Origin of the sequence: Solibacillus merdavium, from assembly GCF_014836935.1 — a bacterium.
Classification (GTDB): Bacteria; Bacillota; Bacilli; order Bacillales_A; family Planococcaceae; genus Solibacillus; species Solibacillus ferritrahens.
Map to the genome: position 1 here is coordinate 115,343 of NZ_JACSPW010000005.1, position 86,379 is coordinate 201,721.

The following is an 86,379-nucleotide window of genomic DNA, read 5'->3' on the forward strand; positions in this document are numbered from 1 at the left end:
AATTGTTTGGCCTGTCGCGAATAGCCCAATCCATGAACCGATCACAGTAAATGGTAATGAGAATAAAATCGCAAATGGTGCCAAACCTTCACCGAATGTTACAACTAAGATGAAGTATACAATGGCAATTGCTGCAATCATCGCTACCCCTAATTGAGTGAATGTTTCAGTCATATCAGCCGCAACACCACCTACACCAGTCGTAACACCTTTAGGTAATTCTAAATCAGCAATCTTTTCGTCTGCTGCAGATGTAGCCTTCGAAATATCTTTATCTGTAATCGTTGCAGATACTGTCGCAAAGTATTCGCCTTTTTGACGAGATAAAGAATTTAATGTAGTACCTTCTTCAAGTTCAACAATGTCACCAAGTTTCATTGTTTGACCTGTTGCAGTTTGAATTGGTGTTTCCAATAGTTCATCAATGTCAGCAGCTGCAGATCTTGCTTCACGTTGTACAACAACATTAATATCACTACCATCACTCTCAACAGTTGTTAATACTTCTTTTGCTGTATTTGTTTGTAAAGCCATTAAAATTTGTCCAGTAGTTAAACCGTATTGTAATACGTTTTGTTGATCTACTTTGATGACATTTTCTACATAAGGCTCAGAAGCATTTGATTCAACTTCATCTAGTCCGTCGATATCCACTAATACTTCTTCCACTTGAGCTACAGCTTCGTTTAACTTATCTAAGTCTTCACTGTATAACGTATAGCTTACTTCATTCGATGACATACCCATCGCGAAGTTTTGTGTTTTCCATTCACCTGATTGGCCAACGTTGAAGATATAGTCTTCTACTTCTTTTTTCGCTCCAGGGAAATCATCCATATCCGGATCGAAAATCGCATAAATTAAACCACCGCCAGCACCGCCGCCAGTCATCATTGAGGCTGCATCTGTTGAAGGTTCAGTATTCACCGATAATTGTAAAATATCGATATCTTTACGCTTAATTAATTCTTGTTCAACTTCTTCAATGTTAGCTAATGTATCTTCCATTAACTCACCCGTTTTAGGTGTATATGTTAAATACATTACCTTCTCTTCTTGAGAACCCATGAAGCTGAAGCCGATTAATGGCGTTAACGCTAATGAACCTACTAACATTACAATCGCAATAATAGAAGTAATCCATTTGTGATTTAAACATTTTTCTAAGAATCCACGGTAAGTTAATGCTAATTTACCAACTTCTTTATGTTGACTTTCTGATTTTTCACCGTAAATTTTCTTACGGAATAATGTATGAGAAAGTGCTGGTACAATTGTAACCGCAACGATTAATGAAGCGATTAATGCAAATGACATTGTAAGAGCGAATGGTACGAATAATTCTCCAACCATACCACCTACAAATACTAATGGTGCGAATACCGCAATTGTTACTAATGTTGAAGACATAATTGGCTTAAACATTTCAATCGTTGCTTCACGAATTAATGCACGGCCTTGTAATTTTTCTTCTTTTAAGTGCATTCGACGGTATATGTTTTCCACTACTACAATCGAGTCATCAATTACACGACCGATTGCAACGGTAATGGCACCTAACGTCATAATATTTAATGTAATATCCATCCAGTGCAATAGCATTAATGCCATAAATACTGAAACTGGAATCGAAATAATCGAAATGATTGTTGATTTAAAGTCACGTAGGAATAATAGGATAATTAAAATCGCAATTAATCCCCCGAATACTGCCTTTTCAACCATTGTGAAAACAGAGTCTTCAATCGGCTTACCTTGGTCTAAAGAAATATCGATTTGAAGACCGGAAATTAACTCCTGCTCTTCTTCAATTAATTCTTTTACTGCATTTACAACTGTTACTGTATTTGCATCCTGACCTTTAATAACTTGAATGGCAATAGCATCTTTACCATTTGTACGAGAAACTGATTGAACTTTACCAACCTTTTCAATCTCAGCAATATCGCCTAGCTTCACAAACGGTACTGGATTTGTTTCAGATGGTGTAACAGGGATTAACATTTCTTTTAAATCTTCCACTGTTTTGAACTTACCATCAACTGCAACAGCCTGCTCGCCCTCTTCAAATTTATATAAACCTAAAGAAACAGCTAAGTCGCTTGCTTGAATCATTTGCTTAACGGAATCTTCTGTTAGGCCTAATTCATTCATTTTTGCTTCATCATATGTGAAAGCTACTTCTTCCAAATGCTGACCAGTAACCGTAGCTGATGCTACACCGTCAATTTTGTTTAACTTTGGAAGGATAATTTGTTCTACTGTAGATGTTAATTCGACAATATCCTCATCTGAACTACTTACTGATAACGCAATAACTGGCATCATATTCATACTGATTGCCATAATAGAAGGCTCTTGAGCACCTTCAGGAAGTGCAATATCATCTAAAGCAGCTTCTAATTGACGTTTCTTTTCATCCATATCTACGCCATATTCATATTCCACTTGAACTTGTGAAACATTCGAACTCGATGTAGAGTATACAGCCTTAACATCTTCTAAACTTTCAACTGCCTTTTCATAAGGAATTGAAAGGTCATCCATTACTTGCTCTGGTGTTGCACCAGGATAAACACCCATAACGATTAAGAACGGGATCGATATGTCTGGAATCGATTCCATTTTCATACGTGTAGATGAATAAATACCTGAGAACACGATTATGATTGTTAGTAACCATACGGCAAGCTTATTTTTCAATACGAAATTTACTAAGCCTTTCACGGTTCCACCTTACCTTTCTTGACTATATGTAACCACCATTCTATAATAATGACTAGCCGGTCACGTGTCAATTGAAAGGGGCTCAAAATTATTATGACAAGAAAACAATTAATAATGGATTCTGCCCTACAGCTTTTTGCAGAAAAAGGGATAGAAGCTACGTCAGTTCAACAAATCACTGATCACTGCGGCATTTCTAAAGGTGCTTTCTATCTTTCATTTAAATCAAAAGATGAACTTATTTATTCAATAATTGAACATTTTATGAACAATATAATAAGAGAAGTTGACCGAGCAGTCAAAGAAGGCTCCACACCATCAGAAAAGCTCCACATTTATTTTGTTCATACATTTAAAGTTATGTCACAATATACAGGCTTTGCGGAAATATTGATGAAGGAAAAGGTTTCTGCGATTAATGAGACGTTGATTGAACGAATTCAATATTATGTTGATTTGGCCAAGAAAAGTTTGGAGAAGTTATTATTCGAAGTATTTGGAGATCAGATTGAAGGGAAGCAATACGATTTAGTGCTCGTTGTTAACGGGATGGTACAGGCGTATTTACAAAATTTCTTCGAATCGTGCAAACCGTTCGATGTCATAAAACTTGCTGATTCACTCGTAGAGAAAACGACGCTATTAGCTACGAAAAGTGAAATTGTTTTTTTACAGGATTCATCACAGCTTTACAGTCGGATAAAGAACTATTCAATTGAACATATCGTTGAGGAATTGGATTATTTACAGCAACAAACAAATGATCGGCTAGAGCTGGAATCCATCCAATTGCTGAAGGAAGAGCTAATGATGGAAATGCCAAGACCTGCCATCATCGTTGGTCTTATTTCCAATTTAGAAAAAAACGAGAATTTTAATTGGATTACAATATATTTAAAAGATCGTTTCAATTAAAAAGGCTATGACTAAACCCTTCTCAAAACAAAAGCAGTTCAAATTTTACGATGAGTAAAGTTTGAACTGCTTTATTTTTGGTTTCTTCCTCGTAGCCGTTGTTCTCCAAGGACATGCTACATCTATTAATTTTCTTCATTCAAGAAATTTAATATTTCGCGGGTTACGGATTTGGAATCTTCCAGCATACCGAGATGCCCTGTATTTGTTTTCACTTTTTTAACATGAGGGTTTGATGTCACAATTGGTGTAACAGCTTTGTCCTGTTCACCTTCAATGACTAAAATTGGTGTAGATGTTGTATCCATTAAATCCTTTTGATTTGGACGTGATTTCATTGCACCAAGTGCCGTTACGAGTCCTTCCGCATTCGCTTCATAGGCGACTTCTTTTGCAAACAGTACATCTTCTGCATCTGCATTTGGTGCCAAGAAGTTATGGATAATGCCATCTACAAACGGTCCGACTCCATGCAATAATATTTCTTCCTGTTGTTTCGCTCGTTTTTCGATCGCTTCTGGGGTATCAGGTGCATCAGATGAATACAATAAAACAGCCTTTTCAATGTTCGTATATTGCTTTTCGATGGCTGCCAGCGTAATGTACCCGCCCATTGAATGGCCAATCCAATATGACCTTTCAACTTTTTCTAACGTTAAAATATCGATAATATCTTCTGCATACTGGTACACAGTGTATTCCCCTTCAGGAGCCTCACTCTTTCCATGTCCGGGTAAATCAATTGCAATGACATCGAAGCACTTTGTTAATGGTTCGATAATTTTATCAAAAATTGATGTTGAACCTAAGAAGCCGTGGACCAACACGACCACTTCTCCAGATCCTTTTCGCGTATAATTTAACATTAATATCAGTCCTCCCCTTTTTTCTTCTCTTATCTTTTTCCGTATTTACGTAAACATAAACAAAGAGCTGTATTAAAGTTTCAAAGACTTTAAATACAGCTCTCTACTTATTTAAATAAAGGACTTTTTCCGTCTAAATGTAGGTTTCACTTCGGCAAAAAGAATGGCGATAAAAATAAGCACACATCCTACAAGCATACGTCCCGTTAAAATTTCATGTAAAATCAGTACAGAGAACATCGTACCGAACAATGATTCGGTTGATAAAATGATCGCTGATTTTGTAGGATTCGCATATTGCATCCCAATATTTTGGCAAACATACGCAACGCCGGTACAAAAAACGGCTAAATACACAATGATCCCAAGTCCTTCAGAACTATAGCTAGTCGGTACTTCACCTAATATTAAGACAGCGATCACACTTAACACGGCTGCAGTATAAAATTGAACGATCGTTAAAGCCAATGCGTCCTCTGTCTTTACAAATACATTTGTATAAAAAATATCAAATGCAAACCCTACCGCACAAAGTATCGATAAGAAATCCCCAACATTAATAATCAATGAATCCTGCAGCGATAAGAAGCCAATCCCGACAACCGCAATTCCGGCAGCGATAAATTCAAAGCGATCGATGCGTCTTTTGTAGATGACATAGGCGATAATAGGCACGATAATAACATTAATCGCCGTTAAAAATGCATTTTTGGATGGAGTCGTATATTCCAATCCCATAGTCTGTAATGCAAAAGCAGTAAACAAAATAGCTCCCAGCACTGCGCCCTTCCACAAGACGGCTTTCGTTATTAACCGAATTTTTTTATAGAAAATCATACTTAATAAAATAGAAGCCAACAAAAAACGTCCCGCCATTAATTGAAATACGGTCCAATGCTCCAAACCTTTCGCCATTCCAACAAATCCGCTTCCCCACATAACTGCGGTAATAAGCATTAACAGTTCGCCTTTATATTTTTGCATAATTATTCCTTCTCTCTCTTTAAACACAATTAGATATACAATAATCAATATTGCATAAAAAAGAAAGTGAAAATTCCAAAATATAAGGAAATATTGAATAAATTTCATATTTATTGCTTGACTAGAGCATTGATAATTGGTTTTTTATTAACAAAAAGGAGAAATGATAATGTATTAAAAGTATTTTGTTCGAAGAGATACTTTAATATCTTCACTATTTAGTGTCGGATAATATGTAAAGTAATGAATGTTTTTTATATGATTTATACAATAAAAAATGGGTATTATCTATATAGATAGCTATTTATGTGAATTTCATGTAAAATAAGCCTTTATAATACTTTAGGGACGTGAACAAATTGATTAAAATTGAAATGCCAAAACCTGATTTAGTAATTCGTCAGCGTGAGCAAGTTTTAAAACAAGGAGAAGTGGAAATTACACCTTATTTCGGCTTTATTGATTTCCACAAAATTACGCGTGATAAAGGCGGAATTTTCTTCTTCTATAATGAGAAAAATGAACTTTTATTCGTTGGGAAAGCACGTAAAATTCGTCAACGCATTAAAAAGCACTTTGAAGACAATGTATCACCAATGAAAAACCATCGTGAAGAAATCAATAAAATTGAAGTATATGAAATTGAGGATCCAATGGAACGTGAAATTTACGAAACATACGCGATTAACCAATTCCAAGCTAAATACAATATCGATAAAGTATTCTTCGAACGTCTATAATCTCAAAAAAGCCTTGCCATTTATTTTAAATGGCAAGGTTTTTTATCGCGGTATTTTATAATCAAGCATTTCATTGATTTTCGATAGATCGTCCATAATACCTTTTTTCTGATTGGCAATGCCTTCATACCATTTGTTTAAAATGTCCTGCATACCTTGCTCAATCTCTTTTCCATCAGACACTAATTGAACCATCACATCGATAACCTTTGTTCGCTCTTCATAAAATTTAACTCGAGCCGGGAAATCTTTTCCGATGTTTTGCTTGAAAATATAGCCTAGTTTAATAATCCCATTATTCATCAATTGTTCCGAATAAAGTGTAGAACCAACAACCGCTAGACGTTCATTAAAATCCGGATTTTCCTTTATATAATTTTGCATCATTAAGCTCACTTCATCTGCAAAGGACTTCAATTTATTTCGTTGACCATCCAATAGACTTTTCGCTTCTTCAAAGACGTTTAGCATAGCCTCTGTATGATCAAGCATATTTTTCACTTTATTTAAAGGCTCTTCACTCGCACCATTTAAACGGACTTGAATGGTACGGTACACATACTGGCGCTGCAAGTAGGCCGATAGCAAAATAATCCCATTATAATTTATGCTTGCTTCGTAATGTTGTTCTGTAATCATAGTTTTATTTATCCCCCAACCCTTAACAATATACTCATAACAATACCATAGATTTTACGAGTTGAAAGTAAAAAATTCAAACTATTATAACTTTATTTAGCGATAATATGGGATTCTGATAGATTTTTTAAGTTTCACCCTTATACAATTACGATGAAAATTGCTCGATTAATGCATGAAATTCCCGCCAGTTTAATAGTCGTGTACATTCAATCCCTTGATTATATGACTGATTTTTAACGATGACTTTCGTTTTTGTCCCTGTTAGCGTATTTAAAACGGCCGGCTTATCATCAACATAGACATCAAGCTGTAATTTTTTTATAATATCAATTTTCTCATGATCTTTCATACCACAAAAAAAGCGCTCATTTACAACAGGAAATCCTTGTGCCTTTACCCACTCACGCGTTTGTTCACAATAGCCTTTCGGACGTGATGTAATATAGTAAATTTCATGCCCTTCTTCTGCTAAGGCTTGTAAAACCTCTTTCGCCCCTTCATAGCTTGGGCAATCTGTAAAATAGATATCTTCCATCGAATCATTCCACATTTTACTGCCTTCTTCATTCGTCATTCCAAATGCTTCATGAATTTCAACTGTCAGAATCTTATCGAACAGGTCCTCACCAATCGATTTGTTTAACTTCTTATTATATAAATGAAACGCATGTCGACGTAAATCAATTAGTGTATCATCAATATCAAAACCAAATTTCATTTTTCTCACCTAACTTAAAATAACAAAAGCATCTTGAAACTTTTGTTCTTTTTCGATTTGTAATGCTTGAATTTCTGCAATTTGTTTCTGGCGTTCGATAGCACAGCTATAATCAAATGGATTCTTTTGAAGAACCCATTGCGCTAATATATGAGCATCCATTAGTGAACTGTTTAAACCGAATGCTCCGGTTGGGGTCATTGTATGGACTGCATCCCCAATCAATATCACACCGTTTTTTTCCCATTGTTCTGTTGTTGTACTAAAAACATCAAGCAGTACAAAGTCACGCCAAGACTGTATATGCTCGTTGACTGAATCGGCTAATTGCGGAAATGCTTCTATTAATTTTTCAATAAATGGATGGAATAGCTGTGTTCGTAAAGACGGATAGCTTCCCTTTTCTATATTCCATCCGATTTGTACAAAACCGTTTGTTTGGGTAAAAAGCGATATTTGCATGCCATCTACGAGCGCCATCTTAATTGACGGAGTCCAGTTTTCCGGTGCCGGTATTCTTGCCCATAGTAAATCATAGCCATGATTATGAATCGTCACGTCCAAATTTGCCAATTTGCGAATTGTTGAATGGCGTCCATCTGCCCCAATAATAAGCTGTGCATCTATTTGTATGACTTGATCGTCTTGAAGCGCCTTTACAGCTGTATAATGACCGTGTTCATCCTGTATAAGCTCTTTAACCGTCGTATTTAATAGATATTCAAAACTAGTATATTTTTGAGCTTGTTCGACAATCGCCTGTAAAAGGTGCGCTTGCGGTACATGAATGCCTAAATGTCCAATCGCTGGATCAGGGTAAACTGTATTGAATTTTTGCCCATCCATCCAATATTCCAATGTTTCCATTCGAAGTAACCCGAGCTCTTCAATCCGCTCGAATAATCCATACTGCTTTAAAACTTGCTCTCCTTCTTCATTTAAGTGCTCTCCCCTAAATGCTTTCGCAAAGCCATTTGTACGTTCCAGTAAAAGGACTGAAATATTATGCTCTGCTAAAATGCTTGCAAGTAACGTCCCACCTGGACCACCGCCCACAATGCATACATCCACTTTTCTATTCATCGGACTTCACCTTTTTAGGATAAGCGATAATGCGTAAATCTTCCCCAATTCGTGTCACTTCATCAAACTCAACGAGTGAAGCAAAATCAATTGTTTCAACATCGTCTCCGGTAAATGGTGTTATCGAATGTTTGCCGCCTAAGACTTTCGGGGCGATATAGACAATAAATTGATCGATGAAATTATTCCGTAAAAATGAAGCATTTACAGTACCGCCACCTTCAACCAATAAATGCGTAATTCCCTTTTTATATAATGCTTTTAAAGTTTCCTCCAAATTAAGACCCGTTGAATTTGCCGTTACTTGTATAATTTCAACACCTTGCTTTTCATATTGCTTAATGTCATTTTCGTTTGCATCGTGTGACGTCACGATAATAGTACGTGCTTCGGTCGTATTGACTATATGACCATTCAAAGGTGTTCTCAATGTACGATCCAACACAACACGGATTGGATTGCGACCTTGGCGATCTGCAAGACGGGTTGTCAGTTTCGGGTTATCATTGATCACGGTTTGGACGCCTACGAGTATCCCATCCACTTCATGTCGCAGTTCATGAACATCAGCACGTGCTTCTTCGTTCGTAATCCACTGGGAATGTCCATTATATGTAGCGATTTTGCCGTCCAAAGTCATTGCAAATTTTGCCACAACAAACGGCCGCTCTGTCAGCATATTATGGATAAAGCGTTCATTTAATTTTTGAGCTTCCTGCTGTAAAATGCCTACTTCTACCTCAATCCCTGCTTCCCGTAAAAGTTTAATTCCGCGTCCTGCTACTTCAGGGTTCGGATCTTCTGTGGCAACAACAACACGGGCAACTCCACTTTCTTTTACTAGATTTGCACAAGGTGGTGTTTTACCATAGTGGGAACATGGTTCTAACGTCACATAAATAGTAGCTCCTTTTGCATGGTCGCCTGCCATTTTCACTGCATGAACTTCAGCGTGTGGCTCTCCTGCTTTTCGATGAAGCCCTGTACCTACAATGACACCATCTTTCACAATGACAGCTCCGACTAGTGGATTCGGATTCGTATTCCCTTTTGCACTTGCCGCTAATTGGAGTGCCAGTTGCATATAGTCCTGATCTGTTTTCATATAATTCATTCCCCTTAAACTGTTAGCTTTTCAACTAAACCCATGTGTCCAGACTTTTGTACTTTCGTTTGCAAATACTGTTCATTTGTTTCGGTTAGGCCACCCCATAAAGGTATATGACCAGCCACTAGAAGCCCGCTTTTTTGCAAGGCGTCCAGCTTTTTCGGGTTATTTGTAATAAGTGTCACTGGTTTTGCACGGAGTACTTGTAATACACGGATGGCATCGTCATATGAACGAGTGTCATCTTCAAAGCCTAGTGCATGATTTGCCTCTACTGTATCAAATGCTTCCTCTTGTAATAAATACGCGAGTGATTTTGAAAACAAACCAATGCCGCGCCCTTCATGATCTGCCAAATATAATATTGCTCCACAGCCATGATCGACTATCATTTTCATAGATTCATGCAATTGGTAGCCGCAATCACAGCGTTGTGACCCGAAAATATCACCTGTATGACAAATGCTGTGCATGCGAATTAAAGCATTCTCATGATGTGTAAAATCGCCATATACTAATACCGATGATTGCTGCCCGAAAGCTAAATTCATCGATGGTATTGACTGTACTACCTGCTCTTTCGTTAAATCCTTCCCGACAGTAGTCCACGAATACCATTGGAAAGTCGCTTCAAAATCACCTTGTTTTATTGGTAGCTTTACCGGTCCAACAAGTGCAATATTTTGCAAATCGTCTCGACGGATAAGCTGAATTTTATCTTTTAAAATTGCCATTATATTTTCCATATATTATCACCTTGTTTCCTTTAAGTTACTTTACGTAACCTAGTTTATAATAATAAGTTAATAACGTCAAATAAACCGAAGCAATCTATCATATGATTGCTTCGGCTTTTTTGAAAGGGCTCTTAAAAATGATAATCCTCTATTTTCTTTACTTTATTTGCAATTAAACTTACAACTACAAATGTAAATAAAGATGCAAAAATAGGAATTGTCACCGAATGCATGCCGTATATATTTTCTGCAAAGCTATAAATAACAATATACAGCACTATACCAACAATCATCGAACTAATTGCTCCATATTTATTCGCCTTTTTCCAATAGAGTCCAAACACAACGCTCCATAGGAATGCTGATTCCAATCCGCCAAACGCAAATAAGTTCAGCATAATTAATAGTTCAGGCGGTTTTACCGCAAAAATAACGACTGTAATTCCAATAATTGTCGTTACCCAGAAGCTGCGATTTTTAATTTGTGTATCACTAGCTTTTGGATTGATATAATTTAAATAAATATCTTTCACAACAGTAGAGCTTACTAATATCAACAATGCATTAACCGTCGACATAATGGCCGCCATTGGAGCAGCAAGAACAATTCCTGCTAAAAGAGGTGGTAGTACTTCAAGCGTTAATAAAGGCATCACCTTATCGCCAACTTCAATCCCTGGCATTACAGGACGCGCAAATACACCGATTAAATGCATTCCGAACATAATTGTTCCAATTCCTATAGTACCAATTGAAATTGCACGATGTAAGCTTTTTGAATCTTTATAGCTCATTGCACGCACCGCAATTTGAGGTAAACCGATTACACCTAACCCGATTAAAATCCAGAACGTTGAAACATATAAAGGAGTTAAGTTTCCTGTTGCTCCAAATGGTGAAACTAAATTCGGATTTTCCGCAACCAGGCCTTGCATTATATTTTCTACACCGCCACCGGCAATTACAGTAGCAATCAATAAAATAACTGTGCCGATAATCATAATCGACCCTTGCAAGGCATCTGTTAATGCCACGGCACGGAAACCTCCTATGATTACATATGCTAAAACAGCCACTGCAAAAATCAATAATGCGTTCGTATAGGAAAGCCCAGTCAACGATTCAATTAACCGCGCCCCACCTACCCATTGTGCTGTCATCGAAGCAAACAGGAAAATAATGATACTTATCGCCGATAAAATAACAATCGTATGACTGTTATAGCGTTTCTTTAAAAAGTCGATTAATGTAATTGCCTCAATACGACGTGATACAATTGCAAATTTCTTTCCAAGAACCATCAGTACAAAATAGCCGGCAGGAAGCTGCGCCATTGCGAGCAATACCCAACCTAGACCCGTGTTATAAGCAACACCTGGCCCCCCGATAAAGCTTGATGCACTTCCGTATGTAGCCATCATAGTCATTGCAAGCAGGAAGCCACCCATTTCACGGCCGCCTAAAAAATATTCCTGCATAAAAGAAGTCGAAGTCCGAACTTGTTTATTTGACCAAATTCCTATTCCGAATATTACGATCAAAAATATGAAAAGTGGTACTATTACTTGCCAGTGAATCATTGATGCTTGTCCTCCTCTTCAAGTGAAATATCTTTGAAGAAAAGCTTCATCGCAAGCCAAATACAAATAATCATAAAAACTGTTCCAGCAATACAGCTATAGAAAAACCAGGCCGGGAACCCTAAAACATATTTATATTGAAGCGGATTGCCTGAACCGAGTCCATAAGCAAAACCATACCAAATCGAAAAGTTTATTATGACAAGAACAACTCCGATTAATGCTTCTTTATGTGCGATTTTAAAACGCTTATCCTGCACAGTAAACATCCTTTCTTTAAAAATCAATTTTACATTGGCAACTTGCTGAGATGCCCTACTTCAATCCTTCTACAAAAGAAGTTGAATAATCTTCTCTATCATACGTGGCAAAGCGTTAGAAGAAAAGACTTTCTATATAGAAATGTACAAATCTCACGAAATTCGCAAACAATATTATTAATTTCATCAAAAAAACGACTTCTAATTATAAATAGACGTCGTTTTTTCTTCCAATTAAAGTAATTCTTTTCGCAAGTCTGCTGGAGATTTAGGTGATAGTAAGCCAAACGGAATATCGAATACCGTTTTAGCTCCTTTATCTCCTTTAGCATGCAGTTTATAGGCTGCACGTGCATAGGCAACTAAAACACTCGATGTAAACATAGGATTTGATTCTAGATTTAATGAAAACTCTAAAATTTGTTTATCCCCTTCACCTGACTGACCAGAACGAATTACGAAACCTCCATGTGGCATACCTTGATGATTTTCATCAAATTCAGTTTCTGTAATGAAATTTACAGACGTATCATAATCTGCAAAATAATTCGGCATTTCTTTAATTTCTGTTTCAATGACGTTTGCATCTGCGCCTTCTTCCATTACAACATAGCATTCACGAGCATGCTTTTCTCTCGTTGTCAGCTCTGGATTTTCACCATTACGGACACGATTCACCGCTTCTTTAATAGGTAAAGTATATTGGACTGCTTTTTTCACACCCTTAATGCGACGGACAGCATCCGAGTGACCTTGACTTAAGCCGTCACCCCAAAATGTATATGTATGACCTGCCGGCAGCACTGCTTCTCCCAACAAACGATTTAAAGAAAATAAACCCGGATCCCATCCAACTGAAATAATCGATACAGTATTATTCTTTTGCGCAACTGCATCTGCCGCCTCATAAAACGACGGAATATTGGCATGTGTGTCATAGCTATCAATTGTGTTAAACCATTGTGCAAAATGAGGTACTTGCTCCGGTAAATCTGTAGCAGAACCTCCACATAAAATCATGACATCAATTTGTTCTTTATATTTCGGTGCATCTTTCACTAAATAGACCGGTACATTCGCTGACTTTATGGCAACTGTACTAGGGTCTCGACGCGTGAAAACAGCTACCAATTCCATGTCATCATTCTGACTAATCGCTGCTTCTACCCCTCTCCCTAAATTTCCGTAACCTACAATACCAATACGAATTTTACTCATCATTACTTCCCCCTAGCTTTTACCCTATAATTTACATAGTTATGTGAATTCAGAATTTTCCACTGAATATTCTATCCATCATACATTTTCAATATTGTGAATACAATATTTTTCGATTATTCAACAAGTAAATGTCATCTTTTAAGTAATGCACGTTCTATTTCTTGAGAGAGTTTTCATTTTCTATTTAGTTCTTATTTTGGTATACTACTAAAGTAAATAAAAAAGATTATATGGGGGAAAGACATGAAAAAATTATCAGCAATAATGTTAGCGTTTGCACTAGTGTTTTCAAGTGTAGGTTCGACAATTCTATTCGCTAGCGATGCACAGACAGTTGAAGCAAAGTCTTATAAATCAGGGAAAAAAGGTTTCAGCAATAACAACAATAACAACACAAATATTCAAAAAAATAATAATGATGCTACAAACCCAACAACTGCCAAACAAAATAACGGCACAACTGCAAAAAAAGATACAAATACAGCATCTTCTAATAAAGGCGGTCTTATGAAAGGTCTTATGCTTGGTGGTTTAGCTGGACTATTATTCGGTAGTTTATTTGCCGGTATGGGAATGTTAGGCAACATTTTAGGCTTACTTATAAACGTTGCAGCAATTGCAGCAATCGTATTCTTCCTAGTTAAAATTTATCAGATCATTAAACGCAAAAAAGATAATGAGGTAACAGATACTTGGAAAAGCTAACATTACTTGAACAAGATTTAATTAATGCCGTATGTTTATTCCATGCAAAATTCAAAAATGTAACACCTGATGAAGTTGAAGTCGAGCTTATGTACGATGATGTAGCAGGCTATTCAGCAGAAGCATTCTATAATGGTCAGTTGGATGTATACAACTCAGTCAATTTCATTATGGCACTTCGTCTATACATCGACGAGCAACTAGGCCGCGACTCAATGTCAGCACGTATTTCACTCGACATTGATGATGAAGAAGGCATGGTTGCAAACGTAGAGTTTTAATTAGATAAATTATTAGTGTTGAAACATAACGTTTCAGCACTTTTTTTATTGGATTTTTACCGAATATACAGAAAGCCCCGAAACTTGTTCGCGACAAATTTCGGAGCTTTCATATTTACATAATGGCTGTTTTAAACAGTCGGTTGAGCTTCCACTTCCGGTGTATACTTTGTCGTAAGAGTTTTGTAGCTTACGATAAATGCGATGAAAGCCAACACCGACGCCCCTACTAAATAGATGGCAAGGATTGCGGCATTAGAAGATAGTAACGAAACATCTCCTAATGAAATAACCGATTTAAAGCCTGATATCGAATACGTAAATGGTAAGAACGAACTTACTGCCTGTAAGTTTTCCGGCAACATCGGAATTGGTAAATTCGAACCTGTAATCGATAATTGCGCTACTACTAACACAAGTGCGACAAAGCGTCCGATATGACCTGCAACCGATACTAGGAAGAAGATAATTGACATGAATACAATACTTACAAAAATAGCGAATAGAATGAATAACAATACATTATCTACCGATAACTGTAATACTAGTAGCGTAAATACAGTAACGAGCACCGCCTGTATTGTTGCAAACATTGCTAATTGCATCCATTTACTAACGAACCAGCTTACCGCTGATTTTGGCAGTACTGCTGGCTTCTTGAAATCAACAAATAGTGATAATACAAGCATACCTACGAATAATGCTAACGATAAAATATACGGTGCTGTTGAATCACGGTAATATTCATATGGATTCACCTTCTCACCAGCTAGTACTACTGGTGAAGAGAACATCGCAATATTTTCATCGGTAATTCGTAATGACGCCACTTGATCACGTCCACCTTCTAAACCAGTAGCTAAATCAGATGAACCTGCTTGAAGACGATTAACTCCATCATTGATTGAAGTAACGCCCTCTGTCATCGTTTGCCAGCCTACAGCTACCGTTTCATTTCCAGTACTTATTTGTGTTAGGCCGTTTTTCAGGTTAGAAACACCTGCGCCCAACTGATTCCAAGAGCTTGTTAACGTTTGGTTACCATTGGCTACTTGTGAAGCACCACTAGCTAATTGAGTGGCACCTGATACTACCGCTTTTTGTCCGTTTACTAACTGACCCACTCCTGCTACTGTCTGGCCTTGACCTGTTACGAGTGCATCAATGCCGCCTACAATTGTTTTTTGACCAACGATTGCACTTTCCAATCCTGTCGTTAAGCTTGGCATCGATTGTGCGATTTGTTGGGCACCATTATTTAAAGCGCTTGCACTTTGAACAGCAACCGGATAAATTGTCGCTAATTCTGTTAAGCCTTCACTTAAAGCCAATAAATTAGCACGATATGTTTCCAGGCCTGGTGCTTGTGCCAACCCTTGCAGAAGTTGTGCGCCTTGACCTAATTGCTCAATATCCGCTTGTTTTGATTGAAGAACTGTAGCCAATTGAGCTAAGCCATTAGCTAACCCCGGATTAGCTGCAGTTCCATCACCTATAGCAATTCCTGCATATAACTGATTCGCACCAGTTGATAGTTGTTGTAAACCATTTAATAAATTTTCCGAACCCGGCTGTAATTGTTGCAGACCATTATAAACCTGATTCGTTGCCCCTTGGATTGAAGTTAAGCCAGCTAAAACTTGTTCAGAACCGTTCTTTAGTTGACCTGCCCCGTTTGCTACTTCTTTCGCTCCACTAGCTAAACGGTTAATATTACTTGTCCCGCCATTAATAGCAGATAAAATTTGACCTGCACCATCATCGGCAGTTTTTGCACCAACAGCTAGTTGATTAATATCGGCTGATTTATCAGTTAATGATGATAGCAATGTGTTCGTGCCTTCAGCTAGCTGTTCTGTACCAGTTAGAATTTGCTTCGACCCATCTGCACCACTTGCAAATCCAGTCTCAATATCTGTAAATCTAGCAAATACTGTTCTGGCATAAGTTGCAGTAATCTTGTCCCCTAGTTGTTCACGAAGCTTTTCCACCGCACTATTCGTCACTTGGGCACCCATGAAATTTAAGCCTTCATTTTGGATGTATCGAAGCTCTGGTACTTGCGGATTTGCATCAAGTACTGTAGTTACCTTTTGTGAAAAGTCCTCAGGTACTTCCACTACTAAATAAAATTCCTGCTTTTCGAGCCCATCCATTGCCTCTTTTTCTGTAACGAAATGCCACCCCAATGATTTACTTTCCTTCAATGTTTCCATTAAATCATTGCCGACATTGATCGGTTGACCACTTGATACACCGCCTGCATCTTTATTGACGAATGCGACCGGCAAATTATCCAAATTGTCATATGGCCCCCATGTAGCAGAAAGCAATACAGCTACATAAACAATTGGAATTAACATAACGCCAATCAATGTAAAAAGTAATCCTTTGCGATTTTTGAGCGAACTTAGCTCTTTTCCGAACAACTGAAATGACCCCATAAAATCCCCCCTTTTTGAACTATTACTAATATACGAATGAATTAAGACTCATTACGTATATACATAAATATATTCTAAGTTTTTACATATTTCTACTATAAAATGTAAATATTTTCTCTATGGTACGTGAATTTTGTTCATATTAATATTCAAAAAATAGGACAAAGTAATTGTTATATAACAATCTATCATAGTATATTCGTCCATTTTTCAGAATATTCTATCTGCAATCATTATTTAACGATAAAATAATGATTCATTTTACATAATAATATTGCTAAAAAAAAAAATAAAAAAACCACTAAAATAGTCGCCTAAATTAGTGGTTTTTAAAGTGTTTATTATTTTTCTTGTGTTGCAGCTGTGTCTACGATGCGACCTTCTGTTGTAAACTTAATTTCTTTCATTGATAACAGTTGTTCTTTTAAGTTTTCCCAATCAGATAAGCCTAAGTCTGTTACACGGCCGGCTTCGTATGCCTTTTTAAACATATTAAATCCGTCGCCACCTTTAGCTGTAAAGGCATTTGTTGCAACTGTATATGTTTCGTTATCCGCTACATCTACATACGCTTTTGTTGCTTCGTCATAGTATTTCAATGAAACGACACGAGATCCTACTTCCTTAGAAGAATCGTATTCTAGCTTAGCACCAGAAATGTGCAGGAAACCACCACTTTCTTTAGGAGCATCTTTTACAGAATGTTCAAATGCCTCTTTTAATTCTGCACCTGTAACGTCCATTAATGCTAGCGTATTACCAAATGGCAACACAGTAATTACTTGACCTGTCGTAATATTGCCTGCTGGGATAGCAGCACGAATTCCACCGCCATTTTGCATTGCCATTACTACTTTTTTATCAGTAAACTGTTTCGCTTTAGTAAGCATACCGTCTGTAATAATGTTTCCTAAAACTGTTTCGCTGTTACGTACTCCTACTGTAACAGTTTCTGAAGTACGTGGACTTACTAACTCTTCCGTTAATGTAACCCCAATTTCAGTTGCAGAAATAGCATCCACTTTTTCTTTAAATGGTGCTAACATTTTTAAGCCTTCCGCATCATCCGCAAGTTTGCCTACCTCAATTAATTGTCCATCATGCTTAACGATGACACCCTTTTCATCAAAATCAACATTTAATGTACCTAGGAAACCTGCATACTCTTTAGCCTGTACGATTAATGTAGCATCCTTTTTCTCGCCAACAGTATTTGTATCAACAATAAATGGTTCTTTTAATTCTGTATGTGTGTGACCACCTACGATAATATCAATTCCTGGCACAGATTTTGCTAGAATTTGGTCATTATCATATGCTGCATTGTCATCGAAACCAATATGTGTAAGCGCGATAATTTTATTTACACCTTTGTCTTCAAACGCTTTTACCGCTTTTGTCGCTTCTTCGATGTAATCTTCGAATACGATACTACCTGGAGATGAAATATCCTTTGTTTCAGCAGTTGTTAAGCCGAAAATACCAACTTTTTCGCCATTCACTTCTTTAATCATACCGCTGTATATTTTGCCGTTTTCTGGCTCACTTGATACTAAATCTGAGAACATACCAGTAAATAATGCATCTTTTGAAAAATCAACATTTGCAGTTAAAACCGGGAATTGTGCCGCTTTAATAAAGTCAACTAGCGCTTTATGTCCTTCAGGTGAAGAGCCTAAATCAAATTCATGATTCCCTAATGTAATGGCATCAAACTTCAATGCATTAATGAAAGGTAGATCAGCTTGTCCTTCAAATTCATTGGAGTATAATGTCCCACTAAAAATATCCCCTGCATGTAAAAGCAATGCATCTGGATTTTTAGCACGTTGCTCATTGACTGCTGTCATTAGTTTAGGGAACTCTTCAACACGTCCATGTGTATCGTTAACATGCATAATTGATAATTTATAATTATTTGTTTCTGGTTCTGGAGTTGGCTCTGGCTGTGGTTCTGGAGCCGGTGTAGCACCTGCTAACATCGTTGCTAATACGCTTGAAAGTTCTCCACGCGTAAGCTGTTTTGTTGGATTGAACACTACTTTTGCTTCAGTTAATAATGCTGTAGCATCAACTGGATAAACGGCAGAAACATTTGTTAGAATTTTTGCGAATTGACTATGTGTAATTTTATCTGCTGTACGGAATGTACCGTCTTCATAGCCATTTACAAAGCCTGTTGCGACTAATGCTGCGATTTGGCTGTAGTATTGATTCGAAGTTTCGATATCTTTGAAGTTTGGATTTTTTACGTTTGTAGTATCTAGTTTCAATGCACCTGTAATCATCTTAGCTGCTTGTCCACGCGTAACAGTTGTATCTGGCTTGAATGTACCATCTCCAAACCCTTTTACGACGCCGGCAGCTGTTAATGCATTAATGCCCTCAGCATATGGATGATTCGCACTTACATCTGTAAAAATTGCCACTTCTGCTAAAATACCTGTTGCGCCTACAGCTACTGCGGTAAATGCCGCTAAAGCTGTTGCTGAATACATTCTCTTCTTCTTCATTAAAAAACCCCCAATAATTTTTTACCTACCTTTTGATAGTAGCTGAATATTATAAAAATTTCTACATTTTCCGGAAAATTAACGTAGAATTAACAAAATATTGAGTTTTTTTGTAAGAAAAATTTTTAGCTTTCCATTATTGTCACTCAATTACTCTAGCTTAATAGTCAAGGCAACCGAGATATTCGCCACTTAACATCCTTTTTTCGCCACCTTTATTTTTTTCGTCACTTCAAAGCACTTATTCGCCAGTACAACTCCGGTATTCGACACTTAAAATAATATATTCGCCAATTTTGAGTGTTGGGCGATTTATTCTCCATTCGTTTTGAGATATTAGACAGTTCATTCCACTTAATCGCCACTTCGCACAGCTTAATCGTCAATACAACCAAGATATTCGTCACTTAACATCCTTTTTTCGCCACTTTTATTTTTATTCGACACTTCAGAGTACTTATTCGACAGTACAGCTCCAGTATTCGGCACTTAAAGACTGTTAGTATAATTTTATATATACACTCCCAAAAGCTGGTCGATCGAGACTTTTCTTCATAAAAAAAGTAGCACAAACCAGGTTAATGGTTTGTGCTACTTTTGTTAATCTGTTTATTTATTGAACAGTATTATTGTTGTGCAGCTTTAGCACGTAATACCATTTGTAGGATACCACCGTGACGGTAGTAGTCTACTTCTACTTCTGAGTCGAAACGAGCTAACGCTTTGAACTCAGTTACTTTACCTTCTGGAGAAGTTGCAGTAACAGTTAGGATATCGCGTGGTTTAACATCATCAGTTAAGTTAACGTCGATGATTTCGTCACCTTTTAATCCTAATGAATCAGCAGAATCGCCATCCATAAATTGTAGTGGTAATACGCCCATCATTACTAGGTTAGAACGGTGAATACGCTCATAAGATTGTGCGATTACAGTTTTAACGCCTAATAAGAATGTACCTTTAGCAGCCCAGTCACGAGATGAACCCATACCGTAGTCGTTACCAGCTAATACTACTAAGCCAGTACCTTGCTCTTGGTACTTCATGCAAGCATCGTAAATGTACTCAACTTCGCCTGTTGGCCAGTAAGTAGTGAAACCACCTTCTGTACCTGGAGCGATTTGGTTACGGATACGGATGTTCGCGAATGTACCGCGCATCATAACTTCGTGGTTACCACGACGAGATCCGTAAGAGTTGAAGTCACGGATTGCAACACCGTTTTCGATTAAATACTTACCAGCTGGTGTATCTTTACCAATCGCACCTGCAGGAGAGATATGGTCAGTAGTGATAGAGTCACCGAACTTAGCCATTACACGCATTCCAGCTAATGTTTGGATAGCATCTGGCTCTTTAGAAAGACCAGTGAAGAATGGTGGGTTTTGGATGTAAGTTGATTTTTCATCGAAAGTATATAAGTTTTCAGTTGAAGTTTCGATTGCATTCCAAGCTTCGTTAGCAGTGAATACTGTTTCGTATTCTTTTTGGAATAATTCACGAGTAACAACTCTATTTAATACTTCATTAACTTCTTCAGTTGATGGCCAGATGTCAGCGAAGAATACATCTTTACCGTCTGGAGTTTGTGCGATAGCGTCTTTTTGTAAGTCGATATCTACAGTACCAGCTAAAGCGTAAGCAACAACTAATGGTGGTGAAGCTAAGAAGTTAGCTTTTACTAATGGGTGTACACGGCCTTCAAAGTTACGGTTACCTGATAATACAGAAGTTACGAATAAATCGTTTGATTTGATTGCTTCTTCTAATTCTGGTAATAAAGGACCTGAGTTACCGATACATGTTGTACAACCGTAACCTACAGTGTTGAAACCGATTTGGTCGAAGTAGTCTTGTAAACCTGACTCTTCTAGGTAACCAGTTACTACTTTAGAACCTGGTGCTAAAGAAGTTTTAACCCACTTAGCAGGTTTGATTCCTAACTCAACCGCTTTTTTAGCAACTAAACCAGCAGCTAATAATACGTATGGGTTAGAAGTGTTTGTACAAGAAGTGATGGCAGCGATTGCTACAGCACCTGCTGGAATTTCTAAATCACCTTCTGCAAATTTAGCAGTTGATGTTTTAGAGAATTCTTCTTCTGTTAAACCGAAACCTTGAGTACCTTGTGGAGCTACTACTGATTCACGGTAAACACGTTTCATTTCAGTTAAAGGAATTAAATCTTGTGGACGTTTAGGACCAGAAAGGTTTGCTTCGATGTCCCCAAGGTTAATTTCTATTACGTCTGTGTATACTGGCTCAATGTCAGCATCAAAGAACATGTCGTTAGCTTTTAAGTAAGCTTCAACAACAGCAATATGCTCTTCGTCACGGCCAGTTAAACGCATGTATTTTAATGATTCTTCGTCAACTGCGAAGAAACCACAAGTAGCACCATATTCTGGAGCCATGTTAGAGATTGTTGCACGGTCAGCAAGTGGTAAAGCAGGTACGCCAGGTCCGAAGAACTCAACGAATTTGTTTACTACGCCACGAGCACGTAATACTTGTGTTACTTTTAATGCTAAGTCAGTAGCAGTTGTACCGTTTGGTAATTCGCCAACTAATTTAACACCGATAACATCAGGAATTGGGAAGTAAGATGGTTGACCTAACATACCAGCTTCAGCTTCGATACCACCAACACCCCAACCTAGAACACCGATACCGTTGATCATAGTTGTGTGAGAGTCAGTACCTACTACTGAGTCAGGGAATGCTACTAAACCTTCTTCTGTTTCGTTAACGTGTACGATTGGAGCTAAATACTCTAAGTTAACTTGGTGTACGATACCTGTTGCAGGTGGTACAGCACGGAAGTTATCATAAGCAGTTTGAGCCCATTTTAAGAAGTTATAACGTTCAGCGTTACGTTCGAACTCTAAATCCATGTTCGCTTGTAAAGCTGCAGCGTTACCGTATTTGTCTACTTGTACTGAGTGGTCAATTACAAGGTCAACTGGGATAGCTGGGTTGATTTTAGCTGGGTCTCCACCCATTTCTTTCATTGCAGAACGTAATGAAGCTAAGTCAACTACTACTGGTACACCAGTGAAATCTTGTAATACAACGCGTGAAGGCTTGAATGGTACTTCAGCTTCTTTGTTGTGAGAACCGAATTTTGCTAATTCGTTTACATGCTCTTCTTTAATTACATAGTTGTCATATTGACGTAATACTGATTCTAATAATACTTTAATTGAGTAAGGTAGGCGTGAAATTTTTGCGATACCAGCTTCTTCAAGAGCAGCTAAACGGTAGTAGTTGTAAGTCTTACCGTTCACTTCAAATGAAGCACGACTGTTGTGTAAGTTTGCCATTTTTTGTGTTCCCCCTAGTTTTTATAATCGAAAAGGTTATAAAGCTCTTTTCTCCACACTCAATAATAGCGCATTTTTATACATAAGTAAATTGCATTATTATTATCTTTTACAATAAGTTTTAATTATGACCTATCGGAAATACATATTTATTCTACAATATTATTTAGAAATCCTATGTCGTTAGAAAGTTAGCCTCACACTATACTTACCAACAATTTCCTTACCAAAATTAAATCCTATTTATATGGAAGGTTTTGATTGCTTCATAACACTTTTTTCACAAAATTCATTATAGCAGTAAAACAAAAGTTAACCTAACTTTATCCACCGCTGTATGAATATTGATACGATACTCCGTAACTTTTCATGTCGATTTGCAAATTTCAAATAGAAGTAAAGTGTTTTGCTTAAATTTAATTGATTAGTTCTTGCTTTATACCAAAGTGCACTGTACCCCTGCGAGTAAGCAGCTGCTTCCAGCTGGTCAAAAAGCTGTTCAAACCATTCAATGAATAAGTCTTCCTCAATACCCTTTACTATCATGGCGTTAATGACATTGCAAAAACGTTCGTCTTCATCATCAATGAATACATAGTCTTTCCATAGATTTGCACGGATCGCCTGCAATATTTGGAAAGTGAAGCGAATTGAATACTCGGGGTGTTCGATAATTGCACATAAGAGCTCACAAGCATTTGCAACACTATGCGCCCAACCGGACTGTAAATTAACATAGCTGCGTAGATCCTGTTCCTTCAATAATAAATCAATCGCATTTTGTGTAATCTGTTCCAATTGTTCCTTATTTAAATAAGAAAGTTGTCGATCAGCATTTACAATTGCCGCTAAATACAGGGCAGAATATGACCGTTGAAAAACCGCGCCTGTTCCACTTTCACCAATATTGGCAAGTAGTCCTTTATCCGCAAAAAGATGATCGACAAATTGATTAATCATCTTTTCGCTTAGCGCATTTTCCGTTAAAAGTTGGATAAACAAACGATAATTTAACTTGTCTCGAATGGCAGCATCTTCTTTGCCAACTCCGTCCAGTAAATTTTCCACAATGGTAGGATTCAACTGAATATAATGTTTTCGTTCATCTACCGACATTTCAAATAATTCATCATAATCTTCCACTAACAAAAAAACGCCCCCTAAATCATATACCCATTATTATCTATACCATTGTAAGAGACGGTAAGCTTTTTTACTAGGAGAACATACGCAAATTTGGAAAGGGATGATTTTATAACACCAATTCGCACCTATAGAACGAACGCATCACCAGCTTCAAATAGTTCATTTACTTCAATGACACGATCTGAAAATTTTTGGACGACATTTAAATCAATTGCATTATATAAATTTGTTAAAACAACAGCTGTACATTCGAATTGTTTTTTCTTTTTTAATTGATTAAATTCTTCGACAAATCTTGTTGGCAGAAAACTCGAACCATCCGTAACAAACAATAGATCCGCTTTATTGAACTCACTTTTCAATAAAATATTTAACGATTCACGAAGTGGTAACTCGTAATTCGTACCGCCACCTAGGAAGCTATTGCTGAATTGGATTAAATCGTCGGTAGTCGCTTGACCTTTTCTAAAAAATACGACTTCTCCTAAATTGGTTGCAAATGGAACAATGGCAAAGTCTCTTTTTTGCTTTTTGGCGATTGTTAATAGTGCAATACAAAATGCTTTGCTTTGCTCTTTTATCGATGTCATGGAACTGCTTTCATCAATACAGACAATAATGGGTCCCTTCCCTTTACGTGCTTTCCCTTTCGTACCAAATACGAAGGTCTGCTGTTCACTTAGTCGTTTTAAAAAATCCAGCTTACTTGGCCTCATCATATAATTGGCTAATTCGAGCGGTAGTATTCGCGACACTTCATGTCCAATTGAAATATTTCGAAATTCCATATTTTGCTGATTTTTCATCTTTTGTTTTTTCATGGCGATTTTTTTAAAACGACCAACTAAGTCGGCAATTCGTTGCAGTTCCTTTCGCTGACCAATAAGTGATGCTAGCTTAAATTGTTCCGACAAAGGTATATTTTCGATTTTTTTGCCGTCCATTGTACCGACTGTTCGAACCGCTTTTTTTGTATTGCGGATTTTCTTTTTATTTTCCTGAAGCATCATACTAATCGAAGTTTTTCCAAGCTGTTGAATATGCGCTTTCATTTGTGCAGTATTGACGGTAATATCCTGGCCGCTCTGTTGGGAATTTTTTGCATACGTTTTATTATTTAAAAGCTCTAAATTTTGAAGTAGCTGTTCCGCAATACTGATTGATGTAAGGACGCTTAATAAATCGTCTCCTTGTGTCAAAGTGTGCCATTTTGCATATTCGTCATTTTTCAGTAAATGTTGGATAAATTCATATTGTGTATCACCGACACGATTTATATTCCCTTTTAAGATAGGCTCTTTATGATAAAAGGCATACCAGCAATCCCCAATTAAATTCGTAAAGCCAGCTATCTTCTTTTCTCCTGCTATACAGCAGTCATTTAACCTTGCAGCCATTTTTAAAAGCTCATTAAACCGTACTTTATAGCTCCCACCTATTTCGAAAACCGAACGATTATACAAAACAAGTACGTTACTCAAACACCGTTCACCACCTTAAAGCTTTGATTAAAAGCCGATAACATCCGACGTAATTCGGAGTAATTGTTTATGCATTTCCGTTTTTAAACTTTGTAATTCCGGACGGTTAGGCATTTGGCGATTCATATTTTGAACTTCCATAAATAATGTTTTCCCCTGTAATAATAATTGGCTAAGTTCTGTTTTTGCTAATGGTGTCCTATGAAGTAATGTAGTCTGTGCAGTCATCATAATCATTTCGAATTCAGTTGTCGTACGGTGAATAAATGCATCGACTGTATCGAAAGCAACTTCATGAATAATTTCTTTAGCAGTGTTTTTTTGATCAATTGTTTCCCATAAAACATTCGCCATAATCGCTAAATCTTCTCTAACAACTTCGGTTCTTTCAGCTAAGTAAGCTTTAGCCTTTAAAATGGAAAGAGACTGTTTAAACCGGCGATCAGAAGGTCTAATCCCCTCATCCTGCAATGCTTTACGAATTTTAGCAATTATTTTTAAGATTCCATCCGAAACAACAATTTGGGCTGCTCTTTCCTGATGTTCATACAGCTCTTCCAGCGACATTTTTGAAACGGTCTTATCAGTTTGATCCTTTAGCATGGAGATGAATGAATCCTCATCACGAATATAATCCACCTCATAGCGAAGTAAGAAGCGGTCAAATAACGCTTCCAGTCCTTCCCCTTCTTCTATATATTCATTGGAGGAGCCTACCATCGTTAAAAGAGGAGAAGGAACGGGCACCCCGTTGTTATAATATACCCGCTCATTAATCAGTGTTAGCAATGAATTTAATATAGCTGAATTCGCTTTGAAAATTTCATCGATAAAAGCAAAATGCGCTTCCGGAAGCATATTTGTTACATTCCGCCTATAAATTCCCTGTTCCAAATCTTTCAATGACAGCACACCAAATAACTCTTCGGGTGTACTGAAAGGTGTGAGCAAATGCTGAAAGTAGCGACTTTCATCGACAATGGAGCCAAGCATGGACGATAAGACACTCTTACCTGTACCCGCTGGACCTATAAATAACACATGTTGTTTAGATAATAACGCAATTAATAACGCTTCGATTTCTTCCTCTCTATCATAAAAACACTCATTTAATTGTTGTTGTATTATTTGTAATCTTTTTACCATATTACACTCCCTTTTCTTCTACTAAGAAATCTGCAATGTATGGATTTTATGTATTACTCTACATAATAAATTTCACTTCCTAACTGATTTTTAAACCTATTTTCTTGAATTTGACATGTCTTTCATTTAATTGGAGGAATAATTCAGTTCGTTTCATACTACTTTAAATAGTAGCAACTGAAACAATTTTTTAATGTAAATTTAAAACTAAATGATTATTTTCGTTATTTTACGTGAACATATTACATATAGCATGTTTTGCAGGAGGAATCGTATGGTGATAGTAAAAGTGTCTACTTCATTTTTTTCAAAGGTTAAAACAATCAGCCGAGCAGTTCAAAAGGCAACGAATGACGATATAATCGTCGTTAATGCCGGCAAATATAAAGAGACGTTAACTTTTCTCGACAGTAAAACGATTACTGCTAAAAGTGCAGGAACCGTTGTCATTGAAGGTGCGATACTCATTGCTAAAGGGGCTGTCGTTACTTTTGAAAACATGACCATTCAACCTACGTCTCAAATTTTTGTGGAAGGTCAATTGATTTTAAAAAACTGTGTCGTTCAAGGGGGGCTAACAAATGTCCTAATCGCAATGAATGGTGGCACCGCGCAATGTGAAAAAACTCATTTCAGAGATGCCACAGATATTGGCATAACACTTATTTCAGACAGTAAAGCAAATTTTGAATACTGCCATTTTGAACGAAACAAAAAAGTGCATCTACTCGTAGAAAACTCCACTGTCCATCTGGAAAATTGTGAGCTATCTAAAGGAAATCAAGCCATTTGGGCTAAATCGAAATCCAATGCCTTTTTAAATAATGTAAAAGTCCATCACCATACAGGTACGCAAATTGTCGTACAGGACCATTCGCTACTGGATTTGAAAGAATGTGAGATAAAGCAAGGCGAAGGTAATGGTATATATGCATCGGAACATTCGAAAATTCATCTCGCTCAAACTATCGTTCATCATCATACCCTTCCTCAACTATGGATTCAAAAAAGCACATTGAACGTAAGCGAGAGTCAAATACAGCATGGAAGTGAATCGGGTATTATGCTGCGAGAATATGCGGAAGCAACGATTTCCGATACTTTAGTATCTTTTCATAAAATAGCAAATGTACAGCTCACTTTCGAATCTTTGCTGAATATGACAAATAGCGAAATATTCAATTGCCAGGGTGTAGGAATTCAATTAAAGGAAAAATCGATTGCAAACTTTATCGATACAGTTTTCGCGCACAATGTACTACCACAACTATTCATCACAGAAAATTCAATATGTACATTAAAAAGTGTAACGATTGAGGATGGTAAGCAAATTGGTGTCTTTACGGAGAAAGGGGCATCGTGCTCCATTGTATCCAGTACAATTACAGGCCATAAAAATGCTGCACTTACAGTAATCGACGCAGAACTTTTTTTATTGAATACAACAATTCATCACAATAATGGGAATGGATTATTTGCGGTTAATAATGCTAAGACGACAGTAGATAACTGCCAATTCAATCATAATGACTTGGCGCATATTGCAGGAAAAAACAATAGTTCGATTCATATTAGTCATAGTGAATTGATCGGAGGAAAAAGTATTTTTGTTATTGACCATTGCCAACTGGACATTATCGATTCCATTATTAAGGATGGAACAGGCGCTCAAATAGAAATGATTGATCATATAAATGCTAATATTCAAAATTCCAAAATCATTGACGGGCAAACGAACGGCATAATAGCGATGAAAGATACATCGGTGCATATTATGGAAAGTCAAATTTCCTCGCATAAAATGCCACAGATAATCGTCAATGATAGTTCAATAATTTTTAAAAACAGTGAACTCTTGGAAGGCGAACGGAATGGCTTTATTATCAAAAATCATGCCGAGGCACTTATTCAGGATTCATTCATTTCCAATCACGGCTATCCGCAAATATGGATTGATTCGGAATCTACCGTGGAACTTAAAGCAACACAGTTAACAGAAGGTCGCGAATCGGATATTTATGTGCAGAACAACTCTGTTTTGCATGCGACTAACTGCATCATTCAAAATGCAAAGTTCAATTTTAATATTCAGGCAGTCAATTTTTCTAAAATTTATCTCGCTGAAACAATGGTAGACAATTCGTTTGGCTCGAAATTTTACAGCGAGAACAACAGTCAGATTACTTACAACATGGATGAAATAAGCTAAATAGCATGCTACCTGTATGTTAAAAAACGTCAGGTAGTTTTTTTGTTGATTCGTTTCCAGGTGCTCTCTCCTTCATAATAAATCCAAGTTAAATAAGGTTTTAGGTTGCATCTCAACCAATTTATGAGAAAATAAATTGTTGGAAAGGAAGTATCGAACTAAAATGACTACATTAGAAAAACAAAATATTACGACAAGCTACGACCCATGGGAAGCCTATATGGATATAGAAAAACATGGTAAGTTGACTTTATCAAATATTGAATTTACTACAACTACATTATGCAATATGCGCTGTGCACACTGCGCTGTTGGCTATACATTACAGACAAAAGATCCCGATGCTTTACCAATCGACTTAATTTTAAAGCGGTTAGATGAAATTCCTCATCTTCAAACAATCTCGATTACAGGCGGAGAACCAATGATGTCACGCAAATCTGTGCGTGAATATGTTTTACCGCTTTTAAAATATGCGCATAGTCGCGGTGTCCGTACACAAATGAACTCCAATTTAACAATTGATGGTGAACGCTACCTCGAAATCGCACCATATCTGGACGTAATGCATATCTCCCATAACTGGGGTACGATTGAAGAATTCGTTGAAACGGGCTTTGCCATGATGGAACGAAAACCGACATTTGATCAACGTGCTGCTTTATTTCAACGGATGATTGACAACTCTAAAATGCTTGCTGAAAATGGTGTAATGGTATCGGCTGAAACAATGTTGAACAAAAAAACATTGCCTTATTTAGACCATATCCATAAGCAAATTGTAGAGGAAATGAAATGTGCGCGTCATGAAATTCACCCGATGTATCCATCAGATTTCGCCAGTGCCTTAACATCATTATCACTTGAGGAAACGCGTGAAGCGATTCATCATTTATTGGATAATCGTGATGAAAATACTTGGATGCTTTTTGGTACTCTTCCCTTTTATCCTTGCAGTAAAACTGAGGAAGACCAAAAATTACTAGAACGATTACGCAACGCTCCGAATGTAACGATGCGTAATGACCCGGATGGCCGTTCACGTTTAAATATTAATATTTTCACAGGTGATGTTATCGTGACAGACTTTGGCGATACACCGGCTTTAGGTAACATTAGCACTGATTCTTTACCAGCAATCTTTGATAAATGGCTCGAAACGGATTTAGCAAAAAGCCTAAACTGTCACTGCCCTGCCGTAAAATGCCTCGGCCCCAATGTGCTCGTTAAAAACATGTATTATCAGGACGAACAATTTATTAGTGGTTCAGTAAAATAACCGAGTTAATAACGGAAATCAATTTGGGAATAAATGCAGAAAAATATCCATTTCCTTTTTTGGAAATGGATATTTTCGTTGTGTCCAAATGCTTATTAACTCAGTTGAGCTTTTAAAAGCTATCGCACCATCTTGGTCGCATGATATTATAGTAGAAGATTATTTAAAGGAGCTATACCAAATATGGACAATTTACGCGAGCAATGGTTTGGAAATATACGTGCGGATGTACTGGCAGGTTTAGTTGTTGCATTGGCACTCATTCCGGAAGCAATTGCTTTTTCTATTTTAGCAGGAGTAGATCCGATGGTCGGACTGTATGCCTCCTTTGTTATCGCTGTAACAATCAGCTTTGTTGGCGGACGCCCAGCGATGATCTCTGCAGCAACAGGTGCGATGGCCCTTGTCATCGTGTCACTTGTAAAGGACCATGGATTACAATATTTATTGGCTGCCACTATCCTAACTGGAATTATTCAAATTATTTTTGGCGCTTTAAAAATTGCTAGACTAATGAAGTTTATTCCGAATGCGGTCATGATTGGCTTTGTAAACTCACTAGCCATTTTAGTCTTTATCGCTCAAACACCCCACTTTATTGGCGGGAACCTCATGACATGGTTATTTTTACTCGGAACAATAGCGCTCATTTACTTAATTCCTCTTTTCATAAAAGGGATTCCTGCGCCTTTAATTGCTGTTGTCATCTTAACAATAGTAGCAATTTATTCTGGGTTTAATTTAAATACAGTTGGAGATATGGGAACAATTACGCAATCATTACCTTCTTTTTTCATTCCCGATATTCCGTTTACTTTTGAAACATTGATGATTATTTTACCTTATTCTTTAGCTTTAGCTGTTGTCGGCTTGGTGGAATCTTTATTAACGGCTTCTATTCTCGATGATATGACTACTTCAGAAAGTGATAAAAACAAAGAAGCCCGCGGACAAGGGATTGCCAATGTCATCAATGGATTTTTCGGTGGTATGGCCGGCTGTGCCATGATCGGACAGTCTGTTATTAATGTAAAGTCCGGCGCAAGAGGTCGTCTGTCTACATTTGTGGCTGGGGTATTTTTAATGTTTTTAATATTGGTTTTAGGGGATTATGTCGTGCAGATTCCAATGCCTGTACTCGCTGGTGTTATGGTTGTTGTGTGTATTACACAATTTGACTGGCATTCATTTAAATATGCAACGACAGCACCAAAGAAAGACGTTTTTGTTATGCTCCTTACAATAGGCGTCGTACTGTATACACACAATTTAGCACTCGGTGTTGTGGCTGGTATTGTTGTAAGTGCCCTATTCTTTGTAAATGAGATTTCGCGTGTCTCGGTTTCACAGCAAGGTACGACTTATTTCGTAAAAGGTCAGTTATTCTTTGCGTCAACGGAAAGCTTTATGAACTATTTCAAATCGATCTCAATGGAGCAACCTTCCATCCAAATTGATTTTACACAATGTAAAGTATGGGATGATTCAGCAATTGGGGCTTTAATGAAGGTAAAGGACCAACTTAAAGCGAATAATATAACAGTAACGTTCTTAAATATTGATGAATCAAGCAAGCAGCTTATGAAAAAATTAACAGGTTCTACATTAACCGATTAGGAGTGGTTTTATGTATCAACATATTTTATTGGCCGCAGATGGTTCAGAAAACTCATTACGTGCAGCAAAGGAAGCTGTAAAAATAGCGAAAATAAATGCCGAGACAATGGTAACGATTATTTTTGTCATTGATATGGTTAAAGTAAAAACAGAAGTATTGCATGCGAGTTCCAATGAAGGTCTTTATATGGAACGTCGCCAAAAGATTGTACCGATTGAACAACTATTCCAAGATGAGCAAATCAAATGCCAAGTTGAAATGATTCATGGATCACCCGGACCAGAGATTATTAAATATGCCAATACACAAAATGTAGATTTAGTTGTAATCGGCAGCCGTGGATTAAATAGTTTGCAGGAAATGGTTTTAGGTAGTGTTTCCCATAAAGTGATGAAACGTGTTCAATGCCCGGCGATGATTGTAAAATAAAAGACTGTAGACAAACTCACTTTGAGTTTGCCAACAGTCTTTTTTGTTTTAAATAGAGTGAACTAATGCAAACCGTTGATTCCCATTCCGGAGGACGCGTTTCGCGGGAGGGTGCCAATCCTCCTCGTCGCTTTGCTGCTTCTGTCGCATACGCTTTCGTCGCAAATAAATTTCCTGCGGTGTATCGGCAGTCCCGCTATTCCCGCTGAAGTCGCTCCCTCCATTCCAATCAACTTAGTTTATCCTTTTTAATAAAGGTTATTTAATCAAAGAGGTGAAAGTGCAAAACACTCACCTCATGATAAGTTTTTATAACAATGGCAATTAATTGTATGATCATTTACCATACCGACAGCCTGCATATAAGAATAGCAAATGATACTTCCGACAAATTTAAATCCGTCTTTTTTTAACTGTTTACTCATCCGATCACTTATTTCGGTTGTAATTGGAACCTCTTGCGGGCTTTCCCACTCGTTGATAATTGGCTTGCCATCAACAAAGGACCATATATAATTTGAAAAAGAGCCATATTCCTTTTGAATGGCAAGGTAGCTTTTCGCGTTTGTAACAACACTATTGATTTTCAACTGATTGCGTATAATGCGCTCGTCATTTTTTAATGCGGTTAATTTTGCTTCATCGTAATGGACGATCTTATTGGCATCAAATTGATCGAATGCTTCTATGTATCCTTCCCTGCGCTTTAAAATTGTTAGCCAGCTCAATCCTGCCTGTGCACCTTCCAGACAGAGCATTTCAAACAATTTCCGGTCATCAAAAACCGGTACTCCCCACTCCTCATCATGGTATTTCACATAAACCGGCTCATCCAGTTTCACCCAACTGCATCGCTCCATTTCATCACCGTCCCTTTCTTTTATTTTCCACTGTAAGGGATTTTCGGAAACAGTGTCAATTAAAACAGTAACGATAGATGATTCTATTTTACGTTTGCGGTTGTGGGATTAAAAATTAAGCAGTAGAATAGGGTATGTTGGACAAATGTGTACATTTTATGAAATGTTTCATAGAGACATTTCACCTATTTTTTATATTTTGGAGGAACATCGTGAGAAATTTATTGCAGGTTATCCCTATTCCGATAAGCGGTCTTATGCTCGCTTTCATTTCATTGGGAAATTTATTATTGAGTATGAATCAATCCTTAACAGGACATTTTTTCTTTTTTATTGGCATACTACTGTTTATTTTAATCGTGGGGAAAATTCTTTTTGCTTTCTCTTCTGTAGTTAAGGAAATGCAAAATCCGATTATTGCATCCGTATCCCCCACCTTTACAATGGGGACTTTATCCATCAGTAATGGGTTACACTACTACGGCGTTCAGGAAGTTTTCATACATACGCTATGGATTGCTGCTGCTACTTTGCAAATTGGAATTATTCTATACTTCATTAAAACGTTTGTTTGGAAAAATAAAGTAACGATTTCGCAGGTCTTTCCAAGCTGGCTAATTTTATTTGTCGGTACGGCTGTAATGCCTTTAACAGCAGGTAATCTGTCAGGAACGTTCACTAAGGGCGTTTTAATTTTTGCTGTATGTGCCATTGTTATTTTAGTACCAATCATCATTTTACGTGGCTTTATTCGCAAAGATCTCCCTGAACCTACTATTCCGATGCTGACGATTTTAACCGCTCCAGCATCGCTTTGTTTAGCAGCCTACTTTAAGCAGTTTGAAGCGCAATTATTTATTGTCGTCACTTTCTTTATCGTCGCTCAGCTGTTGTATCTTTTAGTATTAACGAAATTGCCGAGTGCTCTTAAGCTCCCATTTTATCCGAGCTATGCAGCCTTCACTTTCCCATTGGTCATTTCGGCTACCGCGACCAATGCAGTCATTCATTACTTCGAACAAAAAGAAACTGCGAGTCAATGGTTAACGTCTTATTTCTATTTCCAGCTAACCTTCTCATCCGTTATAGTGCTTTATGTTTTGATACGCTATATCAATTATTTAACTGTACAACTTCACCAGAAACGGGCTATTGCCGCTGAGAAAAAAGAGGCAATTTCATAATAAAATCCAAATATTGAAACATTCCCCCTTTAGGCGTCGTATTATATTGAAAGGGGGGATTTTTTTGAAAAGAGTCATTTTTGCACTATTAATTATTATCTTAATATTAATCCTGATTTATTTCTGGCTTGGGAACGAAATGGACGCTGCACTGAAAAACGAGGCAGACGGTTCAAATGAGTATGTCGTAATATTAGGCGCAAAAGTTAAGCCAGGTGGTATACCTTCCCTCTCTTTAAAGAATCGACTGGATGTGGCCTTGGACTATTTACAAAAGCACCCCTCTGTTAAAGCGATTGTTACTGGGGGTCAAGGTGCAGATGAGGATCGAACAGAAGCATCTGTCATGGCTGCTTATTTAATAGAACATGGTATTGATCAGAATAGAATTATGCTTGAAGACCAATCCACCTCGACTTACGAAAACTTATTGTACGCGAAGGAACTTTTGCCTGACGAAGTGACAAACATTACGATTATCTCAAATGATTTCCATTTAAAGCGAGCTGTCATACTTGCAGAAAAAGTCGGCCTGCAAGCAGATGTTTTGGCAGCGCCCACTCCGAAAGTAGTCAACACGAAATCTCGTATACGAGAGCGTTTAGCATTAATAAAAGCATATGTTAAAGGCCAATAATTTTACATTCCGCCTCTATTTCGTTATCGTAAATAGTATCGAATAGTTGAGGTGAACTGAATGAAACTTAGTATATTAGATCAAGTACCTATATCCAAAGGGATGTCTTCAACAGAAGCCCTTGCAAATGCAGTAAAACTCGCTCAGCTTGGCGATGAGCTAGGCTATGAGCGAATTTGGTTTGCTGAACATCACAATACAACATCGCTTGCAAGCTCAGCACCTGAAGTAACTGCTGCTTATGTTGCTGCGAAGACTGACCGTATTCGCGTTGGAACAGGCGGCATTATGATGATGCATTATTCTCCATTTAAGGTAGCGGAAGTATTTAAAACATTGGCTGCATTAGCGCCTGGGCGAATTGATTTCGGTGCAGGACGCGCACCTGGTGGGGATATGCCTGCTATGACTGCCCTTGCTAGCGGACGCAGACCCGATTTAACGGAGCAATATGATAAGCTTGAGATTATTTTACGTTTAATGAATGAACAACGGACTGGTGAAGCTGTTTATGATAATGTGGTCGCTGTCCCATTTAAAGTAGAGCTCCCTCAAAGTTGGCTGCTCGGCTCTAGTGGACAAAGTGCGAAACAGGCAGGAGAAGCCGGTGTTGGCTATTCTTTTGCTCAATTTTTCAATGGACAAATGTCGAAATCTATTTTTGATGTCTATCGAAATAGTTTCCAACCTTCATATTTTATGGAACAACCTAATATCATTACGACATATGCTGTCAGTGTTGCCGAAACGACAGAAGAAGCTGAATACTTATCTATGCCAATGCAAATCACCCGGTTGAATTTAATGCGGGGCAAACTGCTGAACGTACTTTCTCCTGAAGAAGCGAATGACTACGCATTAACGGAAATGGATAAAATGATTCTTCAACAAAACCGTCCTCTTATGTTAATCGGTTCAGCAGAGGAAGTTGCCAATCAGATAAAAGAGGAGCAGGAGTATTTCGGCTTTGATGAAGCGATGATTAACTGTAATCTCTATACAATTGACCAACGTTTAAACAGTTATCGTTTGTTGATGGAGCAGTTTAATAAATAAGAACCAACCTGGGACATAACGAAAAATATCCATTTTCTCACAGAGAAAATGGATATTTTTCTTGATTTGCTAGAATTGCTTTTCAATCCGGGGATGCTTTCCACGGGCGTGGCCTGAGCCTGTAGTCTCAGTTGTCGGTGCTCCTGCGATTACTCGTCGCATAAATAATTTCGCTATTCCCGTAGGAAGCTTTGATTGTAGCGAAAGGCGATAGCCGTCAGCTACACTCGCCCCTTTACTCCAATCAATTCATAGAGTATCAGCTTTTTAATAACTCTTACTTTATATAATAAAAAATCCACTTTTTTCCAATAATATATATTATACCGTCGCGATCGTCACTTGAGGCTGCGGTGCTATTCTTGCTACGATGATACTATTAATCGCATTAATATAGGCTAATGCAGAGGCTTTTAGTATGTCTGTATCTGCCGCTTTTGCGATGTATTTTTCACCATTATGCTCGACAATGATTTTTACTTTTCCTAACGCCTCCTGTCCGCGCGATACAGAGCTGATATTGTATTCAATAAGCTTCACTTGAATGCCTGTTACATCCGCAATGGCTGAGTACAGTGCATCAACCGGTCCAGAACCGACTGCGCTTGATTTGAATACATCCTCCCCACGTCGAATTTTCACACTGGCAGAAGGGAATGTCGAATTTGAAATAATCTGCAGATCTTCAATATCATAAAATTGATCTGAGAATGTTTCTTTACTCGGATTATTCTTTTCCGATTTCTCATAGTAATTTTCAACAATGACATATAAATCATGGTCATAAACTTCTTTTTTCGAGTCAGCCAGCTTTAGGAAATCCGCAAATACCCCTTCAAATTCTTCATCGTTAAAATCATTAAACCCTAATTTGGAAAGTGAATTTTTAACAGCGTGACGTCCTGATCTTGCCGTTAATATTAATTCCATATCTTCCAGTCCAACATCTTCCGGATGCACGATTTCATACGCATCACGGGATTTTAACAGACCATCCTGGTGAATACCGGAAGAATGTGCAAATGCATTGTCTCCCGTGATTGCTTTGTTTACTTGCACATCAAGACCCATAAAGCTTGAAACTATGCGGGATGTATTCATAATTTCTTTCGTATTAATATCGGTAAACACATCATAAACATCACCGCGCGTTTTAATGGCCATCACTACTTCTTCCAGCGCAGCATTACCTGCGCGTTCCCCAATACCATTCATCGTTACTTCCACTTTATCCGCGCCATTTTTAATGGCTGCCAATGTATTGGCCGTAGCCATTCCAAGGTCATTATGACAGTGTACAGAAAGTAGTACCGAGTCGTCTAAATTTTTCATGCGGTAATTTAATTTCGCAATCATTTCACCCCACTGTTCCGGTTCTGCATAACCGACTGTATCGGGTACGTTAATCATCGTCGCTCCAGCTTTCATGACGGCTTCAATCGTCTTCCAAAGATACTCAAAATCCGAACGGGATGCATCTTCTGTGGAATATTGAACTTGTGGTAAAAGTGTTTTTGCATATTTCACTGCATCGATACCAATTTGCAGAATTTGATCTTTTGATTTACTGAATTTCTTTTCTACGTGTATGTCCGATGTGCCAAGCACCATATGAATCATCGGATTGTGTGCATATTTCACCGCATTGTATACCGAATCAATATCATCTTTTACAGCCCGTGCCAATGCAGTAATCATGATGTCTGAACTGTTTCCTACTTTTTTTGCAACTGCCTGTACTGCATCAAAATCGCCTTGTGAAGATGCTGGGAAACCGGCTTCAATAATATCAACACCAAGCTTTTTTAATTGCTGGGCAATCTCAACTTTTTCGTATAAATTCAGTTTAGCCCCAGGCACTTGCTCGCCATCACGTAATGTCGTATCAAAAACCCAAATTTTTCTGCTCATTTTCATTTCCCCTTTTCATCTTTTATTCATTTCAATGCAACAAACAGGAGCTCAAAATAAAAAACCCCGCCTCTATCCACTACGATAGAGACGAGGTTGAACTCGCGGTACCACTCTAAATTGAACGCTCATTGCTGAAACGTTCCACTTAACGACAATTGATGTCTAGTCTTTTAACGGTGACTGCCGACTTCCCTACTCATTTTCAGGTCGTAGCTCATGGACGAGTTCAATAGTTGTATCTGCCAGTTTCCACCACACACTGGCTCTCTAAAAGTATACAGGCTATTTACTATTTCCATTCATTGCTTAACTATTGTCTTGAAATGTAGTTTAACGACAATTTCCAAAGAAGTCAATAGTTATCTGAAAATTTAATTAATATTAAATGCGATCGCCATTGAAAATTGAGTTTTTTACTACTGCATAATCAACCGTGCGAATCGCCGCCAATGTTTTACCGCCTGAATAAGAGATGGAAGACTGCAGATCCTGCTCCATTTCTGTTAATGTATCAAAAATAGACCCTTTAGAATCGACATACATTTTCTTGCCTTCTACATTTTTGCGCTCACCTTTTTGGAACTCCGATGCCGAACCGAAATATTCTTTCATTTGCTTGCCATCAATTTCAACCGTTTGACCTGGTGATTCCTCATGACCTGCAAACAGTGAACCAATCATAACCATTGATGCACCGAAACGTATCGATTTTGCAATATCACCATGTGTACGAATTCCGCCGTCAGCAATAATTGGCTTCGTAGCAGCTTTTGAACACCAACGAAGTGCGGCTAATTGCCAGCCACCTGTACCAAATCCTGTTTTAATCTTAGTAATACAAACTTTACCTGGTCCAATACCTACCTTAGTAGCATCCGCGCCTGCATTTTCAAGCTCACGAACAGCTTCAGGCGTCCCAACATTTCCTGCAATAACAAAGCTATTCGGTAAATGCTTTTTAATATGTCCAATCATTTCGATTACTTGATTTGAATGACCATGGGCAATATCAATTGTAATGTATTCCGGTACAAGCTGGGCATCTTTCAATTCTTCAATAAATGTATATTCTTCATCTTTTACGCCAACCGAAATCGAAGCAATATAGCCCTGCTTCTGCATGCTGCGAATAAATTCTGCACGCTTTTCCGGCTGGAAGCGGTGCATTATGTAAAAATAACCTTCAGCAGCAAGCTTCTCAGCTAATGATTCATCAATAATCGTCTGCATATTTGCAGGTACAACTGGAATTTTAAATGTATGGTTTCCTAATGTAATAGCAGTATCACACTCTGTGCGACTTTTTACTATACACTTTGCTGGTATTAATTGAATATCCTCATAATCGAAAACTGTATCTACCATTTTCAACACTCCTAAACACGAACATTTTTATTTGTTTTTACATAATCATTCGTCATTTGTTACTTTACAAAATAATGAAAGCGATGTCAACTAAAAACGAATTATTTTTTAATGTTTATCAGAATTGTTCGGTTTTATGTCTTTTTCCCCTGATTTTTATACTTTCTTCAAATAAACATTGCTCCAATAGACAGGAAAATGATTTAATGAACAGAGGAAAAGGAGTCGATGAATTGATGGTAGTCAAGTTTATGAAAGTTAACGTAGTTCAATATTGAGCTTTCAACTAATAGCTCAATATCATTAAAGATAATTGGAGCTGGAAAAAATGGAACATATACTAAACTGCATGAAAATTATTGGAGACGATACAATTCAACGGACTCAATTAACGCATCGTCTTGAACTTGTACGAGCTTTTCAATTGGAAAAAGGTATGAGGATATTAGAAATCGGATGTGGTCAAGGGGATACAACCGTTGTACTTGCTGATGCCGTTGGACCTGCCGGGCAAGTTACAGCCATTGATATTGCAACTAAAGAATACGGTGCGCCCATTACATTAGGAGAAGCATCGGAAACGATCGCAAAATCTCCTCTAGGACAGATTATCGATTTTTATTACGAAACAGATTTTCTACAGTTTCATATTGAAGAACAATTTGATGTCGTTGTTTTATCTCATTGTTCTTGGTATTTTCAAAGTACTGAAATATTGGAAGCTTACATGCAGAAAATACGGACTGTAGCGAAACGAGTATGTTTTGCGGAGTGGGACATTGATTATACGATGCCTAGTCAGCGGGCACATTTCTGCGCAGCAAATATTTTAGCATTATATACAGCGTTTATTGAAGATGATGGCAATATCCAGAATCTATTTCATAAATCACATATCAAAAAAATACTAGAAAGTACAGAGTTCACGATTACGAATGAACAGATGGTTGATGCGAGCTACTTGCAAGATGGTCAATGGGAAGTGGATTATAGCAATTACCTTCTCAATGAATTCCCGCAAGTTCCTGCCAAAATTCAAACATTAGTAGAAAGCTTTGCTTACTTAATGAATGAACAGCAAGAAGCTGTTTTGTCATTAAATAGCTTTGTATTATGTGCAGATGCTTAATCTAGATTTATAAAAATATAGAGGTTGAGGCAAAACCAATAATGCCATTTTTCTCTGAGAGAAAAACGGCATTATTTTGCTATGTGTAAAAATTGATTTCCATTCCGGGACGCTTTCCGCGGGCACGGCCTGAGCCTGTAGTCTCAGGCGTCGTGCTGTTCCCGCTGGAGTCGCCCTCCATTCCAATCAATTTTATAAAATATCCGTTTCTTAATAAGAGGCTTCTCCATTAAATTTCTACTTCTGTTCCACCCTCTTCAAATATTACAAGCCTGTTTTTACCCCTTCCAATAACCTTCCAACGCTTGATCCAATTCCGCTAAAATTTCGCCCGCTGTACCTTCCAATACTAAATCAAACTGTCCACTGTCAGAGGATTGATCCAGATTAATATACACAAGCCTTCCTTTAGCCATCTGCGGTAACTGATTAACAGGGTATACCTCTAAGCTTGTCCCTATTACAATGACTAGCTTGGCATTTTGAATTTCGTTTAATGAGCGATTCCATGCCTCCATCGGCAATGTTTCCCCAAACAACACAACATTCGGACGCAATTTACCTGAGCAATATGTGCAAATCGCATTATTTAAAAACTGCTCTTTAGCATGTGGCTTGTTGCACTTTTGGCAACGTGCCGTCATAATATTTCCGTGCAGTTCCGCTACTTTTTTACTCCCCGCTTGCTGATGGAGCTGGTCAACATTTTGTGTAGCAATTAATGAAATAAGAGCGCGCTTTTCCAAATCCGCTAAAATGTGATGTCCTTTATGCGGGGAACACTCTCTCAGCGCCTGAATCCTCATTTGGTAAAATTCCCGAAATAATGTGTAATTTTTTTGGAGGCTATCTGTTGTTGCGACTGTACGAGGGTCAATATTTTGCCACCACCCCGATTGGGAACGGAAATCCGGTATACCCGACTCCGTAGACATTCCAGCTCCAGTCAGCACCACTGTACTATTCGATTGCTTCATCCACTGCGCCAATAATTCTACAGTCATAGCCATTCCTCAGTATTAAGCGATGCTAAATAACGGATCGGCAACTCCATACGCGCCGTTTTATTTGGGTCCACTATTTGACTAATTTTTAAATTACCTGCTAATGATAGTAAATGGATCGCTTCATCTTTTTTCAATGAAGTATACGCCAAGACAGCCTTCACCATATTTTTTGTTGCATCGACTGCTGCTTCATCCAGTGTGTGCTTAGATGCGATTGTCGATAAATGCCCGTCTCGAATTAAAAACGGCGTCGGAACTGGACAGTTTTTTAACACACGCACACGGACCGTTACTTCTGCCGGCACTTCTCCACCACAAACCGACACTTCTCCATCTCCCATTGCCGCATGGCAGTCTCCAAGGGCCAACAATGCCCCCTCTACATAGACAGGTAAATACAGTGTCGTGCCTTCCGTAATAGCTGTCGTATCCATATTCCCGCCATGTACATCAGGAACACCGCAACTGATTGCTTCGCCAATAGGTGCTGTACCGATAACACCAATCATTTTGTTTAAAGGAATCTCTATATTTTCCGTAAATTTAATTAGATTATTCTGAATCTTCACCTGTTTAATCGTCATTTCCGTTAATTCATCACCTAGAACACCGAGTTCAGGTCCCGTCATTAATGTAACGGTATCACCAATATCAATTTTTTCAATGAATACCTCTAGCACATCACCAGGCATTGCCTCATTTACATAGACCGGGCCGGTTGCGGGGTTAATTTGATTCCAGTCCAATTTACTTACAGACTGCGTTTCACTTTGTATTTGATTTGTAAAGCAGTCATAAGTTTCGAACACGATACGGTCGCCATTGTTAACAGTCATAGCGGGCTCATTGTTTTTATCCATTGCATAAATTGCCTGTTCTTTTTTTATATAATGCATGAATACCCTCCTTTACTCGTATAAAAAAAGCAAAAGCTTATAGTGTATAAACTTCTGCATCTATTCATAGCTTATCAAATTCGCTTATTACAAACTACATATTTCCAATCATTCATTTACTACTTCCAGTAAAGTGTTTGTTAACAGTGCAAACCGTTCAACAATCTTGTCCTTAATAATATGTTCATGTTCTGCATGAATGCCATCACCGACAAGTCCGAGACCGTCTAATGTCGGGGTATGAACCGATGTGAAGTTGCCATCACTTGCTCCGCCGACTTCTGCGTCCTCTACTTCAAATCCTAGTTCCTCTGCCTCACCTTGCGCAATTTCAAAAAGCTCTTCACTTTCCTTATCCCGTTCCATTGGCGGACGATTAATGCCCCCGTCGATATCGATCTGTGTGCGGCTATTATAAGGCTCTAATTTTTCGAAGTAATCGTCTATTCTTTCCTGTTCGGATTTTGTAACCGATCGAACGTCCACTCCAAGATGTGCCTCATCCGGAATGACATTTAATTTCCCTCCGCCCTGTACCATTCCGACATTTAATGTCGTTCCTTTTTCGAAATCGTTTAATGCCTCAATATTTAAAATTTGCCGTGCAGCCTCTGTAATTGCACTAACCCCATCACGAGGATTATTCCCTGCATGCGATGCGAGTCCTTTTATATTAATTAAATATCGGGATGTCCCTTTACGTGCAATTTTCAATTCGCCTGACACAGCAACAGCCGGCTCTAAAACAAATGCCGCAACGGACTTTTTAGCCTCTTCTTCAATTAAGGCTCTTGAAGTAGGACTGCCGATTTCCTCATCACTGTTCAGAAAAAATACAACCCGGCGTTTTAACGGGAAATTCATTTTTTGAACATATTTGAAAAACCAGATGGCGCTTACTAAACCAGATTTCATATCGAGAATACCAGGTCCGAAAATCTTATCATCCTCTTCTCGGTATGGTAAGGAGCCCGCATCCCATACAGTATCATAATGACCAATCATTAAGACTTGTTCTGTCCCTTCGCCTATTTCAAAACGCAAATGATTCCCATTATGCTCCATCGCAAATTCAGTCGCTTTAATATGAAAATATTTAAAAAATTTCGACTGGATCACTTCCTTGCAAATATCTAAAAGCTCTTTGTTTTGAGAGGGAGAATCTGCCAATACTAAGCGTTTAATATCATCCTTAATATCCTGTTCGTGCAGGCTAAAATAGTCCTTCGCTTCCATAAATACACCTCACATTTCCTTACCTATACCCAAAAATGCCTAAGCGTTATACACTTAGACATTCGTGGATGATGATTTTTTTGTCCCCGCAATGGATAAATAAGTAATAAATAGGAGCATTAATAAAATTCCGAAATACTGCCATTTATATAATGTAGAACCAAGCCAAACAACGGAAATTGCCATCGTTGTTAAAGGCTCGAAACTGGATAAAATACTCGTTTCAACAGGTGTTATGTATTTTAGACTTGTTAAAAATAAAATATAGGCTAACGACCCAAAAATACTCATGGAAATAATCAGTAAAACGATATTAGGATCCAATAATAAACCCCATTCATCACTTTTCCAAAGCTGTGCCTTTACGGTAAAAATTAGACCGCTCACAATCATTCCCCATCCAATAATGACAATAACGCCAACTTCAGCCATTAACCTCGCTGGATACAGTGTATAAAATGCATACGTAAAGCCTAAAAACAACCCCCATATCAGCGCTTCACCACTAACAAGCAAATTCGACACAGAACCGTTTGTAAGCAGTAAGAATAAGCCAAATAATGTACCCGTTATGCCGATTACCTGGCTTCGTGCAGGGAATGCTTTAAATATAATTGAGGTATACACAATAATGAAAATAGGGGCTAAAAATTGTAGCAACGTAGCAATAATCGCATTGCTCACTTCAATGGATTTGACGAAAGTATATTGTAACCCCGCCATCCCCACTAAACTAAAAATGATTAGCTGAGTTGACCAGTATTTACTTTTCCATATCGAAAAAATCGATTTTTTTTGCATAGCTATAATACTTAAAATAAAAATGCCGGCAATTATTAAACGAATGGCCAGCATAAAATCAGCAGTCATGGCCGTTTCATCCAGCATCCATTCCATCATCGGACCTGTTGCTCCCCAAAACATTGATCCGAAAATAATCATAGCTATGCCTTTCAATCGTTCCAAAATAAAACCTTCTTTCCTTAAACGTTGCATAAGGAAATTTTATCATTATAAAAGTTATATGAATATAAGATTTATTATTTAATTAGCTCAATCCAGCCGCTTTCCTTGATTGTAACTCGGGGTGAATAGTATTTTGGGGGTTCATAGGAAAATACAGTTTTTTCATAGTCGTCTTTTACGACAAATACATTTAAAAATTGAATTTCATTTATTAATTTCCGAATATGCATTTTATCTACTAATTCCGTTTTTTCATTCAATAAAATAAGCAGCTCATTTTTTATACTTAATACGTCCCTCTCATTTGCTCTACGTATTACACTTTTTGACATTTTTAGAAACTCATCAATTTTCATTAAATTTAATTCCATTTTTGTCTTCCTTTCCGTCAAGCCGATACTTGCTGTTTTTAAAATTTTAGCTTCTTAAAGTATTGAGTAATTTATTATGTTATTTACCCAATTTCACCAAATTAACCCCTTATTAAACAAGTTCAGAAAATTAAAAAAAGGGTATAACAAAAGTCCAAAAACCTTTATTATACCCTTACACTACTCGACTATTTACTAGTCTATATCTATTAAATTTTATAAAAATATTTATTAAAAATAATATGGATTCCACAAAATAAAGCAGCTCCTATTGCACCGATTACGGAGAAACGAAACAAATCGGCTCCTTCAAAAAGATAAATCGCATATGGCATAGTAAAAGTAGCACCTATGATGATATAACTAAACCATTTCATTTTCAGCGAACGAATAAACTTTTCAAAAACGAACGATGTCATTACACCCACGAGCAAAAACATCGGTGCGCTTAACACGATAAAGGTTAATATTAGCGTGCTAAATGATAAATCTTTTTCTGAAGCTGTAAAATAATTGACAACCGCCAATGCAAAGCTAAATAAAAATGTTGTAATGAGTGCAATAGTAAATTTGCGACTTAAAGCTTGCACAATATTCCCCCTATAAATCATTCAAAAAGGCTTCTATATGTTGAATTGTACAGGCAATTTCTTCATGAAAAACATGATTTTGTGTGAAATAACTATGAACAATTCCTTCCATTATAATGCTTTTCGTAGGCGTTCCCATTACTGATAACTTCTCACCAAATAGTAAAGCTTCATCTCGAAGAACATCATACTCAGCAGCAAAAATTAAAGTCTCCGGAAAGTTTGAAAAGTCCTTTAATAGCAATGGTGCAGCAAGTGGATTTTGAGCATCATGACTAGATGAAATATAATAACGGCTAAACCATTGCATTACATCTTTATCAAGACCAAATCCTTTCTCAAACAGTTTATAGGAGTTCGAATGAAAGCTCAAGTCAGTAACAGGATATAATAAAATTTGTGCATGAATCGGCTGAAGCTCGCTAGATTGTGAAACTAATTGACAAACCGCAATTGCTAAATTTCCCCCAGCGCTATCCCCTGCTACCGAGATTTTCCGCGCATTGCCATTGAAAGATTCAGCGTGCTGCACCACCCATAAATAACTATCAAATGAGTCATAGACAGGTATCGGAAATGGATGCTCAGGTGCCAATCGATATTCGACTGATACGACAATCTGACCAGTAGTAAAAGCTAAGCGTGAACAACTTTCATGACACGTACTCAAGTCATTTAAAACCCACCCGCCGCCATGGTAATACATTATGATATTAAATGGCCCGTTTCCATGAGGTGTGTAAATACGAATGCCAATTTCTGCACCATCACGCATAGAGATAGAGCGATCTTCAATCTTTGCTAAATCGGCAAGTTTCGCTTCTTTCTTCGGCAATTTAGCGCGTATTTCTCTCGCTTCTTTGTACGTAAGGGATGCTAAAGAAGGTATTTCATTAAGTTGATTCAAATATTGTTTCGTATGTTCATATAAGGCATTCATTTTATCCCATCTCCAATCCTTTTATTCCGATAAACTTACTATGTTATAAGAATAAACTAAATTGTAACATTTTGCAAAGGGCGGTGATAAAAAAAATCGGTTACTTTGCTTGCCAGCAAAATAACCGATTTCCAAATACTTTTTAAAGCGTTTTTAATTTTTCATATTCAAGTTGCAGCTGCTCGATTCTTTTACGGCCCTCTTCACGATTTCGGACTGTTTCTGCCTGAATTTGCTTCGTTTCTTCAATTCCGGCAATAATTGTACGCCAAGTTGTTTCGATTGTTTCCACTTTAATGCTTGGACTTCCAGCTTGTCGGGCAATGTTCACTGAATTTTGACGAACATTTTCTGCATTCCGTACAAGCATCTCATTTGTACGGCGGTCTAATTCAGCCATGGAATCAGATACGAGCTTTTGACGCTGCATTGTAACAGCATGAATGAGCCCTTGCTTAAAAATTGGAATCGTTGTAACAAATGCCGAGTTGATTTTCCCGATCAGATGATTATTGCCTTGCTGCATCAAGCGGATCTGTGGAGCGGACTGGAACGATACTTGCTGAGCCATTTCCAAATCATAGACACGCTGCTCTAACAGCTCAATTCCACGTGTAATCGTCTCAAGCTCCATAATAGCTTCATGATCCCCTGCATCCGCTTTAGCCGATAAAGCGGGTACTTGTTGACGCAAATCATTTACCTTTATATCAATTGCAGCAATATGCTCACTTAAAGAATGGAAATAATTTAAGTTTTCATCATACATTTGCTCGAGTTGAATTGTATTTCTTTTCATTTCAACTTCGTATTTTTGAATTTCGTTGTAGACAACATCCACTTCTTTATTCATCGAATCGTATTTTGACAGGATGCGTTCCAGCTGCTCTTTACTTTTTGAAAACAGTTTTTTTAGGAAGCCTTTTTTCTGTTCTTCCTGGAAATCCTGTGGGTCAAAGCGGTCCATAATTTTATTTAAATTATTCAGTAATGTCGTTGATTTTTCTAAATTGCTTTGTTTAATCGTTGCAAGCATACGGTCCGAAAACTTAGAAATGCCCTGTGCTGTTTCTTTCCCAAATTCCAACACCGCAATTTGATTTTTTACATCAATTTTCTGAGCCAGCTGCTGAACTTGCGGCTGTTGTTTTAAATGCTCCTGACGCTGGCGAATCTGTGAAAGCTCCTGTTCGGATACAAGCTGTTTTTGCGGTTGTTCCACTAAATCCGTCGTTTGCGTTGTGTCCTGCTCTGTACGCTTATTTAAATCTTCAAATAATGGATTTTCGTTCATCGTTAACTCCCCCGTTCTATGTACTATTAGTATTTACGTCAAAACAAGTGAAAAGTTTCATCCTCTTACTGGTAATTATAACTGAAACGAACTTTTATTATCTATAATTTATCAGTGATTTTAGCACCCCTACTTAAAATGACGAAAAAAATGCCCTTTTATACAAAAAGGACATTTTTTCAAGTCTACTATTGGGGGAGAGACTTCACACCCATACAGGCTTTGCATGAGTCTATAATTAAATTACCCTAAAGTCATTAATGTAAACCAATTATTTTAATGTTGTAAAGATTTATTTCGTATCGGCTTTAAAATTAGACCCGTCACAAAAATGCATATTGCGATAACAACAGCCGAATAAAACAATCCACTATAACCGCTCTGCGCAGCCATTGTAGTCACTTCATTCACCGAGTTCAAAACAGCATTCTTTAATGCGGGATCCTGAATATTTTGTACAATGCCCATCATCTGCTGTTCAGAAAACTCTGCACTACCTGCAAACTGGCTACCAATTTGCGCAAGCTCGGCTGTCGCTTCCTCGGTTAAATTGGCTTGTTGAACATTATTTTGTAAAATCGATTGGAAATCTGTTTTAAAGATTGTTGGGATTTCACTAAACCCTCGTGCAATGAAGCCTGCATAGATCGTTGGAGCAATTGTCATCCCGATCGTACGGATTAATGATAACGAGGCAAGTGCAGTCCCTTTATTTGTTTGCAATTTCTCAGTCGCCAAAATATTTAAAGGTGCACCTAATAGAACCCCCATACCTACACCGCCAATGATCGATGCGATGACAAACTGCCATTTTGCATCAATCCATGCCGGGAACAGGAAAAACCCTATTGCAGCAACAATTCCTGAAAATAATACAGCTAAAATCGGACCGCGTTTATCGACTAATATACCACCAACTGCCGCTCCAATACCTGCTGCTATTGCGAGTGGTGTCATCCAATAACCGGCATGCTCGGATTTAATGCCCATAACCTGCTCTGAGAATGCGGGAATGAAGATCATCGCAGCAAGCATTGCTCCAGATAAAAGCCCAAGTAATAATGTTAGTAAATACGTTGGCTGACGCATTAATGACACCGGTAATATCGGGTCGCCACCCTTTCGTTCCAAGCGGGTTTCATAGAAATAAAGAATAATTAATATAATAATTCCAGCTAATAAAAACGGATATACGTCTGTCGCCAATAACGATTTAAAGAAATTAAGCCCTGTAATATTTGTTAACCCGTACATGATTCCTAAAATAGCAATCGATAATAGCACGGTGCCTGTCATATCGAGCTTTCCAGGTGTAGGATCTTTAATTTCCTCTAGCTTTGTGATGCCCATAATGACAAGGAATACAGCTATCGGAACATTGATTAAAAATAACCAGTGCCAGCTACCTGTTAAATCCAAAATAACACTTCCGATATTCGGACCTAAAACGGCAGCAATACCATTCATCCCGCCAAGCATACCGAGAGCTTTCCCTTGTTTTTCAGCAGGCAATGTACTAACAACATAAGAGGTACCGATAATGAAAATACCACCGCCGCCCATAGCCTGAATAAACCGGGCAATTAAATAAAATGTAAAGTTAGGACTAAGCGCTACAAGTAACGAACCGAGACCAAATAGTGCAATCTCCACGATAAATAACTTTTTCCGACCGTAACGATCTGAAAGCTTACCTACAATTGGTACACTAATTGCCAATCCGAGTGTATATAACGTTATCCCCCATGCTCCCCAGTTTGCTTCCACATTGAAAGACTGATTAATTGTCGTTAAAGCCGCGCTAATTATTCCATTATCAAGAGCGGCCATAAAAACACCTATGGCAAACAACGTAATTGCCCAGGTTTGAGAAGATTTAGAATTGGTCACTTTCATTCACCTTTCTTGTTAAGATGACTAATATTATAACTCAAAAAAAACCTACTTTCTAAAAAAAACTTAATGTAGGCAAAAGATTTAAATTGAGAGCTGGAGATAGCAAAAAGATGCTCCATAATTTTTATGATTACAGAGCATCTTTTATGCATTATTTTAAGTGTGTTTTAGCAATTTCAATTTGATTGGCAACTTGCTCAAAGCCTGTGCCACCAAGTGAATTACGACGACGTACTGCTGCTTCTGGAGCTAGCACTTCATAAATATCCTCTTCTATTAAAGCAGATTCCTTTTGCATTTCAGTTAAAGGTAAATCTAATAGATAAATCCCTTGTTGGATGCATGTAAATACGAGTTTACCAGTTACTTCATGCGCTTCACGGAATGGCATCCCTTTTGTCGCTAAGTAATCAGCCAGCTCTGTCGCATTGGAGAAGTCTGAATGAACTGCACTATGAAGACGTGGTTTATTCACGACCATTGTGCGTACCATTCCTTCAAATATTTTAAGAGAGCCAAGTACCGTTTCCATCGTATCAAACATGCCTTCTTTATCTTCCTGCATATCTTTGTTGTACGTTAATGGCGTTCCTTTTAAAACCGTTAAAAGACCGACTAAATTACCGAATGCACGTCCTGCTTTACCACGAATCAGTTCTGCCATATCCGGATTTTTCTTTTGAGGCATAATGGATGAGCCTGTTGAAAACGCATCATCCAGCTCAATGAATTTAAATTCATCTGTTGACCAAATAATAATTTCCTCAGCAAAACGAGATAAGTGTGTCATTAATAATGCCGAATTCGATAAAAACTCCACGATGAAATCACGGTCACTTACCGCATCCATTGAGTTGGCATAAACTTGAGAAAAACCTAGTAGTTCCGCTGATTTAAGACGATCAATCGGGAAAGTCGTTCCTGCCATCGCACCGGCACCTAAAGGCAAAATATCAATGCGCTTCATCGATTCGATAAAGCGTTCTTTATCACGCTCTAATTGCCAGAAGTATACCATTAAATGATGAGCAAAGCTTATCGGCTGTGCACGCTGTAAATGCGTATAGCCAGGTGCGATTGTCTCGATATTGTCTTCGGCTTGCGCAATGATTGTTTTTTGGAAATTCTCAATTAATCCAACAACTTCAGGTACACGTTTCTTTAAAAACAAATGCATATCTGTTGCAACTTGGTCATTTCGAGAACGCCCAGTATGTAGTTTTCCTCCTACTGGTCCAATTAAATCGATTAGCATTTTTTCTAAATTCAAATGGATATCTTCATTCGCAACTAAGAATTCCAATTCGCCAGCTTCTGCTTTTACTTTTAATTGTGCTAAACCGGCCAAAATTTTCGTTACATCTTCAGCAGGTAAAATATTTTGTGCACCGAGCATTGTTACATGTGCTACAGAACCTTCAATATCTTCCAATACTAATTGCTGATCAAAGCCAATTGATGCTCCGAACTCGTCTACCCAGCTTTCCGCTGACTTTTGGAAACGTCCGCCCCATAATTTTGCCATAATGATTTCTCTCCTTATCCGTTTTGCCTCGATATCATTGTATTTAATAGAGGCTTTAACCTCCGATATGAGCAATAGCTCTTATTAATTGAAGTTAAAAGAAGAAGCGACTCGGGAACCGAATCGCTCACTTCAATATATTTTGATTATTTTACTGTTTGTTTCGTATTTTTTGCAATTTCAGAAGCAACAACAGTTGGCATACCCCATAGTTCGATGAAGCCAACAGCCGATGCATGGTTGAATTTATCGTGCTTAGAATACGTAGCTAATTCTTCAGAGTATAAAGAATTTGCTGATTTACGGCCTTCAACAATTGCATGGCCTTTGTATAATTTCACACGTACTGTACCATTTACGTACTTTTGCGTTTCCTTCAAGAATGCTACCAACGCTGTACGGATCGGGTTGAACCAAAGACCGTTATAAATGATTTCTGATAATTTATGTTCAATGATTGGCTTAAAATGTGCAAGCTCTTTTACTAATGTGATATCTTCCAACTCTTTATGCGCAGTAAGTAACACTTTTGCACCTGGAATTTCGTATACTTCACGAGATTTAATACCAACTAAACGGTTTTCAACGTGGTCAATACGGCCAACACCATGTTTACCTGCAACTTTATTTAATTCTTCAATTAAATCCGCTAGTTTCATTTCTTTACCATTAATAGAAACTGGTTTACCTTCAACGAACTCAATTTCCACATATTCTGCAGTATCCGGCGCATTTTCTACCGATACTGTTAAGCCATATGCTTCTTCAGGTGGTGCTACCCAAGGATCTTCCATTACGCCTGCTTCGTTGGCACGACCCCATAAGTTTTGGTCGATTGAGAATGGTGAATCGATTGTTGCCGGGATTGGCACACCATGTTTTGCAGCGTATTCGATTTCCTCATCACGGCTCCAGCCCCACTCACGTACAGGTGCTAAAACTTCTAAATCAGGATTTAACGCTTTAATCGATACTTCAAAACGTACTTGGTCATTCCCTTTACCTGTACAACCGTGTGCAACAGCGTCTGCGTTTGTTTCAGTTGCAATTTCAACTAATTTTTTAGAAATTAATGGACGAGATAATGCAGATACTAATGGATATTTTTGCTCGTACCATGTATGACCTTGTAATGAGATTAGTGCATATTCTTCCGCAAATTCATCTTTTGCATCAATCATATATGATTCAACAGCACCCACTTGAAGTGCCTTGTTTTTAATAAATTCAAGATCTTTTCCTTCACCTACATCTAGGCATACTGCAATTACGTCCCAACCTTGTTCTTTTAACCATGGAATTGCTACTGATGTATCAAGACCACCTGAGTATGCTAATACGACTTTCTTGTTTGCCATGTTAATTGCCTCCAAATGATGTATGTTTATACAATGTAATAAAAGTTTATACACGAATAGTACCATGTTATAAAAATAAACGCAACTGCATTTATATAAAATTTTAGAGTTTTTTGTACTATCAAAAAACATTTATTTTCATGGTTTCAGTACTTACTCGTTTTTGCATAAAAATGCTAATATTTGCATGAATTTAAAAAGTGAATTCTATAAAAATACATTCAATAGAATTCACATAACTTCCTTATTTCTTATTAAAAAATCCTTTTCCTAATAATTCGACGAGTACAGGTGCTACTGCATACAGCTTACTCGTTACCCCCATGATACGAGGTAAGTTCACTTCACGTGGTTTTTTCTCAATGGCACGCACTATTTCAAAAGCAACCTTTTCCGGTTGAATTAAAAACTTCTCAATTGCATCACGGTAAACGTTGGATGCATCCGCTTTTTGAAGAAAAGGCGTATCAATTGGACCAGGATAAATTCCTGTAACAAATATGTTGTGATCGCTAAGCTCCAATCGAAGGCCATTCACAAAACCTGTTATTGCATGTTTACTCGCTGCATATACACTCGCTTTTGTTGTTGCAACCTTCCCTGCCTGCGAACCAACAAATATAAAATGACCGCTGTTTTTTTCAATCATGACAGGTGCCAATCTTTTCGTTAAATGGATAGGTGCACGCACATTGACATCGAGCATTGTATCGATTTCCTGATCGGATAGATTCACCGCGCTCTCAAAATAGCCCAGTCCCGCATTTAATATCGCTACATCTATCGCCGGTAATTTGGATATTACATAATCTATATCAGTAGGAATCCGTAAATCCGCTTTAAATGCGATTGCCCCGATACTTTCCAAATATTTTAATGCACTTTCGTTTCGTCCGGTTGCATAGACCGTATGCCCCGCCTTTACAAGCATTTCCGTCGTAATTCGTCCGATGCCGCTTGTAGCACCCGTTATAAAGATTGTTTTTTTCATAATTTCCCCTTTTTTACCATTGTTTTTTTATATTAAAAAACTAGTAAACAGTTATTTACTAGTTTCGTTTATACCAAATAATTCACTTAAAATGTCTGTCGATACGAGAACATCTGCCAATGTATAGGAATCAAGTACAGCTAAATAAGCTTTTAATGCTTCAGCCAATGCAAATTTCAACCTACACTCGGGTGATATTTTGCAAAGATTGCTTTCAGGATTAAAACATTCAACTATGTGGAAATCCTCTTCCGTTTTACGGACAACCTCACCGATATTAATTTGTGCCGGATCTAGTGCCAGACGGATCCCGCCTCCGCGTCCACGTATTGTTTCAATATATCCGTGCTGTCCTAAATCATAAGTAACTTTCATTAAATGATTTTTGGAAATTTGATACGCATCTGCAATTTCCTGGATTGTCACTAAATGTTCTCTACCACGTACACCTAAATACATGAGCGTACGTAAAGAATAATCTGTATATACTGTTAAGCGCACGCTGTTCACCATCTTTCTTCACTTTCAGTATAACATTTTATAAGGTTTGGTCGACTAGAACGACTTAATTTTAAAAGATGTATTTTAGATATATGTTTGTGACAGATTTGTTAAAGATGTATTTTTCATATTGCTTTAAACTTTACTCAGCAGTATATTGAGTGTGCAAGAAAGAAACTAACCAAATTTTGAGGGGACGTGCGCTTTATGTTAGCACAACAAACAATTGATACAATTAAATCTACAGTACCAGTATTGGAGGTACACGGATTAGCTATTACAAAAACTTTCTATTCAAATCTATTTAAAGACAATCCACAATTACTGAACATTTTTAACCATACAAACCAAAAGAAAGATCGTCAGCAAACAGCTTTAGCAAACACAGTGTATGCAGCAGCAGTTCACATCGATAACCTGGAGGCAATCGTTCCAGCTGTTGTTCAAATTGCACATAAACACGTAAGCTTAGGTATTTTACCAGAGCATTATCCAATTGTAGGTAAATATTTATTAGCAGCAATTAAAGAAGTACTTGGAGACGCAGCTACTGATGACATTATCGATGCATGGGCAAAAGCATACGGCGTCATTGCGGATGTATTTATTTCAGTGGAGGAAGATTTATACCAAGCTACAGAAAACGCTGGAGGATGGCGCTTATTCAAAGATTTTACGATTGAAAAAGTTGTGGAAGAAAGCGAAGCAGTGAAATCCTTCTATTTAAAACCTGCTGACGGAGAGAAATTACCTGTATTCAAAGCGGGTCAATTCATTACATTACGTACGCAAGTACCGGGTGAAGAGTTCTTAATGAACCGTCAATACACACTTACTGATGGAACGGAAGACTATTTCCGCATTTCTGTTAAACGTGAAGACGATGTAACACCAAACGGCATTGTTTCAAACTTCCTGCATAACGCAGAAATCGGCACGAAAGTCGATGTAAGTGCTCCAGCAGGTGTGTTCACATTAGTACAAAATGATAGCCCTGTTCTATTTATTAGCGGCGGTGTTGGTGTAACACCACTACAAGGCATGCTTAAAACAATGGAAGGCCGCCAAGCATCATTCATCCAATGTGCCCGCAACGAAAATGTAGCAGCGTTTAAAGAATCAATCGAACAAAATGTAGCAGCTACAGACGGTAAATACAAAGCAGTTTATTCGGATCTAGATGGCTATGTAACAAAAGCTCAAATCGAGGAATTCCTTGTACCAGGTATGGAAGTGTATGTATGTGGTCCAACTGCATTCATGGAAACAGTCATTCAATACTTAGTCGAGCTAGGTGTACCTGGAGATAAAATTCACTATGAGTTCTTCGGTGCTGCGATGGCATTGCAGATTAAGAAGACGGCTTAAGTTATTGCAAAACCCTTATATAATATGAAGAAACAGCCAGTTGCCGGTTTTGTCGGGACTGGCTTTTATTGCATTAACAAGTCATCTAATTAAGAAAAGAGGCCGGGTTAAAAGATTGGAATCGGAGGGGGCCAGAGTAGCTGACGGCAGACGACTTTCACTATAAGCATAGCTTCCTATGGGAATAGCGTGACGCCTGAAACTTTCGTGTAAGGCCACGCCCGTGGAAAGCATACCCAGAATGCAAATCAATTTTACTATAGCAAAAACCATTATTTTTCTCTGTGAGAAGAAAATGATAGTTTTAGTTTTGTCCAACCTCTCCTATAACAACGGAAAACTCCCCTAAAGTAATTACACTAGTCACCTGTCATTTCAACTATTCAGGCACATACATTTTTTGCAATGGCAGCAATGCCCTTGTATCATTTGGCATCAATTCGTACCATTCAATAATTAATTGCACGAGTTCCTCCAAATCAACCAATTTAACCGAATTTTGCTTCGCTACAATCATAGCTTGTGAAGTAAATCCACCCGTAGAGACAAATAAGCAATTTGCTTTTAACGGATTTGCTCCTAATAATTGCTGAATTTCAGGTGAACCAGCTGTTGATTTCCGATGCTTTACTTGCACTTTAATGATAGGCTGCTCAAAGCCAAATGCATCTTTATAAGCTAGAATATCAACACCACCATCTGGCCCCTTCGGACTTATTTTGACATTATATTTCATCGCTTGTAATAACCCGCCAACTAAATCCTGCAATTGCCATGGATCTAGCTTGTCTACCTTATCTTCAATCATTAGACGTGCCTTACTTTTTAAATCTTCTATGATTACTGTTTCATCATCTTCTGGAGGAACATCAGGATTTTTAACTATTGATGGATTAGCTAATAGTCCTTCAATTTCAGATCCCCATTGATCTACTCTAAAAACAGTTAATACTGAACCCAAACTATTCTTAGCAGATTGAGATAACTGATCACGTGCTACGGTATTTGCTTCCCATTTAACTTTTAAAGTATTTGGATAAGGATTCTCATTAGCATAATCATAATAATGAGCTTCTGTAACACTTCCAATGATATATTCACGTTTTTCTTTTGAATAAGAAATAATTCTATCACCTATTTCAATTTCACGACTAAAGCGCCAAACTTGGCTCACCCAGCTATTTCTCGTTTGTGGCTTTTCTTCCGAATACACTAAATCTGCCTTTGATAACAGCTGTTCTTTAGTTGTAAATAGCTTTGGGTTTTCTAGGTCAGGCCATCCTATTGATACAATTTTTTGTCTCAACCAAACAGGTATTAATTCGTTATTATCTCCAGCTCTAACCATCCACCATTTAGTCAAAATAAACATCTCCATCACTTTATAATTTTAATAAATTTGTCATTTTAAAAATTCCTTAATCACTAATTTAATCCTATCTAAAACCCTTCATAAATGATAGGGATTTTTTGTATTTTTTTACCTATTTCAAAATTGGAAATTATGCTTCAATGACTCACAAAATTAAAAACCCTTGAGTGTACAAGGGTTTTAGAAATGATAGAAATCCGTTGCTTCTATAATATATTTAACTTAGTACAAAAAAGAGTCCGTAAGAAATTCATTTTTCTTTCGATTTCCATCAGTGTTCTGACTATTACTGAATCTATTAATGTCTGATACTTTGAGATCCTTATTTAAAGCATTTTTATTCGGTGTAGAGACTTTATCCCACCTTTCCATGATAATTTCTTGGCTTGAAGCTAAGGATAAATCCATATAGAAATTATTAAGTAAAGTAGATTTAAAGTTAACCTTACTTTCAAAATATTCAAGCGACAACTCTTTGAAAATTTCCGGAAAAATACTGATTATTATATTCTTTTTTTGAGCATCAATTTTGATCTTCACTAAGTTTCTATTACTAATATCCTTATCAACTTTCGCGATGGAGCCCAATTTATGAATAATCAATATCCTGATATATAATGAATCACTTAAAGCTATAAAGCCATCCACAGTTACATTCTGTTTATAGGTTGAAAAGAATATATTACTTTTACTTAAACCTTTCAACTGATTCGTAAATTTCTGAAAACCAATAGATATTTGGTAGGTGTTTTTTATCTGATTGTATTTTATACTCATATTTTTATCTTTTAATACTAGTCTCATTTTTTCACCTTTTTATTTTCAAAGTTTGTGTGTGTATGTATTTAAGTATTTCCATGCGGCATCAATAGATTGTTTTAAATATGTATTATTTTGTAGATTTTCCAAATCATTTACTATATTACCTCACAACTAAGTACTTTTCCTCACTAATTAACACAAGATTAGTCAAATTGTCCTTTGTTTATACTAATTTTAAACAATATATCAAAATTTATACACACATTATTATCTACTTTTCCTTCATAGGAGTATTAATTATCTATTCGAGTAACTAATTTCTATTTATTACAAAATGACAAATAATCATTCACATAACTGCGTGATGTACAGTTTTCAATGCATAAGAAAAGACACCCACGTAAATGAGTGCCTTGATGAGAATTTAAATTTAATGTGCACAGCCCTTGCCCTTAATACAATATGGCGGTTCTTTCCAACCACCGCCTCCTCCTACATCTTCATCCATAGCACTAGCTCCCGTACCAAATGACAAACTCATAAGCAGAAGAGCCCCAGCAAAAACTGACCATAACGATTTTTTCTTTTTCATCAATAATCTCCTCCTCTATTCAATAATTCATCTTACAACCGCTTAATTCTCCATTATTTGTTAAATATCCTTTTAATTTCTAAAAAATTTAATTTTGTACTTCTGATGTAAGATGAGAAAGAATTTCAACAATTTTTCCCATTGCTTGGAAAACTTGTTCATTTAATTCTGTTATTTCTGCATCATTCAGTTTCTACACTATATATCTCTTCCATATTAATGAAAGTAAAATATTCTACTATCTAGAGCCCAAGACGGTTTCACTTCTTTTTCTAGGGAAGAAGGTGTATTGAATCGACTTTTCTATGTCGAACATTGTTGGAAGAATATTCCTAATTGACCATATATTTAACATTTATTACATGGTAGTATTTATTTAAACAATTAGAAAGGAGGAAGAATATGAAAAAAACTTTTAAAATTATCGTCTCCGCTCTATGTCTTTCAGCAATATTAGTAGGTGGAACTACATTGTCTGCTAGTGCCTATGATAATGGCGGTGGTAGTGGTACTCCAGCTTCTAAACCTCATCAAGAAAGACCTTAGTATTGTTTATATTTAATAACCAAGCAGTTCTGACAGCCAATGAAACTTTGGCTGTTTTTTCTATTAATTAATAGAGCATTCCCCCCTTCGCCTTCCACAGATTAATCATAGGGAGATGAAACAGAATCAGATGAAGAACTACGATCGTATGAACATGATGATGAACTGCCGTAAGAATTAGAATTTTGTCTGTTGCATGAATTATCGACAGGTGAAGTGATCCATTTTCTTTGCGATGAAGCATCGAGTGGCAATTTGGGCAAACAGGTATTAAATCTTTAATTGAATCTACGATATAGCCCTTTTTTTATCTCACGAAGCGGCTGAAGAAGAGGCCTGGATATAATTAGTTCAGTTAAGACAAAAAGTGAAAATGCACCCTGCAATCCCCCTTTTTATCTTATTCTGTGAAGAGCCCCCCTCACCATCACCACCTTCCCTCCTAAAAACAGAGAAAGCCTCAACATTTACTGTAGATTTCTATGCCACCTAATATACATTGAATATTTGTGCTAAAATGTAAATTATATACATTTTATTTTAGCAATACTCGGAGGTTAAAATTGCATGGAATTTAAACAGGTTGGCTTTCTGAAAAGAGTTGCAAATGCTTTTACGGATAAAGAAAACTTAAAGACCCCCATCCTTATAAAAGAATCGACAGAAAGTGTTCAGATAATTGATCAATATAAAAAAGAATTAGAATATACAAAAGATGTAAAAGCTCATAAATCCCTTAATGAAAAAATAAAGCTAATAGAACTTGGTTTAAAAGGTGAAAACAGCGTTCTTTTTGAATTACAAAATTCATTTCTACCATTACATATTCTTCACGATATTCGGGTCGCCCATAATGATTTAAAGGCTCAAAATAATAAGTCCCTTAAAATATCATCATTAGCATTCTTCGCCAATTTTGCACGAATGTCCTCACTTGGCATTTGAATTGGTACCGTCATCTTTTTAATACGACTTGAGATACGCCCACTAATATATATTTCATCTAACTGATCTTGTGTTAAATTCGAAGTAATTATTGTTACAAGCTTTTGATTCATACGAGTATCTAAAATTTGTGTAAATGTTGATTCAATCCACTCTGAGGTTTTCTCTACTCCTAAATCATCTAAGACTAGCACATTAACGCTCATAAATTTGTTAAGGATAGTTTGTGTAGTCCCTTCATTAAACGAAGCACGCAGCTCGTCAAATAGGTTTTTAGTTGTTATATAAAAACCTTCAACTTTAGTCTGCTTAATTAAAGCATTTAGAAGACTAATTGCGAGTCTTGTTTTATCTGACCCACGCTTCTCGCTATGCAGATAAAGCCCTTTTTCCTCCATTTTAAAACGCTCAAAATCTCTTACATAGTTAATGCATAGACGTTTTGCCATTGCAGCTATATTTTGATCCTTCTTATATTCATAAATATTAATATCAAATGAATTAATCGTTACTGCTTCATAATCTTTTGGTACTTTAGCTGATTGAATTAATCGTTGAATCTTAATATTTGCTGCACAATCACAATAACGGGCAAATTCGTAACCATTTGGCTTTCTTAAATATAACCAGCCAGTTCCGTCACAAGTCACATTTTTGAAGCGGACATTTCGTTGAGATTGTATTCATGATTATAGATCCTTCTGTTAAGACCTTCTCTTCCGAAGAAATATCAGATAAGTTAATTCCTTTCTCCAATAATCGTTCAACCATTTTCTCTGGTAATAAGCTTAAATCTATCTTTTTCACAATTAGCGCTCCTTTTCTAAATTAATTTAAAAGTCTGCAGTTGTATCTCCAACAAATATCACTTTTGAATGTGTAGTATCTTTCATCTCTTTAGAGACTTTCTGCTCTTTTAATGTTCCTTCGATAAAATTTTGAAAGTATGCAAACAATTGGATAACTGGGGCCTTTTTTATCTTAAGAGCTGTTTGATAACAATCGTTCATAAGCTTAAGAACTGTGTCAGTGTTTACTCCTGTTGATAAAAAACTATTTATTGCTGCTTCATCTTTTTGTGTTAAATAGTTATGAATACTTAACTTCAAATACAGATTTTTGATTTGTTTCAAAAACATGTCATCTACTGAATCACCCATTTCTTTCTTTATTTCATTTTTTGAATTGTATTCTTTGTTAGTAATCTCTGGTATTGCTGCTGTCATTTTGGACTTTCGAACATCCTTTTTGTCATCCTCCAAGGAGTCAAATGTCACTTTCGAAGAACCAATTTGTCCTGTTACTTTATTTGGCTTAGGAATACACTCTTCGTATCCTTCTAATTCGTACCCTAGCTCATTTAAATCAGGAATTATACGTTTCGTGTACAAAATAAAAAACCCTGATATACAAGGGTTTTGAACGTTCATTTGCGCCTATTTAGGGCTAAATGAAATCATATGTATGGAGACGGCGGGACATAGAAGGTAAAACTTCAAAAGCCCGCCATATCAAGGTTATCTACACTTATTTTCCATTGAAAATGCGCGTGGCAACTTTTTTGGCAACTTTTTAATAAAAGTGCTTGTGGAGCGATTATTATTAACCTTTTGTCAAAGAGAGGGTCAGCTTTATAAGACCCCTATTGCTTTTACGAGGCAGTTCATATTTGGCAGTTTTTATAACACTTCTTATTCTTCCTATTAAGTTAGTTTTAATATTACTAAGAGTACTATGCCTACTCCAAATAAACTATATAAAATGTATTCTAATCTTTTCGATGATTTATGATGTTGCGCAGTTAGTGTATTCACATCCGTAATCAATCCATTTTGTAGCTTCTCAAATGTAGAATTTTGTTTTTGTAATAGTTCATTTGAAGTGTTTAATTTTTCGATTTTTTCGCTATTTCCTTCAATACTTTGTTGCAGAAACTGAATATTAGACGATGTGGTATTTTGTCGTTCTTCTAATAACGCCACCTTAGATTCAAGAACTTTGATTTCTTGATTAATTAGTGTCGTTAAATTATTGAATTGGCCCACATTTTCTTTCAAAAATTGTTCTGTTCCCGAAAAATTGTCCTCAACCGTTGTATTAATTTCTTCCAATCTTTTCTCATTAGCTTTAAATTGTTCTTTAAAATTCTTTTCTTGCGTTTCAAATTGTTTTTGTAACCCACCTAAAATATTGGCCGTTTCTTTCACACGATTTAATTGCTGTTCTACCAAAGCGTGCTGTTGTTCAATCTCATTTAAGAATACCGATGCTTTTTTTACACTTTTTATTTCTTGTCCTAATTCATTAATATACGTTTCCATCTTTTCTATCTGCTTTAATTCTCCCATGGGTACTCACCTCCAACTCTTACTTCTTTAATTTGCGAACTTAAATCATTAATTAGTTCCCCATAAGACATTCCGTCTTTAAACTCTTTATAAATGATTTTTATTTCCTCATACGTATTAAATCCATTTAATATTAATAGTTCACTTAAATCCGTTTTTTCATTTGGCTTTAAAAAGTCATTGCCAATATTTAAAATAGAAACTAAAAGTTCTCTTCTCCATTCAGGTTCCAATTCATTAATATAAGAAATTGCTTGTGATAAACGCTTTTTTGAATCATTAGTTAATGCCCCTGTATTAATTAACGATGTAATGCCTTCAATTAGATTTAAAGTAGGATCATTTTTATAACTTTCTAAAAAACGACTGATTGTTATCGAAAGATCCTTTATTTCTGGTTCGTTTTTTTTACTTAAATTATCGTTAGTTTCAACGTAATAAATACGCCACCAATCTTGAATTTTCTTAGGCTTAGATATCGTATTCTCTAAGAAGTATACGTCATCATTCCGTTTGAAATAGACTTCTAATTTATGTTGAAAATCATCAGAACTCTCAAAGTCCAACACGTTTTTATACATATTTTTTAAAGATTGCTTTCGTGAATAAATAACATTATCGTTATACCATTTCAATAAAATATAACTAAATTTATAAAGTGTTGTTACATTATCAATCGAATAAACTGTCAAATACTCTTTAAGTTCAGAGTTTTTGTATATTGCTTCTAATGTAAATAAAGCATCGTATTTTTGTATATGTTTAAAAACACTACTTTGAATAGTATCTTCATCAAAGGGATTTAGTGAAACGATTATTTTGCTAGTTTTCCAATCAATCATCCAATCATTCACTAGACCCAAAAGTGCTAAACGATATACAATTTTTTCATTATCTCCGCGATTTGCAATTTGAACAGCGGAATGGCCTGCTAAAAATTGCTCATAAAATTCACAAATCGAATTAGTTTCCTCATCAATATTCTTTAACCCTTTCTTCATTAAAAACATAACTTTATTTAAATCACCTTGCAAAACCCTTGTAGTAGATTCAACTTCTTCTAGTTTCGTATCTATTCCAAATAAAACTTGATGCTGAAAAGTCGTTAATGTATCTTTTGTAAACAAAATAATACACTTTGAATCTCCTCGATCACGTCCAGCACGTCCAGCTTCTTGATAATAAGATTCTAATGAAGATGGAATTCCATAATGGATTACTGTCCGTATATCTGGTTTATCTATTCCCATTCCAAATGCTTTAGTTGCAACGAGCACATCTAACTCGTTATTCATAAATGCCCGTTGCATCGAGTCTTTGTAGCTTTGAAAATCTGTTTCTTTAAAGTCTTTAGGAGCACTTCCTGAATAAAATCCACTATTAACTTTCAACTGTGTACGTAGTTGGTTACTAAGCTTATAACAGCCTTCATTACCTCCTGCAAAAGGAGTGAATACTAACAGTGGCTGATTATTGTCTAGGTTTTGGTAAACAATTTCCGTTAACTTTTGCTGTTTTTCAAATTTACTTGCCTCAATCACTTCAAACGATAGCTCTTTTCTCGTAAAATCACTTATTGTTATTACATCTTTATTCTCTATACTAAGCTCATTTCTAATATCTAATAAAACTTTAGAAGAAGCAGTTGCCGTTAATGCCATAAAAATAGCAGTTGGTGCATATCTTCTAACAGTGTTTGCCAAGGCTAAATAGGATGTTCTGAAGTCGTGACCCCATTCTGAAATGCAGTGTGCCTCGTCTATTACTGCGTAAGCAATTTGTTTCTTTACTTGAATCATTTGCAATCTTTCTCTGAAATTCTGCTGTTGAAATCTTTCTGGAGAAATTATTAAAAATAAATATTTCCCTTCAGTATAGTCATCTAATCTTTTAGAACTGATTTCAACTGGAAGATCTCCATTGATATATTCAGCACAATCAATATAATGTTTAAACTTTAAATTTTGGATTTGGTCTACCATTAATGACTTAATTGGTGCTACTACAAAGCTAATGGCTGGTTGAAGGAACGTACACATTTGATACGTTAATGATTTGCCTCCGCCTGTTGGTAGTAATCCAACTGTATGATTTCGATTTAAAGTATTGATAATTATTGATAGTTGACCAGAATTGAATTCTTTATACCCATAAAGAACTTCCAATACATATTGTAACGAACGTTTATGTTTTTCTTCTTCTAAATGATACTCAATAATATAGTTAGTATTGATCACTCTATTATTTACTTCTTCAAAATAATCTTCTCTAACATAAATTATTGAGGAATCTACTAATAAATCATCCCAATATTTCCCGACAAGTAGATCAATGTGAAGAGCACTTTTTGTTCTCTTAACACCAATATTAATTTTAGGGAATGAAATCTCTAGATTTAATAAAAACGCAATTTCAATCATCCATTTTTGTAAATCTTCTAAAGCAATGGTAAACGACTCAATTTGTTGATCTTTATTTACAGTAAATGACCAATCATCGTCGTTTAAACTAATAACCTCATTTTTTAAAAGCTCAATTAATACCATTTGAAAACGGTATATCTCCGTTAATTGAGTATGAAGTTGATACTCATTAGGATTTTGTAAATATGTCTCAAACATTGATATATTTCCTCTGTACAATTTATATTGAGAACGTAAAATACTCATTAAACCTTTATAATCTTTATCAGCAACTTGTTTAGTTGTTAAACGTACTACTTCTACCCCTGCTGCTTTTAAATGTTTATCTCGAAATTTATCTAACTTTTTTTGATTATTATCTATATGACTTTTCCCATCAATTTCTATTACAACTTTTAAAAAAGGATTATAAAAATCCACACTTTGCTTTTCTAAATCAGAATTATTAACAATTGCAGTTATTGGACATTCTGCAATAAATAAATCTGCTAAAAAAGGAGTTTTCCCAAAATTTTTTCTCAAATCTTCATAAAAGACTTTGGCAGGATAATTTAATTTTTCATCATCCCCCTTAATACTTTTATTCCAATTTGTATGTTCTGGGTGGATAATGCGTATATTTTTCATATCAATTAAGTAATTTCTACTTAAACCTAATCTATCTAATATATAGGGTGTCGCAAAAGAAGGGGTTCCGCGCATAATAATATTTTGTATGATTGAGAAAATTGGATTGTCATTACTTTCAAATTTTTTTGGTGGGATATTTTTAATAATGAAGTGATTATTCAATTTCGCATATCCTGAATTGTAAAAATGCATAGGTAATCTCGCCTTTCTTAAGCACACAAAATCAATTTCACTTTTATTTCCATTATATACAAATTAGTTTAATTCTCAAAATTCATTTCAAAGCAATAAAAAAATGAAGTCCTCAAAAGGACTTCAGGTAAAATCTCTCTATATTTTTGTGCAGCCGCGCTTAACGTCCAATTCGGCACCAGCGCACAAAGTTTTCGCAGTTGTTCATAGCTAAATTGTAGTCCATTTCTCCGATTCTGCTTCTTGCTCTCATTAACACCTCAGCAGACTAATACGTTTTTGGACTATCTTTAATATGAATTTTTGCACCTCTTGCAAAATCATCATATGAATAAATCGTCACGCCCTCGTCCATTAAATAATGGACGACTTCCTTATTTCCAATATAAACCCCGTGATGCGTATAGCCCGCTCTTTGTCAAATAAATGATCGCCCAATGACAATTCACTTGCGCTCGTAACTGTTCTCAGTTCTCTCATTAAGCTTAGTTAGCTTTTCACCTGTAGTCTGATTAACAGCCCCCACTGCTTTTTCTATTTTACGATTAGCCTTTTTCAAAAATCCATCTCTTTCGAAGATATTGTAGGAGGCAATATCGAATCTTACCGCTGTAGAAAGATTTTGTATTATTCTTCATCCAGTAAATTATCGAAAAATCCAAAGTTTTCATGTGGGTTAATATTTAGCAATGTACGACGGTCTAGTAATTGATTCCCCCACTCACATGATGTTTCTGAAACATGTGAGCAGCTATGACATGCCGCTGCATTTGCAGACAGGTTAAATTGGAATTTACCGTCAGAACAATTCGGATCAGACGAACAATATTGCATTCGTTCAATTGCTCTTAAAACAATTGGGTATAGCAACTCTGGCTTAGATAGAGCTGTTAAACCTCCTAGACTACCTTCTGAATCACCTGATGCTGTATAAATAAATACGCCGTGCATTGAGCTATCTACATATAATCGTTCTTTTAACGATGTAGTGCCATATCCCGAATGGGCAGCTAATTCCTTAAGTAATGCATGGCTAAACGTGTGTAGTAAGATATGGCGCCCCATCAATGGCAATGGCTCGTTACCAAATTCAGCACGCTGATGATTATATCTTTCAATAATGGTAGCTGTGATGGTTTCATTTTGTTCCCATAAAGCTAACTTTCTTACATCAAATACAAAGAAAATGCCTTCACCAAAATTTTGCACAGCTGGTAGCCAATTTTGTTTTGGGTTCTGCATAATACGATTCATATGTACATCACCCTCTTCAAAACGATCGATATAATCTATACGACTAAACCCTTTAAGTACCTGTATTTCAGGAACTGAATCTACACGATGAATAGCCGTAAAATAAGATTGTAGCTTTGGATGAATATCAATTTTCTCTGACTTAAATTGAATATTAGTTTCATTAAAATATGGCTGTGACAGTGTATTCCATTCTTGCTTTCGAATAGATTCGTAGCTTTGCTCTACATTTAACTCATCACCCATTAATAATCTTTCAAGATCAGCATATGCATTTTGGTTAATATGGTAGCGCTTTGCTATTCTATCCAAGGCCTTTTCCTTATTACCTGCGTCTAAATATTCCTCTCTACTAACTTCAAGTTCTGGTAAGATAGTGGCCAATGGATTGTCTCCTGTAGTTTCTGTTAATGGAACTTTTAAAAAGCTTAGTACATGCGGCGAATAAATATTCGATGCTCCTCGTAAAAAAGTTCGCATAGTGTTTTTACACAACTTTGGTTGTTCATCCTCTAGTTCTTGAGTATGCTTCTTCTCTAACCAAGGTGATTCATTCGTACAATCAAACAAATGCTTATCCTCATCATCTGGTTTCATAATTTTCCCTAGTGAACGAATTTGCTGGCAGTGATTACATTTAACAGCTAAATCAGATAATGAGCCACTTTCACTATTACGTAATAATTGTAGACTTGGTTTTTCGCAGCTCTCCCCTTTATGCACCCATTTATCATAAGGAAAATCACTAATATGGCCAAAATTACATACTGTTACAAAACGACTTGGATAAAGCTTTACATCGCCCCTACCTGCTTTTTCACATGACCAACAGTGCGAATTATTAAATGTCGTCATTTTCCCACATTTAGGGCAGATTTTCCAACGTGGGAATCTTACGGTTTTAACTTTAATTTTATCTGTTTGTTCATTCAATATACGTACATGATCGACTTTTAAATATTTTGTAATACGCTTATCAAAATCCTTTAGTGCTCCATGAGTAGCCCATAAATCTGCTGCTAAAACCATGACGCTCTCATCTAATAGGTCGAGAATAGCACCTGGCCCGGAATGATATATTAGCTGAGATGGGCGAATCTTTTCTTCATTATCTAGCATTATTTCTTCACCTCTATTTCAATTGTTCCTTCTACATTTCGTAGTGCCATCATGGCTGGTTGGGTAACTGGACTTCTACCTTCTTCACCAAATTGGCGTAAAAGTGACGGTTTTCTATTTTTTAGGTTTTTCTTATAACTTATTGTGTTCGCATCAGGATATGCATCTACTACCTGCTCCCACCATTCAAGTAATTTCTCAGTGGCCTGCTTTAATTCAGTCGTATCAATTTCCGTTGCGTCTGCACGTTTTAAAAATTGATCAATTAGCGCCTCTACTTCTTCCGTTCTCGAAAATTTATTAACCGCATTTTCTGCTCCTAATTCCGGAATCATTTGACGTAGCAACCCTACTAACGCCCCTCTTAAGCCTTTATATAGTGCACCACTTGCAAAAGGTGTCACACTCATTGCTTCTACATGACGGTACAATGCCTGATGATATGCACGGAATTGTTCAAAGTGCGATAAATCTCGTGAGCGCATTGAATTCAAAGTTGTAATAACCAATCCTGGATATTTACGTCCTACACGACTTGTGGCTTGGATATATTCAGATGTCGTTTTCGGCTGGCCCTGTACGACCATAACACCAAGACGATCCACATCGACACCTACTGAAATCATGTTTGTTGCAAGAACGGCATCTAATGCATCCTTCTCCGCATACTCTTTTTCCATTTGAGCTAATAGTAATGGAATTTCATACGCTTTTTTACGACTCGTCATTTCTTCTACTACTAATTCATGGTTAAATTCTTTTTTAGGATCTAATAAATCTAATCTACTTACAATTTCATCCTGGAATGTTGTTAACATGCCTGAAAGCTCTTTTACCGTATTAAAATACCCCAGCATTGTATAGTAAGGATCCATCTGTTTAGACAATCTTGAACGAGTAATCGTCGTCAAAGCTGCGAATAATTGAATAGCTTGGATTTTATTACTTACACCCGGAGAACACACACCTACATATAAACGACCAGGCTTTTCAGTTGTAGCGACCTCATGAGCAACAAATGTATCGTTTTGCTTTTGAACAGCTAATGGGAATTGTAAATAATCCCTTCCGTAGAGATGTAAAATTTGTTCCTTTGCACCTCTAATTGTGGCTGTAGATGCAATGACTTTTGCACGTTTTCCGCCATTTGACGTTAGTAAATCTACTGCCACTTCATACAGACCTGTTAAAGACCCTAGTGGACCCGAAATAAGGTGTAACTCATCTTGAATAATCAATAAAGGTGGTTTTAATCTTGATACTTTTTTATACCCACGTTTAGAGCCTTCCATTTTATAAGCAAAGCCCTTCTCTGGATGATATAAGTTCTTTCGTCCAAATAATTCGTGCATATCTTTCTTCCATGGTAACTGTGCTATTTTATCCACGGTACCGATTAATAATGTAGGAACATGTTGATAAATCGCTTCATCTACCGTATAAATCGGCAACTTTTTATAAAATAAACAAGATGGCTCATGGCAACCAATATGCTGTGTTTCACTATCACTAATCAAATAATCCCCAGGTGTTAGCTCAGTGCCACACCACGGACAGTTCAATAATTGCATTGGATTGCCACTTTTAACTTCTTGACCGTCCATTAACATTTCGAGCTTTTCTTTCGCTTCTTCTAGTTTATTGGGTGATGATTCTCCACCTATCCATAAACCAATACTAAACGGTAGCTCACCATATAACTGTACATTTTTTAAACGAATATCCTCCGCAGCACAAATTAGAGCTGCCGCGCGTTGGAATTGCTGTGTAGTCAGCAAACGTAATGTGTATCGCATAAAAATTGTAATACCTGCGTAGCTACTAACATCATTTACATCACCGGCTAATCGACGGTGCGCCATAGCATATGCTGCAACGCCCAAGTAGGCCTCTGTTTTCCCCCCACCTGTAGGGAACCAAATTAAATCAACAACTTCACGGTCCTCATGATTTTCATCTGATATGCCTGCTACATTCATTAATACGAAAATAATTTGGAATAAACGCCAGCTACCATTATAGACAGGTGCTACTCTCTTACCAGATGTTCTATATTGAACTGCAACAGCTGACATCGCACGCTGTTTAGACATTGCCTCATTCGCAAATCGAAATGCCTTATTTTCTAAAGTATCATCACCAGCTACGACAAGTGTAATACCTTCTTTTAAGCGTGCAATAATTTTCTCGATCTGTTCAACATTGCGCTCAGCTTCTTGCTTCAAATGTAAATCTAAACCTTCAATATGCTCTTTTTGTAAAACTAGCCATCGCTCGTAAAAATAAGGTAATTTTTCTAATTTTTCTTTAAGCTCATTTAAAGGTAATTTACTTAATGCCTCCATCTCAAACGCTTCGTCATGAATAGTCGTATGCTCTACAACTGGAAGCTCATAAAATGGTAACCACGTCGTCATAATTTCCATCGTTTTAGATGACTCATGCCAATCTACGCCAACACCATGTCCTATTGCTACCTCTTTATACTCACGGTACAAAAGTTCATCCGCCACATTAAATCGGTCTGCTACCGAATGGAATGTTGCTACATCCTGTTTATTTACAGTTACTTTCAATGCCGTTTGAAACATAATCTCGAATTGCTCAGGATAACTTTCACGAGTGTAGTTATTTAATAAGAAAATACTAATATGGTAAAGACCATTACGTTTAGTCCATGAATAATGTATTTGACCCGGGAATTGTTCATTAGAGTCCGCTTTCTTCTTGTAGTAATTTAGTTCACCTTTCTGCACAGTTTCTTGCAAATCAATCTCCCATTCAAGCTGATGAGGTGTTCTCGCATGCGTTTTCCCTTCATACGTCGCCCAACTAGCATCAATCTTAATAGGATTTAAATTATTCATTTTGAAGCTAAAGCCCATGCTTGAAGGACGGAACATTTGTCTAGAGCTTAAACGATCTTCAACCGAATCTTCCTCTATGATAACGGCTGTTTCTATTCCTAGCTTTCTTTCATCCTCAACACTACCAGTAGAACCAAATGGTACAAGCTTTCCCGTTAAGTAAAGCTGCATCGGTCGTTTAAAGCTCCCTAGCTCTTCATTTTCCTCAAATGGTCCAACTAAATAGCGACTGAGTTCATTATGTACAGTTTTACGCGCTCCAATATAATCGGCGGATTCATTATTCGCTATGGCCTTAAGTGTAATTTTATCGTCTGTCACAACAAAAACATCAGAATACTCCTTGACGATCCTAAGCATTGTAGATTTCACTTCAAATAATATTTTAAAATCTTTTACAAACAGTTCTTGATGCTGCTGTAAGTAATCAAAAAGCTTTTTAGCTCCTGGTTTCATCATTTACTGCTAACCTCCTCTAATAATAGCCATTCCTTTGTAAAGCGTGAATATGCTAGTGGTTTACCATGTGTATGAATATTGGCTGAAAAATCAACAATCTTACAATTTTCTGTTCCACCAAATTTTGGTCCTCGAAGACCACGACCCACCATTTGCTCATATAGAACCATACTCGAGGTAGGTCTACAAATTAATAAATGATCAACTTTTGGGGCGTCAAAACCCGTTGTTAATACGCCATAATTAAATAAATACTGAATTTCTTTTTTCTTAAATGCCTGGATATGCATACGACGGATTGCTTTTGGTGTTTTGGCAGAAATACATGCTGCTTTCTTTCCTATTGCATTTAAAACTGTAGTTAAAAATTCAGCGTGTTCAACTGTACATGCATAAACTAATACTGAGCTATCTAATGGTAAACCCAACATATAATCTATTATTTTCAGATTTCTTTCTCTGTTATTAGACAGATCCCTTAAAAATTCACTAGAAACCTCGCCATCTATAAACAGATCTTCATGCCATTCAATCGGTTCATCTTTGAATAATAGATATTGTGGCTTCGCTAAATAGCCCTGTTCCTGGAAATACAATAATGGATTTAATTTATACTCATTCTTTTCAGGTAATTTGGGGCGTATTAAGTTAGCCTGAAACTGCTCGACTAAAATACTTGTCTGATCCATATTTCGACCAGGTGTAGCTGTTAGTCCACAAATCGGGAATAAATCCTCTCCTACAATTCTCTTTGCATAATCGATTAAATCATTATAACTAGCCGCTGTTGCATGATGTGCTTCATCAATAATCATAGCGCCACAATTTCTAATTATTTCTTCAAAAGCACTATCACCGGAATTAATTCTTGATACTATTTGTTGGATGCTTCCTACAACAACCCCACCTACTAAATCATCCAATTCAACAGTTGAACCTCCAAAATAGCGATAAACTCTCAACGCATAAGCAAATTCACGTTCTTGCCACATATCTGATATACAAGCTATCGCCTGTTCACAAAGTTCCTCCCCTTGTGCAATCCAGATCATATATTTCCCTTCTGCAAAGCGTGGCTGTAACCAATCGATAAAGCTTTCTACAGCAATTCGTGTTTTACCACCACCTGTAGGTAATGTCACGATACAACGTGTTTTCTCTTGTTGTTGATTCAATACTTCTAGCATCTTTTGCTTTAAACTTTCTTGGTAAGGAACTAATGGTGGAATTATTTTTCTTGGCTCGATATCTGTAACAGCTGCTGCACGTTCAGTGCGATCATTTTCAATACCGGCAAAAACTAGTGGGAATTTTAATGTAGTAACGAAATCTCTTGCCCAACGTTTTCCTGGTGACCATTTCTTAGTTGAGAGCGGAGTGGCCATATAACCAGGTGAAGTAATCTTTCTTTTACTATCTGGATTTCTTTCATAAAGTGCTACTAAATCTTTTACATCTAACCTTCTTAATAGATGTAGTCTTAATTCTCGCACTGCCTCACTTGAACCCATAAATAATTCAGAGCCTTTTTGTACAACTAAAATTTTTGCAAGTTCTTCCTCTGTCAGCTTGTTTTCTCCTAATGTATCTAAAATAGAAGTTAGTTGACTATAATGCTCTGTACCTACTAAATCCATTAAAATTTTATATGGTATTTTATACTGATTGATTAATAAACTTACTGCTTGTTGAATCTCACTTTCGTATGGAAATCTAGCCATTCCAACACCCTCTTGTCTTTTTTATTAGGCTAATTATACCATCTTTAAACTTTAGGTTAAGATGCGAAAAAATTACAACTCCCTTACACTATTCCAAAGCAAAATACATCCCCAGTAAATTTCCTTATTAAAATCGGCTTTAACACACTACAACCGAAGCAGCCGGTCTTTAGCAGTCGTGAAAATAGACTAATGTAGCCAATGAAAACGCGTAAATGGATGCTGCATGTTCAGAATAAATACGGGCTGAAGGAAATTACTACATATGGATTGCGTCATACCCACTGTTCATTGCTGTTTGAAGCTGGTGCTACGATTAAAGAAGTATATGATTGTTTGGGGTATGGTAATGTGCAACATAGCCTAACGCTCGAGGATCATTCGCTATACTATCAAATAGCTTTACGAGTATTTCTATATCTTCATCTCGTCTACTAGTAATTTCATCTAAAATACAAAAATCAAAGGATTTATTACGCAATCCTGCATAGCGTATATCTTCCTCTAAATCCGTAATTAATTGTTCTAGTTCCTTTCTTTGAAGTCTACATTCATAATACTCATCTACTAGTTCAAATTCTTTTTCCTCGATAAATTCTAATAATGTAGAAACTATCCTTACATCAAGGTCTCTTCTGTATATCACTTCATCTGCTAAATATTTATATTCTATTATCATTTTTCCCCAGCTCCTTTCTTTGAGCTCTATCACTATAACTAAATCCTTTTACAGTGCAAGAAAAGAGAGAGATTTATTTCAGCACAAGAAATAACACCAATTAACCTTTTTATTCCCGTATAATTTCTACCTCATTCCAATATTCTATAAAACTTCACTTCGTTATATTGAAAAACAAAAATCCACGAATATATAATCCCTTCGAAATTTTTAATAGAGGTGAAATGAAGTGGATAAATTTTTTAATCAACTATATGTGCAATTCGAGCAACGACTGCTAGCAGCCATTTTAAAAGTGTTAAATGAAAAGCTTTCTAGAGAAGTTGCAAGTTCGACGGAAGAATGGAATGAGTGGATGGATTTAAAAACAGCAGCGAAGTATTTAGGAGTTAGTCCAAACACGTTTTATAACTTTCGTGTGCGCGGATTAAAAGTTGTAGAAATTGATAACGTCAAACGTGTTAGCAAAACAGAGCTAGATCGTTTTATGAAAAAACATTCCAAGTAAAGAGAGGCAATCATAATGAAAGATCCAATTAAAGAAAAAGTCCATAAAAAAACAGGAAAGGTAACGTATGAATTCGCGATAAATTTAGGGGTTCGACCTGGCGAGGACAAGCCTTTTAAAACACGTAGGCGCGGCTTTAAAACGAAAAAAGCTGCTTGGGCTGAATATATGTTATTAAAAGCAAGAGCTGCTAAAGGTCTATTTCCCGAACGTAAAAAAACGATTTTACAGTCTAATATCGAATGTATTTCTAAAAAAAATACAATTACAGAAAACTCTACAGTAGCGGAATACTTTCCTCTATATTGGGATAGTTATCTCGCCAAAGGGAATGCATCAACAACACATGATAAAACATTAAATTATTTTAAAAATCATATTTTACCGTACTTCGGAACAGTTGCATTAAAAGATCTTACACCACTCATGTGTAAAACATTTGCGACTCAACTCATTAATTCTTTACGTTCCGCAAGACAAATTTTGATTTATTTTAAAAGCTTCTTAAAAGATTTAACGAATATGAAGCTCCTTAAGGAAAATCCAATGGAACACGTCTCAATTCCAACAAAAACATCTGTAAATCGGCAGAAACAGATTGCTGGAGAGGAAGATGTATTTTTTGCAAATTACTATACGCTAGGAGAACTAAAAGAATTTTTATCTTTTAGTAAAATGCACTGTCCTCAGATGAAAAATATGTTCTTCGTGTTGCTCGCACATACAGGTTTAAGGCGCGGCGAAGCAATTGCTCTACGTTGGGACGATATTGATTTTGATAAAAAAATAATTCGTGTAAATAAATCCGCAGCATATTCTAATGAAAAGAAATTACACATTAAAGAAACTAAAAACTATTTATCACGCAAAGTAAATATTGATGATGGAACACTTTCTGAATTAAAACATTGGAAAACTTTACAGCAGCAACAATTAAAAATGAAAAATCAATATGTAAAAAGCAACAATCAACAATACATTTTTCAGAACAAGTTCAATGACTTAACAAACCCGTCTCAAACCGGTCGCTGGTTAAAGGAACTGTATAGTAAATGCAATATAAAAAACATTACCGTACATGGGTTACGTCATACGCACTGTACAGTAGGATTGCAAAGCCGCGCTTATAGTGTAGAAGAAATGATGCATAGGCTGGGACATAGTGATGTGAAAGTAACGATGCAAGTTTATACGCATGTGACTGAGGAAACGATGGAAAGGAATCCTGGGATATATATAAAATATATTAATTGTTATGTTTAAGAAAATAATAACTTCCCTAGATGTAGTAACAATCTTATTATTCCTATATTTATTTAATAAACTCTATTAAGTACAGTAAAATTAGGCACAAAAACTACCGATAAACAAAATTTTTATCGGTAGCTTCTTTTATTTCTACTTTTATTAACCTCTAATTTCTTTATCTATTGACTGCTCATTCATTGAATCATTTATAATTTGATCAATATCTTCATCAGATAAAGCATTGTTCTCATTAGACCTCTGTGTGTTTTTTATGCCCTCTCTAAAACTATCTATTGCTGTTAAATCATTTTCTGTGTAATCAATAAGGTACTCTTTCAAACTTCTACCTTTAGACTCATAATCCCAAATTTCTTTTTTATTCAATTGGCCTCTATTATTAGCCTTATTAAGATATAAAAGTGTTTGCTCTTGTCTGTGGTACTCTTGTCTTCTAATACTTACAATTTTCCCCCAATATTTTTCAGCATCATATAGATAACTACTTACAACAAACTTTTTCGGTACTAGAACAATTGGAAAATCTCTTTTACCTACACCTTTAATACTTGGAACATATTCAACAAACTCTTCCCATTTATTATTCATATGGTTCCAAAATTTTCTTTCTAATTTAAAATCTCTTTTAATGTTATATATTTCACATTGTTGTATAGTAAATTCTACAAGCTTCTTTTTTATTAGGCTTGCGATTAAATCTGACATTTTATCACAGCCAAATTTGTCTATAAAGACATGTAAGTCTTCGATTCTTCCAATTAAACCTTTTGAAATTAATTCTTTTATATGAATAAAATTAAAAATTTCATTTAACTCTTCTTCACTATTTCCAGTTCCTTGTGGAAACCCTTCCGTATATCCCAAATAAATTTCATTTGATTCGCCCGAATAAACTAAGTTGCTTCTTGCTTCTTCAATTTGCTTATTCTCATACAAATCTAATACCGTGTTAAAAAAGTCTAAAATTATTTGATCACATTCAATAGCTAATTCGTCATTTTCAGCTTCAATACGTGTTGGGTCAATAAATAATTTATTATCCCAATCGATTCTAATATCTATAAATTCAAAATCTTTCTGAGAATATTCTTTTAGATTAAAATACTTAGAAAATCGCATTATCTTACCGCCTTATACTTTTCTTTTGTTATTAAATTTTTTATAAGATAATACTCTAAGTACTACATTGATTTTATTTTAAAAGAAATATAAAATAATGCTGTAGTCAACGAAGACCTAGAGTATTTAATTTTAATTAATTGCCGTTAATTAAAGTTCAATTACTTGTCATTGAAAGTATAACTGGTTGCCGCCTTTATACTTTCAATGTTTTTCATCTTGATGCTTTTTCAATATTTTTGCAGCTTTACTTTTTTCCTTCTTAGAACTGCCCTTACTACTTAATGTTTTACCTGCTTTTCCAACTTTTCCTCCTGAATGCTTCGCCATCTTCAAGCCTCCTTTATAAGTTTATTTTCTTTTATCATCTAAGAATAACAATCCAAATACTATAACCGCGATTAAAAATACACCTATAACGGCCTTAAGTGCATAAAGTATAGTTGCTATTGATATTCCCAAGATTATAACTGATAAAATAATATGAATACCTACACTATATTCATAATAAGTGTATTTAATTGACTCCCATGTAATTTTCAACATAACCAACGATGCCGACATTTGTATAGTAATCCCAGTCATAGATAAAATCCAAAAAATCAATAAACTATTAGCATTTGAACTAAATAAAATTTCTATAGCTTTATCAATATTTTCTACATGTACATCTACAAAATAATTATTAGATATAAAAATTATCAATAAGCCTAGCAATACCAGCGCCAAAGCAAAATATGATTTAACATTTATACTCACTTTACCACCTCCTTTCAAAAATTTATGTTCCCACTCTTTGGTTTTCAATTTTTTTTTTGAAAACCATTTATTTTTTTAAGGAAGTTTCCTTCCTTAAAAAATACTTTGGTATATATATTGTCTACCACCCTCTATAAGTGGCTCCTCTACTCTTCTGATTAGTCTTTGTTTATATAGCGAGTTTAAATGAGTACTCATTAAATTTGGCTGCTTGTTTAAAAGTTCGGCAACCTCTCTAGCTGTAGTTTTTTTTAATAAGTACACTTTTTCTAAAATTTTTTGATGAGTTCCTGAAATATCACCTATAAAATTTGCTTTACCATCAGAGAGCTTCTCAACAATTGCCAACTTTGTGCCAGCTAAAGTGGTTTCAATATTGTATGTGTGTTCATGAACTTCATTATTCAAATTGATGAAATATAAAAATTTATCATTCTCACAATCACACAAGTACCGAATTACTTTACTAATTACTTCATCTACACCAGAACTATTAATAGCTTGTACATCCTTAAAGTCATAATAAAATATAGTACCAATATCAGCTTTAGAGATAATATCTAAAATTTCATCCTTAATTGGCGCTACTTTAACTCTACTAATAAGGTGTTTATTACTAATTAATTCTGGACAAAGCACCGTAGCAATAATAATCACCTCCTGATTTCAATTATAAATTTGAAAACGATAATTTAAAACTATTACATATTCAAATTTATGTCAAGCAATTTCAATACAAAAATCATAGTAAGTCCCTGGATAAATGGAGGTAGTTTTAAAAATTTGAATATCCTTAGTAAGAATATTATATATATTATTCCCTGTTTTAAGTAGAATTCTACTTTCTTTAAAATTATCCGAAAAAGAATTCTTTCTCATTGTATTTAACCCTAACCCACCTGACGATTCCCTTGTACTTTCATTAACCATGAAAGCTTTTTTTAAAATATCATGTTGGGTATCAGTTTCATCTGCCTTAACTTTAAATCTATTAATAATACCTACTCCATCATCAGCAAGACCTATACGTATTTTATTTGAAGACTTATAAAGTTGGATAGTTACAAAACCATTTCCTTCACTATGATTATAAATATTTGTTCCTAACTCCGTTGTAATGTTGATAATATTATTTGTAATCTTAGAGGAGAAATTATTTTCTGAAAATATCTTTAAAATGGAGTCTGTCATACACTCTAAATCATCGTCATTTCTCAAAGGTAATATTTCCAATAAAATAGAACTTGTATCATTTCTATTTCTTGACTTATATTCTTCTAAACTACAATTACAAAAAACACCCTCAGGTAAGTATTCAAAAAAATTTAACCTTTCAAGATAAGAAACAATTTCACAATGTTCTAAATCTAAGTAAACTTTCATATATCTATTTAAATTTTGAATTCCTAAAACTAAACTAATCATACCTAGAGGTGTTATAAAAGCTAAATTTGAAGCATCAATTACTATAGTTTTATAATTCTTATTAATTGATGCATAAACTTGCTGATTAAAACTATCAATACTTGTAATCGAACTCACAATATTAGGCAATAATATTCTCAAACTATAGTCCTCCTAAATTTCAAGTAATTACATAATAGCAAGAAAACATTTCTAACCTCAAATGAAAAGAAATAAAATTCATAATAATTAATTTTATATTAAAAATAATACTTATTTACAATAAGATTAATTATCTTAAATACGGTATAATTTTAAAGTCTCCAAACTGCTCCACAAGCACATATGGAGGACAACATGGCAATTACAATCAAAAAAGAAATATTAAAAAACGGTACTACATCATATAAATTCGTAGTTAATTTAGGAATTCCTGAAGGTGAAACTAAACCTCGAATCGTTACTCGACGAGGCTTCACATCTACAAAAGAAGCAAAGCAAGAGTTAAAAAAACTACAAGCTCAAGCTGCACTGGGCATCTACCCTGAAAAGAAAAAGCTCGGAAGCAATGAATCTATGAGCTTACAAGCACTAGCCACCTCCGCTTCTACATCAAATAAATCAATGACTTACCAGGAAGTCTTTAACATTTGGAAAGAAGGCTATGAACTAAAAGTTGAATCAACAACGTTAGATAAAACAATTGGCTATTTCAACAATCATATTTTACCTGCTTTCGCTACACGTCCAGTTGATTCAATTACGTACCTTGACTGTAAACAGTTCGTAACGAAGATGACGAAGAAGCTAAAATCGAGTCGTAAAATTTTGTTTTACTTTAGTCGTATATTGAAAGAAGCGGTACAGATGGATCTCATTGCTAAAAATCCGATGACAGGCATCGAGCTTCCTTCAGAAAAGAAAGAGCAGTTTGAGCATGAAAATGAGGTTTTTAAAGAGAACTATTATACTCGTGAGGAATTGGCGGAATTTCTAGCTTGCTGCAAGGCAGATTTATCACAGTTAAAATACATTGTTTTTCACGTTTTAGCACATACAGGCCTACGTAAAGGTGAGCTTTTTGCACTAACATGGGCGGATGTTAATTTCGAAGCGGCTGTATTACGGGTTAACAAGGCAGTCGGTTATTCTACGACGCGAGGGCTGCATATTAAGAACACAAAGACGTCAAAACCGCGCGTTGTGGATTTAGATGAAGAAACCCTTAGCTTGTTGCAACAATGGGCTGAAATGCAGCGTTTAGAGCTTTCTAAAGCGCGGCTGAAGGTGAAAGCGGATAACAAGCAGTTATTATTCCCAAACATTCAGAACGAGTTGATGCATCCCTCTAAGACAAGTCAGTGGATTCGCTCTGTGCAAAAGAAACACAACTTACGCGAGATTTCGACGCATGGGCTACGTCATACACATTGCTCACTATTATTCGAATCCGGCTTCTTTACCCCAGCACAAGTAATGGAGCGATTAGGCCATACTGATTTAGAAACAACGATGAAGATCTATACGCACGTGACTCGTCAATCGCTCGCGAGCAGTACAAAAAATTATTTAAGCTTTATTAAAAATGATGATAACGAATAAAAGTTGTCAAAAACCGTGACAACTTTTTGGCAACTATTTTGGCAACTTTTAAACTGTGCTTAGATGAGTGTCTATGCGCAGACAAAATAAAAAACCCTTGATATACAAGGGTTTTGAGGACTCATATGCGTTTATATGACGCTATATGATTTCCAGTATATGGAGACGGCGGGGCTATGCCCTGTCGTCGAGGAATGCAGTAATATCAAGGGTTTATAGCCATTCAAACCATTTTGACCATGGTTTTGACCTTATACATTAAAATTACGGGGACATATTCTGATTTTGAATAGTAATTATGTTAAACAATTAAATACAATTATTTAATTCGAGAAGAGTCATTAAAATATTCTTTATTTTTTTCTATAACTTTCTCTCTCGCATTTTTAATAATTCTTTTTTGAATAGGTATAGTTATATTATAAATCGTTATTAATAATGAAAATATAGCAATACCGTTAAATAGAGTTACATATTCTTGCTCTTTTACCCAAGAAGAAAATTGCTCAAAAACACTACCCTTTTCATCAGTAAAATTCTTAATTAAGAGCAACATGCCAAAATACACAACACCCATATATATTGCAAAATTTATTAAAGACAGACTATAATACATTTTTTGATTATCAATATCTATATATTTAGATAATTTCTTCAAGCTCATGTCATCTACTTGATTTTTCTCTATATCTGCTTCAGAAGGAAACATCTTTTTTATTCGGAACATAAATAAAAAGTTCATAAAATAATAAAACAATATACCAAATATGTATAAATATAAAAAAGACGCTATAACTAATCCATATATTGTTAAATTAGGATTATTTATAAGAATAATAATCAAAAGGTCCATATATGAAAATAGTAGCAAAAAAAGTATTAGCCAATAGTTAGTAGGATATTTTTTTGTCCCTTTTTCCCTTTTCCAAATTATTATTAAGAAAATCACTACACTTATAATAGGTATTAGAATTAAAATTAGCAAGGCATCATTAAATAGATTATTTACTATTTTAATTATCAAAGGCGTAAATATAAAAACAATTAAAAAAGTTAGTAATTCTGTAAATTTCATTTTTCCAATTTCAGATAATTCGTATGCTCTTTTCATATTCATTATATAACCTTCCTCTCTATTTACCTACCCAGCCCACCTTGATTTCTGGGGTTTAGTGATGGTTAAACCTAAATCATTAGAAAAGTATAAATTGTAGAGCTGTAAATGTAGAAACTATACAAGGACAGCTCAATTTATAATTAATTTGTTAATTATTCATAATTCCCAATTTAATGGAACCAAATAAATTGTTAGTCTGGCAAGCATCTTTTTGTTTTATAAAATTTTAATTATAATCCTGTATTATTTATAACATCCTGGTTCTGATAAACAATTTCACATCTCATATCATCACTTAATGTTTCTAATTCATCAATCAATAGTTCAAAAAGTTTTGGAACTCGCAATACCCACCTCTCAATAAATCCTTTTTGATCATAATATTCTTCAATGATTTGTTCTAAACGTTCTTGTGCTTTAGTTTGACCAAATTCAATTGCTATTTGTAAATCATCTGGATCTCCAGTTGAATAATAGTAAGATTCCTGCGCATTTCTCATTTGATAGTTTTGGAAATCGAAGTTAGCTAAGTCCTCTAAAATGCTATGCATTTTTTCTACCTGGGTTTCTATCAATCTTAATATTTTTGCTAATTTCTCCATATTAATTTCATCATTAAACATTTCTTGGATTTCATAACACATTCCATTACATTCTTCATACATAGAATAAAAATTATCAAAAATATCATCTGGTAAAAATGCAGTATATCTATCTAAGACGATTTCATCTTTACAATATCCTACTTCCATAGAAGTAAATAATCCTTGTTCTAACTTTTCCAACTCCTGTTGACATCTTTTAATAACATCTAATGCTATTTCCTTAAAAATTGAATAATAAGAAGTTGAAAATAAAATAGATTCTTTAATTATGGTTTCAATAAATTGAGTCTTAATTTTATTTATAGTTTCCACATTTCTAATAATAATTCCCGACTCATAGTTATTAAAGCTTTCATCAGAAAAGTTTCCCGACCCAATATAACAAACATTATCTGTCATTATTATTTTGGAATGATTTCTAAAATTAAAGTAACTTTTCAAGTCACAATTATAATTTTCTGTATCTAATCGATCTAAATAATTCGAGATATTTCTAAAAGCATTAGTTCGAGCTGTTGGAGATGTATATCTCATAAATCTGCCAGGTATGTTTGTTATAATAGTTACAGGTATACCATTTAAATTCCTAATAGCATTTAATAAAGTGTCTTCATTTTTAGAAACATTGTATGTAACTATATAAACATTTTTAGCATTAGGTAAATCATCGATTACTTCCTGAAAGCCAAACTCATTATTACTGAAATTTAATGTTCCTTCTACACTAATCAACTCCATATATCCACAGCCCTCTCAATTCCCATATTATTACTAATTATAACACCTTGATGCATTAAAAATTCAAAACATACTCTCACATTTATAAATTAAAACTGATTCCATATGAGCTGATATATAAGATACAATGTATTTAATTCAAATATTATTTTACATCTGAAGTGCCGTTAATAAAGTTTAGGGGAAGCGCAGGGAGGATTTATTATGGAAAGTTATTTAATAGTAGTTACCGCTATTTTAGCAGTAGCTATTTATGCATACTTCACAAGAAAGAAGTCTGTAACTAATGGCAAATCGCAAACAATTGATGCACCAGTTCTGACTACTTCAAGACCTCTGTTAGAAATTCAAAGTTCTAATTCACCTGACATAGGTTCATATACTCAAGTTGAATCATTGCCATTAACCAATTCTTTAAAAGCTAATCTTGGAGATGTTTTCAAAATCTCTTCCCAAGCTAAAGATATTATAGCTACTGAGAAAAAAGTTATTGTTAAATTTAGCGAAGAAATACAAAAAAAGCTGGTGTCAGGCGAGCTTAAGGTAATGCAGAAAAAAGGCGCTCACGGACAACTTAGAACAATTGTAGTTGATGGCAAACACCGTATTAGAGGACATGGATGGGTTGAAACGAAAGATATTAAAAAAATTAATCCTGCTCAATTAGGAAACGCTGTTTTTGGAGTAATGACAATTATAACTGCTCAAGAACATTTAGATAAGATAAACAAACAATTGAATAAAATCGATAAAAAAATTGATACGTTAATAAGGCAATATAATAATGATAAAGTCGGAAATATCCAAGGCAATATACGCTATCTCAAATCCATTTTGCCAAGTCTGCAAAGCACAGATGAAAAATTATCTATTTATCTAACTAAAATTGAAGATATTTCGCTAACATCATATACAGAAATGGAATCAATCCTTAAGGAGCTTCCTCACTTATTAGAAGATGCATCTAAGATCAAGGAAAAAACAAAGTTTGAAGTAAATAAGATTTTACCAACCGTGCAAGACCTTACTTCTGCTTTTGAGCAAAAAATACTGATTGGATATGGCAATTTAGAAGTAATGTCTATTTGCTTGAAACTTTCCAACGATATTGGCAATAACACAGAAGTTAGCATGAATAGAGTTAAAGATATTGAACATTATTTTAAACAATTTAACGATTACCATAAACAATTTGAAAATATACTAAAAGAAAAAAATCAGTCTTTAAATGCAACTTTTAGAAGAAATAAGACAATTGATTCTAAAAAAGAAGAACTTACAAAACACTTATCCCATCACTATGAAACAATTAACAGTAACATGACAGCTATCAATCAGCACATTGTTCAATTAAAAAATCCCGATAAACCTGCTATAAGCGGACCAGTCGATCTTCAAGTAGAGTTTGATGACACGAATAATATTAAAGCAGTATACAGATTAAAAGAAAAAACCTCTCCAAAATCTTTAACATTCCCTTAATAAAATTAGGCATTGTATCTTGTCACTATAAGTTACAATGCCTTTTATCGTTATTGATTAATATTATATTTGGACAAATTGATTATGAATCAACTTGAAAATCAACTAAATCTGTATTGTCATCTCATACGATAAAACAACAATTACGCGTTACACTGCGCCTTCTTGAAAGTAGAAATGTGTTGGACGACATCTCTTTATTAACGACAACCACAAAGAAGAGGAGGATGAAAGGGTTTAGTCTATCTTCTATATTTTTTATATCATCTACTATATTTTAAAATTTACTATTTAATAGAAAAAACCCTTTCGATTCCCTGTGAATTGTTTAAATTTACTTTATGCTGGTTTAGTCTATTTCATCGGATTGATAGTAATTCCCTTATAAATTATTCTGCGGTTGCTTGGATCTTCTTGTCTTATAATTTTGCCTTTATATTCATTCTCAATCGATTTATTAAATTTCATTTGTGAGATTGGCTGTTTTCCATTCTCTTCGCATTTACGTTTATAGGCTTGATAAAGTGATTGGCTGTATTCCTTTTCACCAGGGATGAATTCGCAATATTCCTCAATGAACCAAATTACGTTATTCGATTCTTTGCGATATTCATCTAATAATTTTTTAGTCGATTCACTCTTAGTGAACTGGAATTTATTTTTAATGAGGCGTTCAAGTCCTTCAAGAGCCCACAGAATAATTCCTTCTACTTCGCTTTGCAATTTTGATAATAAAAAAGGATCGATTTCTGACTCTGGAACTTGATTTAAGAATGGGAGAATAATTAATCTTCGGAAGAAACCATCAGTGCGGTCAATATAGTTTGCTGGGAGTTCGTTGCAGGAGAAAATAAGGCGTGCTTTATTATTGAAAGGAAATGGTTTACCATACTTATCTTCAACGACTATCGTATCGCCTGACACAATAGCTTTAAAGATCCCTGTATCGTCTAAACGCTTGTTGGGTAAATCAGCGAAAATATTTGCTAATTTATCTACTAATAACGCTGGTTTGAATTTATCTGACAAATCCTGCATAGAAATGCTGGAGTAATGCTCTTTCCCCAAAATGAATTCAATCAACTTCAAGAATGTTGATTTACCACTTCTACCTGGACCGTATAAAATAAATGCTTTTTCAGCAATAGTCGTTGGAATTAGCAAATAGCCTAATAGTTCTTGAGCAATTAAAATGTCATCAGAGTCCATTGATTGTGCAATAAATTTCTTGAAATGTGGGCAGTCTGCCGATGGATTATATTCAGCATTTACTTGGAAGGTTGTATAAAAATCAAGCGCATGAGGAGTCAATTTACGATTTTCTATATCAAAAAGACCGTTTTTAAAGTTTATGGTTCGTAAATGTTGCGGACTATCTAATAATGAAGAGTCAAATAAGATTTGGATTTTCAATTGTTCTAATACATCTTTTACTTGTGTCGATTTACTATAATTTCTATTCAACTTACTATAAATGATTGCTTTTATCTCTTCATCTTTTAACGCTTTATACACGCCATTACAATATTGATAAACAGTCCCTCTTGTAAAAATGAAGTCCATATTTTCAGCCAAATACTCTGCAAGAATACCCGATTTTAAGATTAAGGAACTTTTCGATTTTTCATACCATATTGGAATCTCTTCTGTTTTCACTTTATTCTTTGATTTCTTATTGCTTGCACTATTATTTTTTTCAAATACTACCGCCGTCTGATCAATGGCATTTTCAATTACAGAATCACCATACGTTCTACCATCTGCGTAGTGAATTTGATCCCACTTTGGACGAAATAAACCTGATTTTCGGAAGATCATGTCCATTTCATTGGCATCTTTCCCTGTATAAAATGCCAAGGCATTGCACAAGGCTAAGTCCGCTTCACTTTGAGAAGGATAATAAGATTCCCATTGTCCATCATACAAACTTCGTAAGCGATCACCATTTTTGCCTGCAAACATTAATTCTAAAATGTCATTCTCGATAATTGAAACCATACTTTGTTGTTCCTCCTTTTTCACAAAATATTTATGATAAATCGTTTCAATTTCATCGCTACAATCCTCTAAGGTTGCTGAATTAAACAATGCATCTCCAGTTACTGTGAAATAGCGTTTTCTATCATACATTTCAAGTCCAAGCGTTGCATTTTTCGAACTTGTACCACATTTGTTACCCAGCGTAATAATATGAAGCCCTTTTCCACTTGGAGAAAATTCAATATATGCCTTTTCTGAAAACAGATTAACAATATCTTCTGCCACACTTGATAAATTACCATTTTCATCAACGCAACCGTCAATATCAATACCTACAAAGTTATCATTTTCTGTGAATACGAAGCCAATTCCCGAAATTGCTTCATTAATTGCAACTGCTGATACAGCATCATTGAATGTGAGCCAATTACGTTCATTGTTACAATCAATAGGTGTTGCATTATGAGGGTTTACGGGTACTTTTGTTATTTTTCCATTTCGTGGTATGGCTTTATAACATACCCACTGTTTTAAAGCTGTCATTTGATCTGGTAGCTTATTAAGCATAATAATCCTCCCTCTATAAATGTTGATATATCAATGGCTTACGCCATTTTTGAGTGTCCAAAAAATATTTTTCGACACATACAT

Annotated in this window: 72 protein-coding genes, 1 pseudogene and 1 other annotated feature (1 of these 74 running past the window's edge); of the genes and pseudogenes, 19 read left to right on the plus strand and 54 right to left on the minus strand. The window is 35.9% G+C overall.

The annotated features are described in order from the left end of the window. On the minus strand, positions 1-2,727 hold the 5' portion of the coding sequence (locus tag H9632_RS07230; protein ID WP_191703443.1) for an efflux RND transporter permease subunit. The gene continues 360 nt to the left of window position 1, outside the view; the window shows 2,727 of its 3,087 coding nt (coding positions 1-2,727); it begins with the start codon at positions 2,725-2,727; its stop codon lies off the left edge, out of view. Positions 2,728-2,820: 93 nt separating this feature from the next. Here H9632_RS07230 and H9632_RS07235 point away from each other — a divergent pair, with 93 nt between their 5' ends. Then, positions 2,821-3,642 carry a TetR/AcrR family transcriptional regulator gene (locus H9632_RS07235; RefSeq protein WP_191703444.1) on the plus strand — a complete coding sequence of 274 codons (822 nt, stop codon included), beginning with the start codon at positions 2,821-2,823 and terminating at the stop codon, positions 3,640-3,642. Positions 3,643-3,767: 125 nt separating this feature from the next. Here the strand turns inward: H9632_RS07235 and H9632_RS07240 are convergent, their stop codons facing one another. Then, entirely contained in the window at positions 3,768-4,508 is a 741-nt protein-coding gene (locus H9632_RS07240) for an alpha/beta fold hydrolase (RefSeq protein WP_191703445.1), read from the minus strand. 111 nt (positions 4,509-4,619) lie between these two features. Continuing rightward, complete coding sequence (locus H9632_RS07245) at positions 4,620-5,492, minus strand: DMT family transporter (protein ID WP_191703446.1); 873 nt, start codon at positions 5,490-5,492, stop codon at positions 4,620-4,622. 359 nt (positions 5,493-5,851) lie between these two features. On the opposite strand from H9632_RS07245, the gene H9632_RS07250 reads away from it, so the two are divergent. Continuing rightward, entirely contained in the window at positions 5,852-6,232 is a 381-nt protein-coding gene (locus tag H9632_RS07250; RefSeq protein ID WP_191703447.1) for a nucleotide excision repair endonuclease, read from the plus strand. 42 nt (positions 6,233-6,274) lie between these two features. On the opposite strand, the gene H9632_RS07255 is transcribed toward H9632_RS07250, so the two are convergent. The 8 genes from H9632_RS07255 to H9632_RS07290 form a co-directional block, all read right to left on the minus strand. After that, positions 6,275-6,871, minus strand: coding sequence for a transcriptional regulator (locus tag H9632_RS07255; RefSeq protein WP_191703448.1), 597 nt, complete (start codon positions 6,869-6,871; stop codon positions 6,275-6,277). Between the two features lie 148 nt (positions 6,872-7,019). Beyond that, on the minus strand, positions 7,020-7,592 hold the full coding sequence (locus tag H9632_RS07260) for a 5' nucleotidase, NT5C type (RefSeq protein ID WP_191703449.1): 573 nt from the start codon (positions 7,590-7,592) through the stop codon (positions 7,020-7,022). A gap of 9 nt (positions 7,593-7,601) precedes the next feature. Further along, positions 7,602-8,675 carry an FAD-dependent monooxygenase gene (locus H9632_RS07265; protein WP_191703450.1) on the minus strand — a complete coding sequence of 358 codons (1,074 nt, stop codon included), beginning with the start codon at positions 8,673-8,675 and terminating at the stop codon, positions 7,602-7,604. After that, positions 8,668-9,780, minus strand: coding sequence for a bifunctional diaminohydroxyphosphoribosylaminopyrimidine deaminase/5-amino-6-(5-phosphoribosylamino)uracil reductase RibD (ribD, locus tag H9632_RS07270; RefSeq protein WP_191703451.1), 1,113 nt, complete (start codon positions 9,778-9,780; stop codon positions 8,668-8,670). Before ribD ends, H9632_RS07265 begins: the two co-directional genes overlap by 8 nt. Before the next feature lie 14 nt (positions 9,781-9,794). Next, complete coding sequence (locus H9632_RS07275; RefSeq protein WP_191703452.1) at positions 9,795-10,529, minus strand: GTP cyclohydrolase II; 735 nt, start codon at positions 10,527-10,529, stop codon at positions 9,795-9,797. Positions 10,530-10,651: 122 nt separating this feature from the next. Further along, positions 10,652-12,097, minus strand: a complete 1,446-nt coding sequence (gene panF, locus H9632_RS07280; RefSeq protein ID WP_191703514.1) for a sodium/pantothenate symporter — start codon at positions 12,095-12,097, stop codon at positions 10,652-10,654. Beyond that, the gene (locus H9632_RS07285; protein ID WP_318247680.1) at positions 12,097-12,360 is read right to left on the minus strand and encodes a YhdT family protein; all 264 of its coding nucleotides are present in this window, start codon (positions 12,358-12,360) and stop codon (positions 12,097-12,099) included. The genes panF and H9632_RS07285 overlap by 1 nt, the downstream gene beginning before the upstream one ends. Positions 12,361-12,594: 234 nt before the next feature. Then, complete coding sequence (locus tag H9632_RS07290) at positions 12,595-13,578, minus strand: diaminopimelate dehydrogenase (RefSeq protein ID WP_191703453.1); 984 nt, start codon at positions 13,576-13,578, stop codon at positions 12,595-12,597. A gap of 246 nt (positions 13,579-13,824) precedes the next feature. Here H9632_RS07290 and H9632_RS07295 point away from each other — a divergent pair, with 246 nt between their 5' ends. Both H9632_RS07295 and H9632_RS07300 read left to right on the plus strand, forming a co-directional pair. Then, positions 13,825-14,286, plus strand: a complete 462-nt coding sequence (locus H9632_RS07295; protein WP_191703454.1) for a hypothetical protein — start codon at positions 13,825-13,827, stop codon at positions 14,284-14,286. Further along, positions 14,274-14,567, plus strand: coding sequence for a YxcD family protein (locus H9632_RS07300; RefSeq protein ID WP_191703455.1), 294 nt, complete (start codon positions 14,274-14,276; stop codon positions 14,565-14,567). Before H9632_RS07295 ends, H9632_RS07300 begins: the two co-directional genes overlap by 13 nt. A gap of 131 nt (positions 14,568-14,698) precedes the next feature. Here the strand turns inward: H9632_RS07300 and H9632_RS07305 are convergent, their stop codons facing one another. From H9632_RS07305 to H9632_RS07330, 6 genes are all read right to left on the minus strand, one after another. Next, positions 14,699-17,011, minus strand: coding sequence for a YhgE/Pip domain-containing protein (locus H9632_RS07305; protein WP_191703456.1), 2,313 nt, complete (start codon positions 17,009-17,011; stop codon positions 14,699-14,701). 341 nt (positions 17,012-17,352) lie between these two features. Further along, entirely contained in the window at positions 17,353-19,524 is a 2,172-nt protein-coding gene (locus tag H9632_RS07310) for a 5'-nucleotidase C-terminal domain-containing protein (RefSeq protein ID WP_191703457.1), read from the minus strand. A gap of 626 nt (positions 19,525-20,150) precedes the next feature. Further along, positions 20,151-22,847, minus strand: coding sequence for an aconitate hydratase AcnA (gene acnA / locus H9632_RS07315; protein ID WP_191703458.1), 2,697 nt, complete (start codon positions 22,845-22,847; stop codon positions 20,151-20,153). A gap of 312 nt (positions 22,848-23,159) precedes the next feature. After that, positions 23,160-23,990, minus strand: a complete 831-nt coding sequence (locus H9632_RS07320; protein ID WP_318247682.1) for a DUF2785 domain-containing protein — start codon at positions 23,988-23,990, stop codon at positions 23,160-23,162. Between the two features lie 128 nt (positions 23,991-24,118). Beyond that, positions 24,119-25,474 (minus strand): vWA domain-containing protein, encoded by a 1,356-nt coding sequence (locus tag H9632_RS07325; protein ID WP_225223726.1) that lies wholly within the window; start codon positions 25,472-25,474, stop codon positions 24,119-24,121. A 27-nt stretch (positions 25,475-25,501) separates the two neighbouring features. Further along, the gene (locus H9632_RS07330) at positions 25,502-26,620 is read right to left on the minus strand and encodes an AAA family ATPase (protein ID WP_191703460.1); all 1,119 of its coding nucleotides are present in this window, start codon (positions 26,618-26,620) and stop codon (positions 25,502-25,504) included. A gap of 274 nt (positions 26,621-26,894) precedes the next feature. Between H9632_RS07330 and H9632_RS07335 the strand changes: the two genes are divergently transcribed. From H9632_RS07335 to H9632_RS07350, 4 genes are all read left to right on the plus strand, one after another. Then, positions 26,895-28,829, plus strand: coding sequence for a right-handed parallel beta-helix repeat-containing protein (locus H9632_RS07335; protein WP_191703461.1), 1,935 nt, complete (start codon positions 26,895-26,897; stop codon positions 28,827-28,829). Positions 28,830-28,992: 163 nt separating this feature from the next. Then, on the plus strand, positions 28,993-30,108 hold the full coding sequence (gene yfkAB, locus H9632_RS07340; protein WP_191703462.1) for a radical SAM/CxCxxxxC motif protein YfkAB: 1,116 nt from the start codon (positions 28,993-28,995) through the stop codon (positions 30,106-30,108). A 183-nt stretch (positions 30,109-30,291) separates the two neighbouring features. Further along, entirely contained in the window at positions 30,292-31,725 is a 1,434-nt protein-coding gene (locus H9632_RS07345) for a SulP family inorganic anion transporter (RefSeq protein WP_191703463.1), read from the plus strand. Between the two features lie 10 nt (positions 31,726-31,735). After that, complete coding sequence (locus H9632_RS07350) at positions 31,736-32,155, plus strand: universal stress protein (RefSeq protein WP_191703464.1); 420 nt, start codon at positions 31,736-31,738, stop codon at positions 32,153-32,155. 296 nt (positions 32,156-32,451) lie between these two features. Here the strand turns inward: H9632_RS07350 and H9632_RS07355 are convergent, their stop codons facing one another. Next, on the minus strand, positions 32,452-33,015 hold the full coding sequence (locus H9632_RS07355; RefSeq protein ID WP_191703465.1) for a DNA-3-methyladenine glycosylase I: 564 nt from the start codon (positions 33,013-33,015) through the stop codon (positions 32,452-32,454). Positions 33,016-33,227: 212 nt separating this feature from the next. Between H9632_RS07355 and H9632_RS07360 the strand changes: the two genes are divergently transcribed. The 3 genes from H9632_RS07360 (at position 33,228) to H9632_RS07370 (ending at position 35,892) form a co-directional block, all read left to right on the plus strand. After that, the gene (locus H9632_RS07360; RefSeq protein ID WP_191703466.1) at positions 33,228-34,199 is read left to right on the plus strand and encodes a TDT family transporter; all 972 of its coding nucleotides are present in this window, start codon (positions 33,228-33,230) and stop codon (positions 34,197-34,199) included. A gap of 64 nt (positions 34,200-34,263) precedes the next feature. Beyond that, the gene (locus tag H9632_RS07365; RefSeq protein WP_191703467.1) at positions 34,264-34,836 is read left to right on the plus strand and encodes a YdcF family protein; all 573 of its coding nucleotides are present in this window, start codon (positions 34,264-34,266) and stop codon (positions 34,834-34,836) included. 60 nt (positions 34,837-34,896) lie between these two features. Further along, on the plus strand, positions 34,897-35,892 hold the full coding sequence (locus H9632_RS07370; protein WP_191703468.1) for an LLM class flavin-dependent oxidoreductase: 996 nt from the start codon (positions 34,897-34,899) through the stop codon (positions 35,890-35,892). Between the two features lie 321 nt (positions 35,893-36,213). On the opposite strand, the gene H9632_RS07375 is transcribed toward H9632_RS07370, so the two are convergent. Together H9632_RS07375 and guaC are read right to left on the minus strand one after the other, a co-directional pair. Further along, positions 36,214-37,803, minus strand: a complete 1,590-nt coding sequence (locus H9632_RS07375; RefSeq protein ID WP_191703469.1) for a 2-isopropylmalate synthase — start codon at positions 37,801-37,803, stop codon at positions 36,214-36,216. An 83-nt stretch (positions 37,804-37,886) separates the two neighbouring features. Continuing rightward, positions 37,887-38,118: a binding site (T-box leader), on the minus strand. A 69-nt stretch (positions 38,119-38,187) separates the two neighbouring features. Beyond that, a complete protein-coding gene (gene guaC / locus H9632_RS07380; protein WP_191703470.1) occupies positions 38,188-39,171 on the minus strand; it encodes a GMP reductase in 984 nt (327 codons plus the stop codon). A gap of 328 nt (positions 39,172-39,499) precedes the next feature. On the opposite strand from guaC, the gene H9632_RS07385 reads away from it, so the two are divergent. Further along, complete coding sequence (locus H9632_RS07385; protein ID WP_191703471.1) at positions 39,500-40,300, plus strand: class I SAM-dependent methyltransferase; 801 nt, start codon at positions 39,500-39,502, stop codon at positions 40,298-40,300. 278 nt (positions 40,301-40,578) lie between these two features. Here the strand turns inward: H9632_RS07385 and H9632_RS07390 are convergent, their stop codons facing one another. The 13 genes from H9632_RS07390 to H9632_RS07450 all read right to left on the minus strand — a co-directional run bounded on the left by H9632_RS07390 (position 40,579) and on the right by H9632_RS07450 (position 53,871). Continuing rightward, positions 40,579-41,304 carry an SIR2 family NAD-dependent protein deacylase gene (locus tag H9632_RS07390; RefSeq protein WP_191703472.1) on the minus strand — a complete coding sequence of 242 codons (726 nt, stop codon included), beginning with the start codon at positions 41,302-41,304 and terminating at the stop codon, positions 40,579-40,581. Next, a complete protein-coding gene (locus H9632_RS07395; RefSeq protein WP_191703473.1) occupies positions 41,301-42,203 on the minus strand; it encodes an acetamidase/formamidase family protein in 903 nt (300 codons plus the stop codon). Before H9632_RS07395 ends, H9632_RS07390 begins: the two co-directional genes overlap by 4 nt. 108 nt (positions 42,204-42,311) lie before the next feature. Further along, a complete protein-coding gene (locus tag H9632_RS07400) occupies positions 42,312-43,439 on the minus strand; it encodes a M20 family metallopeptidase (protein ID WP_191703474.1) in 1,128 nt (375 codons plus the stop codon). A 54-nt stretch (positions 43,440-43,493) separates the two neighbouring features. Continuing rightward, a complete protein-coding gene (locus H9632_RS07405; protein WP_191703475.1) occupies positions 43,494-44,405 on the minus strand; it encodes a DMT family transporter in 912 nt (303 codons plus the stop codon). 74 nt (positions 44,406-44,479) lie between these two features. Next, positions 44,480-44,776 (minus strand): cytosine deaminase, encoded by a 297-nt coding sequence (locus H9632_RS07410; RefSeq protein WP_191703476.1) that lies wholly within the window; start codon positions 44,774-44,776, stop codon positions 44,480-44,482. 209 nt (positions 44,777-44,985) lie between these two features. Further along, a complete protein-coding gene (locus H9632_RS07415) occupies positions 44,986-45,366 on the minus strand; it encodes a hypothetical protein (protein ID WP_191703477.1) in 381 nt (126 codons plus the stop codon). 10 nt (positions 45,367-45,376) lie between these two features. Next, the gene (locus H9632_RS07420; RefSeq protein ID WP_191703478.1) at positions 45,377-46,306 is read right to left on the minus strand and encodes an alpha/beta hydrolase; all 930 of its coding nucleotides are present in this window, start codon (positions 46,304-46,306) and stop codon (positions 45,377-45,379) included. Positions 46,307-46,448: 142 nt separating this feature from the next. Then, positions 46,449-47,600, minus strand: a complete 1,152-nt coding sequence (locus H9632_RS07425) for a toxic anion resistance protein (protein WP_225223727.1) — start codon at positions 47,598-47,600, stop codon at positions 46,449-46,451. Between the two features lie 276 nt (positions 47,601-47,876). Then, positions 47,877-49,496 carry an MFS transporter gene (locus H9632_RS07430; protein ID WP_225223728.1) on the minus strand — a complete coding sequence of 540 codons (1,620 nt, stop codon included), beginning with the start codon at positions 49,494-49,496 and terminating at the stop codon, positions 47,877-47,879. Positions 49,497-49,647: 151 nt separating this feature from the next. After that, positions 49,648-51,021 carry an argininosuccinate lyase gene (argH, locus tag H9632_RS07435; RefSeq protein ID WP_191703480.1) on the minus strand — a complete coding sequence of 458 codons (1,374 nt, stop codon included), beginning with the start codon at positions 51,019-51,021 and terminating at the stop codon, positions 49,648-49,650. 146 nt (positions 51,022-51,167) lie between these two features. Then, the gene (locus H9632_RS07440) at positions 51,168-52,379 is read right to left on the minus strand and encodes an argininosuccinate synthase (protein ID WP_191703481.1); all 1,212 of its coding nucleotides are present in this window, start codon (positions 52,377-52,379) and stop codon (positions 51,168-51,170) included. 244 nt (positions 52,380-52,623) lie between these two features. Beyond that, the gene (locus H9632_RS07445; RefSeq protein WP_191703482.1) at positions 52,624-53,370 is read right to left on the minus strand and encodes an SDR family NAD(P)-dependent oxidoreductase; all 747 of its coding nucleotides are present in this window, start codon (positions 53,368-53,370) and stop codon (positions 52,624-52,626) included. Positions 53,371-53,421: 51 nt separating this feature from the next. Next, positions 53,422-53,871 (minus strand): RrF2 family transcriptional regulator, encoded by a 450-nt coding sequence (locus H9632_RS07450; protein ID WP_191703483.1) that lies wholly within the window; start codon positions 53,869-53,871, stop codon positions 53,422-53,424. Between the two features lie 207 nt (positions 53,872-54,078). Between H9632_RS07450 and hmpA the strand changes: the two genes are divergently transcribed. After that, on the plus strand, positions 54,079-55,239 hold the full coding sequence (gene hmpA, locus H9632_RS07455) for an NO-inducible flavohemoprotein (protein ID WP_191703484.1): 1,161 nt from the start codon (positions 54,079-54,081) through the stop codon (positions 55,237-55,239). Positions 55,240-55,618: 379 nt separating this feature from the next. Here the strand turns inward: hmpA and H9632_RS07460 are convergent, their stop codons facing one another. The 3 genes from H9632_RS07460 to H9632_RS07470 all read right to left on the minus strand — a co-directional run bounded on the left by H9632_RS07460 (position 55,619) and on the right by H9632_RS07470 (position 57,965). Next, positions 55,619-56,602: a restriction endonuclease gene (locus tag H9632_RS07460; RefSeq protein WP_191703485.1), complete on the minus strand. Its 984-nt coding sequence runs from the start codon at positions 56,600-56,602 to the stop codon at positions 55,619-55,621. A gap of 231 nt (positions 56,603-56,833) precedes the next feature. Next, positions 56,834-57,415: a hypothetical protein gene (locus H9632_RS07465; RefSeq protein WP_191703486.1), complete on the minus strand. Its 582-nt coding sequence runs from the start codon at positions 57,413-57,415 to the stop codon at positions 56,834-56,836. A 388-nt stretch (positions 57,416-57,803) separates the two neighbouring features. Next, positions 57,804-57,965, minus strand: a complete 162-nt coding sequence (locus H9632_RS07470) for a hypothetical protein (protein WP_191703487.1) — start codon at positions 57,963-57,965, stop codon at positions 57,804-57,806. Between the two features lie 402 nt (positions 57,966-58,367). On the opposite strand from H9632_RS07470, the gene H9632_RS07475 reads away from it, so the two are divergent. Then, positions 58,368-58,511: a hypothetical protein gene (locus H9632_RS07475; RefSeq protein ID WP_191703488.1), complete on the plus strand. Its 144-nt coding sequence runs from the start codon at positions 58,368-58,370 to the stop codon at positions 58,509-58,511. A gap of 567 nt (positions 58,512-59,078) precedes the next feature. Continuing rightward, positions 59,079-59,456, plus strand: a complete 378-nt coding sequence (locus H9632_RS07480) for a hypothetical protein (RefSeq protein ID WP_191703489.1) — start codon at positions 59,079-59,081, stop codon at positions 59,454-59,456. Here H9632_RS07480 and H9632_RS07485 read toward each other — a convergent pair. From H9632_RS07485 to H9632_RS07535, 10 genes and pseudogenes are all read right to left on the minus strand, one after another. Continuing rightward, a complete protein-coding gene (locus H9632_RS07485; RefSeq protein ID WP_191703490.1) occupies positions 59,378-60,106 on the minus strand; it encodes an ATP-binding protein in 729 nt (242 codons plus the stop codon). The two genes, H9632_RS07480 and H9632_RS07485, sit on opposite strands and share 79 nt — an antisense overlap. Then, a complete protein-coding gene (locus H9632_RS07490) occupies positions 60,096-60,263 on the minus strand; it encodes a hypothetical protein (RefSeq protein WP_191703491.1) in 168 nt (55 codons plus the stop codon). The genes H9632_RS07485 and H9632_RS07490 overlap by 11 nt, the downstream gene beginning before the upstream one ends. A gap of 26 nt (positions 60,264-60,289) precedes the next feature. Continuing rightward, positions 60,290-60,886, minus strand: a complete 597-nt coding sequence (locus H9632_RS07495; protein WP_191703492.1) for a hypothetical protein — start codon at positions 60,884-60,886, stop codon at positions 60,290-60,292. A 273-nt stretch (positions 60,887-61,159) separates the two neighbouring features. Then, a complete protein-coding gene (locus tag H9632_RS07500; protein ID WP_191703493.1) occupies positions 61,160-61,804 on the minus strand; it encodes a hypothetical protein in 645 nt (214 codons plus the stop codon). Beyond that, positions 61,792-65,049 carry a RecQ family ATP-dependent DNA helicase gene (locus H9632_RS07505; protein WP_191703494.1) on the minus strand — a complete coding sequence of 1,086 codons (3,258 nt, stop codon included), beginning with the start codon at positions 65,047-65,049 and terminating at the stop codon, positions 61,792-61,794. The genes H9632_RS07500 and H9632_RS07505 overlap by 13 nt, the downstream gene beginning before the upstream one ends. A gap of 160 nt (positions 65,050-65,209) precedes the next feature. Next, positions 65,210-65,452: pseudogene (locus H9632_RS19115) on the minus strand (lecithin retinol acyltransferase family protein); the annotation flags it as partial. Between the two features lie 224 nt (positions 65,453-65,676). Continuing rightward, entirely contained in the window at positions 65,677-67,422 is a 1,746-nt protein-coding gene (drmB, locus tag H9632_RS07520; protein WP_191703496.1) for a DUF1998 domain-containing protein, read from the minus strand. After that, entirely contained in the window at positions 67,422-70,748 is a 3,327-nt protein-coding gene (gene drmA / locus H9632_RS07525) for a DISARM system helicase DrmA (RefSeq protein ID WP_225223730.1), read from the minus strand. The genes drmB and drmA overlap by 1 nt, the downstream gene beginning before the upstream one ends. After that, positions 70,745-72,469: a DEAD/DEAH box helicase gene (locus tag H9632_RS07530; protein WP_191703497.1), complete on the minus strand. Its 1,725-nt coding sequence runs from the start codon at positions 72,467-72,469 to the stop codon at positions 70,745-70,747. The genes drmA and H9632_RS07530 overlap by 4 nt, the downstream gene beginning before the upstream one ends. A gap of 316 nt (positions 72,470-72,785) precedes the next feature. After that, entirely contained in the window at positions 72,786-73,148 is a 363-nt protein-coding gene (locus H9632_RS07535; protein WP_191703498.1) for a hypothetical protein, read from the minus strand. A 229-nt stretch (positions 73,149-73,377) separates the two neighbouring features. On the opposite strand from H9632_RS07535, the gene H9632_RS07540 reads away from it, so the two are divergent. Then, positions 73,378-73,656, plus strand: a complete 279-nt coding sequence (locus H9632_RS07540) for a helix-turn-helix domain-containing protein (RefSeq protein ID WP_318247681.1) — start codon at positions 73,378-73,380, stop codon at positions 73,654-73,656. Between the two features lie 15 nt (positions 73,657-73,671). Beyond that, positions 73,672-74,919 (plus strand): tyrosine-type recombinase/integrase, encoded by a 1,248-nt coding sequence (locus H9632_RS07545; RefSeq protein WP_191703499.1) that lies wholly within the window; start codon positions 73,672-73,674, stop codon positions 74,917-74,919. Positions 74,920-75,063: 144 nt separating this feature from the next. Here the strand turns inward: H9632_RS07545 and H9632_RS07550 are convergent, their stop codons facing one another. From H9632_RS07550 to H9632_RS07565, 5 genes are all read right to left on the minus strand, one after another. Further along, a complete protein-coding gene (locus H9632_RS07550) occupies positions 75,064-76,041 on the minus strand; it encodes a hypothetical protein (RefSeq protein WP_191703500.1) in 978 nt (325 codons plus the stop codon). A 204-nt stretch (positions 76,042-76,245) separates the two neighbouring features. After that, the gene (locus H9632_RS18960; RefSeq protein WP_263618316.1) at positions 76,246-76,371 is read right to left on the minus strand and encodes a hypothetical protein; all 126 of its coding nucleotides are present in this window, start codon (positions 76,369-76,371) and stop codon (positions 76,246-76,248) included. A 21-nt stretch (positions 76,372-76,392) separates the two neighbouring features. Further along, positions 76,393-76,800, minus strand: a complete 408-nt coding sequence (locus H9632_RS07555; RefSeq protein WP_191703501.1) for a hypothetical protein — start codon at positions 76,798-76,800, stop codon at positions 76,393-76,395. A 93-nt stretch (positions 76,801-76,893) separates the two neighbouring features. After that, positions 76,894-77,457, minus strand: a complete 564-nt coding sequence (locus H9632_RS07560; RefSeq protein ID WP_191703502.1) for a helix-turn-helix domain-containing protein — start codon at positions 77,455-77,457, stop codon at positions 76,894-76,896. A 63-nt stretch (positions 77,458-77,520) separates the two neighbouring features. Continuing rightward, a complete protein-coding gene (locus H9632_RS07565; RefSeq protein ID WP_191703503.1) occupies positions 77,521-78,366 on the minus strand; it encodes a hypothetical protein in 846 nt (281 codons plus the stop codon). Positions 78,367-78,561: 195 nt separating this feature from the next. Between H9632_RS07565 and H9632_RS07570 the strand changes: the two genes are divergently transcribed. After that, positions 78,562-79,806 carry a tyrosine-type recombinase/integrase gene (locus tag H9632_RS07570; protein WP_191703504.1) on the plus strand — a complete coding sequence of 415 codons (1,245 nt, stop codon included), beginning with the start codon at positions 78,562-78,564 and terminating at the stop codon, positions 79,804-79,806. A gap of 319 nt (positions 79,807-80,125) precedes the next feature. On the opposite strand, the gene H9632_RS07575 is transcribed toward H9632_RS07570, so the two are convergent. Together H9632_RS07575 and H9632_RS07580 are read right to left on the minus strand one after the other, a co-directional pair. Further along, a complete protein-coding gene (locus tag H9632_RS07575; protein WP_191703505.1) occupies positions 80,126-80,923 on the minus strand; it encodes a hypothetical protein in 798 nt (265 codons plus the stop codon). 230 nt (positions 80,924-81,153) lie between these two features. Continuing rightward, a complete protein-coding gene (locus tag H9632_RS07580) occupies positions 81,154-82,266 on the minus strand; it encodes a phospholipase D-like domain-containing protein (RefSeq protein ID WP_191703506.1) in 1,113 nt (370 codons plus the stop codon). 204 nt (positions 82,267-82,470) lie between these two features. Here H9632_RS07580 and H9632_RS07585 point away from each other — a divergent pair, with 204 nt between their 5' ends. Further along, the gene (locus H9632_RS07585; protein ID WP_191703507.1) at positions 82,471-83,748 is read left to right on the plus strand and encodes a hypothetical protein; all 1,278 of its coding nucleotides are present in this window, start codon (positions 82,471-82,473) and stop codon (positions 83,746-83,748) included. 354 nt (positions 83,749-84,102) lie between these two features. On the opposite strand, the gene H9632_RS07590 is transcribed toward H9632_RS07585, so the two are convergent. After that, positions 84,103-86,295: a phage/plasmid primase, P4 family gene (locus H9632_RS07590; protein ID WP_191703508.1), complete on the minus strand. Its 2,193-nt coding sequence runs from the start codon at positions 86,293-86,295 to the stop codon at positions 84,103-84,105. Between the last annotated feature and the right edge of the window lie 84 nt (positions 86,296-86,379).

Excerpts from the sequence above, each read along its gene's own strand:
- H9632_RS07235 (WP_191703444.1), top strand. The coding sequence starts at position 2,821 with ATGACAAGAAAACAATTAATAATGGATTCTGCCCTACAGCTTTTTGCA.
- H9632_RS07240 (WP_191703445.1), bottom strand. The coding sequence starts at position 4,508 with ATGTTAAATTATACGCGAAAAGGATCTGGAGAAGTGGTCGTGTTGGTC.
- H9632_RS07245 (WP_191703446.1), bottom strand. The coding sequence starts at position 5,492 with ATGCAAAAATATAAAGGCGAACTGTTAATGCTTATTACCGCAGTTATG.
- H9632_RS07255 (WP_191703448.1), bottom strand. The coding sequence starts at position 6,871 with ATGATTACAGAACAACATTACGAAGCAAGCATAAATTATAATGGGATT.
- H9632_RS07260 (WP_191703449.1), bottom strand. The coding sequence starts at position 7,592 with ATGAAATTTGGTTTTGATATTGATGATACACTAATTGATTTACGTCGA.
- H9632_RS07265 (WP_191703450.1), bottom strand. The coding sequence starts at position 8,675 with ATGAATAGAAAAGTGGATGTATGCATTGTGGGCGGTGGTCCAGGTGGG.
- ribD (WP_191703451.1), bottom strand. The coding sequence starts at position 9,780 with ATGAAAACAGATCAGGACTATATGCAACTGGCACTCCAATTAGCGGCA.
- H9632_RS07275 (WP_191703452.1), bottom strand. The coding sequence starts at position 10,529 with ATGGAAAATATAATGGCAATTTTAAAAGATAAAATTCAGCTTATCCGT.
- H9632_RS07290 (WP_191703453.1), bottom strand. The coding sequence starts at position 13,578 with ATGAGTAAAATTCGTATTGGTATTGTAGGTTACGGAAATTTAGGGAGA.
- H9632_RS07295 (WP_191703454.1), top strand. The coding sequence starts at position 13,825 with ATGAAAAAATTATCAGCAATAATGTTAGCGTTTGCACTAGTGTTTTCA.
- H9632_RS07305 (WP_191703456.1), bottom strand. The coding sequence starts at position 17,011 with ATGGGGTCATTTCAGTTGTTCGGAAAAGAGCTAAGTTCGCTCAAAAAT.
- H9632_RS07310 (WP_191703457.1), bottom strand. The coding sequence starts at position 19,524 with ATGAAGAAGAAGAGAATGTATTCAGCAACAGCTTTAGCGGCATTTACC.
- acnA (WP_191703458.1), bottom strand. The coding sequence starts at position 22,847 with ATGGCAAACTTACACAACAGTCGTGCTTCATTTGAAGTGAACGGTAAG.
- H9632_RS07330 (WP_191703460.1), bottom strand. The coding sequence starts at position 26,620 with ATGGTAAAAAGATTACAAATAATACAACAACAATTAAATGAGTGTTTT.
- H9632_RS07335 (WP_191703461.1), top strand. The coding sequence starts at position 26,895 with ATGGTGATAGTAAAAGTGTCTACTTCATTTTTTTCAAAGGTTAAAACA.
- yfkAB (WP_191703462.1), top strand. The coding sequence starts at position 28,993 with ATGACTACATTAGAAAAACAAAATATTACGACAAGCTACGACCCATGG.
- H9632_RS07345 (WP_191703463.1), top strand. The coding sequence starts at position 30,292 with ATGGACAATTTACGCGAGCAATGGTTTGGAAATATACGTGCGGATGTA.
- H9632_RS07350 (WP_191703464.1), top strand. The coding sequence starts at position 31,736 with ATGTATCAACATATTTTATTGGCCGCAGATGGTTCAGAAAACTCATTA.
- H9632_RS07355 (WP_191703465.1), bottom strand. The coding sequence starts at position 33,015 with ATGGAGCGATGCAGTTGGGTGAAACTGGATGAGCCGGTTTATGTGAAA.
- H9632_RS07370 (WP_191703468.1), top strand. The coding sequence starts at position 34,897 with ATGAAACTTAGTATATTAGATCAAGTACCTATATCCAAAGGGATGTCT.
- H9632_RS07375 (WP_191703469.1), bottom strand. The coding sequence starts at position 37,803 with ATGAGCAGAAAAATTTGGGTTTTTGATACGACATTACGTGATGGCGAG.
- guaC (WP_191703470.1), bottom strand. The coding sequence starts at position 39,171 with ATGGTAGATACAGTTTTCGATTATGAGGATATTCAATTAATACCAGCA.
- H9632_RS07385 (WP_191703471.1), top strand. The coding sequence starts at position 39,500 with ATGGAACATATACTAAACTGCATGAAAATTATTGGAGACGATACAATT.
- H9632_RS07390 (WP_191703472.1), bottom strand. The coding sequence starts at position 41,304 with ATGACTGTAGAATTATTGGCGCAGTGGATGAAGCAATCGAATAGTACA.
- H9632_RS07395 (WP_191703473.1), bottom strand. The coding sequence starts at position 42,203 with ATGCATTATATAAAAAAAGAACAGGCAATTTATGCAATGGATAAAAAC.
- H9632_RS07400 (WP_191703474.1), bottom strand. The coding sequence starts at position 43,439 with ATGGAAGCGAAGGACTATTTTAGCCTGCACGAACAGGATATTAAGGAT.
- H9632_RS07410 (WP_191703476.1), bottom strand. The coding sequence starts at position 44,776 with ATGGAATTAAATTTAATGAAAATTGATGAGTTTCTAAAAATGTCAAAA.
- H9632_RS07420 (WP_191703478.1), bottom strand. The coding sequence starts at position 46,306 with ATGAATGCCTTATATGAACATACGAAACAATATTTGAATCAACTTAAT.
- H9632_RS07425 (WP_225223727.1), bottom strand. The coding sequence starts at position 47,600 with ATGAACGAAAATCCATTATTTGAAGATTTAAATAAGCGTACAGAGCAG.
- H9632_RS07430 (WP_225223728.1), bottom strand. The coding sequence starts at position 49,496 with ATGAAAGTGACCAATTCTAAATCTTCTCAAACCTGGGCAATTACGTTG.
- argH (WP_191703480.1), bottom strand. The coding sequence starts at position 51,021 with ATGGCAAAATTATGGGGCGGACGTTTCCAAAAGTCAGCGGAAAGCTGG.
- H9632_RS07440 (WP_191703481.1), bottom strand. The coding sequence starts at position 52,379 with ATGGCAAACAAGAAAGTCGTATTAGCATACTCAGGTGGTCTTGATACA.
- H9632_RS07445 (WP_191703482.1), bottom strand. The coding sequence starts at position 53,370 with ATGAAAAAAACAATCTTTATAACGGGTGCTACAAGCGGCATCGGACGA.
- hmpA (WP_191703484.1), top strand. The coding sequence starts at position 54,079 with ATGTTAGCACAACAAACAATTGATACAATTAAATCTACAGTACCAGTA.
- H9632_RS07465 (WP_191703486.1), bottom strand. The coding sequence starts at position 57,415 with ATGAGACTAGTATTAAAAGATAAAAATATGAGTATAAAATACAATCAG.
- H9632_RS07470 (WP_191703487.1), bottom strand. The coding sequence starts at position 57,965 with ATGAAAAAGAAAAAATCGTTATGGTCAGTTTTTGCTGGGGCTCTTCTG.
- H9632_RS07475 (WP_191703488.1), top strand. The coding sequence starts at position 58,368 with ATGAAAAAAACTTTTAAAATTATCGTCTCCGCTCTATGTCTTTCAGCA.
- H9632_RS07480 (WP_191703489.1), top strand. The coding sequence starts at position 59,079 with ATGGAATTTAAACAGGTTGGCTTTCTGAAAAGAGTTGCAAATGCTTTT.
- H9632_RS07495 (WP_191703492.1), bottom strand. The coding sequence starts at position 60,886 with ATGAACGTTCAAAACCCTTGTATATCAGGGTTTTTTATTTTGTACACG.
- H9632_RS07500 (WP_191703493.1), bottom strand. The coding sequence starts at position 61,804 with ATGGGAGAATTAAAGCAGATAGAAAAGATGGAAACGTATATTAATGAA.
- H9632_RS07505 (WP_191703494.1), bottom strand. The coding sequence starts at position 65,049 with ATGCATTTTTACAATTCAGGATATGCGAAATTGAATAATCACTTCATT.
- drmB (WP_191703496.1), bottom strand. The coding sequence starts at position 67,422 with ATGCTAGATAATGAAGAAAAGATTCGCCCATCTCAGCTAATATATCAT.
- drmA (WP_225223730.1), bottom strand. The coding sequence starts at position 70,748 with ATGATGAAACCAGGAGCTAAAAAGCTTTTTGATTACTTACAGCAGCAT.
- H9632_RS07530 (WP_191703497.1), bottom strand. The coding sequence starts at position 72,469 with ATGGCTAGATTTCCATACGAAAGTGAGATTCAACAAGCAGTAAGTTTA.
- H9632_RS07535 (WP_191703498.1), bottom strand. The coding sequence starts at position 73,148 with ATGATAATAGAATATAAATATTTAGCAGATGAAGTGATATACAGAAGA.
- H9632_RS07545 (WP_191703499.1), top strand. The coding sequence starts at position 73,672 with ATGAAAGATCCAATTAAAGAAAAAGTCCATAAAAAAACAGGAAAGGTA.
- H9632_RS07550 (WP_191703500.1), bottom strand. The coding sequence starts at position 76,041 with ATGCGATTTTCTAAGTATTTTAATCTAAAAGAATATTCTCAGAAAGAT.
- H9632_RS18960 (WP_263618316.1), bottom strand. The coding sequence starts at position 76,371 with ATGGCGAAGCATTCAGGAGGAAAAGTTGGAAAAGCAGGTAAAACATTA.
- H9632_RS07570 (WP_191703504.1), top strand. The coding sequence starts at position 78,562 with ATGGCAATTACAATCAAAAAAGAAATATTAAAAAACGGTACTACATCA.
- H9632_RS07575 (WP_191703505.1), bottom strand. The coding sequence starts at position 80,923 with ATGAATATGAAAAGAGCATACGAATTATCTGAAATTGGAAAAATGAAA.
- H9632_RS07580 (WP_191703506.1), bottom strand. The coding sequence starts at position 82,266 with ATGGAGTTGATTAGTGTAGAAGGAACATTAAATTTCAGTAATAATGAG.
- H9632_RS07585 (WP_191703507.1), top strand. The coding sequence starts at position 82,471 with ATGGAAAGTTATTTAATAGTAGTTACCGCTATTTTAGCAGTAGCTATT.
- H9632_RS07590 (WP_191703508.1), bottom strand. The coding sequence starts at position 86,295 with ATGCTTAATAAGCTACCAGATCAAATGACAGCTTTAAAACAGTGGGTA.